The sequence below is a fragment of the Streptomyces venezuelae genome (assembly GCF_008642275.1).
Taxonomy (GTDB): Bacteria; Actinomycetota; Actinomycetes; order Streptomycetales; family Streptomycetaceae; genus Streptomyces; species Streptomyces venezuelae_E.
Window position 1 is genome coordinate 6,364,220 of record NZ_CP029189.1, and the last position, 112,695, is coordinate 6,476,914.

Here is a 112,695-nt window from a genome sequence, read left to right on the forward strand (position 1 = left end):
GTTGCCTCCGTACCAGCGGACTTCGCCGTCGCGCAGGTCGGCGATCTGGTCGACCCGCTCCAGCAGCTCCCGGTCGTGGCTGACCAGCAGCATCACTCCGGACCAGGACTCGACCGCCGCGTACAGGCGGCTGCGGGCCCGCAGGTCCAGGTTGTTGGTCGGTTCGTCCAGCAGCAGGACGTCGGGGCGGGCGAGCAGCAGGGCGGCCAGCCGCAGCAGCACGGACTCGCCGCCCGAGAGCTCGCCGACGGTGCGGTCCAGGCCGATCTGCCCGAGGCCGAGCTGGTCGAGCGTGGCGAGGGCGCGCTCCTCCACGTCCCAGTCGTCGCCGACGGCGGTGAAATTCGCCTCGGTGGCCTCGCCGGCCTCGATGGCGTGGAGTGCGGCGCGGGTGGCGTGGATGCCGAGCGCCTCGTCCACGCGCAGCGCGGTGTCGAGGGTGACGTTCTGCGGGAGGTAGCCGACCGAGCCGGCGACGGAGGACTGGCCCTCGGCCGGGGCCAGTTCGCCGGCGATCAGCTTCAGCAGGGTGGATTTCCCGCAGCCGTTGAGCCCGATCAGGCCGGTACGGCCGGGGCCCACGGTGAGCTGGAACCCGTCGAAGACGGGAGTGCCGTCGGGCCAGGCGAAGGAAAGGGCGGAGCAGGTGATGAAAGCAGGGGCGTGACTCATGGAGGCCTCCAGGTTGCGTGAGTGGTACGTGCAACTCGGGGAGACAGCCGACGGTTCAGCCGCGGGGCGTGGTGGTCGGTGTCTCGAACCTCAGAAGAGCAATGTCCTGCTCCGTTTCGACGGGGATGGGCCGTCATCGAAGCTACGGACGGCTGCGGCCGTCCGCAAACCAATTAACTCAGGCGGTGTCGCGCATCAGCTCGGCCAGGCTGTGGTCCATGTCCAGGTAGAGGTGTTCCAGGCCGGGCGGCACCACGGCCGCCGCCCGCTCCAGGAAGCGGTGCAGCTCGGCCGTCAGCATCAGCACGATCGCGACGCCCTCCGCCGCGTGGAACTCGATGGTGGTCCGGTCGCCGTCGTACGGGCGCACGCGTACGTCGCCACAGCCCGACGGGCGGTCCAGCCCGGACTCCAGCAGTTCGCGCGAGAACGTCCACGAGACCTCGACGCCCTCCAGCGTGGCCGGGGCCGGGAACGCCATGCGCACGGCGAACGGATCCGCACGGTCGTAGCAGAGGGTGACCGGCACGGTCTCGACCTTCGGCGCGGTGGCGACCAGACGGGCCTGTGCGGCCTGCTCGATGACAGTGATCAAGGCTCACTCCCTTGCGGCGGATCTGCTGCCGGACTCTGGTGTGGAGCCCGGCAACCCGATAGACGCCGGAATCGGCAAATCCGTGCATGGGCCGTTGCGTGAGCTGTGTCACCGATTGGCTTGAACCAATCCGTGCGATCGCACAGAGTGACCGGACGGCGGATGTGCCCGAAGGCGGCTCCCGTCCGCGGCGGCTCCGGGGAGCCTCGGAGAAGGGCTGGTAACCGATCACTCCACAGGCGTAAGGGTCCGCGTCAAGGCTGCGTAGAGGGCTGCGGAGACGGCCATGCCGACCGGCAGGGAGAGGTCGATCCCGCCCAGGGCCGCGGCGATCGGCCCGGTGTAGAGCGTGTCGACGCAGAGGGCGGCCGCGCCCACTCCCGCGGCGAGGGCGAGGGCGCCCGCCGGATTGACGCCGCCGGTGTACCAGAAGGGGCTGCCGGGGGTCTCGTCCGCGAGCGCCCGGCCGTCGTAGTGGAACCGGCGCAGCAGGATGTCGGCGGCGTAGATCGCCATGACCGGCCCGATCAGGACGACGATCAGCTGGAGGGAGTTGCTGACGGTGTCCAGGAGATTGGAGACGAGCAGGCCGTAGAGGGTCAGGGCGACGGCGACGGCCCCGTCGAACAGGACGCTGACGGAGCGCCGGACGGGGACGCCGACGGCCTGCAGGGCGAGCCCGGCGCTGTAGGCCGTCAGGGCGTTGACGGAGATCGTGCCGAGGATCAGGGCGAGCAGGAAGACCGGGTGGAACCACCCGGGCAGGATCTCCTGCAGGGCTGCCTGGGGGTCGCTCATGTCGACGGCGGTCGCGGCGAACGCGCCCAGGGAGCAGACGGCGACGCTGGGCAGGAAGGCTCCGAGGGCGGTCCAGCCGATGATCGCCTTCCGCGGGGACGTGCGGGGCAGGTAGCGGGAGAAGTCGGCGCTGGTGGTGTACGAGAGCGGGCCCGAGGCGACGAGGGTGGTGCCGGCGAGCAGCGCCGCCCACAGTCCGGAGCCGTTCAGCGGTGGGGCGGGCCGGTAGGAGAAGTCCGTGTGGCCGAGCACGCAGAAGCCGACGACGGTGAAGGCGGCGCCGAGGACGAGGGTCATCGGGAGGTAGAGCTTCATGATCATCGAGTGGCCGTAGACGCTGATGCCCAGGGTGAGCGCGGCGATGGCCACGATGACGACGGCCTTGATCCCGGTGGTCGCCGTGATGCCGGCCTGCTCCACGAGGGCGAACGCGGCGGCCGCGGCGGCGGCCAGGTTGAGGGCGAAGTAGCAGACGGAGACCAGCCAGCCGCCGACCGCGTTCATCGCGCGGTTGCCGATCACCCCGTACATGGCCCGGGTGATCACCTCACTGGGTGCGCCGGCGGCCGGTCCGGAGGTGGCGAGCAGGCCGGTGAGCAGCCAGAAGAGGTTGCCGGCGACGATCACGGCGACGGACTGCCACAGGCTCAGCCCCATGAGGACCAGCGCGCCGCCGATCACCAGGCTGAGGTAGTTGACGTTCGCCGCCGCCCAGACGGAGAAGAGGTCCCGGGGCCGGCCGTGGCGCTCGGAGTCCGGGATGTGGTCGATGCCGTGGGCTTCGATGCGGGTGGCCCGTTCCGGGGCGGGCGCGGCCTGTCCGGGCGTCCCGGGGGCGGAGGTCGGGCCGGGGGCCGGGTGCGCGAAAGATACCGGGTGCGATTCGGGTGCCGGCTGGGAATCGGGGGCCGGGTTCGAGCCGGGCGCCGGGTGCGAGCCGGGGGCCGGGTCGGGGATCGGGGACGCCATGCGGGACCTCCGGATGCTGGGCGTGTCCGCCTCGCTTGCTTATTGGTCGCACACTCAATAGCATCCCCGGTATGTCGTCAAGCGTCCAGCGCAAGCGGATCCGCAAGTCCCCCGAGGCCCGCCGGGCCGAGATCGTCGACACGGCCGCAGCCGTCGCCCTGGCCGAAGGGCTCGAATGCCTCACGCTGCGCCGGATCGCCGAAGAACTGGCTGTCCGGCCGGGTCTGATCAGCCACTACTTCCCCTCCGTGGAGGACCTCGTCGCCGAGGCGTTCGGGACGGCCGCCGGAGCCGAACTGGAGGTCCTGCTGCCCGGAGCCGAAGGCCCGCCCGGCGCGGACAAGGACGCGGACAAGGACGGGGACGGGGACGGGGACGGCCCGACTCCGGCCGGGCGGCTGGCGCGGTTCTTCGCCCGCACGTCCGGCGAGGACTACGACGCGATCAGCCGGCTCTGGATCAACGCCCGCCACCTCAGCCGCTACCGGCCCCTCCTGCGCGACCGGGTCGCCGAACAGGAGGCTGCCTGGCGCGGCCGCCTGCACGACCTGATCCGGGAAGGCGCCGCGTGCGGCGAGTTCCGCACGGAGGACCCGTACGTGACCGCCATCCAGATCCTCGTCGTCCTCGACGGCCTCGGCGCCCACGCCAACACCGAGGACCGCGGCCGCCCCGAGGCGGTGACCCGGATGGCGGTCACCACCGCGGAACGCGAACTCGGCCTGCCCCGCGGCGCCCTCACCGTCGAAGCCTGACCGTCCCCCCGCCCGACGCTCCCCACCCCGCCCCGCTGGAGGCTCCGTGCGCACCCCGCTCGTCCTGCTCAACGCCCGCCTGCTCGACCCGGCCACAGGCGCCTTCCTGCCGGACACCGCCCTGGCCGCGTCCGGCGGGCGGATCACCGCACTGGGCGACGACAGCCGCGTCCGGGCGCTCGCCGACGCCTCGGCCACGGTGGTCGACCTCAAGGGGGCGGTCGTGACCCCCGGGCTGGTCGACGGCCACATCCACCCCGTCTCCGGCGCCGAACTGACCCACGGACTGGACCTGTCGGGCTGCACCGACCTGGCACAGGTACGCGAGACACTCGCCGCCGGCGTACGCGACCTCGCGCCCGGTGCCTGGCTGACCGGCTGGGGCCTGGACCCGAACGCCTTCGGGGACCGGCCCGTCGGGACCGCCCCCTTCGACTCCGTACTCGACGGAGTGCCCGCCACCCTCCTCCTCTTCGACGCCCACTCCATGCTGGCCAGCCGGCGCGCCCTCGAACTCGCGGGCATCGACGGGCCCCGGACCTTCGGCCAGGCCTCCGCCGAAGTGGTCTGCGACACCGACGGCCGGCCCACCGGCCTGCTCCTGGAGGACGCCGCCTGCGAACTCGTCGAACGCATCGCCCCGCGGCCCACCCGCGAGGAGCGCCGCGACCGGCTCGCCGCCGCCCTGCGAAGGATGGCCGCCGCCGGGCTGACCGGCGGCCACGCCATGGACGCGAACGGGGACAGCCTCGCCTTCTACGCCGAACTCGACGAGGCCGGACGACTGCCGCTGCGCCTGCGCGTCGCACCCTGGTGCCAGCCGGGCACCGACGCCGACGCCCTCCGCGCGCTCATCGCCGGGCAGGGTGCCGGCGGCAGGCTCTGGCGAACCGAGGGCGTGAAGATGTTCATGGACGGCACGATCGACAACGGCACCGCCTGGCTCGAACACCCGGACCGCAACGGCGAGTCCACCCACGCCTTCTGGCCCGACCCCGAGGTCTACACGGCGATCGTCGGAGAGTTCCACCGCGCCGGGGTGCCCACCGCCACCCACGCCATCGGTGACGCCGCCGTACGGCACGTGCTCGACGCCGTCGCCCGGGCCCAGGCCTCCGGCGGGCCCGGGCCCCGGGTGCGCCACCGGGTCGAGCACATCGAGACGGTCCCCGACGACACCCTGCGGCGCTTCGCCGAGCTCGACGTCATCGCCTCCGTACAGCCCACCCACTGCTGCGACTTCACCCGCGCCGACCACACCGACAACTGGTCCCGCCGACTCGGCGAGGAGCGGGCCGCACGAGCCTGGCGCTGCCGCGACCTGTGGGACTCGGGAGCCACCGTGGTCCTCGGATCGGACTGGCCGATCGCCCCGTACCCGCCGCTCGGCGTCATGGCGGGAGCCCGCCACCGCCGCCCCGGCCGCGACCTCACCCAGGCCCCGCACGGCCCCGAGCAGGCCCTCACCGCGCTCCAGGCCCTCCAGGGCATGACCGTAAACGCCGCCCGTGCGGCGGGCGAGGAGCACCTGGCGGGCCGGATCGCCCCCGGGTACCGCGCCGACCTGACGGTACTGGCCGACGACCCGCTCACCGTCCCCGCCACCGAACTGCCGGACCTGCCCGTCCTCCTCACCGCCGTCGACGGCGGCGTGACCCACCGCGATCCGGGCCTGTGACCGGGCGGCGAGGCCGCCAGCCGGGGCCGGGAGGCACTCTGGACGGCGTATCGGGGGTGCGTTAGCTTCCGGCGCCATGAGACTTCTGGAACTCGGAACCGGCATCTGCGCGGCAGCCCTGGCCGTGGGGGTGCTCGCCGCCCCCGCCCGGGCCGACGCGGCACCGGCCCCCGACCCGGCCCCGGTGGCGCAGGACTTACGCGGCGCCGGCTGGGCCCTGAAGGACACCGGGAAGGACGCGCGCTTGCGCGGTCTCGCGGCGCTCAGCCGGACCACCGCCTGGGTGGCCGGCTCCAAGGGGACCGTGCTGCGCACGGTGGACGGCGGCCGCAGCTGGCGTGACGTCTCCCCGCCCGGAGCGGTCGCGGAGGCCCTGGAGTTCCGCGACATCGAGGCCTTCGACGCGCGGCGGGCGGTGGCCCTGTCCATCGGGGAGGGCGAGGCCTCCAGGGTGCTGCGCACCGAGGACGGCGGCGCCACCTGGACCGAGACCTTCCGCAACCCCGACCCGCGTGCCTTCTACGACTGCCTCACCTTCTCCGACGCCCGGCACGGCCTGGCGATGAGCGATCCGGTGGACGGCAGGTTCCGCATCCTGGCCACCGACGACGGCGGGCGGAACTGGCGGGTGCTGCCGGGCGGGGGCATGCCCGAGGCACTGCCGGGCGAGGCGGGCTTCGCCGCGAGCGGCCAGTGCCTCGTGAGCTCCGGCCCGCGCGACGTCTGGCTGGCCACCGGCGGCGGCGCCCGCGCCCGGGTGCTGCACTCCGCGGACCGCGGTCTGACCTGGCGGGTCGCCGAATCCACGGTCCCGGCGGGCGACCCGGCGCGCGGGGTCTTCGCCCTCGCCTTCCGCGACCGTACGAGGGGACTCGCGGTCGGCGGTGACTACCGCACCGGGCAGGCCTCGCCGCAGGCCGCGGCCCGGTCCGCCGACGGGGGACGCAGCTGGAGCCAGGCGGCGACACCGCCGCCGGCCTATCGCTCGGGCGTGGCCTGGTTCCCGTACGGCGGGGGCACGGCCCTCGCGGTGGGACCCACCGGCACGGACGTGACGACGGACGGGGGCCGCGGCTGGCGCTCCCTGGACGCGGGATCCTTCGACACGGTCGACTGCGCGGGGGACGGGGGATGCTGGGCGGCCGGGGAGAAGGGACGGGTGGCGCGGCTGGAACGGCGTCGCTGATCAGCTCGCGGGAGCGGGCGGGACGGCCGGGGGAGCCGGGGGGACCGGGGGCGCCAGGGCGGTGAAGAGGTCCATGCCCGGGTAGTGCCCGGTGGTGAAGCCCGCGGCCCGGTAGACGGGCTCGCCGTCGGAGCTGGCGTGCAGCTGGACGTAATGGACGCCGATGCCGTCGAGCCAGCCGACCAGCGCGTCGACGATCCGGCGGCCGTGGCCCCGCCCGCGGGCCGACGCGTCGGTGACGATCCCGTCGAGGTAGCCGCGCCGGCCGTCGGTCCACCGGGGGCTGGGCAGGTGGTGGGTGACCCAGGCCATGCCGGTGGCCAGCAGCGGTTCGCCGGGGGCTCCACCGACCACCAGGCAGCGCATGCCGGGGCGTTCGCCGACGCGGTCGAGGAACCAGGTGCGGGCCACCTGCCGCCAGGCGGCGTCGGCGGGCCCGGGGTCGACCCCCAGGGCTGCGAGGGCGACGGCACGCAGGCGTATGAGCTCGGGAACGTCGGCGGGAACGGCGAGGCGGGGCTGCATGGACACTCCGGCGGTCAGGGCTGTCGAGGGGGCGAAGGCGGCGGGCCGAATCGGCCGAACAGAGCTGTCGAGGAGGCGGAAGGCGGCGAGCCGAGCCTGCCGAACCCGCCGGCCGAGGGGGCGGAGGAGGGCGGGGCGAGTCGGCCGAACAGGTCGGACGAGGGACGGAAGGTGGCGGGCCGAGCCGGTCGGACGGGCCGGACGACGGGTGAAGTGGCGGGCCGTCGGGGCCTGCGCCGTCTCCCGCGCGGTTGGTTCCGTGGCCGGAAGGGGTTGCCGGGTCGTGGCGCCCCGGTGGTGCGGTGCGGTGTGTCGTACCCCGCCACCGGCGGCAGGTTCTCCGGAGGGAGTACCGGGGCGGGGCGGCGGCGTCACCCGTCGACCCGCGCCGGTCACGCCGCTACGCGACCGGGTTCTCCCGGACCGTCGACAGGTCCGACGAGGTCTTCGTGGCGAGGAACTCCGTGATGGTGTAGGCACAGACGCCCGCCACCGCGAAGGGGTCCTCGGCCGCGATCCGCTCGACCTCCGCCCGGGACACCCCGCCGGCCAGGATCACGCCCCCGTCGCGCGGGACCTTGCGTCCCGAAGCCAGGAAGACGCCGGCGGCGTAGTAGCCGTCCAGCCAGGCGATGTGAGCGTCCATCTGTTCTTCGACGGACTCGATGGGGGCGGTGTAGGTGAGCTCCATGACGAACATGATCGCCAGGCTACTCTCGCTCCATCATGACGAGTGCGAAGACCCCCGCCGACGAGGCCGAGGCCCGGGCGATACAAGACGAACTACGCCATCAGGTCGTGCTCACCGAGCCCGGCCCACCCCCCGGCCGCGGCCTCGTCGCGGGAGTGGACGTCGCCTACGACGACGCCCGCGACCTGGTCGCCGCCGCGGCCGTGGTGCTCGACGCCGCCACCCTGGAGGTCGTGGAGGAGGCCACCGCCGTGGGACACGTCAGCTTCCCCTACGTGCCCGGGCTGCTCGCCTTCCGCGAGCTGCCGACCGTACTGGCCGCCCTCGACTCCCTGAAGGCCCGGCCCGGCCTCGTCGTCTGCGACGGCTACGGTCTCGCGCACCCCCGGGGGTTCGGCCTGGCCTGCCACCTCGGGGTGGTCACCGGGCTCCCGGCCATCGGCGTCGCGAAGAACCCGTTCACCTTCACCTACGAGGAACCGGGCGCCCGCCGGGGCGACGCGGCCGCCCTGCTCGCGGCCGACGGGGCCGAGGTGGGGCGGGCGCTGCGCACGCAGGACGGGATCAAGCCGGTCTACGTCTCCGTCGGGCACCGGGTCTCGCTCGACAATGCCTGCGCGCACGCCCTGGCCCTGAGTCCCCGCTTCCGGATCCCCGAGACCACCCGCCACGCCGACTCCCTGTGCCGCAGGGCGCTGCGGGAAGCCTCCTGAGGCACCCGGCCGACGGTCCCGCCCGCCCGGCCGACGGTCCCGCCCGCCCGGACGACGGCCGCGCCCGCCCGACGGCCGCGCCCCGTCAGCGGGCGTCCGCCACCCGGAAGGTGATCCCCGCCTTCTGGAGGCGGGCGATCAGCGCGTCGCCCATGGCCACGGCCGTCGTCAGCTGGCCGGCCGTCTCCGGCAGGGTGTCGTGCGCCAGGCAGAGCGCCGACTCGGCCAGCATCTTCGCCGTCTCGCCGTAGCCGGGGTCACCGCCCGCCACCTCGGTGAGCACGCGCCGGCCGCCGCCCTCGCCCACGAACCGCACGGTGAACCAGCTGCGGGCACGGCGTTCCGCGTCCGGTCCCCGGCCCGGCTCCCAGCGGTTCATCAGCCACCGCCGGGCCGGCGGCACCTGGGCCAGCGCGACCGTCGCGCCGAGCGCCGCGGTACCGCCCACCGCGACGGGCAGGTGCCTGACGGAGGCGTAGTGCCGGTAGCGGAAGTCCGGGCCGTACCGCTCCAGCGCGGCCGCCGACCGGGCCACGATCCGCGGGTCCAGCGTGGGCAGCGGCATCGCCCAGGTCCCGGTCTCCCGGCTGAACCGCGGCGCCCCCACCGGCCCGCGCGCCCGCCGCCCCAGCAGCCGGGGCTCGTGCAGCCGGCGGGCCTGCGCGGCGGCCAGGGTCTGGGGGCCACGGCTCAGCGCGGTCAGCGCGGAGGCCAGGGTGCCGCCGGAGAAGAGGGCGTTGGACCGCATGAACCCGTCGACCGTCAGCGGGACCCCCTGCGGCAGCTGCCGGACCGTGAAGTACGCCCCCAGGTCGGCCGGGATCGAGTCGAAGCCGCAGGCGTGCACGATCCGGGCCCCGGTCTCCCGGGCCCGCGCGTCGTGCTCGACGTACATGCGGTCCACGAACTCCGGCTCGCCGGTGAGGTCCACGTAGTCCGTGCCCGCCTCGGCGCAGGCGGCCACGAGCTCCGCCCCGTACCAGATGTACGGACCCACGGTCGTGGCCAGCACCCGGGTGGACGCGGCCAGCTCGCGCACGGCCCCGGGGTCCTGGGCGTCGGCCCGCAGCAGGGGCAGCCGCGCGCACGCCGGATCGATCGAGGTCAGCCGTTCGCGCAGCCGCTCCAGCTTCGCGGTGTCCCGGCCCGCGAGGGCCCACCGGCAGCCGGCGGGCGCGTGTGCGGCGAGGTACTCGGCCGTGAGCGCGCCCACGAACCCGGTCGCGCCGAACAGCACGACGTCGTAGGCGCGTTCCGGCCGGTCGTGCGGGACAGTTGCGTTCATGAACGGCTCCTCCCAGGGGGTTTCGGTGGCCGAGGCTAGCGTGATGCTCGACCGTCAGTGCGATCGGGTACGGCGCGCCGGGCCGGGGGAGAACCCCGCCCCGCACGATCATGCGGAGCCGGACCCCGGCACCCGGACGATCCGGCCGGAGCCCCGCCCGGGGGCTTGTGTTCGATGGAACACGTTCCTAGCATCGCTGGTGTTACATCAGTTGTGTCACATAGCCGCACACCACGCACACCATGCACACCAGAGCCGCTGGGGGCCCGATGGCAGTGACAGGGAACGGGAACCGGGACGCGAGCGGGCCCGGCCCGCTCGCCGGGGTGCGCGTCGTCGAACTGGCGGGCATCGGCCCCGGACCGTTCGCCGCCATGCTCCTCGCCGACCTGGGCGCCGACGTCGTACGGGTGGACCGGCCCGGCGGCGGCGCCCTCGCGGTCGATCCGGCCTACGACATCACCAATCGCGGCAAGCGCTCCGTCCTGCTCGACCTCAAGTCCGCCGACGGGCCCGCCCGCGTCCTGGACCTGGTCGAGCGGGCCGACGTACTCGTCGAGGGATTCCGGCCCGGGGTCGCCGAGCGCCTCGGCGTCGGACCCGCCGAGTGCCACGCCCGCAACCCGGAGCTCGTCTACGGCCGGATGACCGGCTGGGGCCAGGACGGGCCGCTCGCCGAGACCGCCGGGCACGACATCGCGTACATCGCCGTCACCGGCGCCCTCGGCATGATCGGGAAGCCGGGCGAGCCGCCGGCCGTCCCCGCGAACCTGGTCGGGGACTACGCGGGCGGCTCGCTCTACCTGGTCGTCGGTATCCTCGCCGCCCTGCACCACGCCCGCGCCACCGGCACCGGCCAGGTCGTCGACGCGGCCATCGTCGACGGCACCGCCCACCTGACCGCCATGATCCACGGAATGATGGCGGCGGGCGGCTGGCAGGACCGCCGCGGGGCCAACCTCCTCGACGGAGGCTGCCCCTTCTACGGCACCTACGAGACCTCCGACGGCCGGTACATGGCGGTCGGCGCGCTGGAGCAGCAGTTCTACGACACCTTCGTGCAGCTCCTCGGCATCGAGGACCAGGCCCCGGCCCGCAAGGACCTCGCCCGCTGGGGTGAGCTGCGCGAGGCCGTCGCCGCGCGCTTCCGCACCCGTACGCGGGAGGAGTGGACGGCCGTCTTCGAGGGGAGCGACGCGTGCGTGGCGCCCGTGCTCTCGCTGGGCGAGGCCCCGCACCATCCGCACCTCGCCGCCCGCGGGACCTTCACCGACTTCGGCGGGATCGTCCAGCCCGCGCCCGCGCCGCGCTTCTCGGCGACCCCGGGAGCCGTCACCGCGGGCCCGGCGCGGCCCGGCGCGCACGCGGTGTCGGTGGCGGCCGACTGGGACGTGCCGGCCCTGCTCGGGAAGGAAGAGGAGAACTGATGGAACTGTCCATGATGCTCGACTACGCCGGCGACCCGCGCCGGGCCGCCGACCAGGCCGCCGCGCTGGAGTCGGCCGGGCTCGACGCCGTGTGGGTGGCCGAGGCCTGGGGGTTCGACTCCCCGACGATCATGGGCTATCTCGCCGCCCGCACCGAGCGGCTGAAGATCGGCTCGGCCATCCTCAACGTCTACTCGCGCACCCCCGGCCTCATCGCCCAGACGGCCGCCGGCCTGGACGCGCTCTCGGGCGGCCGGGCGCTGCTCGGCCTCGGCGCCTCCGGCCCGCAGGTCGTCGAGGGCTGGCACGGGATGCCGTACGACAAGCCGCTCGGCCGCACGCGCGAGACGGTCGAGCTGTGCCGGCGCATCTGGCGCCGCGAGACCCTCGACCACCACGGCATCACCGACATGCCGCTGCCGCCGGAGCGCGGCACCGGGCTGGGCAAGCCGCTGAAGATCCTCACCCGTCCGGTCCGCCCCGCGATCCCCGTCTACATCGCCTCGCTCGGCCCGGCCAACGTCCGGATGACCGCCGAGATCGCGGACGGCTGGCTGCCCACGCTCTTCATCCCGGAGAAGGCCGACGCGGTGTGGGGCGGCCCGCTCGCCGAGGGGACGGCCAAGCGGTCGCCGGACCTCGGCCCGCTGCAGACCGTCGCGGGCGGCCTGCTCGCCATCGGCGACGACGCGGCCGCCGTACGGGACCTCGCGCGCCCGCAGATCGCCCTGTACGTCGGCGGCATGGGCGCCGTCGGCAAGAACTTCTACAACGACCTGGCCGTCGCCTACGGCTACGGGGAAGAGGCCCGCCGGATCCAGGAGCTGTACCTCGCCGGGCGCAAACGAGACGCGGCCGCGGCCGTCCCGGACGAGTTCTGCGAGCTGATGACGCTCTGCGGGCCCGAGGGCTACGTACGCGAGCGCGTCGAGGCCTTCCGCGAGGCGGGCGTCACCATGCTCAACGTCACACCGGTCGGCCCCGACCCGGCCAGGCTGATCGACACCGTCAAGAGCTGGCTCTGAGCGGCCCGGGGGAGTGCCAGGACTCCGTCCTCGGCCCGCTTCCCCACCCACCCGGAACCGACCCGACCCGCTGAGAGGGGCCCCGATGCAACGACGCATCTTCGACGCCGACCACGAGGCGTTCCGCGAGACCGTACGCACCTTCCTGAGCAAGGAGGTGCTGCCGCACTACGAGCAGTGGGAGCAGGACGGCATCGTCAGCCGCGAGGCCTGGCGGGCCGCCGGCCGGCAGGGACTGCTGGGCCTCGCCGTGCCCGAGGAGTACGGGGGCGGCGGGAACACGGACTTCCGCTACGCCGCCGTGATCGCCGAGGAGTTCACCCGCGCGGGCGCCCCCGGGCTCGCCATCGGCCTGCACAACGACATCATCGGCCCCTACCTGACCTCGCTCGCCACCGAGGAGCAGAAGCGCCGCTGGCTGCCCGGCTTCTGCTCCGGGGAGACCATCACCGCCATCGCGATGACCGAGCCGGGCGCGGGCTCCGACCTCCAGGGGATCCGGACCACCGCCGAGGACCACGGCGACCACTGGGTGCTGAACGGCTCCAAGACCTTCATCTCCAACGGCATCCTCGCCGACCTGGTGATCGTGGTCGCGAAGACCACCCCCGAGGGCGGGGCGCACGGCCTGTCGCTGCTGGTCGTCGAGCGGGGCGCGGAGGGCTTCGAGCGCGGCCGCAACCTCGACAAGATCGGCCAGAAGTCCCAGGACACCGCCGAACTGTTCTTCAACGACGTACGCGTCCCGAAGGAGAACCTGCTCGGCGAGCTGAACGGCGCCTTCGTCCATCTGATGACCAATCTCGCGCAGGAGCGGATGGGCATCGCGATGGCGGGCATCGCCGCCGCCGAGCACCTGCTGGAGATCACCACCCAGTACGTGAAGGAGCGCGAGGCCTTCGGCCGTCCGCTGGCCAAGCTGCAGCACATCCGGTTCGAGATAGCGGAGATGGCCACCGAGGTCGCCGTCACCCGGACCTTCCTCGACCGCTGCATCACGGACCACTCGAACGGCGAACTGGACCACGTGCACGCCTCCATGGCCAAGTGGTGGGCCACCGAGCTGCAGAAACGCGTCGCCGACCGCTGCCTGCAACTCCACGGCGGCTACGGCTACATGACCGAGTACCGGGTCGCCCGGGCCTTCACCGACGGTCGCATCCAGACCATCTACGGCGGCACGACCGAGATCATGAAGGAGATCATCGGCCGTTCGCTGCTCGGCTGAACTCCCCTTCCGCCCCCCTGGACACCTCCCCTTGGACACCTCCGAAAGGCTTGACCAGTGAGCACCGAAGCTTACGTATACGACGCGATCCGCACCCCGCGCGGCCGCGGCAAGGCCAATGGCGCCCTGCACGGCACCAAGCCGATCGACCTGGTCGTCGGACTCATCGACGCCCTGCGCGAGCGCAACCCCGGCCTGGACCCGGCCACCATCGACGACATCGTGCTCGGCGTCGTCGGCCCGGTCGGCGACCAGGGCTCCGACATCGCCCGCATCGCGGCCATTGCCGCCGGGCTCCCGGACACCGTCGCCGGCGTCCAGGAGAACCGCTTCTGCGCCTCGGGCCTGGAAGCCGTCAACCTGGCCGCCGCGAAGGTCCGCTCCGGCTGGGAGGACCTGGTCCTCGCAGGCGGCGTGGAGTCGATGTCCCGCGTCCCGATGGCCTCCGACGGCGGCGCCTGGTTCGCCGACCCGATGACCAACTGGGACACCGGCTTCGTCCCGCAGGGCATCGGCGCCGACCTGATCGCCACCATCGAGGGCTTCTCCCGGCGCGACGTCGACGAGTACGCGGCCCTCTCCCAGGAGCGGGCGGCCGCCGCCATCAAGGACGGCCGCTTCGCGAAGTCCGTGGTTCCCGTCACCGACCGCAACGGCCTGATCGTCCTGGACCACGACGAGTTCGTCCGCCCCGGCACCACCGCCGACACCCTCGCCAAGCTGAAGCCCTCCTTCGCCGACATCGGCGAGCTCGGCGGCTTCGACGCCGTCGCGCTGCAGAAGTACCACTGGGTCGAGAAGATCGACCACGTCCACCACGCGGGCAACTCCTCCGGCATCGTCGACGGCGCCTCGCTCGTCGCCATCGGCTCCCGCGAGGCGGGCGAGCGCAACGGCCTGACCCCGCGCGCCCGGATCGTCTCGGCGGCCGTCTCCGGCTCCGAGCCCACCATCATGCTCACCGGCCCCGCCCCGGCCACCCGCAAGGCCCTCGCCAAGGCCGGCCTGACCATCGACGACATCGACCTCGTCGAGATCAACGAGGCCTTCGCCGGCGTCGTCCTGCGCTTCGTCAAGGACATGGACCTGTCCCTCGACAAGGTCAACGTCAACGGCGGTGCCATCGCGCTCGGCCACCCGCTCGGCGCCACCGGCGCGATGATCCTCGGCACGATCGTCGACGAGCTGGAGCGCCAGGACAAGCGCTACGGGCTCGTCACCCTCTGCGTCGGCGGCGGCATGGGCGTCGCGACCATCGTCGAACGCCTCTGACCGTCCTGTTCCCCCTGCCCACCGGACCTTCCGAAACGAAAGCAGTGACCATGAGCGAGTCCACCACGATCCGCTGGGAACAGGACGAGACCGGCGTCGTCACCCTGATCCTCGACGACCCCAGTCAGTCCGCCAACACGATGAACCAGGCCTTCAAGGACTCCATCGCCGCGATCGCCGACCGCGCCGAGGCCGAGAAGGACTCCATCCGCGGCATCGTCTTCACCTCCGCCAAGAAGACCTTCTTCGCGGGCGGCGACCTCAAGGACATGATCCGGCTCCGCCCCGAGCACGCGCAGATCGCCTTCGACACCGGCACCGAGATCAAGCGCTCCCTGCGCCGGATCGAGACCCTCGGCAAGCCCGTCGTCGCCGCGATCAACGGCGCTGCCCTCGGCGGCGGTTACGAGATCGCCCTCGCCTGCCACCACCGGGTCGCCCTCGACGCGCCCGGCTCCAAGATCGGCCTGCCCGAGGTCACCCTCGGCCTGCTCCCGGCCGGTGGCGGTGTCACCCGTACGGTGCGCCTGATGGGCATCGCCGACGCGCTGCTCAAGGTGCTGCTCCAGGGCACCCAGTACACCCCGCAGCGCGCCCTCGACAACGGCCTCGTCCACGAACTGGCCGCCACCCCCGAGGAGATGCTGGCCAAGGCCCGCGCCTTCATCGACGCCAACCCCGAGTCGCAGCAGCCCTGGGACGTCCCCGGCTACCGCATCCCGGGCGGCACGCCGTCGAACCCGAAGTTCGCCGCCAACCTCCCGGCGTTCCCGGCCAACCTGAAGAAGCAGCTGAACGGGGCCCCGTACCCGGCCCCGCGCAACATCCTGGCCTGCGCCGTCGAGGGTGCCCAGGTGGACTTCGAGACCGCGCAGACCATCGAGGCCCGCTACTTCACCGAGCTGGTCACCGGCCAGACGGCCAAGAACATGATCCAGGCGTTCTTCTTCGACCTGCAGGCCGTCAACGCGGGCCGCAGCCGCCCGCAGGGCGTCGAGCCGCGCAAGGTCCGCAAGGTCGCCGTCCTCGGCGCCGGCATGATGGGCGCCGGCATCGCCTACTCCTGCGCCCGCGCGGGCATCGAGGTGGTGCTGAAGGACGTCTCGCTCGATGCCGCCGCCAAGGGCAAGGCGTACTCCGAGAAGCTGCTCGACAAGGCGCTCGCCCGCGGCCGGACCACCGAGGCGGGGCGCGCCGAGCTGCTCGCCCGGATCACCCCGACCGCGGAGGCGGCCGACCTCGCGGGCTGCGACGCCGTGATCGAGGCGGTCTTCGAGGACACCGCCCTCAAGCACAGGGTGTTCCAGGAGATCCAGGACGTCATCGCACCGGACGCGCTGCTGTGCTCCAACACCTCCACGCTGCCGATCTCCGGACTCGCGGAGGGAGTGAAGCGCCCGGCAGACTTCATCGGGCTGCACTTCTTCTCGCCCGTGGACAAGATGCCGCTGGTGGAGATCATCAAGGGGGAGCGGACCGGCGACGAGGCCATCGCCCGCGCCTTCGACCTGGTCCGCCAGATCAACAAGACGCCGATCGTGGTCAACGACTCGCGCGGCTTCTTCACCTCCCGTGTCATCGGCCAGTTCATCAACGAGGGCGTCGCGATGATCGGCGAGGGCGCCGAGCCCGCCTCGGTCGAGCAGGCGGCGGCCCAGGCCGGCTACCCGGCCAAGGTGCTCTCGCTGATGGACGAGCTCACCCTCACCCTGCCGCGCAAGATCCGCAACGAGAGCCGCAAGGCCTTCGAGGCCGAGGGCAAGCCGTGGACGGAGCACCCCGCCGACGCGGTCATCGACCGCATGGTGGACGAGTTCGGCCGCCCCGGGCGCAGCGGCGGGGCCGGCTTCTACGAGTACGACGAGTCCGGCAAGCGCTCCCGCATCTGGCCGGGCCTGCGTGAGCACTTCGCCAAGCCCGGGTACGAGATCCCGTTCGAGGACATGAAGGAGCGGATGCTCTTCTCGGAGGCCCTGGACACCGTCCGCTGCCTCGACGAGGGCGTCCTCACCTCGATCGCCGACGCCAACATCGGCTCCGTCATGGGCATCGGCTTCCCGGCCTGGACGGGCGGCGTGATCCAGTACATCAACGGCTACGAGGGCGGCCTGCCCGGCTTCGTGGCCCGTGCCCGCGAGCTCGCCGACACGTACGGCGAGCGCTTCATCCCGCCGGCCTCGCTGGTCGCGAAGGCGGAGCGCGGCGAGACCTACGCGGACTGATCCCGCAACGGCCCCCGGGCCGCCCCGGGCCCGCCCGTGAGCGGCCCGGGGCGGTCCTTCCGTTCCTGCCGGTTCCGGTTCCTGCCGTTCCTGCCGGTTCCTTCCGGTTCTTTCGGGTCAGCCCTCGGACGGGGCGAGGCGGGCGAACAGCCCGTGTCGCGGAGCCCCGTCCGGGGCGGACCAGCCGGCCAGCACCCGTCGCCCCGGGCCGTCTCCGGCGGGAGCGGGACCGTCGTGCAGGACGCGGCACACGGTCAGGGCCGCCCCCGGGCCTTCCCGGCCCGCCGGGCCCACGGTGACCAGGCTCGCGTCGGCGGTGTCCGTCACGGTCCCGGGGCCGGACAGGTCCTGCGGCAGCCCGGCCCCCTCGGTACGGACCTCGACCGCCGGGTCGGGGACGCCGCTCTCGTTCTGGTCCTGGGCCGTCGTACGCCCCGCCAGCAGGGCCAGCAACTGCTCGACCAGGACCACGTCGTGGGTCCCGTCGTAGACCCAGCGACGGCCCAGCACACCGTGCTCGGAGGTGCCGATCAGGCCGTCCTCGGCCCCTTCCAGCGGAGCCCCGCGGTAGGTCAGCGGGACCAGGTAGGTCACCGGCCCGTCCCCGGCGGCATCGGTGACCACCATGAACTCGATGCCCACCTCGCCCTCGGGGTCGTCGAGCCGGAAACCGCCGGCCTTGGCGAGCTGCGGGGCACCGGCGCCGCCCCGGTACCAGGGGCGCCGGGGCAGCCAGGCGGCCAGGAGTTCGAGCTTGCCGGGCGACATGGTGGTGCGGTGGATGACAGCCATGATCCACAAACTACCCGGGCGGCCGCGGTGCCGACCGTTCGCGCGACCCGCCGCCGGCTTCCGGTTCCGAGGCGAAGGCCGCCCTCAGTTCCTCCCGAAGCGACCGCTGGAAGGCCGTCACCAGCGCCTGGACCACCATCGGCTGCATGTGCGCCGACAGCGCCTTCATCGACTCCACCCGCTCCGGATCGCTCTCGCCCTCCGTGAACGGCCCCCACACCTCGTCCCGGAACAGCGCCGTCAGCTCGTGCGCCGCCGACCTGGCGTGCTCCATCAGCACCCTGCGCGCCGCCAGGATCGTCTCGTGGGCGATCGGCACGTCGAGCAGCGCGACCCCGAGCCGCAGCAGCCCCACGTCCACCCGGAACCCGTCCCCCGAGGCGGCGAGCACGTTCATCGCCTTCAGCCGCCGCACGTCGGTGTCCGACAGGCTCCGCCCCGCCCGCTTCTCCAGCTCCTCCCGCGACACCTCCCGGGCCGCGTCCGGAGCCCAACTGGCGACCATCGCCCGGTGGATGGCCAGGTCATGGGCGCTCAGGTCGTCGGGCAGCGCGTCCAGGTAGCGCTCGATCGCGGACAGGGTCATGCCCTGGTGCTGCAGCTCCTCGATCAGCGCGAGCCGGGACAGGTGTTCCGGCCCGTAGTGCCCCACCCGACGAGGGCCGATCACGGGAGGGGGCAAAAGTCCGCGGGTGCTGTAGAAACGAACGGTGCGCACGGTGACGCCCGCCCTGGCCGCCAGCTCGTCGACGGTGAGCATCGGCTCGGGTGCCTGGTCGGCCATCGTCTGCGCCTCGCTCTCTGCTCCACAGCTTGGGTTCAACAGTATTGCTGTCGCACCAACGATGTGAAACGGCCAGGAGCTGCCCATGACCACGAACCTGCGACTGCCCGGACGACCCGAAGAGATCACCCTGCCGGCCCTGCTGTCCCGCAACGCCGCCGAGTACGCGGAGCTGCCCGCCCTCTCCTGGCGGGACGGCCCCGACGCCGACGGGTGGACGACCCTCACCTGGGGCGAGGTGCGCCGCAAGGTCGCCGTCCTCGCCTCCGGATACGCCGCCCTCGGCGTCGAGCGCGGCGAGCACGTGCTGATGATGATGGGCAACCGCCCCGAGCACTGGCTCAGCGACCTCGCCCTCGTCCACCTCGGTGCCGTGCCCGTCACCGTGTACGGGACCTCCGCACCCGAGCAGATCGCGCACATCGCCCGCCACAGCCGGGCCCGGGTCGCCGTCGTCGAGGGCGCGCGCGAACTCCTGCGGTGGGAACCGCTGCTGGCCGACCCGGCGGTGCCGCTGGAGCGTCTCGTCGTGGCGGAGGCCGCCGAGGCGGGCGGGCACTCCACCTACGGCTCCCTGTACTCCGGCGGGGCCCGGTTCCACCGAGCCGAGGCCTTCGAGAAGGCCTGGCGGGAGACCCGCTCCGAGGACCCGCTGACCGTCGTCTACACCTCGGGCACCACCGGCGACCCCAAGGGCGTCCGGCTGACCCACCGCAACCTCATGCTCCAGGCGATCCGCCTCGACCGGCACGTGGACCTGCCCGAGCACGCCGAGCACATCTGCTACCTGCCCTTCGCGCACATCGCCGAGCGGGTCCTCGGGATCTACCTGCCCCTGCTGCGGGCCTCGCACGTCATGCTGTGCGCCGACCCCACCGCCGTGTCGGCGGCCGTCCGCGAACTGCGGCCGGTGCAGTTCTTCGGCGTGCCCCGGGTGTGGGAGAAGCTCGCCGCCTCGGTGCGCGCGGTCCTCGCCCAGCTGCCCGAGGCGCAGCGCACCGCCATCGAGGCCGCCAACGACCTGGCCCGCGCCCGGGCCGGCCACCGGGAGCGCGGCGAGGAGGTGCCGGCCGCGCTCGAAGCCTCGTACGCGGGGGCCAAGGAGCAGGTGCTGGACCCGCTGCTGCGGCTCGCCGGGATGGACCGGCTGATGTGGACGGCCAGCGCCACCGCGCCGATGCCAATCGACGTGGTCCGCTTCTGGGCAGGCTGGGGCATCACCATCATGGACGCCTGGGGGCTCACCGAGACCTCGGGTGTGTGCACGGTCAACAGCCCGGACGCCTTCCGGCTCGGCTCGGTGGGCCGCCCGATCGAGGGGCTGGAACTGAGGCTGGCCGAGGACGGGGAGATCCTCACCCGCGGGGCGACCGTCTTCGGCGGCTACCTGCGGCCGGACGGCTCGGTGGAGAGCGCCGCGGACACCGAGGGCTGGTTCCCGACCGGGGACATCGGCCGGGTCGACGAGGACGGGTTCCTCTGGCTGACCGACCGCAAGAAGGAACTGATCATCACCTCGAACGGCAAGAACGTCTCTCCCGCCCTGGTGGAGAACACGGTCAAGGAGCACCCGCTGATCGGCCAGGCGCTCGTGCACGGTGACGGCCGCTCCTACCTCGTCGCCCTGCTGGTCCTGGACCCGGAGCTGGCCCCGGTCTGGGCGGCCGCCCGCGGCGTCGAGTCCGCCTCCCTGTCCGAACTCGCCGCGCACCCGGCCGTCCGGGACGAGATCGCCCGCGCGGTGGAGGCGGCCAACGCCCGGCTCAACCGGACCGAACAGATCAAGCGGTACCGGCTGCTGACCGAGGAATGGGGCCCCGAGACCGGGGAACTCACGCCTTCGCTCAAGCTCCGCCGCCGGGTGGTCCGCGACAAGTACGGCGCCCTGATCGACGGCCTGTACGAGGACCCGTACGAGACCGCCTGATCAGGCGTGCCCGGTGCGGTGAGCGGGACCCCACCCACCGCACCGGGCCCGCGTCCGGCGGACCTCGCCAGTCACGGCGCTAGGGGGTGTCACGGTGTGCGCTTCGGCGTGAGTTCCGATGGTGCGGTGGGCCCGTTCCGGGCGTCCGACGCGGGGTTTGCCGGGCGTGCAGGGGCGGGAGTCGTGCGTGCTGCCGACGGCGGGGCAGGAACGGGGCTACGTCATCCCCCCGCCCGACGGCAGCGGCTCGGCGCCGCAGCAGTCGCAGGGGGCGGGCTCCCGCGTGTTCGTCCGCTGCCAGGTGATCCCATCAGTAGTCACAGCGCGGCCACGATGTTGGTAGCGGCCGTGGTGTGTTCCCGTCCGCCCTGCGGCCGACGGATGTAGGCGATCTCCGCCCAGACGCTACCGTCGCCGACGGCGACGTTCTCCTTGACGACAGCCATCAGGATTCCCTCGACGCCGGACGCGATGTCCCGGACCGGTCTGCGGAGCAGGGCGTGAGGCAGGTGTTCGTGGGCGTCGTGAGGGGTGGCCATGCCGGGCTCCCATGCCGTCGTGAGCGGGTGGAGTGGCCTCGTACGCCTGCGGAGTTCCGGGCCACAGGAGGATGATGGGCCGGCACGCACGTGGGCGGACAGGCCATCGCGTGGCCATGCGTGGCCACGCGATGGCCACGGCCGGGGACAGACACGATGACACCTCTCACCGGGGCCACGAGCCCCCGCAACGACGCGCTCCGGGCCGCTCGGCTCCGGGTCGGATGGCGCACGATGGAGCAAGCCGCAGTGGCACTCACCGCCCACGGTCAAGCGCTATTGGACGACATGCACTTCAGCGTCTCACCGCGTACCTGGCGAAGGTGGGAAGGCCGGGAAAGAGACCGCGGTTGGCCACTGGAGGAGACGGCGCAGGTCCTGCATGATGCGCTCAGCCGGTGGCCGGAAGAGCTCGGATTCGCTCCGCCTTCCGGCTGGATCCGTCCCGAGGCACACCATGGGGAAGACATGTGGCGCACTTTCGCATCCGTCACTGCGGCCGCGCTGATGCCCGGGCCCGTCGCCACACAGCATGTCGACCCCGCCCTGATCGACTACTTTCAGCAGCAGCTCGAAGGCCACTACAGGGCCGACATGTTTCTGGGGCCGCACGACCTCATCGGGACCGTGTCCGCCCAGTACCAGCTGATCGACAAGCTCGTCCGCTCCGCAAAGGGCGAGACCCGTCGAGGCCTACTGCGTGCCGGTGCGGCCTACGCCGCACTCGTCGGCTGGCTCTACCAGGACGCCGGGGACCTCGGAGCCGCTGCGTTCTGGCGGGGGGTGACGCAGGAGATAGCGGTCCGGTCCCGGGACTCCCACCTCATCGGCTACTCCCTCGTCAACCAGGCCCAAGTCCGAACCGACCTCGGCGACGGCCACGGCGTCATCGACCTGTGTGAGGCAGCGCTCACCGACGCGGACCTCCTCGTGCCCAAAGTGCGGATCATGGCCCTGCAGCAGCAGGCACACGGTGCCAGCCTCACCGGCGACCGCGACGCAGTCGACCGCCTCATCGACACCGCAGACGGGCTGCTACCGCGCGTCGACGACGATCTGCCATGGGGCAACGCCTGCCGACGGACTCCGGGTTACCTAGAGGTGCAGCGGGCAACCTGCTACGGCCGGCTCGGCCTCGGCGTGGAAGCCGACCGGCTGTGGACTCAGGTCCTGGCCGCGGTGCCCGCCACCGCGCGCCGGGACCGCGGCGTGTACCTTGCCCGGCACGCCACCGCAGCGGCCGTCTCGCGGGATCCGGACCACGCGGTCGAGATCGCGCGCGAGGCGGTGGTGATTGCGCTTGAGACCCGGTCGGTGCGGATGCTGCGCGAACTCGGGACGCTGGAGCGGGTCATGCGGCCGTGGCACGATGCCCCGGTAGGCCGGGACCTCGCAGAGGTTCTGGGGCCCGTGAACGAGGGGAGCTGACGTGGGCGTGGTGAAGCCGTTGACGCACGAGGAGATCGCCGAACACCTGGCAGTGCTGCCGGGGTGGGAGCAGGTGGGCGACGAGATCACCCGGACCTACCCGATCCGCTACCACGCGGCCGTGGCCGCGATCGTGACGATCGCGGACCGGTCCCGGCGGATCCAGCACCATGCCGACCTCGACCTGCGGATCGACCACCTGCGCGTCGGCATCACCACGCACGACGCCGGGAACCGGCTCACCGCGGCCGACTTCGACCTCGCCCGGCGCATCGACGCAATCGTCGCGGCGCACCAGGCCCTGCCGCTGGACTGACCCCGGGCGCACGAGAGCGCCCCCTCCCGCCCGCAGGCGGGAGGGGGCGTTGTTCTGTGCCGGAGCCCGTTTCCGGCTGATCCGGGCCCGCGGGCTAGCGGCCGATCAGCGGGTAGTGGTCGCTGAGGTTGGTGTAGGTGTAGGACGTGCCCCAGCTGGAGACCGTCCAGGGGGCCGACTGCTCCTTGACCACGTTGTTCTCCCAGCCCGCCGGGCGGGCGTTGCCCTTGCGGTAGAGGACGTAGTCCAGGTCCTCGCGCGGGTCGGTCGGGTAGCGGTAGTTCGCTATCGAGTTCAGCGCCGTGTCGAAGGAGTACGGGTGCCCCGTGCGGCGGTCGGAGTCCGCCAGGTCGGCGTTGGCGAGCAGGCTCGCGTACTCGGGGGTGCGCGAGTCGACGTTGAGGTCGCCCGCCACGATGACCTGCTCGTTCGCCGGGATGTTCTTCCCGTCGAGGAAGGCGTCCACGGCCCGGAACTGACGGGCCCGCATCTCCGCGGCCTCGCCCGCGCCGCAGCCCGGGTCGGTGGACTGGGCGTGCGTGCCGACGACGTGCACCTTGGTGCCGTTCACGTTCAGGACGACGTAGGCGAAGCCCTTGTTGGACCACCAGTCGGCGCCGCAGGCGTCCTTGTAGACGACCTGCTCCTTGCGGAGGATCGGCCACTTGCTGAGGATCGTGACGCCGCCGTCCTCCGGGGTGGTGGAGGAGTAGGCGCCGCCCGTGGCGTCCCAGCCGCTCTTGCTGCGGCCGACGACGGGGGTCTGGTACGGGTACTGGGCGGCGGAGTTCGCCTTCAGCGCGTCCGAGGAGCTGTTGTCGAAGGCCTCCTGGAGCACGACCACGTCGTGGCCCTGGTAGAAGGAGGTCCTGGGGATCTCCGCGGCCCGGTGGTCCTGGCCCCAGTTCGGGTAGAGGTTCTTGCTCATCAGGAACACGTTGTACGACAGGACGCTGAGCCGGGGGGCGGCGGCGTTCTCCGCGGCCGAGGCGGCGGGCGCGGTGGTGGCGGCCAGTGCGCCTGCGGCGACCGCGGCGACGGCCGTGGCGGCGGCGCGGCGCGAGCGGGTCGTGGAAAGCAGCATGAAGGTCTCCGTCATTCCTGCGGGGGAAGATCGACGCCGTCATACAAGCAGCAGCAGTTACCTCTGGGTAACACCCGTGCAGAGACTTTCTGTCCGTGAGACGGCCGTCCGGTGCTCGCATACTTGTCATATGACGAAGACGGACTCGGCACACCCCACCGGACCTGCGGGCACGCGCCGCACCGACCCCGAGCCGCCCCCGCCGGGCGGGGTGCTGTGGACCATCGCAGGCGACGTCCGCGCGCTGCTGATGCTGCCCGCCGCCTTCACGATGCAGGTCGCGCACCCCGCCATCGCGGCCGGAGTCGACGAGTACTCCGTCTTCCGCACCGACCCCTGGGGCCGCGGTGAGCGCTCCCTGCGCTCGGTCCAGTTGTGGGTGTACGGCGGGGAGGCGGCGGCCGAGGAGGGCCGCCGCGTGCGCCGCCTGCACAAGGACATCCAGGGCACCGACACCCGCGGCCGCCGCTACCACTCCCTCGACCCCGCCTGCTACGCCTGGGTGCACGCCACCGGCTTCCCGGTCTACCTCTACGCCGGGCGCTACCTGCTGCGCCGCTTCACCCCGGCCCAGGAGCGGCAGCTCTACCAGGAGTGGCTCCAGGTGGGACGGATCCTGGGCCTCCGCGACCGCGACATGCCGCAGAGCATCGAGGAGTACTGGCCCTACTGGAAGCGGATGCTGGCCGAGGAGATCGAGCCGACCGCCGTCGCCCGCGAGCTGGTATCCACCGAGGTGCGGCTGCCCCGGCCGGAGGCCGGGTCGCCCGTCGTGCGCCTGCTGCTGCGGCTCACCTGGCCGGTGCTGCGGGCCGCGTTCCTGCGCCTGCGCGCCTTCGTCACCGTCGGCTACATGCCGCCCGAGGCCCGCGCCGCGATCGGCCTGGACTGGAGCCCGGCCCAGGAGCGCAGGCTCCGGCGGTTCAGCACGGCCGTACGGATCCTCGTACCGCTGCTGCCGGAACGGCTGCGGTACCTGCCGATCGCCCATCGGGCGCGGGCCGCGTGGCGTGAGGGCCGCCGCTGACGGCTCCCGGTGCGCACGCGGCGCGGTGCGCCCGCCGCCCCCGCCTGGTGCGGGGGCGGCGGGCGGTGCGGCCTCAGTGCCGGTGACCGGGCCCGGAGCCGTGCTCGGTGTCGTGCCCGGTGTCGTGGATCGTGTTGGTCTCCGCGATCTTCTTCCAGGACTTGGGCTCCGCGGCGGGCTTCGCCGGGGCGGCCTGCTCCAGCGAGCGCGCCGAGGGCTTGACCGCCGAGGGCTTGGCCGCCGACGGGTTGAGCGCCGAGGCCTCCGGCTTGCCCGGGGTGTAGAGCCAGGTCTCGAAGAGCTGCGCGAGGGGCTTCTTCGAAACCTTCTCGGCGTACCGGACGAAGTCCCCGACCCTGGCGTTGCCGTAGGCCCGCTCGGCCGGCCACCCCTTGAGGATCTCGAAGAACCTCTCGTCGCCGATCTCGTTGCGCAGCGCCTGCAGGGCGATGGCGCCACGGTCGTAGACGGCCCCGTGGAACTGGTTGTCCGGCCCCGGGTCACCCGGCTTGACCTGCCAGAACGCGTCCTCGGCGGGGCGCAGGGCGTAGGCCCAGTCGGCCAGTTCCTGCGCCGTGCCCTCACCCTCCTTCTCCGACCACAGCCACTGGCTGTAGCGGGCGAAGCCCTCGTTGATCCAGATGTCCTTCCAGCCGTCGACGGAGACGCTGTCGCCGTACCACTGGTGCGCGAGTTCGTGCACGACCACCGAGACGTTGGCCCCGTTCCGGAACGTCCCCGGCCCGTAGAACGGCCGCGTCTGGGTCTCCAGGGCGAAGCCGGCGGTCACGTTCGGCACGTAGCCGCCCAGCGCGTTGAAGGGGTACGGCCCGAAGACCCCCTCCAGCCACTCGGCGACCTCGCCGGTCCGCTCCACACTGGCCCGTGCCGCGCCCGCGTTGTCGCCGAGGTCCTTGCTGTACGCGTTGAGGATCGGCAGCCCGCCCGCCGTCTTGTCGGTGGTGATGTCGAACTTGCCGACGGCGAGGGTGGCGAGGTAGGTCGCCTGCGGCTTGTTGGAACGCCAGTTGTACCGGGTCCAGCCGAGCCGCGAGCTCTGTGACTGCAGCACGCCGTTGCTGATCGCCTGGGTGCCGTCGGGGACGTTGACGGACACGTCGAAGGTGGCCTTGTCCAGCGGGTGGTCGTTGCTCGGGAACCACCAGACCGCCGAGTCGGGCTCCTGCGCCGCGACCCCGCCGTCGGGCGTGCGGTGCCAGGCCGTCCAGCCGTCCACCTTCAGCTCCGAGGGCTTTCCGGCGTACTTCACGACGACGGACAGCGGCGCGTTGCGCGCCAGCGGCTTCGCCGGGGTGACCTCCAGCTCGTGGGAGCCGGACGTGGCGAACTTCGCCTTGACCCCGTTGACGCGGATCTCGCTGACCTGGAGGCCGAAGTCCAGGTTGAAGCGGGACAGGTCCTGCTTGGCGGTGGCCAGCAGGGTGGCCGTGCCTTCCAGCAGGTCCGTCTTCGGCTGGTACTGCAGGCGCAGGTCGTAGTGCGACACGTCGTATCCGCCGTTGCCGCTGGCCGGGTAGTAGGGATCGCCGATACCCGGGGCACCCGAACCCGAACCCGCCGCCGACGCCGGGATCACCAGCAGGAGGGAAGCGGCGAGCACGCTCGGGGCGATGACTTTGCGGTGCACGAATGGCTCCAAGTGGTAGGGGAGACAGATCGGTTCACAGAGTGGTCCAAGGCCTTGTCGCTCGACCGTATTCACCCTTGACCGCTCAGGTCATGTCCATGGCCCCTGCTGTCACACGATCGCCATTCGGCCGTCACGGGCCGACCGGCGCCGCGGCGGCGGCGCCGCGTGCGCCGAGCGCCGGACCACTGCCGCCGGCGGCCCGGTCCCGCCCGGCCGGGCCCGTGGCCTGCGGCGCAGCCACCGGCTCAGGGCCCCGCGGGCGCGGGCGCGGGCGCCGCGGGGGAGGTCCGCAGGGCGGGGAACGCCGTGCCCGGCCGTCGCGCCGGGGCGTGCGGATCGGCCGGATCGGGCCGGAACGGCCCGGCGCGCAGGGCCCGTCGCCGGCCGCCGGGGTACGTCGTCCTCAGGGTGAGACCCGCACCACCGACCCCGGCCCTACCGGGCATACCAAGCAGTCGGTAACCTGCCGTGCATGACGCTTCCCCTGCTCGCCGCCCGTCGCTGTTGGCACGCTGCGATCAACCCGCTGCACGCGACGATCTACTTCTCGCCGGACCTCGGCAAGGAGCTCGCCACCCTCGGGATCAAGGACCCGGTCGCCGTCAACCTCGCCAGCCGCTCCGCCGCCATGGGCGCGGTCGGCCCCGGCACGGTGACCGCCACCTTCTACAACTACCGCCACGACCTGATCGCCCGGCACCTGCCGGCCGTGTGGGACACCGCCACGCCCGAGCAGGTCCTCGCCGCCCGGCTGCGCGCCGCCGACAGCACCCTGCGCCGGCTCCTCGGGCCCGAGACCATCGGGTCGCCCGAGATCGCCGAGGCCGCCGACCTGGCCATGCTCGCCACCGAGGGCTGCACCCGGCACGCCCGCACGCTCTACGCCGCCCATGCCGACCTCCCCGTACCGGACGCGCCGCACCTGCGCCTGTGGCACGCCACCACCCTGCTGCGCGAGCACCGCGGGGACGGCCACCTCGCGGCCCTGCTGCTCGCAGGCCTGGACCCGGTGGAGGCCCTGATCAGCCACACCGCCACCGGCCGCGGCATGTCCGCGAAGTGGATCAAGGCGATCCGCGGCTGGGAGCAGGCCGACCTGGACGCCGCGACCGAGCGGCTGCGCGAGCGCGGCATCCTCGACGCCGACGGCGAGCTCACCGACGAGGGCAAGGCCGTGCGCGAGCGCCTGGAGACGGACACCGACCGCCTCGACGCTGCCCCGTACGAGCACCTGGGCGAGGAGGGCCTGGCCCGGCTCGCCGAACTCGGGAGCGCCTTCGTCACCAAGGCGATCGGCGCCGGGGCCTTCCCGCGCGACCTCTTCGGCAGGGCCTGACCGGCGGGGCGGGCAGGGTTCCCGCCGTCCGCCACCGCCACCTGCCACAATTGGCAGCCTTCCAGTGCAAACGAAGGCAGGCGGGACCCGATCGTGACGACGTCCATCGAAGGCAGGATCGCCGAGGAGCTCGGCGTACGGGAGCGGCAGGTCAAGGCCGCCGTCGAGCTGCTCGACGGCGGCTCCACCGTGCCGTTCATCGCGCGCTACCGCAAGGAAGCGACCGAGATGCTCGACGACGCCCAGCTGCGCACCCTCGAGGAGCGGCTGCGGTATCTGCGGGAGCTGGAGGACCGCCGCGCGGCGGTCCTGGACTCCGTACGGGAGCAGGGCAAGCTCACCGACGAACTGGCGGCGCGGATCGCCGAGGCCGACACCAAGGCCCGGCTGGAGGACATCTACCTGCCCTTCAAGCCCAAGCGGCGCACCAAGGCGCAGATCGCCCGCGAGGCCGGTCTGGAGCCGCTCGCCGAGGGCCTGCTGGCCGACCCGTCCGTGGAACCAGCCGCCGCCGCGGCCGCGTTCGTCGACGCCGACAAGGGCGTCGCCGACCCCGCGGCCGCCCTGGAGGGCGCCCGGGCCATCCTCACCGAGCGGTTCGGCGAGGACGCGGACCTGATCGGCGAGCTGCGCGAGCGCATGTGGGGCCGTGGCCGGCTCGCGGCGAAGGTCCGCGAGGGCAAGGAGGAGGCGGGCGCCAAGTTCGCCGACTACTTCGACTTCGCCGAGCCCTTCACCGCGCTGCCCTCGCACCGCGTCCTCGCCATGCTGCGCGGTGAGAAGGAGGACGTCCTCGACCTCACCCTGGAGCCGGAGGAGCCGAGCGAGGTCCCCGGCCCGTCCACGTACGAGGGCATGATCGCCCGCCGCTTCGGGGTGAACGACCGCGGCCGCCCCGGCGACAAGTGGCTCGCCGACACGGTCCGCTGGGCCTGGCGTACGAAGATCCAGGTGCACCTCGGCATCGACCTGCGGACGCGGCTGCGCCAGGCCGCCGAGGACGAGGCGGTACGGGTCTTCGCGTCGAACCTGCGCGACCTGCTGCTCGCGGCGCCCGCCGGCACCCGGGCGACGCTCGGCCTCGACCCGGGCTTCCGCACCGGCGTGAAGGTCGCCGTCGTGGACGCGACCGGCAAGGTCGTGGCCACGGACGTGATCTACCCGCACGTGCCCGCCAACAAGTGGGACGAGTCCCTCGCCAAGCTCGCCCGCCTGGCGAAGGAGCACGCCGTCGAGCTGGTCGCCATCGGCAACGGCACGGCCTCCCGCGAGACCGACAAGCTGGCCGGAGACCTCATCGCGCGCCACCCCGAGCTGAAGCTCACCAAGGTGATGGTCTCGGAGGCGGGCGCCTCCGTGTACTCGGCGTCCGCCTTCGCCTCGCAGGAACTGCCGGACATGGACGTGTCGCTGCGCGGCGCGGTGTCCATCGCGCGCCGTCTGCAGGACCCGCTCGCCGAGCTCGTCAAGATCGACCCGAAGTCGATCGGCGTCGGCCAGTACCAGCACGACCTGTCCGAAGTGAAGCTCTCGCGCTCGCTCGACGCGGTCGTCGAGGACTGCGTGAACGGCGTCGGCGTGGACGTCAACACCGCCTCCGCGCCGCTGCTGTCGCGGGTCTCGGGCATCAGCGGCGGCCTCGCCGAGAACATCGTGGCCCACCGCGACGCCAACGGCCCCTTCCGCAGCCGCAAGGGCCTCAAGGACGTGGCCCGGCTCGGCCCGAAGGCGTACGAGCAGTGCGCGGGCTTCCTGCGGATCCGCGGCGGGGACGACCCGCTGGACTTCTCCAGCGTGCACCCCGAGGCGTACCCGGTGGTCCGGGGCATGGCCAAGACGGCCGGCAGCGAGGTGGCGGCCCTGATCGGCAACTCCGGCGTGCTGCGCTCGCTGCGGCCCGAGCAGTTCGTCACCGAGGCCTTCGGTCTTCCCACCGTCACGGACATCCTGCGCGAGCTGGAGAAGCCGGGCCGCGACCCGCGCCCCGCCTTCAAGACGGCCACCTTCAAGGAGGGCGTCGAGAAGATCGGCGACCTGACCCCGGGGATGGTCCTGGAAGGCGTGGTCACCAACGTGGCCGCCTTCGGCGCCTTCATCGACATCGGCGTCCACCAGGACGGACTGGCGCACGTCTCGGCGCTGTCGAAGACCTTCGTCAAGGACCCCCGGGACGTGGTCAAGCCGGGCGACATCGTCCGCGTGAAGGTCATGGACGTGGACATCCCGCGCAAGCGGATCTCGCTGACCCTGCGCCTGGAGGACGAGGCCGGGGCGGAGCGCGGCGCGGGCGCTCCCCGGCAGCGCGAGGACCGGCGGGCCGGCGGCGGTGGCGGCGGCCGTCCGCCGCAGCAGCGCGGGTCCGGCACCCGCGAGGGCGGCCGCAACCAGGGCCAGGGCGACCGCGGTCAGGGCCGCCGGCAGGGCGGCGGCAACGCCCCCGGCCCCGCCAACAGCGCGATGGCCGACGCCCTGCGCCGTGCGGGTCTCACCGCCCCCGAGGAGCGCCGCAAGAAGTAGCCGCCGTCAAGGGTGCCTTGAAGCCACCCGGCGCGTGTGGATCCTCGTACGCAGTGGCCGAAAGCCTTCCCCACCTGGGGACTTGCCTTGCCAACTCCCGTACAAGATCTGTAGGCATGGTGGAACGCCCGTTCGTCACTCGGCGGACGGGCTTCCGTCTTTTCCCCTCAGGACCGTATTCCCCGAGGCCGCCTCGAAGGCACAGGACGCCATGCCCATGCCCACACACGCCTATCACCGTTGCCCCGGAAAGGGTCCGAAGAGGGATCACATGCCCCACCGGCAACTCAGCATCCGCAAGAGGTGTGAGCAGATTCTCGGCCATCTGGATCTGACCCACCCCTTCTCCCTCGACGACCTGTGCCGACGGATAGCCGAGCGGCGCGGCCGCCCCATCCGGCTCCATCCGCTCCCCAAGGAGGCGGCGGAGTCCGGGGTCTGCGGGCTGTGGGTGGGCACGGCCAGCGTCGACTACGTCTTCTACGAGGCGCAGACCACCCCGCTGCACCGCGAGCACATCGTCCTCCACGAGCTGGGCCACATCCTCTTCGGCCACCACTCCCTGGAAGGGGAGGAGACCGACGGGACCGCCCCCGTCGTCCTCGGGCGCACCAACTACACCACCCGGCAGGAGCAGGAGGCGGAGATGCTCGCCAGCATGATCCGCATCCGCACCGCGAACGCCGGCCCCCGGTCCGTGAACGGCGCGGGCGGCACCCTCGCCCGGCTGGAGTCCGCCATGGGGTACGAGCGGGGCAACGATGGCAGCTGACCTGACCGACTTCGGCAACTGGCTCGCTGTCCCCAGCGTGGTGTGCCTGTGGCTCGCCGTCCTGCTCCGCGCCCCCGGAGCCCTGCGCTCCCCCCAGCAGCGCGGCCTGTGGCTGGCCGTCGCCACCGCCGCCGCCGCGATGACCCTCAACCTCCCCGAGGTCGTCTCGTACGCCCTGAGCAGGGGCCCGGGCTACGCCCACACCATCGGCCTCGTCCGCAACCTCATCGGGGTGCTGTCGGCCGGCGCCGTCCTCTACTTCGTCGCCGCCACCACCCGCGGCCGCCGCCTCCAGCTCACCGCCTGTGTCGCCACCGTGGCCTGGCTCGGCGCCCTCCTCGCCCTGGACGCGGCCGCGCCCGGCCACGGCACGCACGCCATGCCGCCGACCGGTGACCCGGTTCCCTCCCTCGCGTACTGGCTGGTCCTGATCTCCGCGCACGTGACCGCCAACATCGTCTGCGTGGCCCTCTGCTCGCGCTACAGCCGCCGCACCGAGAGCCGGGGACTGGCCGCCGGGCTGCGGCTGTTCGGCCTCGGCACCGCGCTCGCCGGACTGTTCTGGCTCGCGTACCTGCTCAAGGCCCTGACCGGCAGCACCTGGGCGATGCCCGCCCTCCCGCTGCTCATGAACGTGCACGGCCTGCTGCGCGCCGCAGCGATCCTCGTACCCACCCTCTTCACGCTCCGCCGCGCCTGCGCCGACATCGCCACGACCTGGCGGCTGTGGCCGCTGTGGCGCGACCTGGTCGAAGCGGTGCCGCACGTGGCCCTCAACAAGCCGCGCGCCTGGCGGGTGTCGGAGTTGCTGTGGCCGCCGGTCCCGCGGAACCTGCTCGTCTACCGCAAGGTCATCGAGACCCGCGACGCGATCCTGATCCTGGGCGAGTACGTGGCCCCCGGCGCCCTGGAAGAGGCCCGCGGCCAGGTCACCGGGGACGGGGTCCCCGAGCAGCGGGCCACCGCCGCCGCGCTGGCCCGCGTGCTGAAGGAGGCACGGCAGGCCAAGCTCGACGGAGTGCCCGGGCAGCCGGGCGAGGCGGCCGCGCTGGAACTGCCCGCCGCTATCCACACCTCGCAGGAGGGCGGTGACCTGGCGGACGAGGCCCGCTTCCTCGTCGACGTCGCCCAGGCGTACGCCGCGCCCGCCACCCCAGGGAAGTGACCCCGACGTGACCACCGTACTGATCACCGGCGCCAGTGCCGGACTGGGCGCGGCCTTCGCCCGGGGCTTCGCCGCCAAGGGCTGCGACCTGGTCCTCGTCGCCCGCGACAAGGACCGGCTCGACGCCGTCGCCGCCGAACTGGCCCGGGAATACGGCACCGCGTCCGAGGTGCTGCCCGCCGACCTGCTGGACCCGGCGGACTGCGCGGTCGTCGCCGAGCGGCTCGCCGCGACGGCCCGGCCCGTGGACGTCCTGGTCAACAACGCGGGCTTCGGGCTGCCCGCACCCTTCCCCTACAGCCCGGTCGAGGACGAGGAGCGGATGCTCGACCTGCTGGTCAAGGTCCCGCTCCGGCTCACCCACGCCGTGCTGCCGGGCCTGCGCGCCCGCCGCCGGGGCGCGGTCCTCAACGTCTCCTCGGTGGCGGGACTCCTGCCGACCGGCACCTACGGGGCCGCCAAGGCCTGGATCACCGCCTTCAGCGAGTCCCTCCGGGTGGACATGGCGCCGTACGGGGTCCGGGTGCTGGCCGTGGTCCCCGGCTTCACCCGCACCGAGTTCCAGGAGCGGGCCGGCATGGACGTCAGCGCGCTGCGCGACGCGGTCTGGCTGGAGCCGGAGGCCGTGGTCGCGCAGGCCCTGAAGGACCTCGCCCTGCGCCGCCCGGTCAGCATCACCGGCCACCGCTACCGCGCCTACGCCCTCGCCGTCCGGCACCTTCCGCGTACGTTCGTGGCCGCCAGGATGGCCCGCAAGCGCCGGGCCCCGGCGGACCCGACCGCATGAGCGCGACCGTGGAACGGGCCCGCGAGGCCCTGGCGTCGGGGCTGCCGCCCGTCGAGGTGTACGCCGCACTCGCGGTCGGTGCCGACTTCCAGGACACCGCCCTGGCGATGTGCGACGCGCTCGACATCCCGCGCGCCGACGTGGAGCAGCGGCTGCGCGGCGCCGAGGAACTGTGGGGCGACTTCGCCCCCGGGGACGAGGAGCTCCTCGGGGAACTCCTCGACCTCATCGGAGTGTTCGACGTCCACGTGGCGTTGGACGAGCCCGGTGAGCGGGTCCGCCGGCTCCTGGGCCGGTCCATGGGCGCACTGGGCGGCATCGCGAGCGGGGCGGCCTTCAGCATCGGCCGGAAGCTGGACACCGGCCGCCTGCCCGAGGCGTACACCGTCCTCGTCGGCCTGCCGGTCCGCGAGCGCGGGGACGCGGCCCGCTACCGGGCGGAGCTGATCGCGGCCGGCGAGCTGCTGGCCGCCTGGCTGCCGCCCGACGACCAGGAGGCCGCCGGGCGGGTGCGCGAGGCGCGCGAACGCTGCGCGCGGCGCGACGCCTCGGGCGGTCGCCCTACAGCTCGGTGACCTTGCCGTCCGCGACCTCCAGGCGGCGGGTCACGTGCACCGCGTCCAGCATCCGGCGGTCGTGCGTGACCAGCAGGAGGGTGCCCTCGTAGGCGTCGAGGGCCGACTCCAGCTGCTCGATCGCCGGAAGGTCGAGGTGGTTGGTCGGCTCGTCCAGGACCAGCAGGTTCACCCCGCGGCCCTGCAGCAGCGCCAGCGCGGCCCGGGTGCGCTCGCCCGGGGAGAGCGTGGCCGCCGGGCGCAGGACGTGGGCCGCCTTGAGGCCGAACTTGGCCAGCAGGGTGCGGACCTCGGCCGGCTCCGTCTCGGGGATCGCCGCGCAGAAGGCCTCCAGCAGCGGCTCGTCGCCGAGGAACAGGCCGCGGGCCTGGTCCACCTCGCCGACCAGGACGCCGGAGCCGAGGGTGGCGGCGCCGGAGTCCGGGGCCAGCCGGCCCAGCAGGACGGCGAGCAGGGTGGACTTGCCGGCGCCGTTGGCCCCGGTGATCGCCACCCGGTCCGCCCAGTCGATCTGCAGGCTCGCCGGCCCGAAGGAGAAGTCCCCGCGCCGGACCGAGGCCTCGCGCAGGGTGGCCACCACGGAGCCGGAGCGCGGGGCCGCCGCGATCTCCATGCGCAGCTCCCACTCCTTGCGGGGCTCCTCGACGACCTCCAGCCGCTCGATCGCCCGCGCCGTCTGGCGGGCCTTGGCGGCCTGCTTCTCGCTGGACTCGCCGCGCAGGTTCTTGCCGATCTTGTCGTTGTCGGAAGCCTTGCGGCGGGCGTTGCGCACGCCCTTGTCCATCCAGTTGCGCTGCATCTGGGCGCGGCCTTCGAGGGCCGACTTCTTGCCCGCGTACTCCTCGAACTCCTCGCGGGCGTGGTTGCGGGCCCGCTCGCGCTCCTCCAGGTAGGAGTCGTAGCCGCCGCCGTAGAGGTTGATCTGCTGCTGGGCGAGGTCGAGTTCGAGGACCTTGGTGACCGTGCGGGTCAGGAACTCGCGGTCGTGGCTGATCACCACCGTGCCGGCGCGCAGCCCCTTGACGAACCGCTCCAGCCGCTCCAGACCGTCCAGGTCCAGGTCGTTGGTGGGCTCGTCGAGCAGGAACACGTCGTAGCGGGAGAGCAGCAGCGAGGCGAGGCCCGCGCGGGCCGCCTGACCGCCGGAGAGGGCCGTCATGGGCAGGTCGAGACCGACGGCGAGGCCGAGCTCGTCGGCGACCTCCTGGGCCCGTTCGTCGAGGTCGGCGCCGCCGAGGTCCAGCCACGTGTCCAGCGCGGTCGCGTACGCGTCGTCCGCGCCCGGCGTCCCGTCCACCAGGCCCTGCGTCGCGGCGTCGAGCTCGGCCTGCGCGGCCGCCACGCCCGTACGGCGGGCCAGGAACTCCCGCACCGACTCCTCGGGCCGCCGCTCCGGCTCCTGCGGGAGGTGGCCGACGGCGGCGCCGGGCGGGGAGAGCCGCAGCTCCCCGGTCTCGGGGGTGTCCAGCCCGGCGAGCAGCCGCAGCAGGGTGGACTTCCCGGCGCCGTTCACGCCGACGAGGCCGATGACGTCGCCGGGGGCGACGACGAGGTCGAGATCGGCGAAGAGGGTGCGCTCACCGTGCGCGGCGGTGAGCTTCTTGGCGACGAGGGTTGCAGTCATGATGTGCCGATCCTATCCGCGCGCCGGCCCGGCCCGGCATGGCCGGATAGGTGGGAAGCACGTCATTGCGGCCATCGTGGCGGCGGAACACCATGAAGCCATGCCGTCAACGCCGCGCAACGTCCTCGTCCTCCTCTACGACGGGGTCCAGAGCCTGGACGTGACCGGGCCGGTGGAGGTGTTCGCCGCGCTCGCCCACTTCCCGGAACGGGCCGCGTACACGATCCGGACCGTCTCGCCCGAGGGCGCGCCCGTCCGCACCGGCAGCGGCCTGACGCTGGTCCCGGACGGGGACCTGGCGCGGGCCCGGCCCGGACCCGGGACCACGCTCCTGGTGCCCGGGGGACGGTTCACGGGGGACTTCGAGCCCAGGCTCACCGACTGGCTCCGTACCCACGGGGCCGGCGCGGAGAGACTGGTCTCGGTCTGTACGGGCGGGCTGCTGCTGGCCGAGGCGGGCCTCCTGGACGGGCGGCGGGCGACGACGCACTGGAACGCCTGCGAGGGGATGGCGCGGGACTACCCGGCCGTCGCCGTCGAACCGGACCCGATCTACGTACGGGACGGACCGGTGGCCACCTCGGCCGGGGTCACGGCGGGGATCGACCTCGCCCTGGCGCTGGTGGAGGAGGACCACGGGCAGGACGTCGCCCTGACCATCGCCCGGCACCTGGTGGTGTTCCTGCGCAGGCCCGGGAACCAGGCGCAGTTCAGCGCGCAGCTGGCCGCCCAGACGGCCCGCCGGGATCCGCTGCGGGACGTGCAGCAGTGGATCACCGAACACCCGGAGGAGGAGCTGGGCGTCGAGCACCTCGCCGCCCGGGCCAGGCTGTCGCCGCGGCACTTCGCACGGGCGTTCCAGGCGGAGACCGGGGTCACGCCCGGGCGGTACGTCGAACGGGTCCGGGTGGACCACGCGCGGCGACTGCTGGAGGAGAGCGGGGAAGGGATCGCACAGATCGCCCGGGCCTGCGGGTACGGGAACCCGGAGGCGCTGCGCCGGGCGTTCGTGCGCACCCTCGGCCAGCCGCCCGCCGAGTACCGCCGCCGGTTCGGGACGTCGCGCCCCTGACGGCCAGGCCGGCTTCGAGGAGCCGCCCCGAAGCGGGGCGGCGTCATGTTCAGACCAACGCATTCGGAGTAGCCATGCAGATCGCCGTACTTCTCTACGACCACTTCACCGCCCTCGACGCCGTCGGGCCCTTCGACACCCTCGGCCGGCTGTCCGACGCCGAGGTCCTCTTCGTCTCGGAGCGGCCGGGGCCCGTCCGGACCGACAACGGGTCGCTCGCACTCGTCGCCGACAAGAGGCTCGACGAGGTCACCCGGCCCGACATCGTCATCGTGCCCGGCGGTCCGCATCCCGAGCGGGAGATGGCCAACCCCGTCGTCATGGACTGGCTGCGCACGGTCGACGCCACGACCACCTGGACCACCTCGGTGTGCACCGGGTCCCTGCTGCTGGGCGCCGCCGGGCTGCTCGACGGCCGTCGGGCCACCAGCCACTGGCTCTACCTGGACCAGCTGCCGAAGCTCGGGGCCGAGCCCACCGGCGAGCGCGTGGTGTTCGACGGGAAGTACGTCACCGCCGCGGGCGTCTCCTCCGGGATCGACATGGGACTCACCCTGCTCGGCCGGATCGCCGGCGACGACTTCGCCCGGGCCGTGCAGCTGATGACCGAGTACGACCCCCAGCCGCCCTACGACGCCGGTTCGCCCGACAAGGCCCCGGCCGCCCTCGTCGAGATGATGCGGTCCAACAACATGCCCGGCTGAGGAGCGGGCCCGGGCCGGGGCCTTCAGGGGGCCCAGGTGAAGCGCGGAGTGCGGCGTTCCAGGAAGGCGGCGACGCCCTCCGCGGTGTCCTTGCTTCCGGCGGCCTGGTCCTCCCAGTAGGCGTCCCGGTCGGTGCGGCCGTCCGCGAACTCCTTGGCCGCCGCCTGCGTCAGCTGCGAGCGCGAGGCCAGGATCCGGGTGAACCCGGCCACCCGTTCGTCCAGCCGGCCGGCCGGGAGCAGCTCGTTCAGGAACCCGGCCCGCAGCGCCGTCTCCGCGTCGATGAGCTCCGCGGAGTAGAGGAGGTACTTGGCCCAGCCCGGGCCGACCAGGGACGTGAGCCTGCGGGTGGAGGACGCCGGATAGACGATGCCCAGCCTGGCCGGGGTCACGCCGAAGGAGGCCCCTTCCTCGGCGAAGCGCAGGTCGCAGGCGGCGGCCAGCTGGCTGCCGCCGCCCACGCAGAAACCGCGGATCGCGGCCAGGGTGGGCTTGGGGAAGGCGGCCAGGGCCTCCTCCGCCGTCACGGCCAGGGCCCGCGGGTCCTGGCCGCCGGCGTCCTCGGCGTCCCCGGTCAGAGAGGAGATGTCGGCGCCCGCGCAGAAGGTCGCCCCGGCTCCGGTCAGGACGAGGGCCCGTACCGCCCGGTCGGCGGCGAGGCCGCTCAGCAGCTCCGGCAGGGCCCGCCACATGGCGGTGGTCATGGCGTTGCGCCGCGCGGGGTGGGAGATGACGACGGTGGCCACCCCGTCGGCGACCGTGTGCCGGAGGGTTGCGTCCATGGCAGCGTCCATGCGCCGGATGCTATCCCGGGCGGTCGTACCTATGATCAAGGGAGTCCGTCGGGGGTGCGAGGAGGTGGCACGTCCATGGGCGCAGACCGCGCGGACCGTACCGGGGCGAAGCTCGGCGGCCCCGAACCACAGCGGGAGAAGAAGAAGCTCAGCCGCAGTTTCGCGCTGATGACGGGGCTCGGGGTGGTCCTCGTGCTGGCCGGGCTGGTCGGCCTCGTCTACACCGGCCTGGCCACGCTCACCTCGATGTTCCTCTTCGGATGGCTGCTGCTGATCGGCGGTGTGGTGGGCCTGCTGCTGGCCGTGCAGTCGCGCAGGAGCAACTACTTCTGGCTGGCCGTGGTCGTCGCCGCGATCAACCTCGCCGCGGGTTTCGTGATCCTGCGCCGCCCCGAGGCCAGTGCCGAGGCACTGACGATGTTCGCCGCCCTGCTCTTCCTCGTGGGCGGGGTGTTCCGGCTGGTCGGTGCTCTGGTGGTGCGGGGATCCCACTTCGGGCTGGCGATCGTGCAGGGCGCCTTCGGGGTCCTGCTGGGCTTCCTGATCCTCGCCGGCTGGCCGGGAAACAGTCTGTACGTGATCGGAGCGTTCTTCTCGCTCGCCCTGCTGTTCGACGGGCTGAGCCTGGTGGCCATGGGCATGGGATCCCGGCGCATCCTGGGCTTGGTCAGGGACGACGAGCCGTCGGCGGAGGCCGCCGCGGCGGGTGGGACGGCGGACCGGCCGGGCGAGGCGGCCGGGAAGCGTCCGGCAGAAGATCAGGAATAGTCGAACAACTGACGCTGTCATACGCCAGTGGTCAGAAAGTGTCCGATAGGCGCTGACTTATGGTCAGCAGTCCGGTCCGGACCAGCCTGTTCCCCACTCTTGTCGCGTGGAGACGATCGAGCGTGAAGACGGGGGACGGAACATGGACGTCAGCGGGAGCGTCCCGCCGGCCAAGGCGGGTGAGGCGGAGGCTCCGGCCGACCCCCTCGCCTACGAAGGGGTCTGGAGGTTCACCGCTCCGGCGGTTGAAGAATCCGTTCCGCAGGCCCGCCGCGCGGTCCGGGACCTGCTCGGGCGCCAGGGGGTGCCGGCCCATCAGGACCTCGTGTACTCCCTGCTCCTGATCGTCTCCGAGCTGGTGACGAACTCGGTCCGGCACGCCGCCCTGCTCTCGCCCGAGGTCGCGGTCGAGGTCGCGATCGGGCGGGAGTGGGTGCGGGTGGCCGTCGAGGACAACCATCCCTACCGCCCCAAGGCCCTCGAAGCCGACTTCGGCCAGACCGGTGGCCGCGGCCTGCTCCTGGTCCGTGAGGTCACCCGGGAGGCCGGCGGGGTGTGCGACGTCGAGCACACCTCGACCGGCGGCAAGGTGATCTGGGCGGCCCTGCCGCTCACCGCCCCGCCGGCCGTCGGCTGAGCGGCGGCCGGCGAAGCGGCGGACAGCGGCAGGTCGGGACGGCGTACGGGCTACCAGCCCGCCGCGTCGCCGGTCAGCTCGCGGATCGCGGGCCGCGCCGCGTCCAGCACGGTCATGAACCAGGCCGAGAACGGGACCTCGGCGTGCCGCTTCGCCAGCTCCCCGGCGGTGACGAAGGCGGTGTCCTCGACCTCCTCCGGATCCGGCCGCACGACGGCCTGCGCGAGTCCCACGAACAGGTGATTGAACTCCTGCTCCACGAGACCCGAAGCGGGGTCCGGGTGGTTGTAGCGCACCGTCCCCGCCTGCGCGAGCAGCGAGGGCGACAGACCCAGCTCCTCATGGGTCCGCCGGGCCGCGGCCGCGAACGGCGACTCCCCGGGATAGGGGTGACCGCAACAGGTGTTCGACCAGACGCCGGGGGAGTGGTACTTCCCGAGGGCCCGCTGCTGGAGCAGCAGACGGCCCTGCTCGTCGAAGAGGAACACCGAGAACGCCCGGTGCAACTGCCCGGGCGCCTGATGGGCGGAGAGCTTCTCCGCCGTGCCGATGGTGTTGCCGGCCTCGTCGACCAGTTCGAGCATGATCGGTTCTTGAGTACCGGTGCCGTTGGACGCGCTGTTCGCGGCGGTGGCTGGTGTGGTCGGCATACCCATCCTTCGCTTCGGACTTCGGCCTTCAGTCTGCCGTACAAAAGCGGCTTGTCCCCACTTCGGAGATCCACGCATGTCCGCCCCCCGTCGCGTGCTAGACGACGGGGGGGCGGACCCGGGCGGACCCGGGGCGTACGTGGGGCGGACGACCTCGTGCGTCAACCACGAGATCGCGGGCGCGTCAGACCCCGAAGGGATCCGGATACCGGATCGTGCCCGACGGCACCGGCCGGGAGTCGTCCAGGACGAGCGCCATCAGGGCCTCGTCGGGGACCTCGAAGGGGGCCCGGATCCCGAAGTGCGACGCCGGGACGAAACCGAAGCGCGGATAGTACGACGGGTGCCCCAGGACGAGGACCAGTGACTCCCCGCGCTCCCGCGCCGCATCGAGCACGGCCCGTACGACCGAGCTGCCCGCGCCCGAGCGCTGCAGCGCGGGATCGGCCGCCACCGGGGCGAGCGCGAGCGCCGGGGCGCCGCCGACCTGGCACCGGGTCAGCAGGGCATGCGCCGCCACCGACCCGTCCGGGGCCTGCGCCACGAACGACAGCCCGGGCAGCCAGGAGCCGTCGGCGCGCAGCGCGTCCACGAGGTCGGCCTCCAGCGGAGTCCCGAAGGCGGCCAGATTGATCTCCCGTACGGCGGCCGCGTCGGCCGCGGACTCCGGCCGGGCGGGCCAGGCGTCGCCGCCGCCGGCGGTCACCGGGCGCAGGACGTAGCCCGTGTACCCGTACTCGTGACCGTGACGGGCCCGTACGTCGAGCTCCTCGCGCGTCGCGGCCAGGGCCCCGGCCATCGCCGGTCCGCCGCCGGCCCCGGACAGGGCACGGACCCGCTCGGCGAGCGGGCCGTAGTACTCCGCCCAGTCGGAGTCGGGCAGCTTGTGCACGCCGAGCACCTGGTACCCGGCGGCCTGGGCGGCCGCGAGGTTCCCGGCGGTGGTGCGCAGCGCGTAGTGCGGATCCCAGAAGGCGCGGGCGCCCGAGGACGGCCCGGGGACCGACCACTCGCACTCGGTCAGGACGAGGGTGCCGCCCGGGGCGAGCAGCCGCCGCCACCGCGCGAGCGCGGCGTCGAAGCCGAGGACGTAGGCGGAGCCCTCCGCCCAGACGAGGTCGAAGGAACCGTCCTCGAAGTCCGCCTGCGGCAGTGCGCCCATGTCGGCCTCGACGGTGGTCACCCGGTCGGCGAGACCGCGGGCCGCGGCGGACCTGCGGAGCTCGTCGAGGAAGGGGGCGTGCAGGTCGACGGCGGTCACCTCGGCGCCCCCGCCCGCCTCCGCCGCGAGCAGCAGCGCGCTGCGGCCCGGGCCGCAGCCCAGGTCGAGGACGCGCGGCCGCTCGGGCAGCGGTCCGCACAGGGACAACAGGTGGCGGGTGCTCGCGTCGGAGCCCGGAGCCTGCCGGGGCAGGCCGTGGTGCAGGGTGAAGAAGGCGTGCGTGAAGTCGTCGACGCCGCGGGGACCGGAGGTGTCGTCGGAATTGTTGCTGTCGGTCAACGTGAACCCTTGGAACGGGGGCTCCGGCCGACGAGGCCCAACTGTGTGATCAGGCCCGGCCGGAAACCCGGAAGGAACGGGGGATGGACCGGAGTTCGCAGCGCACGGCCGCGACCACTGCGACGGTCATCAACCCACCTCATTCCACTCGGCACGTTCAGGGGCGCGTCCACCGTAACATCCGGGCCGTTTGTGGTACCGCGCCGTGATCGTCAATGATGATCGGAACCCGGCCCGGGGCCCGGATATTCGGCTTATCAGGGCGTAAACGGGTGGTGAACCCCTGCTTCCATTCATCCGATAGCCTCTGCCGACGTGCCGCCGCCCCCTGAGGGCGCGCGTTCGGAATCCGTTACAAGGAGTGAGTTCGTCTGCCGACCGTCATCCTCACCGGCCTGCCGGTCCCCGGATCACCGCTCGCGGACGAGCTGCGCTCCCTCGGCTTCGACGTCCGCCCGGCCGCCGGTCCCCAGGACGCCGCCGCCGCGCTCGCGGACGTACCCGCCGACCAGCGGGTGGCCGTCGTGGACAGTGCCTTCGTCGGGCACGTACACGCGCTGCGCCTCGCCCTGACCGACCCGCGCTTCGACGCCTGCGCCGTCACCGGCGCCCTCGCCGTCCAGGCCGGGGCCCGCGGGGCCCTCGACAAGGCGGCCGCCGAGGCCGCCGGCGCGGGCACCGGCGGGGCGCTCCCGTACCCGGACCGGCTCGCCGCCGCCGTCGAGGCCGCCGGGACCGCCGTCCAGCGCCCCGAACTCGGCACGCTCGTCGCCGCGGTCCCGGCCGGACCGGCGGAGCGCGACGCGGCGACCGCCGCCGTCGCCGCCGTCGACGACGAGGCCGTACGCCTGCGGACCGCCGTGAAGTCCCGCGACGGCTTCTTCACCACCTTCTGCATCAGCCCGTACTCGCGCTACATCGCCCGCTGGTGCGCGCGCCGCGGCCTGACCCCGAACCAGGTCACCACCGCCTCGCTGATCACCGCGCTCGTCGCGGCCGGCTGCGCCGCCACGGGCGAGCGCTGGGGCTACGTGGCGGCCGGCGTGCTGCTCCTCGTCTCCTTCGTGCTGGACTGCACCGACGGGCAGCTCGCCCGCTACTCGCTCCAGTACTCGACGATGGGCGCCTGGCTCGACGCCACCTTCGACCGTGCGAAGGAGTACTCCTTCTACGCGGGCCTCGCGCTCGGCGCGGCCCGGGGCGGCGACGACGTCTGGGCCCTGGCCGTCGGGTCCATGATCCTCATGACCTGCCGGCACGTCGTGGACTTCTCGTTCAACGAGGCCAACCACGACGCCACCGCGAACACGAGCCCCACGGCGGCCCTCTCCGGCCGGCTCGACAGCGTCGGCTGGACCGTGTGGGTCCGCCGGATGATCATTCTGCCGATCGGTGAGCGCTGGGCGATGATCGCGGTCCTGACCGCCTTCACCACCCCCCGCATCGTCTTCTACGCCCTGCTGGTCGGCTGCGCCTTCGGCGCGCTGTACACCACCGCCGGGCGCGTCCTGCGCTCCCTGACGCGCAAGGCCACCCGCACCGACCGGGCGGCCCGGGCGCTGGCCGACCTCACCGACTCGGGCCCGCTCGCCGAGCTCCAGGCCCGGCTGCTGCGCGGCCGCGCCGGATCCTTCGGTTCCGTGTACGTGGCGGCCCTCGGCACGCTGCTGATGATCGCGGGCGCCGTGTTCCTGCCCTTCGGCGACCCCCGGCTGACCGCAGTCGCGGTGATCTATGTCATGGCGGCCGGGCTCGCCGTCGCCGCGCCCCTCAAGGGCGCCCTGGACTGGCTGATCCCGCCGCTGTTCCGGGCCGCCGAGTACACCACCGTGCTGGTCCTCGCCATGAAGGCGGACGTCCCCGGGGCCCTCCCGGCGGCATTCGGCCTGATCGCGGCGGTCGCCTACCATCACTACGACACGGTGTACCGCATCCGCGGCGGCACCGGCGCGCCCCCGCACTGGCTGGTGCGGACGATCGGCGGCCACGAAGGCCGGGTCCTGCTGATCACGGCCCTGGCGGCCGTCCTCGTATCGCGCGAAGCGGACTTCCCCGTCGCGCTCACGGTCATGGCCGTGTTCGTGGCACTCGTGGTGCTCGTGGAGAGCATCCGGTTCTGGGTCTCCTCCGGAGCACCCGCCGTACATGACGAAGGAGAACCAGCATGATCGGCCTTGTACTCGCTGCCGGTGCCGGACGCCGTCTGCGTCCCTACACCGACACCCTGCCCAAGGCGCTCGTGCCGGTCGGCCCCGAGGGCGACGAGGAGAGCCTGACGGTCCTCGACCTCACCCTGGGCAACTTCGCCGAGGTCGGTCTGACCGAGGTCGCCATCGTCGTCGGCTACCGCAAGGAGGCCGTGTACGCCCGTCGTGAGGCCCTTGAGGCCAAGTACGGCGTCAAGATCACGCTGATCGACAACGACAAGGCCGAGGAGTGGAACAACGCCTACTCCCTGTGGTGCGCGCGTGAGGTCCTGAAGCAGGGTGTGATCCTCGCCAACGGCGACACCGTCCACCCGGTCTCGGTCGAGCGCACCCTGCTCGCCGCCCGCGGCAACGGTCAGAAGATCATCCTCGCCCTCGACACGGTCAAGAACCTGGCCGACGAGGAGATGAAGGTCGTCACCGCCGAAGGGAAGGGCGTCCAGAAGATCACCAAGCTGATGGACCCCGCCGACGCCACCGGCGAGTACATCGGTGTCACCCTCATCGAGCCCGAGGCCGCCGAGCAGCTGGCCGAGGCCCTGAAGACCACCTTCGAGCGCGACCCCGACCTCTACTACGAGGACGGCTACCAGCAGCTCGTGGGCGACGGCTTCACCATCGACGTGGCCCCCATCGGCGACGTCAAGTGGGTCGAGATCGACAACCACGACGACCTCGCCAAGGGCCGGACGATCGCATGCCAGTACTGACGAGGCTCATCCCCTCGCCCGTCGTCGTCGACGTCAGTCGCGGGGCGATGGACGACCTGGCCGGCCTCCTGGCCGACCAGCGGATCTCCGCCTCCGGCAAGCTCGCCATCGCGATCAGCGGCGGCTCCGGCGTGGCGCTGCGCGCCAAGCTGGAGCCGGTGCTGCCGCACGCCGACTGGTACCCGGTCGTCGACGGCACCATCGACTCCGCGGTCAAGCTGGCCGACGACATAAAGGGCCGCCGCTACGACGCCGTCGTGGGCCTGGGCGGCGGCAAGATCATCGACGTGGCCAAGTACGCCGCGGCGCGGGTCGGGCTGCCCATGGTGGCCGTCGCCACCAACCTCTCGCACGACGGCATCTGCTCGCCGGTGTCCATCCTGGACAACGACAACGGCCGCGGTTCCTACGGTGTGCCCACGCCGATCGCCATGGTGATCGACCTCGACGTGATCAAGGAAGCGCCGGTCCGGTTCATCCGCGCCGGCATCGGCGACGCGATCTCCAACATCTCGGCGATCGCCGACTGGGAGCTCTCGCACAAGATCACCGGCGAGCCCGTGGACGGCCTGGCCGCCGCCATGGCCCGTACCGCCGGCGAGTCCGTGCTGCGCCACCCCGGCGGATGCGGTGACGACGAGTTCCTCACCGTGCTCTCCGAGGCACTGGTGCTCTCCGGGATCGCCATGTCGATCAGCGGGGACTCCCGCCCGTCGTCCGGCGCCTGCCACGAGATCAGCCACGCCTTCGACCTGCTCCACCCCGGGCGCTCCGCGCTCCACGGCGAGCAGGTCGGCATCGGCGCCGCCTTCGCGATGCACCTGCGCGGGGCCACCGAGCAGTCCGGCCTCTTCGTCGAGGTGCTGCGCCGGCACGGCCTGCCGGCCGGGCCCGAGGAGATCGGCTTCAGCGTCGACGAGTTCGTCGCGGCCGTCGAGTACGCCCCCCAGACCCGCCCGGGACGCTTCACGATCCTGGAGCACCTCAACCTGTCCGCCGCCGAGATCAGGGACGCTTACGCCGACTATGTCAAGACCATCCGTAGCTGAACTGCGGCCCGTCGTCCACCCCGCGGGCGTCAAGGACCGGGTCAGCGGCGAGCACTGGGGCGGGCGCCTCTACATGCGCGAGATCTCCCTGCGCATCACCCGCTTCCTGGTCACCACCAAGGTCACGCCGAACCAGCTGACCTACCTGATGACCCTCGCCGGCGTGCTCGCCCTCCCGGCCCTGCTGGTGCCGGGCATCCCCGGCGCCGTCCTCGGCGTGGTCGCCGTCCAGATGTACCTGCTGCTCGACTGCGTCGACGGCGAGGTCGCCCGCTGGAAGAAGCAGTTCTCGCTCTCCGGCGTGTACCTGGACCGGGTCGGCGCCTACCTGTGCGACGCCGCGGTCCTGGTCGGCTTCGGCCTGCGTGCCGCCGACCTGTGGGGCCCCGGCGGCGCCGACTGGCTGTGGGCCTTCCTGGGCACCCTGGCCGCGCTGGGCGCCATCCTGATCAAGGCCGAGACCGACCTCGTCGGTGTCGCCCGCCACCAGGCCGGCAAGCCCGTGGTCAAGGACGCGGCCGCCGAGCCGCGCGCGAAGGGCATGGCGCTCGCCCGCCGGGCCGCCGCCGCGCTCAAGTTCCACCGCCTGATCCTCGGTATCGAGGCCTCGCTGCTCATCCTGGTGCTGGCCGTCGTGGACCAGATCCAGGGCGACCTGTACTGGTCGCGGGTCGGGGTCGCCGTGCTGGCCGCCATCGCGATGCTCCAGACCGTGCTGCACCTGGTGTCCATCCTCGCCTCCAGCAGGCTCAAGTGAGCGCCCCGCCGCGGCTGGGCGCCGTGATCATCACCATGGGCAACCGGCCCGACGAGCTCAAGGCGCTCCTCGACTCGGTGGCCCGCCAGGACGGCGCCCCGATCGACGTGGTCGTCGTGGGCCAGGGCGTGCAGGTCACCGGCCTGCCCGAGGGGGTCCGCAGCATCGACCTCCCCGAGAACCTGGGCATCCCGGGCGGGCGCAACGTCGGCATCGAGGCCTTCGGCCCCGGCGGCAGCGACGTCGACGTACTGCTCTTCCTGGACGACGACGGTCTGCTGGAGCGCACCGACACCGCCGAACTGTGCCGGCAGGCCTTCACCGAGGATCCCGCACTCGGGATCATCAGCTTCCGGATCGCCGATCCGGAGACGGGTGTGACCCAGCGCCGGCACGTGCCGCGGCTGCGCGCCTCCGACCCGATGCGCTCCTCCCGCGTGACCACCTTCCTGGGTGGCGCCAACGCCGTCCGCACGAAGGTGTTCCAGCAGGTCGGAGCGCTGCCGGGGGAGTTCTTCTACGCGCACGAGGAAACCGACCTGGCCTGGCGGGCGCTCGACGCAGGGTGGCTGATCGACTACCGGTCGGACATGGTGCTGCTGCACCCGACGACCGCCCCCTCCCGGCACGCGGTCTACCACCGTATGGTGGCTCGTAACCGGGTGTGGCTCGCCCGCCGCAACCTGCCCGCCCCGCTGGTCCCGGTCTACCTGGGCGTCTGGCTCCTGCTGACGCTCGTACGCAGGCCGTCGGCACCGGCGCTCAAGGCCTGGTTCGGTGGTTTTCGGGAGGGATGGACCACTCCCTGCGGACCCCGCCGCCCGATGAGATGGGGAACGGTCTGGCGGTTGACCCGGCTGGGCCGACCTCCTGTCATCTGACCAGCCCGCGTCTGGGAACATGACGCGATCACGGGCCTCGCGCCACCAGCCTGATGCCCACCTGGCCGCATCTTGAAGACGAAAGTTTCAACTTGTGAGTGACACAACCCACGACGGCGCCCTCGCCACGAGCAGGCCGCTGTCCGACGACGCGGGGCTGAGCCCCGCGGAGCTCGCCAGGAAGTACGGCCTCTCGGTCAGCGGCGCCCGGCCTGGGCTGGGTGAGTACGTACGGCAGCTCTGGGGCCGGCGCCACTTCATCATGGCCTTCTCCAGGGCCAAGCTGGTCGCGCAGTACAGCCAGGCGAAGCTCGGCCAGGTCTGGCAGGTGGCCACCCCGCTGCTGAACGCGGCCGTCTACTGGCTGATCTTCGGCCTGATCCTCGGCGCGGGCCGGGAGATGCCCAAGGGCGTCTACGTCCCCTTCCTGATGATGGGCATCTTCGTCTTCACCTTCACCCAGAGCTCGCTGATGGCGGGCGTCCGGGCGATCTCGGGCAACCTCGGACTGGTCCGGGCGCTGCACTTCCCGCGCGCATCCCTGCCGGTGTCCTTCTCGCTGCAGCAGCTCCAGCAGCTGCTGTACTCGATGATCGTCGTCTTCGTGATCGCCGTCGCCTTCGGCAACTACCCGCGGCTTTCCTGGCTGCTGGTCGTCCCGACCCTGGCGTTGCAGTTCGTCTTCAACACCGGCCTCGCCATGATCTTCGCGCGGGCGGGCTCCAAGACCCCCGACCTGGCGCAGCTGATGCCGTTCGTGATGCGTACCTGGATGTACGCCTCCGGCGTCATGTTCCCGATCGGGGTCTACCTCAAGGACCAGCCGCAGTGGATCAGTGACCTGCTGCTGTGGAACCCGATCGCGATCTACATGGACCTCATCCGGTTCGCGCTGATCGACGACTACGGCAGCAGCAACCTGCCTCCGCACGTGTGGGCCTTCGCGGTGGGCTGGGCCGTGGTGATCGGCATCGGCGGCTTCGTGTACTTCTGGAAGTCTGAGGAGCGTTACGGCCGTGGCTGACAACACCCAGGGGCGCGTCCCCACCGTGATCGCGGACGGCGTCCACATCGTCTACCGGGTCAACACCGGCAGTTCCGGCAAGGGCGCGGCCACCGCCGCACTCAGCAAGATCGTGCGCCGGAAGAAGGGCGACGCCCCGGGCGTGCGTCGCGTCCACGCCGTGCGCGGTGTCTCCTTCACCGCGTACCGCGGCGAGGCCATCGGGCTCATCGGTTCCAACGGCTCCGGCAAGTCGACCCTGCTGCGTGCCATCGCCGGCCTGCTGCCCTGCGAGGAGGGCAAGGTCTACACCGACGGCCAGCCCTCGCTGCTGGGTGTCAACGCGGCCCTGATGAACGACCTCACCGGCGAGCGGAACGTCGTTCTCGGCGGTCTCGCGATGGGTATGAGCCGCGAGCAGATCAAGCAGCGATACCAGAGCATCGTCGACTTCTCGGGCATCAACGAGAAGGGCGACTTCATCTCCCTGCCGATGCGTACCTATTCCTCCGGCATGGCGGCGCGTCTGCGCTTCTCCATCGCGGCGGCCAAGGACCACGACGTTCTGATGATCGACGAGGCACTGGCCACCGGTGACCGCAGCTTCCAGGTGCGTTCCGAGGACCGGATCCGCGAACTGCGGCAGAAGGCCGGCACGGTCTTCCTGGTGAGCCACAACAACAAGTCCATCCGTGACACCTGTGACCGGGTGCTGTGGCTGGAGAAGGGCGAGCTCCTGATGGACGGGCCCACCGAAGAGGTCGTCTCGGCATACGAGAAGGCCACCAACGGCTGACCTCCGGGTCGCGCGGCGCCCTCTTACGGCGCTATTCCGCTTCACCCGAAGGCCCCCGCCGCTCAGCGCGGCGGGGGCCTCAATCGTGTTCTCGTATTTCGCGGCGACATTCGGTGGCGGAGCGAATACCCGAGCGGGCCCGGCGAGGTTCTACAGCGTAAGCTGAGGCGGTCCTCAATCGCGGCAAGAGGGGACGATTCCCCGCAGGTGAAGGGCCTTGGGGCAGCCCGGGCAATCCCCCGGCGGCGTGTCCGAAATAGGATGTAATGGGTCGGCAGTGTAGAACGGGAGATGTGACGGCAATGGCTACGGGAATTCTCCGGCCCCCAGGCACGACGGCCGTCCCCGCCCCGGGCGGCGGGCGGTGAACCCGGGGCACGGCATCCGGCCCCCGGCCGACCCGGTCCACGTGAGCGCCACCCTCGACAAGGCGGCGGCGGAGAACTTCCCCGTCGCGCCCGTCTTCCTGCCCCGCGCCTGGCGCGACGGGCTGACGGCCGTCTACGGCTACGCCCGCCTCGTCGACGACATCGGCGACGGCGACCTCGCCCCCGGCGGGCACGACGCGGTACTCCTCGGTCTCGACCCCGCCGCGGTCGACGACCGGCTCGCCATGCTCGACGCCCTCGAAGCCGACCTGCACCGTGTCTTCAACCGCTCCGCCGCCACGGACGGCTCCCCGCGGCACCCGCTGCTGCAGGCCCTGCAGCCCGTCGTCCGCGCCCACGGCCTGACCCCCGAGCCGTTCCTCGGGCTGATCGAGGCCAACCGCCAGGACCAGCGGGTCACGCGCTACGAGACGTACGCCGACCTGGCCGGCTACTGCGAGCTGTCCGCGAACCCGGTCGGCCGCCTCGTGCTCTCCCTCACCGGCACCAGCACCCCCGAACGGATCCGCCGTTCCGACGCCGTCTGCACCGCCCTGCAGATCGTCGAACACATCCAGGACGTCGCCGAGGACCTCGGCCGCGACCGGATCTACCTGCCCGCCGAGGACATGCGCCGCTTCCACGTGACCGAGCCGGACCTCAAGGCCCCGTCGGCCGGCGCGGCCGTACGCTCCCTGGTCGCCTTCGAGACCGAGCGCGCCCGCGCACTGCTGGACGAGGGCACCCCGCTCGTCGGCAGCGTGCACGGCAGGCTCCGGCTGCTGCTCGCGGGCTTCGTCGGAGGGGGGCGAGCGGCCCTGCGGGCCGTCACCGCGGCCGGTTTCGACGTACTCCCCGGCCCGCCGAAGCCCACCAAGAGCGGCCTGCTCCGCGAGGTGGCCGCCGTCCTGCGCACAGCGCCGAGAAAGGGGTGAGCCCGACCGTGGAGGGCCCCACGCACGTGTCCGCACCGGTCCAGGCCGCCTACAGCTACTGCGAGGCCGTCACCGGTTCCCAGGCACGCAACTTCGCCTACGGCATCCGGCTGCTGCCGAACGACAAGCGGCAGGCGATGTCCGCGCTCTACGCCTTCTCGCGGCGGGTCGACGACATCGGCGACGGCACGCTGGCGCCCGAGGCCAAGTTCGTCCGGCTGGAGGAGACCCGAGCCCTGCTCGCCAGGATCCGCGCCGGGGAGGTGGACGAGGACGACACCGACCCGGTCGCCGTCGCCCTCACGCACGCCGCGCGCCGCTTCCCGATCCCGCTCGGAGGCCTCGACGAGCTCATCGACGGGGTCCTGATGGACGTCCGCGGCGAGACCTACGAGACCTGGGACGACCTCAGGACCTACTGCCGCTGCGTGGCCGGGGCCATCGGGCGGCTCTCGCTCGGCGTCTTCGGCACGGTGAACGGCTCGGGCCTCGCGGCGGACGACGCCGCGCGCGCCGGGGACTACGCCGACACCCTCGGCCTCGCCCTGCAACTCACCAACATCCTCCGGGACGTCCGCGAGGACGCCGGCAACGGGCGCACCTACCTGCCCGCCGAGGACCTCGCCAAGTTCGGCTGCTCGGAAGGCTTCCACAGCGACCGGATGCCCGCCGGCGCCGACTTCGCCGGACTCGTCCACCACGAAGTCCGGCGTGCCCGCGCGCTGTTCGCCGAGGGCTACCGGCTGCTGCCGATGCTCGACCGGCGCAGCGGTGCCTGCGTGGCCGCCATGGCCGGCATCTACCGCCGCCTGCTGGACCGCATCGAACGCGAGCCGGAGGCGGTGCTGCGGGGCCGGGTGTCGCTGCCACCGCACGAGAAGGCGTACGTCGCCGTGCGCGGCCTGTCCGGTCTCGACGCGCGGACCGTCTCCCGCCAGTACACCCGGAGGCGATCCTGATGGCCGCGATCACCCGGTTCCCGCAGGCGCCGGCCGCCGTGGCCGCGGAACGCACGGAGGTGTCCGTCACCCCGCGCGGCGCGACCACCGGCGCGCTCTGCGCCCCGGGCGCACCACCGGCGCGCGCCGCCATGCCGCGCACGCCGGGCGGTGCCGGCCGGTACGGCCACCGGGCAACCGCCCCGGCGGCAGCCGCGTCTTCTGGGGCGGAATCCGGCCGGGCCGGCCGGGCCGCCGCACGCCGGCCGGCCCCGCCCGCACCGGCCCGGACCGCCGGCCCGGAGGGCCACCGCATCACGGGGGAGGACGCATGACCGGCTTCGAACAGCACGCCGTCGTCGTGGGCGGCGGACTCGCCGGAGTCACCACCGCCCTCGAACTCGCCGACGCCGGGCTGCGCGTGACCCTGCTGGAGGGCCGCCCCCGGCTCGGCGGGCTGGCGTTCTCCTTCAAGCGCGGCGACCTTGAGGTCGACAACGGCCAGCACGTCTACCTGCGCTGCTGCACCGCCTACCGGTGGTTCCTCGACCGCGTCGACGGCGCCGCCCTCGCACCCCTGCAGGACCGGCTCGACGTACCCGTCCTGGACGTCGCCCGCCCCGGCGGACCGCGCCTGGGCCGGCTGCGCCGCAGCGCCCTGCCCGTGCCGCTGCACCTGGCCGGATCGCTCGCCCGCTACCGGCACCTCTCCCTCGCCGAACGACTGGGCGTCGGCCGCGCCGCCCTCGCCCTGCGCCGGCTGGACCCCGCCGACCCGGCCCTGGACGGCCTCGACTTCGCGACCTGGCTCGGCCGCTACGGGCAGTCCCCGCGCACGATCGAGGCCCTGTGGGACCTGGTCGGCATCGCCACCCTGAACGCCACCGCCGAGCAGTCCTCGCTGGGTCTGGCCGCCATGGTCTTCAAGACCGGCCTGCTCTCCGAGAACGGCGCCGCCGACATCGGCTGGGCCCGCGTACCGCTGGGCGAACTCCACGACACCCTCGCCCGCAAGGCGCTCGACGCGGCCGGAGTCCGGACCGAACTGCGCTCCCGCGTGACGGACATCTCCCGTATGCCCGAGGGGGCCTGGCGGATCGACACTGAGGAGGAGTCCCTGGAGGCGGGCACCGTCGTCCTCGCCGTCCCGCAGCGCGAGGCGCACGGACTGCTGCCCGCCGGAGCCCTCCCCGACCCCGACAAGCTCCTGGACATCGGCACCGCGCCCATCCTCAACGTCCACGTGGTCTACGACCGCAAGGTGCTCAAGCAGCCCTTCTTCGCCGCCCTCGGCTCCCCGGTCCAGTGGGTCTTCGACCGCACCGAATCCTCCGGGCTCCCCGACGGCGGCCAGTACCTGGCCCTGTCCCAGTCCGTCGCCCAGGACGACATCGACGAGCCCGTCTCGGTCCTGCGCGCCAAGTACCTGCCGGAGCTGGAGCGGCTGCTGCCCGCCGCGCGCGGCGCCAAGGTACGGGACTTCTTCGTCACCCGGGAGCGCACGGCCACCTTCGCGCCCACCCCCGGCGTCGGCCGGCTGCGCCCCGGGGCGCGCACCGACACGCCGGGGCTCTACCTCGCCGGTGCGTGGACTGCCACGGGCTGGCCCGCGACCATGGAGAGCGCCGTCCGGAGCGGACTGAGCGCGGCGCACGCCGCACTCGCCGCGCTCGGCCGCCACCGCGAACACCCTCTGCAGGAGGCGGCATGACGAGCACCATCAGCAGCACCAGCACCACGAGCACAGCACGTACAGGAACAAGAGGAGAGCCAGTGAACCCGGGCAACCCGGCTGTCGAGAACACGGATGCCACTGTGGGCACAGCCGGAGGGGGCGTGGAGAAGGCGGACACGATCGCGCTCCTGGAACGCGGCCGTACGCTCTCGACCCCCGCGCTCCGCGCCGCCGTCGACCGGCTCGCGGCGCCCATGGACACCGTCGCCGCCTACCACTTCGGCTGGATCGACGCCCAGGGCAACGTGGCGGACGGCGACGGCGGCAAGGCCGTGCGTCCCGCGCTCGCGCTGCTCTCCGCCGAGGCCGCGGGCGCCGCGGCCGAGGTCGGCATCCCCGGAGCCGTCGCGGTCGAGCTCGTGCACAACTTCTCGCTGCTGCACGACGACCTGATGGACGGCGACGAGCAGCGCCGCCACCGCGACACGGTGTGGAAGGTGCACGGACCGGCCCTCGCGATCCTGGTCGGCGACGCCCTGTTCGCCCTCGCCAACGAGGTGCTGCTGGAGCTCGGCACCGTGGAGGCGGGCCGTGCGACCCGCCGGCTGACCACCGCCAGCCGCAAGCTCATCGACGGTCAGGCGCAGGACATCTCCTACGAGCACCGCGAACGCGTCAGCGTCGAGGAGTGCCTGGAGATGGAGGGCAACAAGACCGGCGCGCTCCTCGCCTGCGCGGTCTCCATCGGCGCGGTGCTCGGCGGCGCGGACGACCGTACCGCCGACAAGCTGGAGGAGTACGGCTACCACCTGGGCCTCGCCTTCCAGGCCGTCGACGACCTGCTCGGCATCTGGGGCGACCCGGAGGCGACCGGCAAGCAGACCTGGAGCGACCTGCGCCAGCGCAAGAAGTCCCTGCCGGTGGTCGCCGCCCTCGCGGCCGGCGGCGAGGCTTCCGAGGAACTCGCGCGGCTCCTCGCCGAGGACGCCAAGAGCAGCGACTTCGAGAACTTCTCCGAGGCCGAGTTCGCTCACCGCGCCGCGCTCATCGAGGCGGCCGGCGGCCGCGGATGGACCGCCGACGAGGCGCGCCGCCAGCACGCCGTCGCGATCCGTGCCCTGGACGACGTCGACATGCCGCAGCGCGTGCGCGACCAGCTCGTGGCCCTCGCGGACTTCGTCGTCGTGCGCAAGAGGTGATCGCCACCCGACAGCGGATATGAATCGCGAGTCGCCGGCCGGCGCCGCCACCTGAGCGTGGCGCGCACCGGCCGACGGCAGACCCCAGCACAGCAGAGGACACTGTTCTAAGGGGAAGCCATGACAGCGACGACCGACGGCAGCGCCGAGAGCGCCGGCGCCGGCAGCGAATCCACCCCGGGCGCACCACCGCCCGGCACCGCGGGCCTGACCGCCGGGCCCGCGGCGCCGACGCCCGCCTGGCCCGGCCGGGCGGGCCCGCGCGCCGAGTACGCCCCACCGGGCCTGCCCGGTCCGCTCGGCCGCCCCTGGCGCCCCGGGACGGGGCGGCCCACGGCCCGCGAGACGGAACGGGACCCGGCCCGGGACACGATCCGGGACACGGTCCGGGAGACCGGCCGGAGCACCGCGGACCTGCCCCGGCCCCCGGCCGGGACCCGGCCGGGGGTGTACGAGGCCGCGGCGCGCGCCACCAGGAACCTGCTGGACCGCCAGGACCCCGAGGGCTGGTGGAAGGGCGACCTGGAGACCAACGTCACCATGGACGCGGAGGACCTGCTGCTGCGGCAGTTCCTCGGTATCCGGGACGAGGCCACCACCCGGGCCGCGGCCCTCTTCATCCGGGGCGAACAGCGGGAGGACGGCACCTGGGCCACCTTCCACGGCGGACCGCCCGAACTGTCCGCCACCATCGAGGCCTACGTCGCGCTGCGCCTCGCCGGGGACGCGCCGGACGCCCCGCACATGACCCGCGCCTCGGCCTGGATCCGGGCCCACGGCGGAATCGCCGCCGCCCGCGTCTTCACCAGGATCTGGCTCGCCCTCTTCGGCTGGTGGAACTGGGACCACCTGCCCGAACTCCCGCCCGAGCTGGTCTTCCTGCCGGCCTGGGTGCCCCTGAACATCTACGACTTCGGCTGCTGGGCCCGCCAGACCATCGTGCCGCTCACCGTGGTCTCGGCGCTCCGCCCGGTCCGCCCGGCCCCCTTCACCCTCGACGAGCTGCACACCGATGCGCGGACCCCCCGCCCCGCAGGCAGACTCGCCCCGCTGACCAGCTGGGACGGTGCCTTCCAGCGGATGGACAAGGCCCTCCACGTCTACCGGCGGTTCGCGCCGCGCAGGCTGCGCAAGGCGGCGATGGCCACCGCCGGCCGCTGGATCGTCGAACGCCAGGAGAACGACGGCTGCTGGGGCGGGATCCAGCCGCCCGCCGTGTACTCGGTCATCGCCCTGCACCTGCTCGGCTACGACCTCGGGCATCCGGTGATGCGTGCCGGACTGGAGTCCCTGGAGCGGTTCGCGGTGTGGCGCGCGGACGGCGCCCGGATGATCGAGGCCTGTCAGTCCCCGGTCTGGGACACCTGCCTCGCCGCCATCGCCCTGGCCGACGCGGGCCTGCGCCCCGACCACCCCGCGCTGGTCAAGGCGGCCGACTGGATGCTCGGAGAGGAGATCGTCCGCACGGGCGACTGGGCCGTGCGCCGGCCCGGGCTCGCCCCCGGCGGCTGGGCGTTCGAGTTCCACAACGACACCTACCCCGACATCGACGACACCGCCGAGGTGGTCCTCGCCCTGCGCCGGATCAAGCACCCGGACCCGGCCCGGGTCGAGGGGGCCATCGCCCGCGGGGTGTCCTGGACCCTCGGCATGCAGTCGAGGAACGGGGCGTGGGGAGCCTTCGACGCCGACAACACCAGCCCCCTGCCCAACAGACTGCCCTTCTGCGACTTCGGCGAGGTCATCGACCCGCCCTCGGCCGACGTCACCGCCCACGTGGTGGAGATGCTCGCCTTCGAGGGCCGCGCGGGAGACGCCCGGACCCGGCGCGGCATCGCCTGGCTGCTCGCCGAACAGGAGGCGGGCGGCGGCTGGTTCGGCCGCTGGGGCACCAACTACGTCTACGGGACCGGGTCGGTGGTCCCGGCCCTCACCGCCGCCGGGTTCTCCCCCGGGCATCCCGCGATCCGGCGGGCCGTGCGCTGGCTGGAGTCCGTACAGAACGAGGACGGCGGGTGGGGCGAGGACCAGCGCTCCTACAAGGACCCGTCCTGGGCCGGGAAGGGCGCCTCCACCCCCTCGCAGACCGCCTGGGCGCTCATGGCCCTGCTGTCGGCGGGAGAGCGCGAGGGCAAGGCCGTGGAGCGGGGCATCGCCCACCTGGTGGAGACCCAGAAGGAGGACGGCACCTGGGACGAGCCGTACTTCACCGGCACCGGCTTCCCCTGGGACTTCTCCATCAACTACCACCTGTACCGGCAGGTGTTCCCGCTGACCGCGCTCGGCCGCTACCTGTACGGGGAACCGTTCGCCGCGGCCGGAGCGCACCCGGCAGCGGCCGGGGGAGCGTGATGTCCGCCGCCGGCGGGGACCGGGCCCGCGAGCCCGGCCCGCTGCTGGTGGCCTGTGCGCTGCGCATCGAGCAGGCGGCGCTGCGCAGCGCCTGCCGCGGTCCGGCCGGCGGGCACGTCCTGCTGCGCACCGGCATGGGCCCGCGCGCGGCCGAGCGGGCCGTCGGCCGGGCACTGGACCGGCCCGGAACGGACCTCGCCGCCGTCCTCGCGACGGGGTTCTGCGCCGGGCTGGTCCCCGGCATGCACCCCGGGGACCTGGTCGTCGCCGAGGAGACCCGGGACCCGCGGGCAACCGTCGCCTGCACCGGCAGCACCCTGCTCGCCGAGGCCCTCGCCCGGGCCGCACCGGGCCGCACCGTGCACACCGGTGCGCTGACCGGATCCGACCACGTCGTCCGCGGCCAGGAGCGCGCGCAGCTGCGCGCCACCGGCGCCATCGCCGTCGACATGGAGTCCGCGGCCACCCTGTGGACCGCCACCCGGGGCGGTGACCGCCCGGTTGCGGCCGTCCGGGTGATCGTGGACGCTCCGGAGCACGAGCTCGTCCGTATCGGCACGGTTCGCGGGGGAATATCGGCCTTCCGTGTCCTGCGTGCCGTACTGCCCGCGTTTCATGAATGGCACCGTTCGTTGCTGCTCCCCAGGAGGTGAGCCAGATGGCCATGCCGCTGCGCCAGTCCATCAGGGTCGGGACGTATCTTCTCGAACAGAAGCTCCGCAAGCGCGAGAAGTTCCCCCTGATCGTCGAACTGGAACCGCTCTACGCCTGCAACCTCGCCTGTGAGGGGTGCGGGAAGATCCAGCATCCGGCCGGGGTGCTCAAGCAGCGCATGCCGGTCGCCCAGGCGGTCGGCGCCGTACTGGAGTCCGGTGCGCCCATGGTGTCCATCGCGGGCGGCGAGCCCTTGATGCACCCGCAGATCCACGAGATCGTCCGGCAGTTGGTGGCGAGGCGGAAGTACGTTTTCCTCTGCACCAACGCGATGCTGCTGCGCAAGAAGATTGAGAAGTTCACCCCTTCCCCGTATTTCGCCTTCGCCGTGCACATCGACGGTCTGCGCGAACGCCACGACGAGTCGGTGGCCAAGGAAGGCGTCTTCGACGAGGCGGTCGCCGCCATGAAGGAGGCGAAGAGGCGCGGCTTCCGGGTGACCACCAACTCCACCTTCTTCAACACCGACACCCCACAGACGATCATCGAGGTACTCAACTACCTCAATGACGACCTGCAGGTCGACGAAATGATGATCTCGCCCGCCTACGCCTACGAAAAGGCACCCGACCAGGAGCACTTCCTGGGCGTCGAACAGACCCGGGAGCTCTTCAGGAAGGCCTTCGCAGGCGGCAACCGGCGGCGCTGGCGGCTCAACCACTCCCCGCTCTTCCTGGACTTCCTGGAAGGAAAGGCCGACTTCCCCTGCACGGCCTGGGCCATTCCGAATTACTCCCTCTTCGGCTGGCAGCGCCCCTGCTATCTGATGAGCGACGGATACGTACCGACGTACCGCGAGCTCGTCAACGACACCGACTGGGACAAGTACGGCCGCGGAAAGGACCCGCGCTGCGCGAACTGCATGGCGCACTGCGGCTACGAGCCCACCGCCGTCCTCGCCACCATGGGCTCCCTCAAGGAATCCCTGCGCGCGGCCCGGGAAGCGGTCGCCGGCAACCGGGACACGTCGGCATGACCGGGCGGTCACGGGAGGAAGGGGGCGGCCGGGGCTTCGACCTCGGCGCCCTGCTGGCCGAGCGCGGGGCCGAGCGGTACGAGCTGCACGCCCGGCACCTCAACCACCAGCTGCCCCGCATGCTGCACACCATCGGCTTCGACAAGGTCTACGAGCGGGCCGAGGGCGCCCACTTCTGGGACGCCGAGGGGAACGACTACCTGGACATGCTGGCAGGGTTCGGGGTGATGGGCCTCGGCCGGCACCACCCGGTCGTCCGCCGGGCCCTGCACGACGTCCTGGACGCCCAGCTCGCCGACCTCACCCGCTTCGACTGCCAGCCGCTGCCCGGACTGCTGGCCGAGAAACTGCTCTCGTACAGCCCGCACCTGGACCGGGTCTTCTTCGGCAACAGCGGCACCGAGGCCGTGGAGACGGCCCTGAAGTTCGCCCGGTACGCCACCGGGCGCCCCAGGATCCTCTACTGCGACCACGCCTTCCACGGGCTGACCACCGGCTCGCTGTCGGTGAACGGGGAAGGCGGCTTCCGCGACGGCTTCGCACCGCTGCTCCCCGACACGAAGATCGCACTCGGGGACCTCGCGGCCCTGGAGCGGGAGCTGAAGCGCGGGGACGTGGCCGCCCTCGTGGTCGAGCCGGTCCAGGGCAAGGGGGTCCTGGCCGCCCCGCCCGGATTCCTGCTCGCCGCGCAGGAGATGCTGCACCGGCGCGGGGCGCTGCTGATCGCGGACGAGGTGCAGACCGGACTGGGGCGTACCGGGGACTTCTACGCGTACCAGCACGAGCCGGGCGTCGAGCCGGACCTGGTGTGCGTGGCGAAGGCACTGTCGGGTGGATACGTCCCGGTCGGTGCGACCCTGGGCAAGGACTGGATCTTCAAGAAGGTCTATTCGTCGATGGACCGGGTGCTCGTGCACTCCGCGAGCTTCGGTTCCAACGCCCAGGCCATGGCGGCGGGCCTCGCGGTCCTGTCCGTCATGGAGGACGAGGGAGTCGTGGCGAACGCCCGGGCCATGGGCGACCTGCTGCGCGGGCGCCTCGCGGCTCTGGTGGACGAGTACGAGCTGCTGCACGAGGTGCGGGGGCGCGGGCTGATGATCGGCATCGAGTTCGGCCGGCCGTCCTCGCTGGGCCTGCGCAGCCGGTGGACCATGCTGCAGGCGGCCCGCAAGGGCCTCTTCGCGCAGATGGTCGTGGTGCCCCTGCTGCAGAAGCACCGGATCCTCACCCAGGTCTCCGGGGACCACCTGGAGGTGATCAAGCTGATCCCGCCGCTGATCGTGGACGAGGGGGACGTGGACCGGTTCGTCGGGGCCTTCCGTGAGGTCATGGACGAGGCGCACGGCGGGTCCGGGCTGATCTGGGACTTCGGCAGGACGCTGGTGAAGCAGGCCGTCGCCACGCGCTGACGGCCCGCCCACCCGGTGGGGGAACCGGTCGGCCGGTTCCCGCCCGCGTCAGACGAGGAGCCGGTCCCGCAGCCGGTCGAGGGTCTCGGGCGCCAGCCCGAGGCCCTCCGCCAGGTAGCGGTTCACCCCGCCCCAGATCTCGTCGATCGTCTCGAAGGCGGCCGTCAGGTATTCGGCGCGGGCGTCGAAGAGCGGCGCGAGCAGCTCCATGACCTCGGGGGAGCGGGCGTCCGCCGACTCGTCGGTGCGGCGCACGCGGTAGCGGCGGTGCGGGGCGTTCGACTCCAGGTAGTCCGCCACGATCGCCTCGCGCCCGACGCCCAGGGCGAGCAGGGTGACGGCGATCGACAGTCCGGCCCGGTCCTTGCCGGCCGCGCAGTGCATCAGCGCGGGGACGCTGTCCTCGGCGAGCGCGTGCACGACCCGGCTGTGCTCGGCGGTGCGCAGGCGGATGATCCCGCGGTACGAATGCGACATCCGGGCCGCCGCCTTGCCGTCACCCAGGAGCTCGCGCAGCTGGACGAGGTCGCCGTCGCGGACCAGTCGCCAGAACTCCCGTCCGTCGGCCGGGTCCGAGAGCGGGATGTTGACGTTCCGCACGCCCGGCAGCTCGACGTCGGGCCCCTCCAGCGCGTGGTCGGCGCCGTTGCGGAAGTCGAAGATGGTGTGGAGGCCGAGCGAGGCGAGGAACTCTGCATCGCTTTCGGTGGCATGTGCGAGATGTCCGCTTCGGAACAGTCGTCCCGTCCTGACCGTTCGGCCGTCAGAGGTCGGCAATCCGCCCACATCACGGAAATTGCGCACTCCCGACAGCTCCGGCTCCTGTATCTGCTGGGTCAAAGCAACTCCTCCGCCTCATCGTGGGCCTTCTGTCCGAATTACACTACTTGGCTCCAACTTGCCATATCCGGAGGCGAGATCGGGCACGTCCCCGTGAGCCAGATCATACGGTGACCGTGAGTGCCTGATCACCAAAGGCGAATCGCCCCGCCGGAGCGGCTGTTGGCGGCGCGGAATGGACGGAGGGTGACGGTAATTCCGGCGGTCCCTCATACCTGTGATTCCGTCAGGGAATTCACGGCTTGTTCCGTGCCGCCACGAGGGATTACCTTCGCGATCGATCCGGGTGGACCGCCAAATCCTGCCGCCTCCCGGAAACCGCATCCGACCTAATTCGCGCGGCAGGAGCGGGGGAACCAGGTAAGCCGCCGTCCCGGAGATCCATTCGCCGGAACGGCTCGGGGTGAAGCCGTTCATGTCCCGTACATGTTCGGCCGGACATCTCCAGTCCGAACCCGACAGCTCACCTCGCAGGCGCCGGAGAGGAATTCGTCATGCCTGCAAAGGGTAAGCACCGCCGCCCCAAGTCCCTTTCCCTTTCGCGCGGTTTCGCCGTCGCCGGAACCGGTGGCGCCGCCCTGGCACTGCCGCTGATCGGTGCCGCCGGTGCCCACGCGGCCGGTACCCCCGCCGCCGCCCCCGCGGTGACCCCCGCGGTGGCGCCGCAGGCCCCCGTCGCCCTGCAGGCCGCACCCGCCGCCGCCGTGGCGGCTGCGCCGACCGTCTACACCGTGGTGCCGGGCGACTACCTCTCCAAGATCGCCGCCGAGCGCCACCTGTCCGGCGGCTGGGAGCAGCTGTACGCCGACAACCGCGAGGCCGTCGGCGGCAACCCCTCGCTGATCCACCCGGGCCTGAAGCTGAACCTCGGAGGCTCCGGCGAGGCGACTCCGGCCGAGGCCGAGGCGGTCCCGGCCCCCGAGGCCGACGCCGAGCCGGCCGAGCAGGCCCAGCCGAAGCCGGCCCGGGGCCAGGCCCGGCCGGCCGCCCCGGCACAGCGGGAAGCCGCCGCGGAGCCCCGGGCCGAGGCCCCCGCCGCCGCGCCGCAGTCGGCCACGGGCTTCGTGGCCCCGGTCGGCGGCGGCATCTCCACCCAGTACAAGGTCGCCGGCGCCATGTGGTCCTCCGGCTACCACACCGGCGTCGACTTCATCGCGAGCATGGGCACCACCGTCAAGGCCGTCGGCGCGGGCACCGTGGTCTCCGCCGGCTGGAGCGGCTCGTACGGCAACGAGGTCGTCATCCGCCACGCCGACGGCAAGTACTCCCAGTACGCCCACCTCTCCCAGCTCTCCGTCTCCTCCGGCCAGAGCGTCACCGCCGGGCAGACCATCGGCCTCTCCGGCTCCACCGGCAACTCGACCGGCCCGCACCTGCACTTCGAGATCCGTACGACCCCGTCCTACGGCTCGGACATGGACCCGATCGCCTACCTCCGCTCCAAGGGCGCGAGCCTCTGACGGCACCCGCCGCCGGAGCACCGACACGCGTGAGGCCGGGACCCGAGGGGGGTCCCGGCCTCACGTGTACTTATTCCTTATCTCTCGCGTGGTATAGATCACGGTCCGTCAACCCCTCATTACGTTGGCGTAGGTTGCTTGCGGGAGTGAAGTATGGGTTCTCGTGGCAGCGACGACGACGAAACTCAAGACCATCGGCTCGTACGCGGCGATCGGGGACAGCTTCACCGAAGGCGTGGGGGACCCGGGACCCGGGGATTCCTATCTCGGCTGGGCGGACCGGCTCGCCGTGCTCCTGGCCGACCAGCGCGAAGAGCACGACTTCCGGTACGCGAATCTGGCGGTGCGGGGGAAGCTCCTCGACCAGATCGTGGCCGACCAGCTTCCGAGGGCCAAGGCCCTCGCACCGGACCTCGTGACCTTCTGCGCGGGCGGCAACGACATCATCCGGCCGGGCACCGACCCGGACGACGTGGCGGAGCGCTTCGAGGCGGCCGTGGCCGACCTCACCGGCGCCGTGGGCCAGGTCATGATCACCACGGGCTTCGACACCCGGGGCGTACCGGTGCTCAAGCACCTCCGCGGCAAGGTGGCGACGTACAGCGCGCACGTCCGCGCCATCGCCGACCGCTACGACTGCCCGGTGCTCGACCTCTGGTCGCTGAAGTCCGTACAGGACCGGCGGGCCTGGGACACGGACCGGCTGCACCTCTCGCCCGAGGGGCACACGCGGGTCGCGCTGCGCGCCGCGCAGGTGCTGGGGCTGGACGTGCCGGCCGACCCCGACCAGCCGTGGCCCCCGCAGCGGCCGCGCGGCTCGGTCGACGTGACCCGGGACAACATCCAGTGGGCGCGCGACCACCTCGTGCCGTGGATCGGACGGCGGCTGCGCGGGGAGTCCTCCGGGGACCACGTGGAGGCGAAGCGGCCTGACCTGCTGCCGCTCTAGGCGGTGCCGGGCGTCGCGGGGCGGGCGGTACTTCGCGGACACGCCCCGGTGCTGTGAGCCGGAAGCGGAATCCTTCGGGGCCGGTGTGCGTTGGGATGGTCGTAGAGCGACGACCATCCTGACCCCATCCTCCCTGGAGGCGCTTTGACCGGCTCCCGTCCCTTGCGTCCGCGGCTGCGTGCCCTGCGGCCCGAAGCCTTCGGTGCGGACCCGTCCGGTGCCCGGCTGGAGCGGATCCAGCGCTCGCCGAACTTCGCCGACGGCGTCTTCCAGAACCCGGTCGGGGCCCGGAACCGGCCCTCGGGCTCGATGGCGGAGTTCGCCAAGATCTACTTCCACCGGGAGCAGCGGGTCCGGCGCAGCCCCGCCGCCCCGATCCCGGTCCACCCCACGACCCTCGCGGACCTGGCGAAGCCGCCCGCGAGCGGCCTGCGGCTGACCTGGATGGGCCACTCCAGCGTGCTCGCGGAGATCGACGGGCACCGGGTGCTGTTCGACCCGGTATGGGGCGAGCGGTGCTCTCCCTTCCCCTTCGCGGGCCCCAAGCGGCTGCACCCGGTACCGGTGCCGCTGGCCTCGCTGGGCGCGGTCGACGTCGTGGTCATCTCGCACGACCACTACGACCACCTCGACCTGCCGACGATCAAGGCGCTGGCCGGCACGGACACGGTCTTCGCCGTCCCGCTGGGCGTCGGCGCGCACCTGGAGCGCTGGGGCGTACCGGCCGAGCGGCTGCGCGAGCTGGACTGGAACGAGAGCACCAGGATCGGCGCCCTCACGCTCACGGCCACCCCGGCCCGGCACTTCTGCGGCCGCGGCCTGCGCAACCAGCAGCACACCCTGTGGGCGTCCTGGGTCGTCGCGGGTGCGGAGCACCGGATCTACCACAGCGGGGACACCGGCTACTTCCCGGGCTTCGAGGAGATCGGCGCCCAGCACGGTCCCTTCGACGCCACCATGATCCAGATCGGCGCCTACTCCGAGTACTGGCCCGACATCCACATGACGCCCGAGGAGGGCATGCGGGCCCACCTCGACCTGCAGGGCGGCGTCCCGCGCGGGACCATGCTGCCGATCCACTGGGGCACCTTCAACCTGGCCCTGCACCCGTGGGACGAGCCGGGCGAAGGCACGCTGAGCGCGGCCGAGGGGGCCGGGGCGGCCGTCGCGCTGCCCATCCCGGGCCAGCCGTTCGAGCCCGGCACCGCCGGCGCCCCGCACACGCCGTGGTGGCGTCCGTTCGTCGCCGGGGCAGCGGCCGGCGGCAGGGTCGACGGCCCGTCGTCCGTGCCCGCGCTCGGAGCCGGATCGGTGGCGGGGACGGCGGCGCGGGTGGGATCCGCGGCCGCCGGCGGACAGGAGAAGCCGGAGTCCGTCGGCTCGTAGCCGGGCGCCGGCCGCCCCCCGGCCGGCGCCCGCGGGCACGGGAATGCGCGACCGCCCCCGGCGGTGCGCCCTCCTGCGGCACGATGGGCAGCTGTGGCCGGTAAGGGGCCGGTCGGAGCGGGACCGGGGGGCGCGGAATGTGGCAAGCCGTGACGAGGGGCGGCCCATGGACGGTGGCGGTGGTGTGCGCCGCCTACCTGGCCATCGTCTTCATCACCACCAGGGGGCTGATCGCGGCCCCTCGCTACCGGCAGTTCCAGGGACGCCTCGGCGACGCCCGGACCCGGGCCCGGATCCTCGCGGCCGGGAGCTGTGACGACCCCGTACGGGCGGCGGAGCTGGCGGCGGTCACCTCGCGCCTCGACGACCTGGAGAACAACGGCACGGTGGCCTGGCGGATCCTGCCCCGTTCCTGGGCCGTCGCCATCCCGCTGTCCAAGCTGGCCGCCGCCTGGCGGGTCCTGCACGGCATCGAACGCCGGCTGCTGCGTCTGCAGAGGCCCGAGGAGAAGCGCGAGCAGCTCCGGGCGCTCCAGCTGCGCCTGGAGGGCTCCGCGCTTCCCGGCGACGAACGGCTCGCCGCCGAACTCGCCCGGCACCCCGCGGACGGCCCGGAGGCGGACACCCTCCTGCTCGCCGTCGCCGAGCACCTCCACGACCGGGAGGACACCGCGTCCGAGCAGGAGTACGAGCAGCAGCGCACCGCCCTGTGGCTGGCGACGACCGGCCTCGGCGTCGCCCTCCTGATCGGGGTCGCGTTCGACCACCGGCTGCCGATGCTGCTCGGGGCCCTCGGAGGCTTCCTGTCCCCGCTGATCGGGGTGATGCGCTCCCAGCGCCCGGCCTCCTGGGGCGTCCTGGTCCTCGCCCCGGTCGGCGGCGCGCTCGCCGCGGTCGCCGGGCTGCTCCTGGTCCGCATGCTCGCCGACCCCGAGCTGAGCGTCCTCGGACACGTGTTCCTCGACAACGCGTGGACCGCCTCCACGCGCCCCGTGGCCCTCGCCGTCGCCCTGCTCTTCGGGTTCTCGGGCACCCTCTTCTCACGCCTCGCCCTGACGGCCACCGGACAGCTCGTCTCCACTCCTCCCGCCACCGGACAGCAGCCGTGAGACCGGGAGGGCCGGATCGGGCCCCGGGGGGCCGGGGGACCGGGAGGGGCCCCGGGCCGGGTCCGACCGGCGCATTCGGGCTGCTGTGCGAGCGCTCCACCGGGAGCGGGAAGCACCCCCGCGAAGTTCACCAACTGGCGTTCCGGGGTGCTGCGATGGGGTCTAGCGTGGGTATTCGGTGATCAACACCGGGCCCCGGGAACGCTGGGGGCCGGGCCCCACGTACCGAGGACGCAGATGTCCGGACTCCGCGCCGCCCGCCATGCCCCGTCGAGACACGCCGTCACCGGTCCGGGGCGGCAGATAAGGCCTCAGCTGCTGCGCGCCACCGTACTGCCCACACTCGCCGCCGGCCTCAGCGGCGCGGCCGCGGTGATCTTCACCCTCCAGCTCGGCGGGGGAGCGGGCGACCGCGACGCCCGGCTGTGGCCGGTGCTCGCCGGCTGCGCCCTCCTCATGGCCGGCGCACTCGCCGCGGCCCTGCTCGGTGCCCAGCGTGCCGCCAAGGCCGTACGGGACCGGTGCGAGGCGCTGCGCCGCTCCAGCGTGCGCGGCCGGGGCGAGCTGAGCACCGCCGCCGACCGGCTGGAGCGGGGCGAGACCCCGGCCCGCCCGGTGCGCGGGGGGCCGAGCTCGCCGCTGCCCGGGGCGGATCCGGCGGGGATGGACGAGTTCTGGCTGCTCTCCCAGGAGCTCCGGGGCGCCCGCGAACAGGCGCACACGACCCTCCTGCGACTGGCCGGACCGGCCGCACCGACCGACAGCGAGCGCAAGGTCGAGGTCTTCGTCAACCTCGCGCGCCGGCTCCAGTCCCTCGTGCACCGCGAGATCTCGCTGCTGGACGAGCTGGAGGACACGGTCGAGGACCCGGACCTGCTCAAGGAGCTCTTCCACGTCGACCACCTCGCCACCCGCATCCGGCGGCACGCCGAGAACCTCGCCGTGCTGGGCGGCGCCGCGTCCCGCCGCCAGTGGACCAGGCCCATCGACCTGAGCGAGGTGCTCCGCTCCGCGGTCGCGGAGGTCGAGCAGTACACCCGGGTCAAGGTCGTGCCCCCGGCCGGCGGCAGCGTCCGCGGGCACGCCGTCGCGGACGTGGTGCACCTGCTGGCCGAACTCGTCGAGAACGCCACGGTCTTCTCCGCCCCCGACACCGACGTGGTGCTGCGGGCCGAACGGGTCACCGCCGGGATCGCGGTCGAGGTGGAGGACCGGGGACTCGGCATGCCGGCCGAGGAGCAGCACCGGATGAACGCCCTGCTCGGCGACCCCGACCAGATCAGCGTCCGGCACCTGCTGGCTGACGGCCGGATCGGCCTGTTCGTCGTGTCGGCGCTGGCCCGCCGGCACGGGATCGCCGTCGAGCTCAAGTCGAACATCTACGGCGGGGTGCTGGCCGTGCTGGTGCTGCCGCAGGAACTGCTGGGGGCGGAGGCTCCGTCCGCGGCCGACGCGGCGGGCGGCTCGCGGGCCACCTTGTGGGGGACCGGCCAGGGGTCGGCGATGCCGCCGCTGGAGCCGGTACGGATGCCCCGGCCGACGCCCCGGACGGAGGTCTGGCAGTCCTCCGGCGGCCCGGGTGGCCCGGCCGCGCACGACCCCGGGCCGCACCCCGTACCCCCGTCCCCGTCCCCGAACTCGACCCCGAACTCGTCCCCGTCCCCGTCCCCGTCCCCGTCCCCGTCTCCGTCCTCGTCTCCGGCCGCCTCCGCGCCCCCGGCAGGCGCAGGCTCCCGGCCCGGGCCCGGCGCGGCGAACCCGTCGGAAACCGGGTCCCGGCCCGTGCCCCGGCCCCGGCCGGAGCCCCGGCCCCAGCCCCGTCCCGCGTCGCTGCCCGCGCCCCGGTCCGGGGCGACGGACGGGCCCGGGGCGGTGTCCTGGTCTGCGCCCGCGGCCGATCCCCGGGTCGGACCCGCGCCTGGTCCGCCAACGGCGGCGGTGGCCTGGTCGGTGCCCGCGCCCGAGCCGGTGCCCGAGGCCGGTCCCGTACCCGCCGCGCCCGTCGAACCCGCCGCGGGCGACCGGCCGCGTCTGCCCCGGCGCCGCGCCCAGGAGCACCTCGCGCCCCAGCTGCGCGAGGCTCCCGCCCCCCGGCGGGCCGCCGATCCCGAGCAGCCGCTGCACGATCCGGGCCTGATGGCCGCCTTCCAACGGGGCTTCGGCCTGGCCCAGTCGGAGAACCAGGTATGACCCAGACCTCTCACCCCATCAGCAAGGAGCGCACCCCCATGGGCGGCGAAGTGGCGACGACGACCGGCAGTCGGCTCTCCGACCTCGACTGGCTGCTCAGCGGCCTGGTGCAGCGCGTGCCGTACACGCGGAGCGCCGTACTCCTCACCGCCGACGGGCTCGTGACCTGCGTCCACGGGCTGGACGCCGACAGCGCCGACCACCTCGCAGCCCTCGCCTCGGGGCTGTACTCCCTGGGCCGCAGCGCGGGCTCCCGCTTCGCGGACGGCGCCGAGGTGCGCCAGGTCGTGGTCGAGCTCGACAGCGCGCTCGTCTTCGTCTCCGCGGCCGGATCCGGCACCTGCCTGGCCGTGCTCGCCGACCGGGAGGCCGACGCCGGCGTGCTCGGCTACGAGATGGCGATGCTGGTCAAGAGCGTGCGTCCGTATCTCGCGGCCCCGCCGCGGCGGCCCGTCGCCGACGTGGAGCGATGAGGTCCGGCGGGACGGGGGCGTACGCGAAGGGGCGGGACACACCATGGCTCGACGACTCCGCGGGCCGCGTGATGCGCCCGTACACCGCCAGCGGGGGGCGGACCAGGCCGGGCTTCACGCTCGACCTGCTCTCCCTGGTGACCGCGACGGGCGTGCGGCCGCACGTACCGCTCGGGGCGGAGCACACGCTGGCCCTGCGGATGTGCGCGGGTGCCACCAGCGTCACCGTGGCCGAGGTGGCCGGGCAGCTGCGGCTGCCCGCCGTCGTGGTGAAGGTGCTGCTGTCCGATCTGATGGAACACGGGGCCGTCATGGCGCGGGCACCGCGGTTCCCGGGCGGGAGCTCGTTCGCCGCCGACGACCGGTCCCTGCTCCTGGCGGTGCTCGATGGCCTGCGTAGACGACTGTGACGCCCCCGTGGCCCTTCCCGACCCGGCCCCCGACCCGGCCGTCGCGGCTCCGCCCGCGACCTTGAAGATCCTGGTCGCGGGCGGGTTCGGGGCGGGCAAGACCACGTTCGTGGGCGCGGTGAGCGAGATCGAACCGCTCAGCACGGAGGAAGTCCTCAGCGGACTCGGCGGGGCCTGCGACCCGCTCGGGGGTGTCGAGGAGAAGACCACGACGACCGTCGCGCTCGACTTCGGCCGGATCACCCTGGACGAGCGCCACGTCCTCTACCTCTTCGGCACGCCGGGGCAGCACCGCTTCTGGTTCCTGTGGGAGGAGCTGTGCGCGGGCGCGCTCGGGGCGGTGGTGCTCGCCGACACCCGCCGCCTGGCCGACTGCTTCCCCGCCGTGGACTTCTTCGAGCGGCGCGGGATCGCCTTCGTCGTCGCCGTCAACGAGTTCGACGGCGGTCACCGCTACGGACCCGAAGAGGTCCGCGAGGCGGTGGGGCTCGGGCCCGAGGTACCCGTCGTACGGTGCGACGCGCGCCTCGCGAGCTCGGGGACGGGGACGCTGGCCGCCCTCGTCCGCCACCTGCTCTGCATGTCCACAGCCAGCTCTTCGTCTTCGGAGTCGGGGGAACCGTCATGACGTACTACGAATCGACCGGACACCTGCTGCTCACACCGCTGGACCGGGAGGCACCCGCACGCGCCGTCCGGCTGCGCGAGCTGGGCCTGGGGGAGCGTACGGACACCGAGCTGGACGCCTTCGCGCGGCGCGTCGCCGACGTGCTCGGAGCGCCGTACGCGGGGGTCAACTTCATCGGCGAGGAACGGCAGTTCTTCGCGGGACTGCACCACGCCGCAGAGGCCCCGGCGAGCGGGTACCCGGCGCGGGTGCTGGCCCGCGACCACGGCTACTGCCCCCACGTGGTGGTGCGGCGGCGGGCACTGGTGCTGGAGGACGTACGGGACTTCGCGCGCTTCGCGGGCAACGCCGTGGTGGACGAGAGCGGGGTGCGCTCGTACGTGGGTGCGCCGCTGACGGACCGGCGCGGGATCGTCCTGGGAACGGTGTGCGCGGTGGACGTGGTGCCGCGGAAGTGGGGGACCGGTGGGCTCGCGACCGTGAAGGAGCTGGCCGCGGAGCTGGTGGCACTGGTGCACGCGCGGGAGGACCGGGGGCAGGTACCCGGCACGGCCGCGGGGGAGGACCGGCGGGGGTGAGCGGGACGGCCGGTGGCGGGCGCTACGGTCACCGGAGAAGGGTTCACCGCTGCCTGGAGAGGAGTCCCTGGGATGGCCACCACCGCGCAGGACGTCCGCCTGATCGCGCTGTCGCTCCCGGACAGCACGGAGAAGCCCGCCTGGGGCATGCCGACCTTCCGGGTCGGCGGGAAGATCTTCGTCTCGCTGGCCGACGACGACACCACGATCGGGGTGAAGTGCCCGAAGGAGGAACGGGCCGAGCTGATCGAGGCGGAGCCGGACAAGTTCTTCCTGCGCGCCGGCCACGACGACAACTACGCCTGGATCCGGGTTCGCCTGGAGGCGCTGCGGGACGCGGACGAGCTGCGCTCGATCCTGATCGACTCCTGGCTCCAGGCGGCGCCCAAGCGCCTGGCCGCCGCTCACCCGGAGCTGACCGACCGCGCGGGCTGAGCGGGCGGGCCGGGCGGGCGAAACCGACGGACCCGACGGACCCGACGGATCCGTGCTCGGAGCGGTCGTGGCGCCGTGCCGGGCGCCGGTGGAAGGGGTCGGCGCGCGGCCCTCACCGGAAAAGGTGGGCGCGACCACCCCACGAAGTGCGGTATCGTTCTCCTGCGCGTTCAACCAGGGGAAACCCCAGGTCAGCGCGCATCGGGACGTGGCGCAGCTTGGTAGCGCACTTGACTGGGGGTCAAGGGGTCGCAGGTTCAAATCCTGTCGTCCCGACTAGGGAATCTTCCCGTAGTCGCAGATGAGGGCCTTGTTTCACTTCGGTGAGGCAAGGCCTTTGATCGTTTCTCTGGGCTGTCGTGTCAGAAATCGTCACAGACGCTGTCGATCACGCCGCACCGGCCAGCAGCTCGCCCAGCTTGTCCGAGCCCGCCTCGAGGCGGGGGTCAGGGTGAACATAAACCCGCTTGGTGAACGACAGGTCACTGTGACCGGCCCAGGCGGAGACGACGGTATCGGGTACGCCGTTGTTGGCCATCCACGAGAGACATGCATGGCGGGCGTCGTAGAGACGGACCCTGCGCACGCCGGCCTGGGCCATGAGCCGATGGACCTCCCGGCGGAGCCTGTCCGTCTTGAAGGGGCGCCCCAGCTCGTCGACAACGACGTAGCCGCTTGCCTCGTAGGCCTGCCGGGCCGCGAGTCGCTCCTGGGCCTGACGAGCACGCAGCGCGAGACTGTCGAGCGCCTGCCGAGCTCGTGCGATGGCTCGATGTGCAGCAGACAAGAAGGACCGCAGGCGGAGGTGCAGCGCGATGTCTTCGGCCTCTTCGAGATCAATGGCTATCTGGGGTGGGTTTCCAAGGCGGGCGCTGCGGCGGGCCAAGAGGCGCTGTCAGACGGGCAGCACGTAGACGCGGGCGAAGTGTGTGCCGACGTGAGCCTCGTGGAGGTGTCCGGTGACGCCTTGGTCACCTTCGATGCCCATGACGGCATGGATGTGGGCGAATCCGTTCTTGATCTCGCCGGTGCCGGTCATCTCGGCGGGCTGGTTGTAGGCGGTGATGATGTCGGCGAGGGCGTCACCCTTGGGCATCGTGGAGACGCTGAAGGAGTCCACGGCCCCGATCAAGGACACGATGGCCGCGTTCTCGACGCCAGCTTCGGCCGCCTGTCGGTTGACCGACTCCATGAGGTCCTCGTTCAGCACCTCGAACACGATCACGTCTGGCTCCATCCGATCAAGGAGGACAACTCCTGCAGCATGACGGATGAGCACCAACGGGCGCCAGCATCCCGGGGATTCAGCGCTTCAGCGGAGAAGCGCGAGGCGAGGAAGTGTGCCTGCTGGACGTAGGCGGACGGGGTGCGGACGACCCGGCCGGCACTCGTCCAGTCGAGCGCGCATACCCGCGAGGTCACTGCTGTCATGTACAGCGTGCGCACTTCCTCGTCGTGCTCCAGGACGCGGGCGACCTCGAAGGCCTGGTCCTGGCCGGGCTGCTTGGCCAGGATGCCGGCCGCGTTCACTCGTAGGATCGGCGCCTCGCCATCGTGCATCCACCGACGCAAGTTCATGGTGGACGCCTTGTCGGTCCACGACGCGATGACGATGTCCGTGCCGTGCGTGGTCTGTACCGCCATCAGCGGGCCCGGATCGCGCATGGCCACGCTAGAGACCAACTCACCCGCGAGTGTTCCGTGAGCGGCCACCAGAGTGCCGAGAGCGAGAAAGGATCGTCTCTTCACGTCACTGAGCCTAGCCTCGGCTTCGAGCTGGGCGAGGGGGATCGCGAACACTCTCGCGCGGCGGGAAAGCCATACGGACCGGGGATCACCTGCTCCCGCTCCCACCGCTTGACCATGTCCGCAGTGGGGGAACCATCGGCCCTACCTGCAGATTCGCCTAATTTGCGGGCGAGCCCGACCTGTGTTCACTGCTGTGCCTTCCGCATGTCGCGGATCGACGCGCCGATCGGCACGGGGGACATCATGCCCCCCTGGATGCCCCCGCGTGACCCCTGGGATGCCTTCGCCGTCAGCCCCGACGTGTCCGCGATGTACGGCCAGCCGTCCGCTGCCCTGATCACGAGGGCGAGGCAGGGGTGGCAGAAGATCGAGCCCCTCCGCGTCCGCACCGGCGAAGACGGCATCCAGTGATCAGGCGCCCGGACTGACTCTTCGAGGGAGCTCGCGTCCTCGACCCTGCCCAGGGCCGCGAAGGCATCGTCCGGTTCATCGGCGACTACGAGGACCCCCAGACCCGCCGTTTCACCCCCGAGGCCGTCTTCCTCCGGCCCGAGGACGGCGGGGTGGAGTGGATCGTGGCCAACCCCACCAAGCCCTGCGCCGGGTATCCGGGCCGGTGACCAACAGCTCCCACCCGAGCCGCGCGAAGCACGGCCGAGGTGGGGAACGATCCCGCGCCGAAGCGGTGCAGGCTGACCTTCAGCGAAAGGGGGGGATCTCCCATGTCCGACGAGACCCAGGTCAACAACCAGACGCGACGCCTGGACCAGGGGTCGCAGGTTCAAATCCTGTCGTCCCGACTCGTGAGAGTCGTGAGTCGAAGGGCCGCTTCGGAGCAATCCGAAGCGGCCCTTCGATCGTTCCCCGGCCTTCCCGGGTGTTCCGGCGGTGTTCCGGCCGAGGTCAGACGGTCGTGCCCGCATCGGCCTCGCGTTGCATGCCCGCACACAGCGCCCAGACCACGAACAGGTTGACGGCGATCAGGATCACGGCCCACCACGGGTAGTACGGCAGCCACAGGAAATTGGCGATCGCTCCGAGTCCGGCGATGGCCACGCCGAAGAAGCGCGCCCACAGGGCTCCGGTGAACACGGCGCAGCCGGCGAGGACGAGGGCGATGCCCACGATCAGGTGGACCCACCCCCAGCCCGTCACGCTGAACTCGAACACGTAGTGCCGGGTCACGACGAACAGGTCGTCCCTGGCGAGGGCCGCGATCCCCTCGAAGATCGCCATGGCACCCGCGAAGACCATCAGGGCGCCTGCCGTGATGGTCGTACCCGATACGGGCGCGTGCCAGGCGCCGGGCTGCGACGGACTGGTCCCGGGCCTGCTGGCGTCACTGGCCATGTCGGTCTCCTCGGTGGCAGAGCCGACCCGGCGCACCGGGATCGGCGGTCCCCCGATTCAGCGTGGCACGATCACCCTCCGTCGGCACTCCGGCCGCTGGAGGGAGCCGCTCCGGAGGGATCCGCTCCAGAGGGATCCGCTACGGCGGGAGCCGCTACGCCGGGATCCGGTACGGCGGGATCCGGTACGGCGGGATCCGGAACGGCCCTCGCTGCCCGGGCGCCCGCCAGGACGGGTCGGCGGCGGCCGCCCCGGCCCCGGGGGCCCCGGCGGGTTGATGCGGCTAGCCTGGAACCGCGGTGTCCCCGCGCGATCGGAGGTCGCCGTGGCACGCGCCGACTGGCTGCTGGCCCCCGCCGAGCGGGGCAACCCGGCGACGCGCCTGGACAGCCGCCGACCGGACGGCGCGGCCTGGGCCCGGGGCAACCGGGCACGGCCGCTGGTCCACGGCGCCACGTACTTCGCGGAGCTGCTGGCGGCCGTCCGCGCGATGGGCCCGGGCGACCTGCTCCTGTTCACCGACTGGCGCGGCGACCGCGAGGAGCGGCTCGACGGACCGGGCACCGAGATCGGCACCGTCCTGTGCCGGGCGGCCGAGCGCGGGGTCGTCGTCAAGGGCCTGCTGTGGCGCTCCCACCTGGACGGCATTCACTTCAGCCAAGAGGAGAACCTCCGCTTCGGCGAGGAACTCGCGGACGCCGGAGCGGAGTGCCTGCTGGACATGAGGGTCCGGCCGGGCGGCTCCCACCACCAGAAACTCGTGGTGCTCCGCCACCGAGGCCGCCCCGAGCTGGACGTCGCCTACGTCGGCGGCATCGACCTCTGTCGCAACCGCAACGACGACGCGACGCACGCCGGCGACCGCCAGTCGCTGGCCCTGGCCCCCGCCTACGGGCCGCACCCGCCGTGGCACGACCTCCAGCTCGCCCTGCGCGGCCCGGTCGTGGGCGATGTGGAGGCCGTCTTCCGCGAACGGTGGGAGGACCCGGCTCCGCTGAGCCGGAGCCCGCTCACCCGGCTGCGGGAGCGCATGCACCGCGAGGACGTCAGTGCGGACCCGCTGCCGCCGCAGACCCCCGACCCGGCGCGGTGCGGCACGCACACCGTCCAGCTGCTGCGGACCTACCCGAACCGGCTGCTGCGCGGCTACCCCTTCGCCCCGGACGGCGAGCGCAGCATCGCCCGGGGGTACACCAAGGCGCTGCGGCGGGCCCGGGTCCTGATCTACCTGGAGGACCAGTACCTGTGGTCGCCCCGGGTGGTGGACTGCTTCGCCCGGGCGTTGCGCGGGCATCCGGGGCTGCGCCTGATCGGGGTCGTCCCCACGGTCCCGGAGCAGACCGGTCCGCTCACCCTGCCGATGAACCTGATCGGGCGGATCAAGGCCCTGGACGAGCTGCGCAGGGCCGGCGGCGACCGGGTAGCGGTGTACGGACTGGAGAACCGGGCCGGAACCCCCGTCTACGTCCACGCCAAGGCCTGCGTGATCGACGACGTGTGGGCCTCCGTCGGCTCGGACAACATCAACCTCCGCTCCTGGACCCATGATTCCGAGCTCAGCTGCGTCGTCTACGACGAGCGCACCGACCCGCGGAGCCCGGCCGACCCGGGCGGTCTCGGCGACGGGGCGCGGGTCTTCGCCCGGGAGCTGCGCCTGGAACTCATGACCGAGCACACCGGTGCCGGGGAGGCGGACGCACTGTGCGACCCTGTGTCCGCTTTCGATCTCTTCGCGGAGAGCGCCGCCGCGCTCGACGCCTGGTACGAGGGCGGCCGGCACGGTCCGCGGCCCCCGGGCCGGCTGCGCCGGTACGTCCCGCAGGAGCTCGGGACGGCGCGGCGGATGCTCGCCACCCCGCTGCACCGGGTGCTGGTGGACCCCGACGGCCGGCCGATCGGGATGAGGTTCCGCCGGAGGTTCTGAGACACCTTCTGGCGGCAAACCATTGCTAAAACGTACAAATTGATGTCACATAGTGCCCGTTCCCGGCACGGTGGGTACTGCCTAAGTGACCAAAACGGCGGCGGGTTAGCATATGAGCACCGCCTAGCTCGAAAGATAATCCTGTGACTGTCAATGAGGACTCGTTCACCAGCTGGAAGAACCGCGAGGAGATCGCGGAGTCGATGATCCCGATCATCGGGAAGCTGCACCGGGAGCGGGACGTCACGATCCTGCTCCACAGCCGCTCCCTGGTGAACAAGTCGGTGGTCAGCATCCTCAAGACCCACCGATTCGCCCGCCAGATCGCCGGTGAGGAGCTCTCGGTCACCGAGACGCTGCCGTTCCTGCAGGTTCTGACCACGCTCGATCTCGGCCCGTCCCAGATCGACATCGGCATGCTCGCCGCTGAGTACAAGAGCGACGACCGCGGCCTCTCGGTCGCCGAGTTCACCGCCGACGCCGTCGCCGGCGCCACCGGCCCGAACAAGATCGAGCGCGGCGACGGCCGCGACGTCGTCCTGTACGGCTTCGGCCGCATCGGCCGCCTCGTCGCCCGCCTGCTGATCGAGAAGGCCGGCTCCGGCAACGGCCTGCGCCTGCGCGCCATCGTCGTCCGCCAGGGCGGCGACCAGGACATCGTCAAGCGCGCCTCGCTGCTGCGCCGCGACTCGATCCACGGCCAGTTCCAGGGCACGATCACCGTCGACGAGGCGAACAGCACGATCATCGCCAACGGCAACGCCATCAAGGTGATCTACGCGAACGACCCGTCCGAGGTGGACTACACCGAGCACGGCATCAAGGACGCCATCCTCATCGACAACACGGGCAAGTGGCGCGACCGCGAGGGCCTCTCCAAGCACCTGCGCCCCGGCATCGACAAGGTCGTGCTGACCGCCCCGGGCAAGGGCGACGTCCCGAACATCGTCCACGGCGTCAACCACGACACCATCAAGCCGGACGAGCAGATCCTGTCCTGCGCCTCCTGCACCACCAACGCGATCGTCCCGCCGCTCAAGGCCATGGACGACGAATACGGTGTCCTGCGCGGTCACGTGGAGACCGTCCACTCGTTCACGAACGACCAGAACCTGCTGGACAACTACCACAAGGCCGACCGTCGTGGCCGCTCCGCGCCGCTGAACATGGTCATCACCGAGACCGGCGCCGCCTCCGCGGTCGCCAAGGCGCTGCCGGACCTCAAGGCGCCGATCACCGGCAGCTCGATCCGCGTCCCCGTCCCGGACGTCTCGATCGCGATCCTCAGCCTGCGCCTGGGCCGTGAGACCACCCGCGAAGAGGTCCTCGACTACCTCCGCGACGTCTCGCTGCACTCGCCGCTCAAGCGCCAGATCGACTTCACCACGGCTCCCGACGCGGTCTCCATGGACTTCGTCGGTTCGCGCCACTCCTCGATCGTCGACGCGGGCGCCACCAAGGTGGACGGCGACAACGCCATCCTCTACCTCTGGTACGACAACGAGTTCGGCTACTCCTGCCAGGTCATCCGTGTGGTCCAGCACGTGTCCGGCGTCGAGTACCCGACCTACCCGGTCCCGGCGGTCTGATCCGTCAGAACGCTCGCCGTCCGGCCGGCTGCTCCGACAGGCGGGGTGACGGTGGGAGGGCGACCGGTGCCGACGCGCACCGGTCGCCCGGCCCGCCGTCCCCCGCCTGTCGTGCGTCCCGCCCCCGACCACGCGGCGCCACCGGACGGCGGGCCAGCGCGATCCCGGCCAGCACGGCCACGAGCACGCACACACCCGGCCAGCCGGCCCCGCCGTAGATCCGCACGCCCAGCCAGGACCCGCCACTGCCGCCCAGGTACGCGCAGGTCATGTAGGCGGTGTTGAGCCGGCTGCGGGCATCGGGGCGCAGGGCGTACATCCGGGCCTGGTTGGCGAGCATGCCGGACTGCATCGAGACGTCGAGCAGCAGCCAGCCGGCCGCCAGCGCGGCCGCAGCCCGTGCCTCAGGCGTGGGCCCGTGCGGGTCGGCGGAGCAGGTAGCCGGCCGCGGCCACGACCAGTACGGCCATGCAGGCGATGAACACCAGCCCGGCACCCTCCAGACCGATCGGGCCCACCAGCAGCCCCACTCCGATCACCGGCAGCGAGATGCCCGTGTACGCCACCACGAACAGCATCGAGATCACCGCCGCGCGCCGGTCCGGAGGTGAGGCCGCGGCCACCGCGGACAGCGCCCCGCGGAACGCGAGGCCCTGTCCGGCGCCGCCGGCGACGGCGCTCGCCACCACCAGCGCCAGCAGGTCCCACCACAGCGCGCCCGCGAGCAGCGCCAGCCCGGCGAGCAGCCCCGCGCAGCCCAGCGGCAGCGACCGGGCCACCCCGACCCGGCCGACCGCCAGTTGCCCGGCGGTCGAGGCGAAGAACGCCAGTGCGACGATCAGCCCGCTCACCGCGTGGTTGTGCACGTCCAGGGACTCGGCGAGGAAGGCCGGACTCACCGAGGTGAACACCCCGAACAGTGCGAAGCCCGCGAAGGAGGCGATCGCCGCGGGCACGAACACCGACCGCACCCGGGCGGGCAGGGCGGGCCGCTGCGGCCGTACGGTACGCAGCGGCCGCCGGTCGCGTACGGTCTCGGGGAGCCGGGCCAGGACGACGGCCGAGCCGGCCACCAGCGCGAGGTGCACGGCGAACGGCAGGTACAGCGGCCAGGCGGCGTACTGCGCGAGCACTCCGGCGAGCAGCGGGCCGCAGCCCAGCCCGCCCATGTTGGCGGCCGTCGCCACGAAGGTGGCCCGTGCGGCGCCGCCGCTCGGCGCCAGTTCCATCACGTAGGCGGTGGCGGCCCCGGTGAACAGCCCGGCGGACAGCCCCGACAGCAGCCGGCCCGCGTACAGCCAGCCCATGCCGGTGGCGCACAGGAAACAGACGGCACTGGCCGCCGAGAAGGCCAGGCCGGCCAGCAGGACCGGCCGTCGGCCGACGGTGTCCGAGGCGTTGCCCGCCAGCAGGAGTACGCCGATCACCCCGAAGGCGTACACGGCGTACACGACGGTCACCACCAGCTCGGAGAACCCGAACTTCTCCTGGTAGAGCCCGTAGAGGGGGGTGGGCAGCGTGGTGCCCGCCATGCACACGGCGAACACCGCCCCGCCGAGCAAGCACTGGCGCCACCGTCGGCGATCACCGTCCATGGCGCCGACGGTAACCCGGCCGCCGCGGCCCGGCGCGGCGGCGGCCGGGCCCGCCGGTCAGGGGCGGCCCGCGTGGAGTTCCAGCGGGCCGGTGCCCGCGGCCCGGGCGGCCAGGCACGCGGTGATCTGGCGCCGCAGGGCGGGTTTGACCAGGCCGGGGAGTTCCGCGGACGTGACGGTGCGCCACTGGAGCAGTTCGGTCCGGTCCAGCCGGATCCGGGCGAGGGTGGGGGCGTCGAGGACACCGCCGTCGTAGAGGAACCGGATGCGGGCCGGACGGCCGGGCTTGTGGGCCCAGTTCACGGCGAGCAGCCGGCCCGGGGCGAGGTCCAGGCCCAGCTCCTCGTGGACCTCCCGCCGGGCGGCGGCGCGCGGGATCTCGCCGAGGTCGCTGTCGATGCCGCCGCCGGGCAGGTTCCAGCGGTCGGACCTGCCGTACGCGGGCTGCACCAGCAGGATCCGCCCGTCGGGGCCGGTGAACAGCACGCTCGCCGCTGTCACGGCCTTGGGGCGGCTGGCCCGGTGGCTGGCCGGGTCCAGGGTGCCCGAGTGCTCCAGGGCCACGCGCCGGGCCGGGTCCAGCCCGGCCGGGGAGCCCGCCTGGGGGACCCCGTCGACGAGGTGCGCGAACGAGCCGGTGTGCAGGGCGGCCAGCGCGGCCCGCAGCCGGGACGCGGTGCGGGCGGGCAGCAGCGCACAGGCCGCCTCCGGTGGGAGCCAGCGCGCCTCGGTCGTCGTCGCGGCGGTGAGCGAGACCGCTTCGGCCTCCGGTGGCGGGAGCGGGCCGACGAGGTGCAGGTGCACGATCACCGAGCGGTCGGGCGCGCCGACCGGGTCCGGCGGCCGGGAGTCCACGGCCAGCAGCCGTCCGGCCGGGCGGTCGAGGCGCAGTCCGTCCCGCAGCGCGCGGGCCAGCCCCTCCTCCGGGGTCTCGGTGTGCCGCACCGCGCCGCCCGGAAGCTCCGGGTCCGTCCGGCCCGGGGTTGCCAGTACGAGGACCCGGCCGTGCGTGTCCAGCACGACCCCGGTGGCGGCCATGAGCGGGGAGGGACGGTCGGGCACGGCGGGCTCCTGGGGTTCGGGTCGGCGGCACCAGCACTATGCCCCGGCCGCGGCGGCCGCCCGGCGCCGACATGCGGGCTCAGGCGCGGGCCAGCAGGAGGCCGCCCATGGTGACCATGGTTGCCGCGACGAGCCCGTCCAGGACCCGCCAGGCGGCCGGGCGGGCGAGCAGTCCGCTCAGCAGCCGGGCTCCGTAGCCCAGAGCGGCGAACCAGGTCAGGCTGGCGAGGGCGGCCCCGATGGCGAAGGCCCAGCGCAGGTCGCCGCGGTCGGCGGCGAGCGATCCGAGGAGCAGCACGGTGTCCAGGTAGACGTGCGGGTTGAGCCAGGTCATGGCGAGGGCGGTCAGCACGGCCCGGCGGGCGGACCCGCTCGTCGCCCCGTCGGTGGTGAGGGCGGCGCCGGGGTCGGGGCGCAGCACCCGGCGGGCGGCGAGGACTCCGTAGCAGACCAGGAACCCGCCACCGGCGAGCCCGACGACCGTCAGGGCGGCCGGCCAGGCGGTGACGAAGGCGCCGACGCCGGCGACGCCGAGGGTGATCAGGAGCGCGTCGGAGACGGCGCAGATGGCGACCACGGCGAGAACCGCGTGCCGGCGCGCGCCCTGGCGGAGGACGAAGGCGTTCTGCGCGCCGATGGCGACGATGAGGGAGAGTCCGCTGCCGAAACCGGCCAGGGCCGCGGTGACGATGCCGTAGTTCATGACCCCGACGGTAGGTAGCTCGATCTGTTCAGTACAGCTAAAGATTTTTACGTACCATTAGCGCTCGTGATGGACGAACTTCCGCTGGACCAGGTACGCACGCTGCTCGCCGTGGTGGACGAGGGCACCTTCGACGCGGCCGCGGCCGCCCTGCACGTGACCCCCTCCGCGGTCAGCCAGCGGGTCAAGGCACTGGAGCAGCGGACCGGGCGGGTGCTGCTGATGCGGACGAAGCCGGTGCGGGCGACCGAATCCGGGGAGGTGGTGGTCCGCTTCGCCCGGCAACTGGCCCGCCTGGAGCGCGACGCGCGCGCCGAGCTGGGGATGGCGGACGGGAGGGGCCCGGTGAGGCTGCCGATCGCGGTCAACGCGGACTCGCTCGCCACCTGGTTCCTGCCCGCGCTCGCGCGGGTGCCGCAGGATCCGCCGGTCTGCATCGAGCTCCACCGCGAGGACGAGTCCCACACGACCGCGTTGCTGCGGGAGGGGCAGGTGATGGCGGCGGTGACCTCCTCGCCCGACCCGGTGGCCGGCTGCAGCGTACGGATGCTGGGCCTGGCCCGCTACTTGCCGGTGGCGAGTCCCGCGTTCGCGGCCCGGTACCTCACCGGGGAGCCGGAGCGGGACCTGCGCGAGGCGCCGACGATCGTGTTCGACCGCAAGGACGACCTCCAGGACGCCTTCGTACGGGCGCTGACCGGGGACCCGGGGGCCGGGGCGGGGCCGGTACGGCACTACGTACCGACGTCGGAAGGGTTCCGTGACGCGGTGGTCGCGGGGCTGGGGTGGGGACTGGTACCGGAGCAGCAGTCGAGACCGCTGCTGCGGGCGGGGCAGTTGGTGCCGCTGGAGCCGCTGAGGCCGATGGACGTGCCCCTGTACTGGCAGCAGTGGAAGCTCGACTCGCCCGCACTGTCGACGGTCGCGGAGGTGATCGCATCGGCGGCGCGGGAGTCGCTGCGGCCCTCGGGCCCCACCCGGCCCGGCCCGGCGCGCGGCCCGGCGCGCTCCGGCCCGATCCGGCATGATCCACAACACACCCCCTAAGCTGCGGACCATGGAGTCCTACACGATCGGCCAGGCGGCCCGGCTGCTCGGCGTCAGCGTCGACACGGCCCGGCGCTGGGCGGATGCCGAACGGTTCCCCACCCACCGCGAGGGCACCCGGCGGATGGTGGACGGGCCCGACCTGGCCGCCTTCTGCGTCGAGGCCGCACAAGAGGGCGCCGACGGCGAGGAGGCCCCGTACACCTCGGCCCGCAACGCCTTCCCCGGCATCGTCACCGGGGTGAAGCTGGGCACCGTCGACGCTCAGGTGGAGATCCAGGCGGGGCCGCACCGGATCGTGTCGCTGCTGACCCGGGAGGCGGTGGAGGAGCTCGGGCTGGAGGTGGGGTCGCGGGCCACGGCACGGGTGAAGTCGACGAGCGTGTTCATCGACCGGGTCTGACGCGGGCGACGGAGTTCCCCCCTCGGCGGTGAGCCCGGAGGCAGGCCTTCCGGCGGCGATGGCAGACTGGCCGCTGATCCGCCGAAGGGGAGTACGTCTTGTCCATGTTCAGCAACCTGCGCCGGGTCGTGCGGCGCAGCTACCGACGGGCCGTCGACCTCAGCCACCCGGCACGCTCCCCGCTCGGCAGCGCGGTGGTCAACTGCATCGTCTACCGCGACGGCGTACGGCAGGACGACTGCGCCGAGGTGGAGGAGGCGCTGCGCCGGGTCCGCAAGACGGGCGACGGCTTCGTCTGGATCGGTCTGCACGAGCCGGCGAGGTCGGAGCTGGCCGGGCTGGCCGAGCTGTTCGGCCTGCACCCCCTCGCCGTCGAGGACGCCGTGAACGCGCACCAGCGTCCCAAGGTGGAGCGCTACGACGACACGCTGTTCTCCGTCTTCAAGACCGTGCGCTACGTGGAGCACGAGGAGCTGACCGCGACCAGCGAGGTGGTGGAGACCGGTGAGCTGATGGCCTTCACGGGTCAGGACTTCATCATCACCATCCGGCACGGCGGCCGCGGCACACTGGGTCCGGTCCGCGAGGAGCTGGAGTCGGCTCCGGAGCAACTGGCCAACGGTCCCGCGGCCGTTCTGCACGCCATGGCCGACCACGTGGTCGACGACTACGTGGCCGTGACGGACGCGGTGCAGAGCGACATCGACGCCGTGGAGACCGCGGTGTTCAGCGAGGACGGCGGCCGCGGCGACGCCGGGCGGATCTACCAGCTCAAGCGTGAACTCCTGGAACTCCGGCGGGCGGTGGCCCCGCTCGGCCGCCCGCTCCAGCAGCTGGCGACGCAGCCGATACCGGTCATCCCGCCGGAGACGCGCGCGTACTTCCGCAACGTGGCCGACCATCTCACCCGGGCCACGGAGCAGATCGGCGCCTACGACAACCTCCTCGACTCCATCCTGCAGGCCCACTTGGCGCAGGTGACCGTCGCCCAGAACGAGGACATGCGCAAGATCACGGCGTGGGCGGCCATCGTCGCCGTCCCGACCATGGTCTGCGGCGTGTACGGCATGAACTTCGACCACATGCCCGAACTGCACTGGACCTACGGCTACCCGCTGGTCCTCGCCGTCATGGGGCTCGCCTGCTTCGTCATCCACCGGGGCTTCAGGCGCAACGGCTGGCTCTGACCGGACGCGGCCATTCCTTAGGGCGCGCCCGGGTATTGAGCTGCCGTCAGAGCTGGTAGTAAAGTTTCCTAACGAAACTGGGACGCCTCAACTACCAGATGGAGGCCTTGTGTTCACCCCCCGCCGCAAGATGCTGGCGATCGGTGCACTGCTCGGCAGTGCGCTGATCGCCGTCCCCGTCGCCGCCCATGCCACCACGGCTCCCGCCACCGCGACTTCCGCCCCCACAGCGGAGGCCGTGGCGGCGGCCGCAGGACTCGACGATCCGGTGAAGAAGGAGATCGCCATGAAGATCGTCTCCAGCGCGGAGAACTCCTCGCTGGACTGGAAGGCTCAGTACAAGTACATCGAGGACATAGACGACGGCCGCGGTTACACGGCCGGCATCATCGGGTTCTGTTCCGGGACCGGCGATATGCTCGACCTCGTCGAGTACTACACGCAGATCAAGCCGGGCAACGTCCTCGCCAAGTACCTCCCCGCCCTGCGCAGGGTCGACGGCAGCGACTCGCACGCCGGCCTCGATCCCAACTTCACCAAGGACTGGGTGAAGGCGGCCCAGGACGCCGACTTCAGGAAGGCCCAGGACCACGAGCGCGACAGGGTCTACTTCAACCCGTCCGTGAACCAGGGCAAGGCCGACGGGGTCGGCGTGCTGGGCCAGTTCATCTACTACGACGCCATCGTCATGCACGGCGACGGGGGCGACTCCACCAGCTTCCGCAACATTCGGGGGCGCGCCCTGTCCAAGGCCAAGCCCCCGTCCCAGGGCGGCAGCGAGACCGCCTACCTGAACGCCTTCCTCGACGCCCGGGTCTGGGCGATGAAGCAGGAGGAGGCGCACAGCGACACCAGCCGGGTCGACACCGCACAGCGGGTCTTCCTGAAGAAGGGCAACCTGAACCTCAACACGCCGCTCGACTGGAAGGTCTACGGGGACTCCTTCCACATCGGCTGACGGTCCGCGCCGCCGCGGCCCGGAGGTGGAATCCTCCTTTCACCCCGGTTCGCGGCGGCCCAGGCTGCAGTGAGGTAACGATCGGTGAGTGGATCGAGCCAGGTTTCCGGGGGCGGGCGTGTGAACACGTCGGACATCAAGGGCTTTTCGCCGCCCTGGGCCAGCCCTGAAACCCCGAACGAAACCTCCTCCCCTCCCGAACCCGGCCCATTTCGTCACGCCTTGTGGTCAAAGGCGATCCGTGGGTCTCCATTTGCCTCAAGTGACGCCAGATACCACCGCGTTTGGCTTGAGAAGCGAAGGAAAGTTCCCATTTCGACGGGTTGTGAACTGGCTTGACCGCGACGTAAAGGGGGCATAAGTTCTGCCCCGGCTTGCTCCAGCAGGACGGGCCGAACACACCGTCCTCTGGGGGGACCCTCATGAACCACTACCTTGACGTCCTGAAGAAGTACGCCGTCTTCTCCGGCCGCGCGCGCCGCCAGGAGTACTGGATGTTCACCCTCTTCCAGGTGCTCGCCGTGATCGTCGTCGCGGTCCTGGACATGGTCATCGGCGCCAGCATGATCCTCGTCGCGCTGTACGTCCTCGGCACCATCGTTCCGACCCTGGCCCTCACCGTCCGTCGTCTGCACGACCTCGGCAAGTCCGGCGCCTGGTACTTCATCATGTTCGTCCCGTTCATCGGTGGCATCTGGATGCTCGTCCTGACCGCCACCGCCGGTCAGCCGCAGCCGAACCAGTACGGCCCGGACCCGAAGGCCTACTCCGCCTGAGCTGCGGTAACGGCCTGATCAAGGCCTGAACGCCCGAGCGTCGCCCCCGGCCGGAATCGGCCGGGGGCGACGCTCTCGCCTTTTCCCGGGCCCGCCGGGGCCCGAGTGACACGCGTCTCCCGGACTGGCGGCAGGGGGCTGTCCAGAGCGGCCCGATCACGAGATATCTTGATGTCGAGCAATGTTGCAGACGAGAGACGCAGACTGTGGAGCGGAGCATCCGGTGACTGACTCGACCATCATCTACACGCACACTGACGAGGCCCCGGCCCTCGCGACGTATTCCTTCCTGCCTGTGATCCAGGCGTACGCGTCGACGGCCGGTGTGAATGTCGAGACCCGTGACATCTCCCTGGCCGGTCGGATCATCGCCGTCTTCCCGGAGTACCTCCAGGAGAGCCAGCGGATCGCCGACGCCCTCGCCGAGCTCGGCGAACTGGCGAAGACCCCGGAAGCCAACATCATCAAGCTTCCGAACATCTCGGCCTCGATCCCGCAGCTCAAGGCCGCGGTCGCCGAGCTCCAGGGCCAGGGCTACGCCCTCCCGGACTACCCGGACGACCCGAAGACCGACGAGGAGCGCGACATCCGCGCCCGCTACGACAAGGTCAAGGGCAGCGCCGTCAACCCGGTCCTGCGCGAGGGCAACTCCGACCGCCGTGCCCCCGCCTCGGTCAAGAACTACGCCAAGACGCACCCGCACCGCATGGGCGCCTGGACCACCGAGTCGAAGACGAACGTCGCCACCATGGGCGAGAACGACTTCCGCTCCACGGAGAAGTCCACCGTCATCGCCGAGGCCGGCACCCTGCGCATCGAGCACGTCGCCGCCGACGGCGCCGTCACCGTGCTGCGCGAGTCCGTACCGGTCCTCGCCGGTGAGGTCGTGGACGCGTCCGTCCTGCACGTCGACGCGCTGCGCACCTTCCTGAACGACCAGATCGAGCGTGCCAAGGCCGAGAACGTGCTGTTCTCCGTGCACCTCAAGGCCACCATGATGAAGGTCTCCGACCCGATCATCTTCGGCCACGTGGTCCGTGCGTTCCTCCCGAAGACCTTCGCCCGCTACGGCGAGACCCTGGCCGCCGCCGGCCTGTCGCCCAACGACGGCCTCGGCGCCATCCTGAACGGCCTGGGCGCGCTGACCGACGGCGACGCGATCAAGGCCTCGATCGACGCCGAGATCGCCGAGGGCCCGGCCCTCGCGATGGTCGACTCCGACAAGGGCATCACCAACCTGCACGTGCCGTCCGACGTCATCGTCGACGCCTCGATGCCGGCCATGATCCGCACCTCCGGCCACATGTGGGGCCCGGACGGCGCCGAGGCCGACACCCTCGCCGTCCTCCCGGACAGCAGCTACGCCGGCGTCTACCAGGTCGTCGTCGACGACTGCCGCACCCACGGCGCCTTCGACCCGTCCACCATGGGCTCGGTCCCGAACGTCGGCCTCATGGCGCAGAAGGCCGAGGAGTACGGCAGCCACGACAAGACCTTCGAGATCGCCGCCGCGGGCACCGTCCGCCTGGTCGACGCCGCGGGCAACACGGTCCTGGAGCAGGAGGTCGCCGCCGGTGACATCTTCCGCGCCTGCCAGACCAAGGACCTGCCGATCCAGGACTGGGTCAAGCTCGCCGTCACCCGCGCCCGTGCCACCGGCGTCCCGGCCGTCTTCTGGCTCGACGAGAGCCGCGCCCACGACGCGCAGCTGATCGCCAAGGTCAAGACGTACCTCGCCGACCACGACACCGAGGGCCTGACCGTCAAGATCCTCTCCCCGGTCGAGGCCACCGCCTTCTCCCTGGAGCGCATCCGCCGCGGCGAGGACACCATCTCGGTGACCGGCAACGTGCTGCGTGACTACCTGACCGACCTCTTCCCCATCCTTGAGCTGGGCACCAGCGCCAAGATGCTGTCGGTCGTCCCGCTGATGAACGGCGGCGGCCTCTTCGAGACGGGCGCCGGCGGCTCCGCCCCGAAGCACGTCCAGCAGCTGGTCAAGGAGAACTACCTGCGCTGGGACAGCCTGGGCGAGTTCTTCGCCCTGGCCGCCAGCTTCGAGCACCTCGCCACCACCACCGGCAACGCCCGCGCCCAGGTGCTGGCCGACACCCTGGACCGCGCGACCGGCACCTTCCTCAACGAGGACAAGTCGCCGAGCCGCAAGCTGGGTGGCATCGACAACCGCGGCAGCCACTTCTACCTCGCCCTGTACTGGGCGCAGGAGCTGTCCCGGCAGATCGACGACCCGAAGCTGGCCGCGGCCTTCGAGCCGCTCGCCAAGACCCTCGCCGAGCGCGAGGAGGCCATCGTCGGCGAGCTCATCGCGGTGCAGGGCTCCCCGGCCGACATCGGCGGCTACTTCCAGCCCGACGCCACGAAGGCCGCGGCGATCATGCGCCCGTCCGCGACCCTCAACCAGGCGCTCGCCCTCCTGGGCTGATGCCGACAGCCGTACCCACGCGTCCCTGACGACGTGATCCGCCCCGCCCCGGCCGGCCCCGCGCCCGGCCGGGGCGGAGCCGTGTGCGGGGTGCTGTGTTCGGGGCGGTGCGTTCGAGGCGGTGTGTTCGGGGCGGTGTCCGGTCCGGCCCGCGGCGCGCCGAAATGTGATTGCGGCCCGTACCCGGCGGCGACTAGTAAGGGCCGGTGATCAGCGGACACCTGGCCGGCCTGCGCGCCCGCCTCCCCGAGGACGTACCCGTTCTGCACGCCGAGCTGTACGACGACGTGGTGACGCGCTCCCGGGCCGACTCCCGGCCCTGGAGCCCCCGGTCGGCCACCGGTGGCCACTCCCCGTACGAGGTGGGTGCGCCCACCGAGGACGCGGCCGTCTTCACCGTGGTCGAACTGGCCTCCGGGGAGACCGCCGGAGAGGCCCTGCTCTGGGGCATCGACACCCACAACCGCTGCGCCCACCTCGGCATCTCCCTTCGGCCGGGCCTGCGCGGGCGGGGGCTGGGCCGGGAGGTCGTCCAACTGCTGTGCCGCTACGGATTCACCGTGCGCGGGCTCGGCCGCCTCCAGCTGGAGACCCTCGCCGACAACGCGGCGATGATCAGCGCCGCGCGGGCCTCCGGCTTCGTGCAGGAAGGCCTGCTGCGCCGCTCGGCATGGGTGTACGGAGCCTTCGAGGACGAGGTCGTCATGGGAATCCTGGCCGAGGAGTGGGCCCTGCGCTAGCGTTCGGAGTCGGCGCGCCGGGGGGCTGCGCCGCAGTCGCTCTGGGGGTCCTGTGGCACGCCGTTCCGACACGTCCTGCGCCGGTACCGGCTGCCTGGGGCTGCTGCTCCTGCTGTTCGTCCTGCCCACCGTCGGCTATCTGCTGGCCGTGCCGTGGGCACTGCCCGACCTGCTGTCCGAGCAGTCGCCGCCGCAACAGCTGCACGGCTTCGGCCCGTACCTGATCGTCCACGCGATCCCGGCTGCCGTGGCCCTGCTGCTGGCCCTGTTCGCGTCGCGCCGCCGGACCGGCGGCTGGTGGCTGGTCCCGGCCCGGGCGGCGGTGCTGCTCGCCCTCGTCGCCGCGGCGCTGTGGTGGACGGAGAGCAAGGTCGGGGAGTACCCCGTGTGGAACGTCCGGGCCACGGCGGAGAGCATGGCCGCGGGACTGGTGGCGCTCGCCTTCGTCGTGGCGGTCCGGCGGTGGGACGCCTCCCGCGGCGGCCCGCGCCTCGCCGGCGCCGCCCACCGGCCCGCGCCGGGTGAGATCTGGCTGGCCATGGTGCCGCTGCGCGAGGACCCGGCGCGGCAGCTGCGGCACTACTGCGTGGTGCTGGCCGTCCATCCCGGCCACGCGGAGGTCGCGCAGATCACCACCAAGGACAAGGACGGGCGCGCCGACCACATCCGGATCCCCAACGACGGCTGGGACAAGGCATCCGGGCGCGCCCACTGGGTGGAGTTCGGCCGGACACCGCGGCTCGTCGACTACGGGATGTTCCTGCGGTCCCGGCCGCAAGGGCGCTGCCCGGCCCCGGTGTGGCGCCAGCTCAGCCGGCAGGTGGGCTGACCCCGGCGTCGGGGCCCGATGCGGCGGGCGGACCGGAGCCTGCGGACGGGAGCCGGTGGATCAGAGCCGGTGGACCGGAGTCCGCGGACCGGAGCCGGTGTATCAGAGCCGGTGGATCCGCTCCTGCTCGAAGGCCAGCGGGGACCGCCCGGCCGCCAGGATCCGCAGCCCCGGTGCCACCACCAGCAGGTTCCGCAGCCAGGCCAGGGCATCCGGGCCGAGCTGCTCCGCGCCGTCCAGGACGAGCAGCATGTCCTGCTCGGCCAGCCACGAGGCGGCGTTCGCCGTCCCGCAGGCCGGTGCGGGCATCCCGGGCACCCGGCCCAGCTGGGCCGTGAGCTCGCGGACCCCGTAGCCGCCGTGCAGCGGGTCCATGGCGACCACGGCCACCCCGTCGTAGAAGTTGGACGCGATCCGCCGCGCGATCTCCCGCACCAGCAGGCTCCGCGGCTCGCGGAAGGCTCCCGCCACGGTCAGGACGCGCCCCCGCCGGACGGCGGTGAGCAGCCGGGACATCTCGACGGATGTCGCCGGCAGCGTTCCGGTTAAGCCGTTTTCCCTCATCGACCCGGCTTCCCCCATGGCCCCGGATTCCCTCATCGGCACGATGCCCCCACTGCATGCGTGACCAGGTGCGGCAAGAGGGTTTTTTCGAGCCGCGTGACGACGATTATGCGCCACTTGCGCCGTAAGGCTAGGGGAATGTCGCATTCCGAAGAATGCGTTCGCTGCGCCCCAGGTGGGGACTTCGTACGGGCCGCCGGACGGCCTGCGTAGTTCCCGTGGTCCGTGTGACGTACGTACCCGAACTCCGGCTCCTGGGAACGGTTGTCCGGGAGCCGGGATTGGGCTCTACTGCTGTGCAGCCCCTACGAGGGGCATATTCGCGGGAGGGAACAGAATGACAGCGGACCGGGGAACGGACCGGCGAGCACGGCACCGTGCGGGCCGGCGGGCACAGCGTGCGGGCCGGGCGGCCGGACCCGTGTCTCACCGGCGCCGGCCCGCCTTCCGGGGCCGCAGGCCGCTGCTCGCCACGCTGCTCTCCGCCTTCTTCCTGGTCGGCGTCTGCGCGGCCACCTCAATCGCCTGGGACCCGTACGACGCGGGTTCCGTCCAGGGGGCCGCGGCCCCCGGCGGCGACCTCCCGGCGGCCACCGCCCCCGGCGCCTCTCCCGGCGCGCCCGGCGAGGCCACCGCGGCACCCGCCCCGCCCCCGGCGCCCACCGAGGGCGCGGCCGCCAAGGGCAACCCCGAGGGCGCGGTGGACTCCGGGGCCGAACGCCCCACCGGAGCCCTGCCCTTCGACATGCCCGCACCGGCCGCCCTGCGCTCGGGCGGAGCGGGCAAGAAGCTGGTGTTCGCCCACTACTTCACCCCCTACCCGCTCTCCCTCGACAACGCGGCCGCCGACCGCGACTACTACACCCGCAACTACCTGAACCCCGACGGCGAGAGCGGGAAGCACGGACGCTACGGCGGCCTGCTGCGCGACCGGCCGCTGCCCGTGACCCCCAAGAGCGGCGACTGGGAGTACGCCAACCTCCAGCAGGAGGTGCGCACGGCCCGCGCGGCGGGCATCGACGGCTTCACGCTCGACCTGCTCTCCCTCTCCGGCAAGAACTGGGACCGCAGCAACCTGCTGATGGCGGCCGCCCGTTCGGTGGACCCGGCCTTCAAGATCATGCTGATGCCGGACATGACCTCCCTGAAGACCGACGACCCCGCCGTGCTCGCCGAGGCGATCGCCACGCTCGCCGACGCCTCCGCCGCGCACCGCCTCCCCGACGGCCGCCTCGTGGTCTCCCCGTTCAAGGCGGAGGAGAAGAGCGTCGCCTGGTGGACCGAGGTCATCGCCCTCCTGAAGTCCCGGCACGGCATCCGCACCGCCTTCGTCCCGCTCTTCCTCGACTTCGGCGCCCACAGCGCCGAGTTCGCCCCGATCAGCCACGGCTTCTCCGAGTGGGGCAGCCGCAGCTACGTCGGCCAGGAGAGCTCCACGCGCGACGTGCAGCGGGCCCACGACATGGACAAGATCTGGATGCAGCCGGTGTCGGTCCAGGACGCGCGCCCCAACCAGGGCATCTACGACGAGGCCGGCAACACCGCGACCCTGCGGGCCACCTGGACGCGCGCCATCGAGGACGGCGCCGACTGGGTGCAGCTCACCACCTGGAACGACTACTCGGAGGGCAGCCAGTTCGCGCCCTCCCTGCACAACGGCCACGCCTACCTGGACCTGACCTCGTACTACCTGACCAGGTTCAAGACGGGCAGCTGGCCGAAGATCGTCCGGGACACCCTCTACCTCTCCGCGCGCACGCAGTTCGCGGACGCCGACCCGACGGGCGACCAGTCGCTGGTGATGTCGCTCCGCAAGGGGAGCGCCCCGGCCCGGGACAAGGTGGAGGTGCTCAGCTTCCTCACCACGGCCGGAGCCGTCAGGACGACCGTCGGCACGGTGGGCGCGAGCCACGAGGCTCCCGCCGGGATCCACTCGCAGCTCCTCCCGCTGAAGCCGGGCACCAGCTCGGCGCAGGTCGTCCGCGACGGCAAGGCCGGGGTCAGGGTCGACCTGCCGTACCGGGTGGACCACAAGGTGGAGGTGCAGGACCTCCAGTACTACGCCGCGACCAGCGGCCGGGAGCCGTAGACCTGGGCTGGGCTGCTCGGGCCGGCCTGGTTCGACCCGGCCCGACCCGGGCCGGCGCCTGGTTCGGCCCGGTCCGGTCGGGCGAAGCCGCGGAACTCCACCCGGGTGGCCGAACGGCTGCCCGTCGGCCGGTGCGGTCCGCCGCGCCCGGCGACGCGGGGTGCCGCCCCCGCCCGGTCGGCGCGCCGCACCGCCGCCGCGCCGGTCCTCGGGCGGCGGTCTACCGGAGCGCGCGGCGCCGGGAGATGATCCGCAGGACAGCCGCCCCGCATCTCCGGAGGAGCAGTGACCGAGCCGATACGTCCCACCGGGCCCGCCCACGAGGGCCCGGGCGGACCAGCCCGCGCGTTCCCCGCGGGGCCCGCCCACACGTTCCCCGGCGGGCCCGCCCTGTTCCACCTGGACCCCCGCGTCGCCCACCTGAACCACGGCTCCTTCGGTGCGGTGCCCATCCCCGTCCAGGAGGCCCAGGCCGCCCTGCGCGCCGAGCTCCACGCCGACCCGGACGCCTTCTTCATCGCCGTCCCGGAGCGCCTCGCCGAGGCCCGTACCCGGATCGCCTCCCACCTCGGCGCCGACCCCGACGGGATCGCCTTCATCGCCAACGCCACCGAGGGCGCCAACCTCGCCCTGGACGCCGTCCCGCTCGCCGACGGCGACGAGATCCTGGTCACCGACCACGGCTACGGCACCGTCGTCGCGGCCGCCGCCCGCCGCGCCCCGGTCACCACCGTGGCCCTGGATCCCCACCTGCCCGACGAGGACGCCGTACGCGAGACCGTGCTGGCCGCGCTGACCCCCCGTACGCGGGTGGCCGTACTCGACCACGTGAGTTCGCCCACCGCCCGGACCATCGCCTCCCCCCGGCTCCTCGCGGAGCTGCGCGAGCGCGGGGTCACCACCGTCGTCGACGGCGCCCACGCCGTGGGCATGCTCGCCGACCCCCTCGCCGGCGGCGCCGACTTCTGGTTCGGCAACCTCCACAAATGGGGTTACGCGCCCTCCGGCAGTGCCGTCCTGGCCGTCGCCCCGCAGCACCGCCACCGGATCCGGGCCCTCGTGCCGTCCTGGGAGGACCAGCACGGCTTCCCGCGGTCCGTCGAGAACCGCGCCACCGCCGACTACACCGGCTGGCTCGCCGCCCCCGAGGGGCTGGACCTGCTGGAACGCCTCGACGCGGCCAAGGTCCGGGCCCACAACAGCGCACTGGCCGCCCACGGAGCGGCCCTGCTCGCCGAGCTCCCCGGGCTCACCCCGCTCCCGCACGGCGAGGCCCTCGCCATGCGCACCCTGCGCCTGCCCGCCGGACTCGCCGACACCCCGGACCGGGCCCGCGAGCTGCGCGAGCTGATCGCGGCCGAGCAGGGCATCCGGGTGCTGATCTGGCCCTGGCCGGGCGGCGGCGGCATCCGCGTCTGCGGACAGATCTACAACCGCCCCGAGGAGTACGAACGCCTCGCCGCCGTCCTCCCGTCGTACCTCAGCCGCGCCTGAGCAGGTACGTGTCCATGATCCAGCCCTTGCGGGCGCGGGCCTCGGTGCGCAGTTCCTCGATCCGCCCGGCGACCTCCGCCAGCTTGCCCTGCACCAGGATCTCGTCCGGGCTGCCCACGTAGGCCCCCCAGTAGATGTAGAGGTCCTGGTCCAGATGGGCGGTGAAGGCGTGCCGCGCGTCCAGCATCACCACCACGTCGTCCACGTCGTCCGGCCAGCCCTCGGCCAGCCGGCGGCCGGTGGTGATCTGGACCGGGCGCCCGACCCGGTTCAGGTTGGTCCGGTGCCGTGCCAGCAGCGCCGAGATGCTGCTGATGCCGGGCACCACCTCGTGCTCGAAGCTCACCCGCCCGCGCTCCAGCACCTCGTCGAGGATCGCGAGCGTGGAGTCGTAGAGGGAGGGATCGCCCCAGACCAGGAAGGCGCCGGTCTCGCCGTCGGCCAGATCCTCCGCGACGAAGCGCTCGAAGAGCTCCGCCCGCGCACTGCGCCAGCCGTCCACCGTCGGCGTGTAGTCGGCGGGGGTCCGGTCCCGGTCCGGGTCGCGGCCCTCCACCAGCCGGTGGCCGGGACGGGCGTGCGCGTCCAGCATCGCGCGCCGCAACCCGGTCAGATCCGCCTTCTCCTCGCCCTTCTCCAGGATGAGGAATGCGTCCGCCGCGCCGATCGCCCTGACCGCCTGGAGGGTCAGATGGTCCGGGTCGCCCGCGCCTATGCCGATCACTGAGAACTTCTTCACGGGGCTATTGTGCCCATCATGCGAGCCGCCCTGTTCGTCACCTGCGTGAGCGACGTGCTGTACCCGCGGACCGGCATCGCCGTCGTACGCCTCCTGGAGCGGCTGGGGGTCGTCGTGGACTTCCCGGCGGCCCAGAGCTGCTGCGGGCAGCCGCAGTACAACACCGGCTACCGGTACGAGACCGAACCACTCGTGCGGCGTACCGTGCGGGCCTTCGCGGGACACGAGTACGTGGTCACCCCCTCCGGGTCCTGCGCCGCGATGATCCGCGAGCACTACCCGCGCATCGGCCGGAAGGCGGCGGCCGAGGGGCGCGGCAGCGAGCTCGCAGAAGCGGCCGCCTCGCTCGCGCCGCGGGTGTACGAGCTGACCGAGTTCCTGACCGACGTGCTCGGCGTGACCGACGTCGGCGCGTACTTCCCGCACACCGTCACCTACCACCCCTCCTGTCACGGCCTGCGCGGCCTGGGGCTCGGAGACCGGCCGCGCCGCCTGCTGGCCGCGGTCAAGGGCCTGGACCTGGTCGAGCTGCCGGGCGCCGAGGAGTGCTGCGGCTTCGGCGGCACCTTCGCCGTCAAGAACCCGGACGTCTCGGCCGCCATGGGCACCGACAAGATCACGGCAGCGGCCGGCACCGGCGCCCGGGTGCTGTGCGGCGCCGACAACTCCTGCCTCGCCCACCTGGACGGCCTGCTGCGCCGTACGGACAGCCCGCTTCGGACCCTGCACCTCGCCGAGATCCTGGCCGCCACCGAGGAGGAACCGCCGTCGTGACGGGCACCTACCTGGGCATGCCCGCCATGCCCGCCACACCCCGGATGCCGGCCGTGCCGGCCACGCCCGAGGTGCCCTCCTTCCCCGAGGCGGCGCGCGAGGCCGTACGGGACGGGGTGCTGCGCGCCAACCTCCGGCACGCCACGCACACCATCCGCGACAAACGCGCGCGGGCCGTCGCCGAACTCGCCGACTGGGACCGGCTGCGCGCCGCGGGCCGGGCCGTCAAGGACCACACCCTGCGCCATCTCGACCGCTACCTGCTGCAGTTGGAGGAAGCGGTCACGGCGGCCGGCGGCACCGTCCACTGGGCCGCCGATGCCGACGAGGCCAACCGGATCGTCACGGACCTGGTCCGCGCGACCGGCGAGCGCGAGGTCGTCAAGGTCAAGTCCATGGCCACCCAGGAGATCGGACTCAACGAGGCCCTGGAGGCCGCCGGGATCGCCGCGTACGAGACCGACCTCGCCGAACTCATCGTCCAGCTCGGCCACGACCGGCCCTCGCACATCCTCGTCCCCGCCATCCACCGCAACCGCGCCGAGATCCGCGACGTCTTCCGCACGGAGATGGGGCGTTGGGGCCGTCCCGCACCCGGCTCGCTCGGCGACGACCCGCGGGAGCTGGCCGAGGCGGCCCGCCTGCACCTTCGCGAGAAGTTCCTGCGCGCCAAGGTCGCCGTCTCCGGAGCCAACTTCATGGTCGCCGAGACCGGCACCATGGTCGTCCTGGAGTCCGAGGGGAACGGCCGGATGTGCCTGACCCTGCCCGAGACCCTGATCTCCGTCGTCGGCATCGAGAAGGTCGTCCCGACCTTCCGCGACCTGGAGATCTTCCTCCAGACGCTGCCGCGCTCCTCGACGGCCGAGCGGATGAACCCGTACACCACCATGTGGACCGGCACCATGAAGGGCGACGGGCCCACCGCCTTCCACCTGGTCCTCCTCGACAACGGCCGCACCGACACCCTCGCCGACGAGACCGGCCGCCAGGCCCTGCGCTGCATCCGCTGCTCCGCCTGCCTCAACGTCTGCCCGGTCTACGAGCGCGCCGGCGGCCACGCCTACGGATCCGTCTACCCCGGCCCCATCGGAGCCATCCTCAGCCCCCAGCTCCGCGGCACCGCCCGCGCGATCGACGCCTCCCTGCCCTACGCGTCCACCCTCTGCGGAGCCTGCTACGAGGTCTGCCCGGTCGCCATCGACATCCCCGAGGTCCTCGTCCACCTCCGCGAACGCGTCGCCCAGGGCGGCCCGGCGACCCGCGCCGGCATCCGCGTCACGCTCCGCCCCGCCGACGGCCACACCGCCGAACGGGCCGCCATGCGCGCCGCCAGACTGCTCCTGGACCACCCGGGAGCCCTGCGCGCGGGGGAGCGCCTGCTGGCCAGGGCCCGGCGGCTGGCCCCCCGGCGGCTCCCCGGGGCCGGGCGGGCCTGGACCGACAGCCGCGAACTGCCCACCGTACCGCCGGAGTCCTTCCGCGACTGGTGGGCGGCCAGGGAACGGAGCACCCCGCGATGAGCAGCAAGGACCGCGTCCTGGGCCGGATCCGCCGGGCGCTGCGCGACGCCGCGCCCGAGGGGGAGATCCCCCGCGACTACCTCCCCGTCCACGGCGTCCGCACCCCGGCGGCGCGGGTGGACCTGCTCGCCGCCCACCTCGCCGAGTACCGGGCCGTCGTCCACCGCACGCACGAGGAGGCCCTGCCCGCGCTGCTGACCCGGCTCCTCGACGCACGGGGCGCCCGGTCGGTGCTCGTCCCGCCGGGCCTGCCCCCGCACTGGCTCCCGGCCGGGGGCCCCACCCGCGTACCCGACCGGGCGGAGTCCACCCCGTACGAACTGGACCTGGTCGACAGCGTGGTCACCGGCTGCGCCCTGGCCGTCGCCGAGACCGGCACGATCGTCCTCGACGGCGGCCCCGACCAGGGCCGCAGGCGCATCACCCTGATCCCGGACCACCACGTCTGCGTGATCCGGGTTCCGGACCAGGTCGTGGACTCCGTCCCGCAGGCCCTGCCGCTCCTCGACCCGGCCCGCCCCCTGACCTGGATCTCCGGCCCTTCCGCCACGAGCGACATCGAACTGGACCGGGTGGAGGGGGTACACGGGCCCCGCACCCTGGAGGTGGTCCTCATGGGCACACAATGAGCGCATGCCATCCCACATCGCCCTCACGGCCCTGCTCGTCCACGACTACGACGAGGCCATCGACTTCTACACCCGCGCCCTCGGCTTCGACCTCGCCGAGGACACCGCCCGCCCGGACGGCTCCCGCTGGGTCGTGGTCCGCCCGCCCGGCGCCACCGAGTCCGCGCTCCTCCTCGCCCGCGCCAAGGACGAGGCCCAGCGCTCCCGCGTCGGCGACCAGACCGGCGGCCGCGTCGGCCACTTCCTGTACACCGACGACTTCGCCCGCGACCACGCCCGGATGACCGCCGAGGGCGTCCGCTTCCTGGAGGACCCGCGCCACGAGCCGTACGGCTCCGTCGCCGTCTTCGAGGACCTCTACGGCAACCGCTGGGACCTCCTCCAGCCTGCCTAGGCCGGGCCCAGCCTCGGTGCCTCCCGTGCGGCGTCGACGGCCGGGCTGCCGTCCGCGACCCGGCCGGCCAGCGCCCCGGCCCACCGGACCAGGCCCGGTACGTCGACCCCGTACGGGCCCCCGTCCAGCCCCTCGATCGCGGCGGCCCCGCGCCGCAGCAGCCGCGCCCCGCCGACCGCGTTGCCGCGCGCGGCGTGCGTCAACCCGACGGCGAGCTGCGCGAGCCCCCGCCAGAGGGGGGCCGCGGTCTCGGGCCCCGATTTCCAGGCGTCCTCGAACACCTCGTGCGCGTGGAACGGCATCCCGGCGTCCAGCAGCCGCTGCGCCTCCCGCAGGGTCTCCGCGGGGGAGCGCACCACCCCCTCGGGCTGCCGCTCCACCCCGGCGGCCCCGTAGGCGAGCGGCCGCCCCAGCCCGTCCCTCGGCCGCGCGCTGCGCGCCCGCCCGTCGACATCCCGATCCCGTGCGTTCACCAGGCCATCCTCCCCCGCGCCGGTTACCCGTGCATGCACACCCCTCGGCGTGGGGTAATGTTCTGCATGTGCCGCCGAGCAGGGGAAACCCCAGGTCGCAGGCACAACGGGACGTGGCGCAGCTTGGTAGCGCACTTGACTGGGGGTCAAGGGGTCGCAGGTTCAAATCCTGTCGTCCCGACCATGCTTCATGCAGGTCGGAGGTCGTTCTCTCACTACTGAGAGGACGGCCTTTCGTGCGTTCGGGGCCATGGACGGGACCTCCGGGCGCCGCCAGCGGCGGCCCGCCACCGTGGCTCGGGGACGGCACGAAGCTGCCGCCCCGGGATCCGGGACGACGGCTTCCACCGGCAGGCCACGCGCCAACATGGTCACTGCCCGAATCTCTGGTCCCACGGTTGCAGCCGGCAGCAGTCAGAGAGATCGATGGCTGCCTCGGCAACCAGCCTGTCCAGCCTCTCCTTTCCCGCCGCAGATCACAACCCGGTCTGAACGCCCGTGAGCCAAAGCCGCACGGCGGTCCGCGCCGACGGCCGGACGTCGGGGGAGCGGGCACGGAGGTCCCCGGGAACGCGCGTGAGCCAATTCGAGCAGGCAGAACACCGTGCCGACGTGCGGCCCGGCGCCCTGCCGCCGTCCGGTAGCGTGCCGTCCGGGAAGCGCCAACTTCCCTTGCTTGAGGATCACTTGCAGCCGGCCAACAGCGGTTGGCGCTCTGCCACCCGCGCTCAGTCAGAGAGACACGCAGACATGCCCACGAACGGACTCCCCTCCTCGCCTGGCGACCGGGCCGCCTCCGGCCGCGAAGGATCCGAGCAGCGCCACCTGTCCCTGCCGTACGTCGCGGGCTTGATCACGTTTCCCGTTCTGGGGACGGTCCTGGCCCTGGCGGGCCTGCCGACGGCGGAGATCGTCCCCCTTCTGGCGCACTGCGCGGCGCTCGGCGCCGTGGCCGTGCTCGTCGTCGGCGGGGGCCGCCGACTCGCAGCAGGACTGGCGTCGGCCGTCCTGCGCATCACTCAGTAAGGCGGCACGGTGGGACGCACCGAGAAGCCGGTGGACTGGACCGACCCCGTCCGCGCCACCTTGGCCGTGCTGTTACGGGGAGCCCGCGGCAGAGCCCGTCTGACCTACGCACAGCTCGCGCTGCGCACCAGCAGCTCGGCCGCCACCCTCAAGCGGGCCGCCTCGGGCAAGACGGTCCCCACCTCGACGACCGTCACGGAGTTCCTCACCGCCTGCGGAGCGTCGCAGGAGGACCTGACGATGGCGAAGCGCCTGGTCGAGGCGGCCCACGGACCGTCGCGCAGCGTCCCGGCCGGCGAGGTGATCGAGCCCGCCGGGGTCTTCACCGAAGGTGAACTCAACAGCGCCCTGGTGTCCCTTCACCGGAACGCCGGCCTGCCGCCCTACCGGCAGGTGCAACGCAAGGGCGGACACGAGTGGCTCGCCCTGAGCAGCATCTGGGCCATCCTCCGCCACCAGCGGCTGCCGGCCAGCCCAGGGCAGATGGCGGCCTTCCTCCGCGGCTGCGACATCGCGGAGGAGCAGCAGGGGTCGTGGTTGGCCGCGTGGAACCGGGCGAAACGGCCGCAGGCCATGCCCGGATCGCTCCACCTGTCCGGCGCGTGCGGGAGCCATGCCGTATCGAGGAGGTACGCGGCTGCCTGCCTCCCGCGCACCACGAGGCGTGGGACGGACATGCATCGCGACGGCTCCGCCCCCTTCGCCGTACCCGTGTGGTGGGAGGCGGCCCGGTGGGCCAGTGACCTCGTAGGGGTGGTTGACGCCGCGGACGGGATCGACACCCGCTCGCTCGCCCGGCGGGCCGGGCTGTCCCTGGACTCCACCACGCGGCTGCTGGAGTGGCTCCGCCAGCAGCAGCTGGTCGCCACCGTAGCGGGCGCCCACTTCCCCGGACCGGCCCTGGAACCGCTGACCCGGCCGGGCCGCCCGCTCCTCAGCAACGCCCTCGCCCGGCTGCGCGACGAGGTGGGCGCCGCGGTCTACCTCAGCAGCTACACGGACGGGGAGATCCGGGTCCGTGCATCCGCGCACAGCGAGGCCGCGCCGCCGGCGGAGGAATGGGTCGCCTTCAGGGCCTCGGGCCACGCGAGCGCCATCGGGAAGAGCCTCCTCGCCCAGCTCGACGGCGCCGCCCGGATGGACCACCTCAGCCGCCACCCGGCCATCAGGCTCACCGAACGCACCATCACCGACCCCCTCAAGCTCTTCGAGAACCTGGATCGGGGCGGCCCGCACGGGCCTCAGTTCAGCGTGCTGGAGTACTCCCCCCAGGCGGTCTGCGCCGCCGTACCCCTCGGCCTCCCCGGCGAGGTCTGCGGCATCGCGCTGTCGCTCCCGGTCCAGCAGTACCCGCGCCTCCTCATGGCCGCCCGGCGCCTTCCCGGGCTGGCTCCCGCCCTCCTGCTCGCGAGCCTGATCGCAGACCGCCCCGAACCCGCCCATGCCTTCCGTGGCCGACCGGAGCTCCTCGCGGCCTAGATGTACTGATCACGAGTGGACCGGCACTCCCGGCCGACGGGCCGGAGCTCGTGACACCTCGTCCAGCAGCACGACGGGCGCGTTCTTCAGCAGCGCGCGCGATCGGATCGCCCCAGGTCCTGGCGCCGGCGCGTCCCGACGCACGTGTCACCCTGGTCCCGAGTCGAGGACGGGCGAGGGAGCGCGTCGGGATCGGGGGAGGAACGTGGTGGAGCGGGACACGCCGGAGGACCGTCTCGGCGGGTACGTCGGCATACTGCGGCACGCGTGCGCCACGGGGCGCCGCCTCAGCCGCGCCGAGCTCGACTCCCGCCGCGCCGAGGGCCGGCGCGCGGCGGAGGAGGGTCTGCCGCTGCGCGCGCTCATACGGGACCACCTGGCCGCCGCCCGGAGCGTTCCGACGCGCGCGCCGGAGCCGTTGCTGGCCGCCGTCGAACAGGCGGTGGACGCGTTCGTCGAGGGGTACGAACACTCCCAGCGCCAGGCGGTCCGTCAGGAGGAGGCCGCCCGGCGGGAGTTCATCGACGACCTGCTGCACGGGCGCAGCGGGCTGGGCCTGCTGGCCGAGCGTGCCGAGCGGTTCGGGCTGCGCCTGTCCCAGGCGCACGCGGTGGCCGTGGCCGCCGGCTCCGAGCCGTACGGCGACGGCTACCCGGTGGCGCGCCGCATCGAGGAGGCCGTCCTCGGACGGTTCGGGAAGCGGCAGATCCTGCTGGCCACCAAGGACGGCAGCCTCGTCTGCGTGGCGCCCGGCGACCAGCCCGACGTCCTGGCCTACTTCGCCGAGCAGGCGCACGCGGCGACGGACGGCGGACGGGTCGCCGTCGGCCGCTCCCACCCGGGCCCCGGCGGGGTCGTCCACTCGTACGAGGAAGCCCTCAACGCGCTCGACATCGCCGAGCGGCTGGGGCTGGAGGGGCCGGTGCTGTACGCCTCCGACCTGCTGGTCTACCCGGTCCTCAGCCGCGACCGGCAGGCCATGGCCGACCTCGTCGAGAGCGTCCTGGGCCCCCTGCGCCAGGCGCGCGGAGGGCCTCGGCCCCTGCTGGACACCCTCACCGCCTATTTCGGCTGCGGCTGTGTGGCGACGGAGACCGCCCGGCACCTCTCGCTGAGCGTGCGCGCCCTGACGTACCGGCTGGAGCGCATCCACGCCCTGACGGGCGCGGACCCGGCGGACCCGGTGGACCGCTACACGCTCCAGACCGCGGTGATCGGATCACGGCTGCTGGGCTGGCCCGACGCCACGGGGTGACGCCGGGGCTGCGGTCGCCGGGCCGGGAGACCCTGCCGGGCCACGGCGTAAAAAAGTCGTAAAGATTGCCGAAGACAGGCAATGTGCAACACCCTCGCCCGCTGGCACGATGCCGTTGTCCGGCGAAAACGCCGGCCGGGCGGGGGAGGTGCTCATGGACTTGTTTCTGGGTCTCGGCATCGGGGGGATCGTCCTGCTGGCCGGCTCGCTGGTGTTCGACGGGGTCCTCGAAGGTGTCTTCGACGGAGCCCTGGACGGACTGTTCGACGGATGGCTGTCGCTCCCGGTGGTCGCGGGCTTCATTTCGATGCTCGGTTTCACGGGGGCGATCGTGCTCGGGACCACCGGTCTCGGGCCGGGAGCGGCAGCCGCCGCCGGGGCCGCGGCCGGTGCGGGGGCCGGCTGGTCGACGTACCGGATGAGCCGCGCCCTCGCCCGGGACGGCGACGGGGCCGCCCCGCACCACGGCGAGCTCGTCGGGTCCGCCGGGACCGTGGTCACCGCCATTCCGGCGGACGGATACGGCGAGGTCCTGCTGAGACTGGGAGGCCAGCCGGTCAAGTACGCCGCGACCGCCGACGGCCCGGTGGCCCTCGGCGCCGAGGTGTGGGTCACGCGGACGCCGTCGTCCACGTCGGTCGGTGTGCGCCCCGTCGAACGCTGACCCGGGCACCGGTCCGGGCGCGGCCCCCGGCCCGTCGCCGGGCAGCGACCCGAGTGCCGAGCCCGAGTGCCGACCCCGAGCGCCGACCCCGAGCGCTTCACCTTGTCATCCACCACCGATCTGCCCTCGTGAGCGCGGGCAGGGGGGATCCACCATGAGTTCAGTCGTCGTTCCGGTCGTGGGAGTGGTCGTACTCCTCGTCCTGCTCGCACTGGTCGTCGTCACCCGCTACAAGGTCGCCGGTCCCAGCGAGGCGTTCCTCATCACGGGCCGGCGCGGCAAGAAGTCCACCGATCCGGCCACCGGACAGATCTTCACCGACACCAGCGGCCAGAAGGTCGTGGTCGGCGGCGGCGTGTTCGTCGTGCCCTTCGTCCAGCAGCGCTACACCCTCGACCTGTCCAGCCGGCACATCCCGATCGCCGTGCGCGGAGCGGTCACGCTGCGCGGCATCAAGGCGCATCTCGAAGGCGTCGCGATCGTCAAGGTCGGCGGCAACGAGGACGCCATCCGCGCCGCCGCCCAGCGCTTCCTCCAGCAGCAGGACGGCATCGTCGGCTTCACCCAGGAAGTGCTGTCCGGCGCGCTGCGCGCCATCGTCGGCCGGATGTCGGTCGAGGACATCATCCGCGACCGGGCGGCCTTCGCCGGGCAGGTCGCGGAGGAGGCCGAGGCCAGCCTCTCCGGCCAGGGCCTCGTCCTGGACGCGTTCCAGATCCAGGACATCACCACGGAGGGCTCCTACCTGGAGGACCTCGGTCGGCCCGAGGCCGCCCGAGCCAAGCAGGAGGCCGACATCGCCGAGGCCAACGCCCGCCGGGCCGCCGAACAGGCCCGGCTGAAGGCCGAGGAGGAGATCGCGGTCGCGCAGCGCACCCTGTACCTGCGCCAGGCCGAGATCAAGGCGGAGACCGACGCCGCCGCAGCCCAGGCGAACGCCGCCGGCCCGCTGGCCGACGCCGACCGGCAGCAGCAGATCCTGGCCGAGCAGGAGAAGGTGGCCGAGCGGCAGGCCGCGCTGACCGACCGCCAGCTCGACACCGAGGTCCGCAAGCCCGCCGACGCCCGGCGCTACCAGGCCGAGCAGGAGGCCGAGGCCAAGCGGGTGGCCCGGGTCAAGCAGGCCGAGGCGGAGCGGCTCGCCGCCATCGCCGCCGCGCAGGCGGAGGCCGAGCGGGCCCGCCTGACGGGTGAGGGCGAGAAGCAGCGCCGCTCCGCGCTCGCCGAGGCCGAGGCCATCGAGGGAGTCAAGCGCGGTGAGGCCGAACGCGCCCGCCGCGCGGCCATCGCCGAGGCGGTACGCCTGGAGGGTGACGCGGAAGCGGCGGCGATCGCCGCCAAGGGCGCGGCCGAGGCGGAGGCGATGCAGAAGAAGGCCGACGCCTTCGAGAGCTACGGCGACGCGGCGATGGTCCAGATGCTGGTCGAGGTGCTCCCGCAGGTGGTCGCCAAGGCGGCCGAGCCGCTCGGCGCCATCGACAAGATGACCGTCATCTCCACCGACGGCGCGAACAAGCTGTCCCGTACCGTCGCCGACAACGTCGCCCAGGGCATGGAGCTGCTCGGCTCCACGACGGGCGTCGACCTGGCCCAGCTCCTCAAGGGCATCACCGCTACCAGGCCGGCGACGACCCCCGAGGCCGCCCCGGCCAACGGCAGGGTCGCGATCACCGACTGACCCCGGGCGCCGTCCCCGCCGGTCGCGTCCTCCGGTTCCCGGAGATCCGGCCGGCGGGCGGCGGCGCGCTCGCTTCGGTTCATCCGGCGGGGCCGAATTCTCCGGTCAGGTCCCGCCGGCCGGGGCGGGCGCTCGGGTGAACCGGCCGGTACACCCACGCTCAATCAAACCTGCCCACTCCGTTAACATGTTCGACCTGACTATGTTCACGTTGGACCACGATAAGCGGCCGGAAATTGACATCTACGATATGGCGGGTTCTTTCTCGAATAGGCGACGGCGCCAGGTCCGCCGCGCTGCCCCGGCCCCGGGCCGTCCTGTGGGGCGCCGTGGGTGTGATCGGCCTCGGATTCCTCGTCGCACTGGAGCTGGCCGCGCGCCGGTACGGCGTGCCGGGTCCGATCACCGTCCAGACGCGCGAGGTGATCTTCGCACCCCAGTCGGGCACGGTGCTGTACGCCAGCATGGCACTGATGATGGTGGTCCTCACCTGGCGGCAGCGCCTCATCGGACTCGCCGCCGCGATCGGCATCGACCTCGTCTTCTGGCTCGTACGGTGGCTGGCCGGCGCCGAGATGATGTTCGGCAACGGCGCGCTCCTGGTGACCTTGGCCTGGGCCGTCATCGCCGTCACGCGGCGCACCGGCCGGGAACGTCTCCTGCTGCTGAAGGGCGTGGGACTGGCGCTGCTGCTGGTGGCCGGCCGTAAGACCGGCTACACCTGGCTGCTGATCACCTCGAAGTCCCGCCCGATGGTGCTCGACCAGTACGTGGCGACCGCCGACCACGCGCTGGGCAACCCGTCGTGGGTGGCGGGCCGGATCGTCGAGGCCACCGGCGCGGTCGGCTTCCGCATCCTCGAATTCGTCTACATCCAGCTCGCGGTGGCCGCGGTCGCCGTCGCGCTGTACCAGCTGCGCCACGTGGCGACCCTGCGCCGCTTCCCGAGCCACCACCTGGTGCGCACCTTCCTGGTCATCGGTCTGCTCGGGCCGGGGATCTACATGGTCTTCCCGGTGGTCGGGCCGATCTTCGCCTACGGCGCGGACGGCGGGCACTGGGCGGTGGCCGACCTGTGGCCGAACACACCGCCGCCGCTCGGTACCCCGGGCCCGATGCCCTTCGACGAGTTCACCCCGCGCAACTGCATGCCCAGCCTGCACACGGCGTGGGCGACCGCGATCTTCATCCATTCCCGCAAGGCCCCGAGGGCGCTGCGCTACGCGGGCACGTTCTGGCTGATCGCCACCCTCGGCGCCACGCTCGGCTTCGGCTACCACTACGGCGCGGACATCATCGCCGGCGTGGTCTTCACGGTCACGATCGAGGCGGGGCTGCGCACCCTCGCCCGCGGCTGGGACCGGCCCGGCGTCCTGCTGACCGGCTACGGCTTCGCGGTGTTCGTCGCGTACCTGGTCTCGTACCGCTATCTGTCGGTGCAGCTGGCCGCGTACCCGTGGGTCTTCGGGCCGCTGCTCCTCCTCGCGATGGGCTCGGTGATCTACGGCTACGTACGGATCACCAGGACGTGGGAACGGCAGGACGCGGCCGCGGCGGTGGTGCGGGTACCGCAGCCCCGGCGCGAACCGCAGCCCGAACTGGTCTGAGCTCGCGGGGGACCGGGACGGCCACCCCGCCACCGTCCCCCTCCCGCCGCCGTTCCGCCGGGTGCAGTCCGGCGGAGCCGATGATCGCCGCCTGCCCGGCCCGGACTGCGCCCGGACCGGGCCGGCCTGACGCTCCCGCCTACGGCGTGTCCGAGGACGTCGTGGCCGGGGGTTCGGCGCGGATGCCCGCGACGACCACCGTGACGAGGCAGAACGCGATCACCGTCTCCGCCCAGAGGAAGGCGATGTAGTCGAGCAGGCAGCCGATGGGCGGCGCGCCCGGGGCCGTGTTGCGGAAGGCTGCCAGCGCGAAGAGGGTCGCGGCCATCCAGCCGAGGGCGGGCCAGGTCAGGCCCTTGCGGCGGGTGACCAGATACCAGCTGCCGATCAGGACCGAGACGGCGAGCGCCCACATGGCGAGCATCATGAAGACCGCGAAGACGAAGACGCTGTTGGAGCGGGCCAGGCCGACGTCGAGGACCGCGACGCCCTGCGTCGACGAGGCGTCGACCGTCGCCGAGAAGAGGACGTCGTTGTTGGAGAGCGTCACGCGGACGGGGACCTTCTCGCCACCCGACACGGCACCGAACTCGACGTCCGCCCCGTAGGCGTCGAAGGGGTAGTCCGTGATCGAACCGCCCGTCAGGGCCACGGGGACGTCCGTCGTCGCGATGCGCTGGTGCGCCTTGAAGGTCAGGTCGCCCCGGATGGCCGTCGAGGTCTGGATGGTGAGGTCCTCGGTGGGGGAGACCCCGTCGGCCTCGGCCAGGGCGCCCCGGGGAGTGACCAGGACGCGCAGGGTCATCTCGCGGCCCGCGGCGTCGACGCGCTGGATCGTGGCGTCGACGTCGATGCGGTCCGGGTCGGCGCGCCCCGCCGTGTACACCGTGTCCAGCGCCTGACGTTCCCCGAACTGGAGCCACGCCCCCACGGTGACCGCCGCGACGACGGCGATCAGGACCAGGCCCGGCAGCAGCGGGACGCGGCGCGCGGGTCGCGCGGGGCGGTGGGGGTTCGACACGGTGGCTCCGGAGGTGCGCGGTGCGCGGTGCGGGGTGCGAGGCGTGGGGGGTGTGGGGGCGTGGCGGTGGGGCCGCGGGCGGGTCAGGCCGCGGGCTTGCCGGGCTGGTCGTGGGTCGAGCAGTGGATGCCGCCGCCGCCCGAGGCGATGGTGTCGATCTTCACCATGACGACGTCCCGCTTGGGGAAGTGCTCCCGCAGGATGCCGCGGGCGCGGTCGTCCGCCTTGCGGTCCCCGAACTGCGGCATGAACACCGAGTCGTTGGCGACGTAGAAATTGGCATAGGTGGAGACGAAATCGTCCCCCTCGCCGGTGATCCGGTTCAGGTCCGGCTGCGGCAGGTCGACGACCTCGAAACGGCGGCCGCGGGCGTCCGTCGACTTCGACAGGACGGACTTCGCCTGATCGGCGGAGCGGGACCAGGAGTCCGGCGGGGTGCCGGGGTGGGCACGGTCCAGCAGGACCACTCCGGGGGCGGTGAAGCGTACGAGGCTGTCCACGTGCGCGTCGGTGATGTCCTCGCCGCGTACGCCGGCCAGCCAGATGACCTTCTGGACCCCCAGGGTCTGCTTGAGCTCGGCCTCGATGGTGTCCCGGGACTTCCCCTTGTTGCGGTTGTCGTTGACGATCGAGCTCTCGGTGACCATCAGGGTGCCCTCGCCGTCGGTCTCGAACGAACCGCCTTCGGCGACGAGCGGGGCCTGGACCCTGGGGATCCCGTACTTCTGCAGCAGCAGGCGCCCGACCTGGGCGTCGTTCGAGTGCTCCTGCTTGTTGCCCCAGCCGTTGAAGTTGAAGTCGACGCCGACGACCTCGGCGCCCTCCTCGACGAACACCGGGACGGTGTCGCGGGCCCACAGGTCGTCGACGGCGAGCGGGATCACCTCGACCTGCGAGCCGACGGCCTTCTGGGCCGCGTCCACCTGGTCGGGCCGGGCCATCATGATCACTTCTTCGTAGCCGCCGACGGCCCGCGCGATCCGGGCGATGTCCTCACGGACGTAGGGCAGGTCCTGCTCCCAGACCGAGGCGAGGGCCGGCCAGGACATGAAGGTACGGGTGTGGCTCTCCCACTCGGCGCCGAACCGGCGCTTTCCGTCCGGGGCCGGCTGGGAGGAGCCAGCGGGGCCCGGCTCCTTGCCGGACTCGGCGGGACCGCAGGCGGCCGCACCGAAGACGGCGGCGCCGATCCCGGCGAAGGTGCGGAGGACGGAGCGGCGGGTGGGGGGAGTGAACGACACGGGGGACTCCGATCGTGTGCTGGCGGAGCGAGGGGCGTCCGGCCAGGGGGGCACGGGAGGCGTGGCACAGGCCGGCGGGCCGGGCCCTATCCAAAGGGTGCACGCTTTGCACCGAGAACATCCGGTTCGCATGAGAATGCGGTACGGCCGGATGTCGTCCACTGTTGCACTGACTGGAATTTCAGTCAATTCACGTGATGACGGAACCCGAGCCTGCCGATTTCGACTCCGATCGCCCCGCGCATCAGGTCGCGGGCGTGCGCCGCGGGCAGCAGGCCGCTCAGCCAGCGGCCGCTCAGGCCCTCCAGGAGGGCGGTCAGCCGCTCGGCGGCGGCGCCGACGGCGGCGCCCGGCGCCGCCGGGCACGCGGCGGCCAGCAGGTCGGCGACCTCCTCCACCCAGGCCGCGCCGGCCGCGGTGAGCTCCTCGCGCAGCTCCGGGTCGAAGATCGTGTGGGCCCGCAGCTCCCCCCAGGCCGTACTGTTCTCGCGCACCTCGGGCAGGTCCTGGAATTCGAGCAGCAGGATCCGCTCCAGAAGCCGGCGCGGGTCCCCGGCCAGGGGGGCGGCGCCCGCCTCCTCGGCGGCGCCCGTGTAGCGGTCGGCCCGGTCGCCGATGAAGGCCAGGGCGTGCCGCAGGATGCCCGTCCGGTCCTTGAAGTGGTAGTAGATCAAGGCGGTCGACACGCCGGCCTCGGCGGCCAGGTCGGTCACCCGCAGTCCGCGGACCCCGCGGCGTGCGATGACCCGGGCGGCGCCCTCCAGGATGGCCCTTCTTCGATCCGACACCGGTCGATCCTCCCTTCTGGCGGTGTGCGTCTCGCATTGTCACACATTGACTGAAACTTTAGTTAGCGGCACGATGCGCCCCAGGTCATTGCCGCATCGTTGAAAGAGCCACCGCATGTTCGCTCAGACTCCCGGCGTACAGTCCGCCCTCACGGCCCTGTCCGCCGACGACCCCCACGAGATCGGTGGCTACCGCCTCCACGCCCGGCTCGGCTCCGGCGGCATGGGGGTGGTCTACCTGGCGTACACGCCGGGTGGCCGGCCCATCGCGCTGAAGGCGGTGCGGCGGGAGTTCGCCGCGGATCCGGAGTTCCGCGAGCGCTTCGCCCAGGAGGTGGCGAGCGCCCGCCGGATCCACGGCCTCTTCACGGCTCAGGTGGTCGACTCGGGCGAGGACGACCACACCCCGTGGCTGGCCACGGCCTACGTACCCGGCCCCTCGCTGCACCAGGTCGTGCAGCGGCACGGGCCGCTGCCGGTGCGCACGGTGCTGCTGCTCGTCGCCGGCATCGCCGAGGCCCTCCAGGAGATCCACCGGGTGGGCGTCGTTCACCGGGACCTCAAACCGGCGAACGTGCTCGTCGCGGGGGACGGGCCGCGGGTGATCGACTTCGGCATCGCGCGCGCCGCCGACGCCGCCGCCCTGACCGGTACCGGCCTGCGGATCGGCACCGCCGCGTTCATGGCGCCGGAGCAGGCGCTGGGCCATCCGGTGACGCCGGCGACCGACGTGTTCGCGCTCGGGGCGCTCGCCGGGTTCGTGGCGGGCGGGGTCCCGCCCTTCGGGAACGGGCCGGAGTCCGGCGCCCTGTACCGGGTGGTCCACGAGCATCCGGACCTCAGCCGGATCCCCCCTGAGCTGCACGACCTGCTGTCGTGGTGCCTGGCCAAGTCCGCGCAGGACCGTCCCACGACCGCCGATCTGATCGCCGCCGTCCATGCGCACCCGCTCGTGGGCCCGCGGCCGGAGTTCACCGACGGCTGGCTGCCCCGGCCGGTGCTGGAGGAGGTCGGGGGCCGGGCCGGCGCCGACCCGGGCGCGGTGCCCGCGGGGTCCGCCGGGTCCGGCCGGCCGGGGTCGCCCGTACCGGAGCACCTCCAGGCGACCAGGGCGGCGGCTGCGTACCCCGCCGCCGGGCCGGGCGGGACGATGCCGTACGCCCCGGGCCCGGCGGCTCCCGTGACTCCCGTGACTCCCGTGACCCCCGTGACTCCGGTGACTCCGGCGGCCCCCGCGAGCCCGGAGGCCTCCGTCGCCCCCGTCGCCCCCGTGACCCCCGCCCGGCGTGACCGGCGGCGCGACCGGAGCCGGCTGCCCGTGGTCGCCCTGGCCGCCGCAGCCCTGCTGGCCTGCGGCGGCGGCGCCTACTGGTTCGGCTTCCCCCCGGAGGAGGACGAGGCCCCCGCCGCGGAGCCCGCTGCCGCCCCGCCCCGGCCGACGGCCTCGGCGTACGTGCCCGGATATGCGCAGGCCGAGCTCACCGCCCCGGATTCCGGTTACGAGTTCGACCTGCGCGCCGGAAAAGTCGTCCCCGTCGAGACGGCCGCCTGGTACCTCGCACGCGGCTCCGACGCCTTTCTCCTCTCCGAGGAGTCGGACGCCTTCGTCGCGGACGGAAGCGGAGAGCTGACCCCGGACGACTGCGCGCGGGGCATCGAGACCCGGCCCGTGACGACCCTGCCCTTCAAGGCGCTCGCCAAGGAGCGCCCCTTCTGTGTACGAAGCCCTGACCAGCGGGAAGTCGCGATCGTACGGCTCGTGGAGGCTACCCCCGCAGGGTCCGTGACGATCGCCGTGGAGCACTTCCGCAAGGCCTGACGCCCGGAAGCGGAACCGGGCCCGCGCGGCGCGCCGACACGCGGGGAAGGTTGACTGAATTTTCAGTTAGGGCGAGGATGCCGTCCATCCCGCCCCTCCTCATCAGGGAGTCACCATGGACATGAACCCCCGCACCTCTCGCCGGCGAGTGCTCCAGTTCGGCGCGGCGGCCGTGCCGCTAGCGGCCCTCGGCTCCGCCCTCCCCTCGCTGGTGCAGACGGCCTCGGCCGCCCAGGACGCCACCGGCACGCTCCGCATGCCCGCCGAGACCGACCGGCACGTCCGGACGTACATGGCCTGGCCCGCCCTCTCCTCGGTGTGGGGCAGCGGCCTCTCGGCGGTGCGCAGGGACATCGCCGAGGTGGCCCACACGATCTCGCGCTACGAGCCGGTCGTGGTGCTGGCGCGCCCCGGCCAGGTCGCCGAGGCCCGCTACCAGTGCGGACTGGGCGCCTACTACGGCATCCAGGTCATCGGCATACCCAACGACGACCTCTGGATCCGCGACTTCGGCCCCACCTTCGTCGTCGCCCCGGGTGCCGTCGCCGGTGTGGACACCAACTTCAACGGCTGGGGCAAGGCCGGTACGAAGTACGCGCAGCCCTTCGCCAACGACGCGGCGGCGGCCCGCACGCTCCTCGCCGAGTACGAAGTGAACCGGATCCGGGCCGGCTTCGTCGGCGAGGGCGGCTCGCTGGAGACCGACGGCGAGGGAACCCTGCTGGCCACGGTCAGTTCGATGGTGAACGCCAACCGGAACCCGGGCATGGGCCAGGCCCAGGTCGAGCAGGCCATGAAGACGGCGCTGGGCATCGACAAGGTCATCTGGGTGCCCGGCCTCGCCGGCGAGGACATCACCGACTGCCACATCGACTGCCTGGCCCGTTTCGTCGGTCCCGGCCGCGTCATCCTCGACAAGCCCGGCCCCGTCGCGGACAAGAAGTGGGTGGCCGTCTACGAGGAGACCAAGCGGGCCCTGCAGAGCGCCACCGACGCCCGGGGCCGCCGCCTGTCCATCACGGAGCTGCCCGGCCCGGACCGGCGCGAGATCAGCGGCCGGGGCGACGAGTTCCTGTCCAGCTACACCAACTACTACACGGCGAACGGCGCGGTGATCGCGCCGCGGTTCGGCGACGGTTACGCCGACGGCGTCGCCTACGCCATCCTCCAGGCCGCCTACCCGGGTTATCGCGTCGAGCAGCTCCTGATCGACGGCATCGCCTCCGGTGGCGGCGGCATCCACTGCGCCACCCAGTCCCACCCGGCCGCGCCGCCGGCGCTCTGATGGCCGGGCCGCCCCGGCAGGCGCGGAGGCTCCCGCCCGCCGCGGCGGCCCGCGCGCCCTCCGGTACAGCCGGTCACGGGCCGCGTACGTACGCAGCCGATCATCCCGGTAAGGTGCGGAGCATGTCGTCTCGTAGTACTCAGATCCTCGAAGCGGCCGCCCGGGTGATCGCCCGCCGCGGTGTGCGCGGGCTGCGCGTGGAGGAGCTCGCGGCCGAGGCAGGCGTTTCCACCGCCCTGATCTACTACCACTTCAAGGACCGTACGGGCGTCCTGCGCCAGACGCTGGAGTTCATCAACGACCGCGCCGAGCGCTACACCACCGAACGCGATCCGGACGATCCGCCGCTGACCCCGCGCGAAGAGCTGGAGGAGACCCTCCTGCTGGAACTCCAGGACACCGTGGAGGTACGGGAGAACAGCTCGGCCTGGGGCGAACTCCGGGCGAGCGCCGTGTTCGACGAGGTCCTGCGGGAGGACCTGGCGCGGGCGACCCTGGTGTGGGTCCAGGAGGTGGCCGCGCTGCTGGGCCAGGTCCAGCCGATGGTGCCGGCCTCGGCGCTCGCGGCCGCCGCCGAGCGGCTCACCGCCCTGCTGGAGGGGCTGAGCATGCGCTGGCTGAGCGGCGGTATCAAGATCGACCATGCCCGCGAGCTGATGCGGGGCGCCGTCGACGCCGAGCTCTCGGGGCTCGGGCAGGCCTGACGTCCGCCGGGCCGGCCCGTCCCGCGCCCCCGGCCCATCCAGCGCCCCCGCCCGGGCCGCGCCCCGGCACGTCCCGCGCCCCCGGCACGTCCCGCGCCCCCGGCACGTCCCGCGCCCCCGGCACGTCCCGCGCCCCCGGCACGTCCCGCGCCCCGGCTCGCCCCGGGCCGCGGTGCTTCCGGCCCCTCGTACGTGCCGCGCTGGAGCGGGGGCGTACGGACCTGCCCGCCTCGCCACACCCCGTACGAGGCCTGCGTGCACGGTCGGACCCCGCCCCGCGCGGATCCCCGTACGAGCCCGTGCTCCCACAGGCCTCCCGGCGGTTCTCCGCGACTCCCGTTCGCCCCCACTCGTTCCCCGCGCGACCCCCACTCGCCCCCCAGCCGTCTTCCGTGATTCCTTGCGGTTCCGGGGCTGCCCCGACTCTTGACTGAATTTTCAGTCAATGTCAGAGTGATGATTCCGAGCAGGGCGGACACGAACCCGTGACGCCCCCGGACCGGACGACGTGCTCCCGGGGGTCGTCGGCGTCGTCTTCGAGATCCAGGCCGAGGCCGCCTTCACGGACGGCACCCGCCTGGCCGTGACCGGCGAGCCGGGCGCCGTCCCGCCCGCCTCGGACGGGCCGTCGCGCCGATGTCGTGGTGACCCTCCAGCCCTCCAGGCGCGTCGCGCGCTTCCTGCCCTGCCGCACCTTCGCTCTTGACTGAATTTTCAGTCCAATGGAAGACTCCACCCACGCAAGAAATGAGACATCTGATGACCGAATTCCGAATGCCCGCCGAATGGTCCCCGCACGACGGGTGCCTGATGGCCTGGCCCACCCGCGAGGAGCTGTGGGGCAGCGTGCTCGCCGAGGTGAAGGAGGAGTACGCGGACGTCGCCCGCGCCATCGCCGCCTTCGAGCCCGTGACGATGGTCGCCCCGCCCGGCTTCGGCGAGGACGCCCGTGCCCGGTGCGGCGACGGCGTCACCGTCATCGAGCTGCCGCTCGACGACTCCTGGTTCCGCGACTCCGCCCCGCTGTTCGTCCTCGACGGCGACGGCAACCGCGCCGGAGTGGACTTCCGCTTCAACGCCTGGGGCCGTAAGCACCACCCGTTCGACGCCGACGACCGGGTCAGCGGCCTGCTGCTGGAACACCTCGGGGTCGACCGCATCCCCTCCGGCATGATC

107 protein-coding genes, 2 tRNA genes and 1 riboswitch (2 of these 110 only partly in view) are annotated in these 112,695 nt (G+C 72.7%); of the genes, 78 read left to right on the forward strand and 31 right to left on the reverse strand.

What is annotated here, in order from left to right:
- From DEJ51_RS28140 to DEJ51_RS28150, 3 genes are all read right to left on the reverse strand, one after another.
- Window positions 1-672, reverse strand: the beginning of a protein-coding gene (locus DEJ51_RS28140; RefSeq protein WP_190620692.1) for an ABC-F family ATP-binding cassette domain-containing protein. It extends 972 nt beyond the left edge of the window; 672 of the gene's 1,644 nt are visible here — the first part of the coding sequence; the start codon lies at window positions 670-672; the stop codon falls past the left edge of the window.
- Window positions 673-850: 178 nt separating this feature from the next.
- The gene (locus tag DEJ51_RS28145) at window positions 851-1,267 is read right to left on the reverse strand and encodes an SsgA family sporulation/cell division regulator (protein WP_150260379.1); all 417 of its coding nucleotides are present in this window, start codon (window positions 1,265-1,267) and stop codon (window positions 851-853) included.
- Window positions 1,268-1,495: 228 nt separating this feature from the next.
- The gene (locus tag DEJ51_RS28150) at window positions 1,496-3,034 is read right to left on the reverse strand and encodes a purine-cytosine permease family protein (RefSeq protein WP_150260380.1); all 1,539 of its coding nucleotides are present in this window, start codon (window positions 3,032-3,034) and stop codon (window positions 1,496-1,498) included.
- Window positions 3,035-3,105: 71 nt separating this feature from the next.
- Here DEJ51_RS28150 and DEJ51_RS28155 point away from each other — a divergent pair, with 71 nt between their 5' ends.
- The 3 genes from DEJ51_RS28155 to DEJ51_RS28165 all read left to right on the forward strand — a co-directional run bounded on the left by DEJ51_RS28155 (window position 3,106) and on the right by DEJ51_RS28165 (window position 6,653).
- Window positions 3,106-3,789 (forward strand): TetR/AcrR family transcriptional regulator, encoded by a 684-nt coding sequence (locus DEJ51_RS28155; RefSeq protein WP_150260381.1) that lies wholly within the window; start codon window positions 3,106-3,108, stop codon window positions 3,787-3,789.
- Between the two features lie 46 nt (window positions 3,790-3,835).
- Window positions 3,836-5,467 carry an amidohydrolase gene (locus DEJ51_RS28160; RefSeq protein WP_150260382.1) on the forward strand — a complete coding sequence of 544 codons (1,632 nt, stop codon included), beginning with the start codon at window positions 3,836-3,838 and terminating at the stop codon, window positions 5,465-5,467.
- 76 nt (window positions 5,468-5,543) lie between these two features.
- Complete coding sequence (locus DEJ51_RS28165; protein WP_150260383.1) at window positions 5,544-6,653, forward strand: WD40/YVTN/BNR-like repeat-containing protein; 1,110 nt, start codon at window positions 5,544-5,546, stop codon at window positions 6,651-6,653.
- Here the strand turns inward: DEJ51_RS28165 and DEJ51_RS28170 are convergent, their stop codons facing one another.
- Both DEJ51_RS28170 and DEJ51_RS28175 read right to left on the reverse strand, forming a co-directional pair.
- On the reverse strand, window positions 6,654-7,178 hold the full coding sequence (locus DEJ51_RS28170; protein WP_150260384.1) for a GNAT family N-acetyltransferase: 525 nt from the start codon (window positions 7,176-7,178) through the stop codon (window positions 6,654-6,656). It lies immediately after the preceding gene.
- A 400-nt stretch (window positions 7,179-7,578) separates the two neighbouring features.
- Window positions 7,579-7,878, reverse strand: coding sequence for a YciI family protein (locus tag DEJ51_RS28175; protein WP_150260385.1), 300 nt, complete (start codon window positions 7,876-7,878; stop codon window positions 7,579-7,581).
- A 26-nt stretch (window positions 7,879-7,904) separates the two neighbouring features.
- Between DEJ51_RS28175 and DEJ51_RS28180 the strand changes: the two genes are divergently transcribed.
- Window positions 7,905-8,582, forward strand: a complete 678-nt coding sequence (locus tag DEJ51_RS28180) for an endonuclease V (protein ID WP_150260386.1) — start codon at window positions 7,905-7,907, stop codon at window positions 8,580-8,582.
- 85 nt (window positions 8,583-8,667) lie between these two features.
- Here the strand turns inward: DEJ51_RS28180 and DEJ51_RS28185 are convergent, their stop codons facing one another.
- Window positions 8,668-9,867, reverse strand: coding sequence for a saccharopine dehydrogenase family protein (locus tag DEJ51_RS28185; RefSeq protein WP_150260387.1), 1,200 nt, complete (start codon window positions 9,865-9,867; stop codon window positions 8,668-8,670).
- Between the two features lie 269 nt (window positions 9,868-10,136).
- On the opposite strand from DEJ51_RS28185, the gene DEJ51_RS28190 reads away from it, so the two are divergent.
- The 5 genes from DEJ51_RS28190 (at window position 10,137) to DEJ51_RS28210 (ending at window position 17,041) form a co-directional block, all read left to right on the forward strand.
- The gene (locus tag DEJ51_RS28190; protein ID WP_150260388.1) at window positions 10,137-11,294 is read left to right on the forward strand and encodes a CaiB/BaiF CoA transferase family protein; all 1,158 of its coding nucleotides are present in this window, start codon (window positions 10,137-10,139) and stop codon (window positions 11,292-11,294) included.
- Window positions 11,294-12,319: an LLM class F420-dependent oxidoreductase gene (locus tag DEJ51_RS28195; RefSeq protein WP_150260389.1), complete on the forward strand. Its 1,026-nt coding sequence runs from the start codon at window positions 11,294-11,296 to the stop codon at window positions 12,317-12,319. The genes DEJ51_RS28190 and DEJ51_RS28195 overlap by 1 nt, the downstream gene beginning before the upstream one ends.
- 85 nt (window positions 12,320-12,404) lie before the next feature.
- Window positions 12,405-13,547 (forward strand): acyl-CoA dehydrogenase family protein, encoded by a 1,143-nt coding sequence (locus DEJ51_RS28200; protein WP_150260390.1) that lies wholly within the window; start codon window positions 12,405-12,407, stop codon window positions 13,545-13,547.
- Between the two features lie 57 nt (window positions 13,548-13,604).
- Window positions 13,605-14,819 (forward strand): acetyl-CoA C-acetyltransferase, encoded by a 1,215-nt coding sequence (locus DEJ51_RS28205; protein ID WP_150260391.1) that lies wholly within the window; start codon window positions 13,605-13,607, stop codon window positions 14,817-14,819.
- A gap of 50 nt (window positions 14,820-14,869) precedes the next feature.
- Entirely contained in the window at window positions 14,870-17,041 is a 2,172-nt protein-coding gene (locus tag DEJ51_RS28210; RefSeq protein WP_150260392.1) for a 3-hydroxyacyl-CoA dehydrogenase NAD-binding domain-containing protein, read from the forward strand.
- 117 nt (window positions 17,042-17,158) lie between these two features.
- Here DEJ51_RS28210 and DEJ51_RS28215 read toward each other — a convergent pair whose 3' ends face one another.
- Window positions 17,159-17,833, reverse strand: a complete 675-nt coding sequence (locus DEJ51_RS28215) for a maltokinase N-terminal cap-like domain-containing protein (RefSeq protein WP_150260393.1) — start codon at window positions 17,831-17,833, stop codon at window positions 17,159-17,161.
- A gap of 10 nt (window positions 17,834-17,843) precedes the next feature.
- Window positions 17,844-18,617, reverse strand: a complete 774-nt coding sequence (locus DEJ51_RS28220) for a MerR family transcriptional regulator (RefSeq protein ID WP_150260394.1) — start codon at window positions 18,615-18,617, stop codon at window positions 17,844-17,846.
- Between the two features lie 85 nt (window positions 18,618-18,702).
- Here DEJ51_RS28220 and DEJ51_RS28225 point away from each other — a divergent pair, with 85 nt between their 5' ends.
- On the forward strand, window positions 18,703-20,544 hold the full coding sequence (locus DEJ51_RS28225; protein WP_150260395.1) for an AMP-dependent synthetase/ligase: 1,842 nt from the start codon (window positions 18,703-18,705) through the stop codon (window positions 20,542-20,544).
- Window positions 20,545-20,861: 317 nt separating this feature from the next.
- Here the strand turns inward: DEJ51_RS28225 and DEJ51_RS28230 are convergent, their stop codons facing one another.
- Window positions 20,862-21,083 carry a hypothetical protein gene (locus DEJ51_RS28230; RefSeq protein ID WP_150260396.1) on the reverse strand — a complete coding sequence of 74 codons (222 nt, stop codon included), beginning with the start codon at window positions 21,081-21,083 and terminating at the stop codon, window positions 20,862-20,864.
- Window positions 21,084-21,239: 156 nt separating this feature from the next.
- Here DEJ51_RS28230 and DEJ51_RS28235 point away from each other — a divergent pair, with 156 nt between their 5' ends.
- Entirely contained in the window at window positions 21,240-22,511 is a 1,272-nt protein-coding gene (locus tag DEJ51_RS28235; RefSeq protein ID WP_150260397.1) for a Twin-arginine translocation pathway signal, read from the forward strand.
- Window position 22,512: 1 nt separating this feature from the next.
- A complete protein-coding gene (locus DEJ51_RS28240) occupies window positions 22,513-22,827 on the forward strand; it encodes a 4a-hydroxytetrahydrobiopterin dehydratase (RefSeq protein WP_150260398.1) in 315 nt (104 codons plus the stop codon).
- A gap of 94 nt (window positions 22,828-22,921) precedes the next feature.
- Here the strand turns inward: DEJ51_RS28240 and sph are convergent, their stop codons facing one another.
- Complete coding sequence (gene sph, locus DEJ51_RS28245; protein ID WP_150260399.1) at window positions 22,922-23,911, reverse strand: sphingomyelin phosphodiesterase; 990 nt, start codon at window positions 23,909-23,911, stop codon at window positions 22,922-22,924.
- Between the two features lie 130 nt (window positions 23,912-24,041).
- On the opposite strand from sph, the gene DEJ51_RS28250 reads away from it, so the two are divergent.
- Window positions 24,042-24,938, forward strand: coding sequence for an oxygenase MpaB family protein (locus DEJ51_RS28250; RefSeq protein WP_150260400.1), 897 nt, complete (start codon window positions 24,042-24,044; stop codon window positions 24,936-24,938).
- Window positions 24,939-25,011: 73 nt separating this feature from the next.
- Here the strand turns inward: DEJ51_RS28250 and DEJ51_RS28255 are convergent, their stop codons facing one another.
- A complete protein-coding gene (locus DEJ51_RS28255) occupies window positions 25,012-26,586 on the reverse strand; it encodes a M1 family metallopeptidase (protein WP_150260401.1) in 1,575 nt (524 codons plus the stop codon).
- Between the two features lie 475 nt (window positions 26,587-27,061).
- On the opposite strand from DEJ51_RS28255, the gene DEJ51_RS28260 reads away from it, so the two are divergent.
- The 6 genes from DEJ51_RS28260 to DEJ51_RS34690 all read left to right on the forward strand — a co-directional run bounded on the left by DEJ51_RS28260 (window position 27,062) and on the right by DEJ51_RS34690 (window position 33,741).
- Entirely contained in the window at window positions 27,062-27,925 is an 864-nt protein-coding gene (locus DEJ51_RS28260; protein WP_150260402.1) for an SCO6745 family protein, read from the forward strand.
- 93 nt (window positions 27,926-28,018) lie between these two features.
- Entirely contained in the window at window positions 28,019-30,442 is a 2,424-nt protein-coding gene (locus tag DEJ51_RS28265) for a Tex family protein (RefSeq protein WP_150260403.1), read from the forward strand.
- Window positions 30,443-30,713: 271 nt separating this feature from the next.
- Window positions 30,714-31,214 (forward strand): ImmA/IrrE family metallo-endopeptidase, encoded by a 501-nt coding sequence (locus DEJ51_RS28270; RefSeq protein WP_190620695.1) that lies wholly within the window; start codon window positions 30,714-30,716, stop codon window positions 31,212-31,214.
- Window positions 31,204-32,379 (forward strand): MAB_1171c family putative transporter, encoded by a 1,176-nt coding sequence (locus DEJ51_RS28275; protein WP_150260404.1) that lies wholly within the window; start codon window positions 31,204-31,206, stop codon window positions 32,377-32,379. The genes DEJ51_RS28270 and DEJ51_RS28275 overlap by 11 nt, the downstream gene beginning before the upstream one ends.
- 7 nt (window positions 32,380-32,386) lie before the next feature.
- Window positions 32,387-33,166, forward strand: coding sequence for an SDR family NAD(P)-dependent oxidoreductase (locus DEJ51_RS28280; protein WP_150260405.1), 780 nt, complete (start codon window positions 32,387-32,389; stop codon window positions 33,164-33,166).
- Window positions 33,163-33,741, forward strand: coding sequence for a hypothetical protein (locus DEJ51_RS34690; protein WP_190620697.1), 579 nt, complete (start codon window positions 33,163-33,165; stop codon window positions 33,739-33,741). The genes DEJ51_RS28280 and DEJ51_RS34690 overlap by 4 nt, the downstream gene beginning before the upstream one ends.
- On the opposite strand, the gene DEJ51_RS28290 is transcribed toward DEJ51_RS34690, so the two are convergent.
- Window positions 33,728-35,365, reverse strand: a complete 1,638-nt coding sequence (locus tag DEJ51_RS28290) for an ABC-F family ATP-binding cassette domain-containing protein (RefSeq protein WP_150260406.1) — start codon at window positions 35,363-35,365, stop codon at window positions 33,728-33,730. The two genes, DEJ51_RS34690 and DEJ51_RS28290, sit on opposite strands and share 14 nt — an antisense overlap.
- A gap of 100 nt (window positions 35,366-35,465) precedes the next feature.
- On the opposite strand from DEJ51_RS28290, the gene DEJ51_RS28295 reads away from it, so the two are divergent.
- On the forward strand, window positions 35,466-36,437 hold the full coding sequence (locus DEJ51_RS28295; protein ID WP_150260407.1) for a GlxA family transcriptional regulator: 972 nt from the start codon (window positions 35,466-35,468) through the stop codon (window positions 36,435-36,437).
- Window positions 36,438-36,511: 74 nt separating this feature from the next.
- Window positions 36,512-37,141 carry a DJ-1/PfpI family protein gene (locus DEJ51_RS28300; protein WP_150260408.1) on the forward strand — a complete coding sequence of 210 codons (630 nt, stop codon included), beginning with the start codon at window positions 36,512-36,514 and terminating at the stop codon, window positions 37,139-37,141.
- Window positions 37,142-37,164: 23 nt separating this feature from the next.
- On the opposite strand, the gene DEJ51_RS28305 is transcribed toward DEJ51_RS28300, so the two are convergent.
- Window positions 37,165-37,923, reverse strand: a complete 759-nt coding sequence (locus DEJ51_RS28305; protein WP_150262199.1) for an enoyl-CoA hydratase/isomerase family protein — start codon at window positions 37,921-37,923, stop codon at window positions 37,165-37,167.
- 87 nt (window positions 37,924-38,010) lie between these two features.
- On the opposite strand from DEJ51_RS28305, the gene DEJ51_RS28310 reads away from it, so the two are divergent.
- Entirely contained in the window at window positions 38,011-38,703 is a 693-nt protein-coding gene (locus DEJ51_RS28310; RefSeq protein ID WP_150260409.1) for an HdeD family acid-resistance protein, read from the forward strand.
- Between the two features lie 142 nt (window positions 38,704-38,845).
- Window positions 38,846-39,340, forward strand: a complete 495-nt coding sequence (locus DEJ51_RS28315; protein ID WP_223836228.1) for an ATP-binding protein — start codon at window positions 38,846-38,848, stop codon at window positions 39,338-39,340.
- A gap of 50 nt (window positions 39,341-39,390) precedes the next feature.
- Here the strand turns inward: DEJ51_RS28315 and idi are convergent, their stop codons facing one another.
- The 3 genes from idi to DEJ51_RS35255 form a co-directional block, all read right to left on the reverse strand.
- Window positions 39,391-39,990, reverse strand: coding sequence for an isopentenyl-diphosphate Delta-isomerase (gene idi, locus DEJ51_RS28320; protein WP_150260411.1), 600 nt, complete (start codon window positions 39,988-39,990; stop codon window positions 39,391-39,393).
- Between the two features lie 184 nt (window positions 39,991-40,174).
- Entirely contained in the window at window positions 40,175-41,491 is a 1,317-nt protein-coding gene (locus DEJ51_RS28325; RefSeq protein WP_150260412.1) for a bifunctional class I SAM-dependent methyltransferase/N-acetyltransferase, read from the reverse strand.
- Window positions 41,492-41,901: 410 nt separating this feature from the next.
- On the reverse strand, window positions 41,902-42,039 hold the full coding sequence (locus DEJ51_RS35255) for a hypothetical protein (RefSeq protein WP_223835994.1): 138 nt from the start codon (window positions 42,037-42,039) through the stop codon (window positions 41,902-41,904).
- On the opposite strand from DEJ51_RS35255, the gene DEJ51_RS28330 reads away from it, so the two are divergent.
- The 16 genes from DEJ51_RS28330 to DEJ51_RS28405 all read left to right on the forward strand — a co-directional run bounded on the left by DEJ51_RS28330 (window position 42,016) and on the right by DEJ51_RS28405 (window position 59,460).
- The gene (locus tag DEJ51_RS28330) at window positions 42,016-43,659 is read left to right on the forward strand and encodes a DUF5941 domain-containing protein (protein ID WP_223835995.1); all 1,644 of its coding nucleotides are present in this window, start codon (window positions 42,016-42,018) and stop codon (window positions 43,657-43,659) included. The two genes, DEJ51_RS35255 and DEJ51_RS28330, sit on opposite strands and share 24 nt — an antisense overlap.
- A complete protein-coding gene (locus DEJ51_RS28335) occupies window positions 43,656-44,408 on the forward strand; it encodes a sugar phosphate nucleotidyltransferase (protein ID WP_150260414.1) in 753 nt (250 codons plus the stop codon). Before DEJ51_RS28330 ends, DEJ51_RS28335 begins: the two co-directional genes overlap by 4 nt.
- Window positions 44,396-45,457, forward strand: a complete 1,062-nt coding sequence (locus DEJ51_RS28340; protein ID WP_150260415.1) for an iron-containing alcohol dehydrogenase family protein — start codon at window positions 44,396-44,398, stop codon at window positions 45,455-45,457. Before DEJ51_RS28335 ends, DEJ51_RS28340 begins: the two co-directional genes overlap by 13 nt.
- Complete coding sequence (locus DEJ51_RS28345) at window positions 45,435-46,214, forward strand: CDP-alcohol phosphatidyltransferase family protein (protein ID WP_150260416.1); 780 nt, start codon at window positions 45,435-45,437, stop codon at window positions 46,212-46,214. The genes DEJ51_RS28340 and DEJ51_RS28345 overlap by 23 nt, the downstream gene beginning before the upstream one ends.
- Before the next feature lie 35 nt (window positions 46,215-46,249).
- On the forward strand, window positions 46,250-47,095 hold the full coding sequence (locus DEJ51_RS28350; RefSeq protein WP_411757405.1) for a glycosyltransferase family 2 protein: 846 nt from the start codon (window positions 46,250-46,252) through the stop codon (window positions 47,093-47,095).
- Window positions 47,096-47,189: 94 nt separating this feature from the next.
- The gene (locus tag DEJ51_RS28355; protein WP_150260418.1) at window positions 47,190-48,119 is read left to right on the forward strand and encodes an ABC transporter permease; all 930 of its coding nucleotides are present in this window, start codon (window positions 47,190-47,192) and stop codon (window positions 48,117-48,119) included.
- Window positions 48,112-48,894, forward strand: coding sequence for an ABC transporter ATP-binding protein (locus DEJ51_RS28360; RefSeq protein WP_030010274.1), 783 nt, complete (start codon window positions 48,112-48,114; stop codon window positions 48,892-48,894). The genes DEJ51_RS28355 and DEJ51_RS28360 overlap by 8 nt, the downstream gene beginning before the upstream one ends.
- Window positions 48,895-49,303: 409 nt before the next feature.
- Window positions 49,304-50,197 carry a squalene synthase HpnC gene (gene hpnC, locus DEJ51_RS28365; protein WP_223835996.1) on the forward strand — a complete coding sequence of 298 codons (894 nt, stop codon included), beginning with the start codon at window positions 49,304-49,306 and terminating at the stop codon, window positions 50,195-50,197.
- A complete protein-coding gene (gene hpnD, locus DEJ51_RS28370) occupies window positions 50,194-51,156 on the forward strand; it encodes a presqualene diphosphate synthase HpnD (RefSeq protein ID WP_150260419.1) in 963 nt (320 codons plus the stop codon). Before hpnC ends, hpnD begins: the two co-directional genes overlap by 4 nt.
- Window positions 51,156-51,470, forward strand: coding sequence for a hypothetical protein (locus DEJ51_RS28375; RefSeq protein WP_150260420.1), 315 nt, complete (start codon window positions 51,156-51,158; stop codon window positions 51,468-51,470). The genes hpnD and DEJ51_RS28375 overlap by 1 nt, the downstream gene beginning before the upstream one ends.
- A complete protein-coding gene (hpnE, locus tag DEJ51_RS28380) occupies window positions 51,467-52,846 on the forward strand; it encodes a hydroxysqualene dehydroxylase HpnE (protein ID WP_150260421.1) in 1,380 nt (459 codons plus the stop codon). The genes DEJ51_RS28375 and hpnE overlap by 4 nt, the downstream gene beginning before the upstream one ends.
- Complete coding sequence (locus tag DEJ51_RS28385; RefSeq protein ID WP_190620702.1) at window positions 52,843-54,009, forward strand: polyprenyl synthetase family protein; 1,167 nt, start codon at window positions 52,843-52,845, stop codon at window positions 54,007-54,009. The genes hpnE and DEJ51_RS28385 overlap by 4 nt, the downstream gene beginning before the upstream one ends.
- Window positions 54,010-54,129: 120 nt before the next feature.
- Window positions 54,130-56,361 (forward strand): squalene--hopene cyclase, encoded by a 2,232-nt coding sequence (gene shc / locus DEJ51_RS28390; RefSeq protein WP_223835997.1) that lies wholly within the window; start codon window positions 54,130-54,132, stop codon window positions 56,359-56,361.
- Entirely contained in the window at window positions 56,361-57,014 is a 654-nt protein-coding gene (locus tag DEJ51_RS28395; protein ID WP_150260423.1) for a 1-hydroxy-2-methyl-2-butenyl 4-diphosphate reductase, read from the forward strand. The genes shc and DEJ51_RS28395 overlap by 1 nt, the downstream gene beginning before the upstream one ends.
- 5 nt (window positions 57,015-57,019) lie before the next feature.
- On the forward strand, window positions 57,020-58,051 hold the full coding sequence (hpnH, locus tag DEJ51_RS28400; RefSeq protein WP_150260424.1) for an adenosyl-hopene transferase HpnH: 1,032 nt from the start codon (window positions 57,020-57,022) through the stop codon (window positions 58,049-58,051).
- Window positions 58,048-59,460, forward strand: a complete 1,413-nt coding sequence (locus tag DEJ51_RS28405) for an aspartate aminotransferase family protein (RefSeq protein ID WP_150260425.1) — start codon at window positions 58,048-58,050, stop codon at window positions 59,458-59,460. The genes hpnH and DEJ51_RS28405 overlap by 4 nt, the downstream gene beginning before the upstream one ends.
- 48 nt (window positions 59,461-59,508) lie before the next feature.
- On the opposite strand, the gene DEJ51_RS28410 is transcribed toward DEJ51_RS28405, so the two are convergent.
- On the reverse strand, window positions 59,509-60,300 hold the full coding sequence (locus tag DEJ51_RS28410) for a tyrosine-protein phosphatase (protein WP_150260426.1): 792 nt from the start codon (window positions 60,298-60,300) through the stop codon (window positions 59,509-59,511).
- A 292-nt stretch (window positions 60,301-60,592) separates the two neighbouring features.
- Window positions 60,593-60,790, forward strand: a riboswitch (cyclic di-AMP (ydaO/yuaA leader).
- Window positions 60,791-60,794: 4 nt separating this feature from the next.
- Here DEJ51_RS28410 and DEJ51_RS28415 point away from each other — a divergent pair.
- The 11 genes from DEJ51_RS28415 (at window position 60,795) to DEJ51_RS28465 (ending at window position 70,194) form a co-directional block, all read left to right on the forward strand.
- Window positions 60,795-61,760, forward strand: coding sequence for a LysM peptidoglycan-binding domain-containing M23 family metallopeptidase (locus DEJ51_RS28415; protein WP_150260427.1), 966 nt, complete (start codon window positions 60,795-60,797; stop codon window positions 61,758-61,760).
- A gap of 163 nt (window positions 61,761-61,923) precedes the next feature.
- Window positions 61,924-62,709 carry an SGNH/GDSL hydrolase family protein gene (locus tag DEJ51_RS28420; protein WP_150260428.1) on the forward strand — a complete coding sequence of 262 codons (786 nt, stop codon included), beginning with the start codon at window positions 61,924-61,926 and terminating at the stop codon, window positions 62,707-62,709.
- Window positions 62,710-62,853: 144 nt separating this feature from the next.
- Entirely contained in the window at window positions 62,854-64,095 is a 1,242-nt protein-coding gene (locus tag DEJ51_RS28425; RefSeq protein WP_150260429.1) for an MBL fold metallo-hydrolase, read from the forward strand.
- A 149-nt stretch (window positions 64,096-64,244) separates the two neighbouring features.
- Window positions 64,245-65,204 (forward strand): hypothetical protein, encoded by a 960-nt coding sequence (locus tag DEJ51_RS28430; protein ID WP_150260430.1) that lies wholly within the window; start codon window positions 64,245-64,247, stop codon window positions 65,202-65,204.
- Between the two features lie 237 nt (window positions 65,205-65,441).
- The gene (locus DEJ51_RS35630; RefSeq protein WP_150260431.1) at window positions 65,442-67,394 is read left to right on the forward strand and encodes a sensor histidine kinase; all 1,953 of its coding nucleotides are present in this window, start codon (window positions 65,442-65,444) and stop codon (window positions 67,392-67,394) included.
- Window positions 67,395-67,432: 38 nt separating this feature from the next.
- Entirely contained in the window at window positions 67,433-67,867 is a 435-nt protein-coding gene (locus tag DEJ51_RS28440) for a roadblock/LC7 domain-containing protein (protein ID WP_150262202.1), read from the forward strand.
- Window positions 67,864-68,277, forward strand: coding sequence for a DUF742 domain-containing protein (locus tag DEJ51_RS28445; protein WP_150260432.1), 414 nt, complete (start codon window positions 67,864-67,866; stop codon window positions 68,275-68,277). The genes DEJ51_RS28440 and DEJ51_RS28445 overlap by 4 nt, the downstream gene beginning before the upstream one ends.
- Complete coding sequence (locus DEJ51_RS28450) at window positions 68,255-68,905, forward strand: GTP-binding protein (RefSeq protein ID WP_150260433.1); 651 nt, start codon at window positions 68,255-68,257, stop codon at window positions 68,903-68,905. Before DEJ51_RS28445 ends, DEJ51_RS28450 begins: the two co-directional genes overlap by 23 nt.
- Window positions 68,902-69,483: a GAF domain-containing protein gene (locus tag DEJ51_RS28455; RefSeq protein ID WP_150260434.1), complete on the forward strand. Its 582-nt coding sequence runs from the start codon at window positions 68,902-68,904 to the stop codon at window positions 69,481-69,483. Before DEJ51_RS28450 ends, DEJ51_RS28455 begins: the two co-directional genes overlap by 4 nt.
- 72 nt (window positions 69,484-69,555) lie before the next feature.
- The gene (locus DEJ51_RS28460) at window positions 69,556-69,918 is read left to right on the forward strand and encodes an MmcQ/YjbR family DNA-binding protein (RefSeq protein ID WP_150260435.1); all 363 of its coding nucleotides are present in this window, start codon (window positions 69,556-69,558) and stop codon (window positions 69,916-69,918) included.
- 202 nt (window positions 69,919-70,120) lie between these two features.
- Window positions 70,121-70,194 (forward strand) — tRNA-Pro (locus tag DEJ51_RS28465).
- Window positions 70,195-70,306: 112 nt separating this feature from the next.
- On the opposite strand, the gene DEJ51_RS28470 is transcribed toward DEJ51_RS28465, so the two are convergent.
- Genes DEJ51_RS28470 through DEJ51_RS28480 form a run of 3 tightly spaced genes read right to left on the reverse strand, consistent with a single transcriptional unit; the run spans window position 70,307 to window position 71,589 of the window.
- Window positions 70,307-70,804, reverse strand: coding sequence for a tyrosine-type recombinase/integrase (locus DEJ51_RS28470; RefSeq protein WP_150260436.1), 498 nt, complete (start codon window positions 70,802-70,804; stop codon window positions 70,307-70,309).
- A gap of 9 nt (window positions 70,805-70,813) precedes the next feature.
- Window positions 70,814-71,143 carry a PCC domain-containing protein gene (locus DEJ51_RS28475; RefSeq protein WP_150260437.1) on the reverse strand — a complete coding sequence of 110 codons (330 nt, stop codon included), beginning with the start codon at window positions 71,141-71,143 and terminating at the stop codon, window positions 70,814-70,816.
- On the reverse strand, window positions 71,140-71,589 hold the full coding sequence (locus tag DEJ51_RS28480) for a hypothetical protein (RefSeq protein ID WP_150260438.1): 450 nt from the start codon (window positions 71,587-71,589) through the stop codon (window positions 71,140-71,142). The genes DEJ51_RS28475 and DEJ51_RS28480 overlap by 4 nt, the downstream gene beginning before the upstream one ends.
- A gap of 282 nt (window positions 71,590-71,871) precedes the next feature.
- Between DEJ51_RS28480 and DEJ51_RS28485 the strand changes: the two genes are divergently transcribed.
- Window positions 71,872-72,078, forward strand: a complete 207-nt coding sequence (locus tag DEJ51_RS28485; protein WP_150260439.1) for a hypothetical protein — start codon at window positions 71,872-71,874, stop codon at window positions 72,076-72,078.
- A gap of 492 nt (window positions 72,079-72,570) precedes the next feature.
- Here the strand turns inward: DEJ51_RS28485 and DEJ51_RS28490 are convergent, their stop codons facing one another.
- Entirely contained in the window at window positions 72,571-73,017 is a 447-nt protein-coding gene (locus DEJ51_RS28490) for a hypothetical protein (RefSeq protein ID WP_150260440.1), read from the reverse strand.
- Window positions 73,018-73,342: 325 nt separating this feature from the next.
- On the opposite strand from DEJ51_RS28490, the gene DEJ51_RS28495 reads away from it, so the two are divergent.
- Both DEJ51_RS28495 and DEJ51_RS28500 read left to right on the forward strand, forming a co-directional pair.
- Window positions 73,343-74,941 (forward strand): phospholipase D family protein, encoded by a 1,599-nt coding sequence (locus tag DEJ51_RS28495; protein WP_150260441.1) that lies wholly within the window; start codon window positions 73,343-73,345, stop codon window positions 74,939-74,941.
- 143 nt (window positions 74,942-75,084) lie between these two features.
- Entirely contained in the window at window positions 75,085-76,530 is a 1,446-nt protein-coding gene (locus DEJ51_RS28500; protein WP_150260442.1) for a glyceraldehyde-3-phosphate dehydrogenase, read from the forward strand.
- Between the two features lie 4 nt (window positions 76,531-76,534).
- On the opposite strand, the gene DEJ51_RS28505 is transcribed toward DEJ51_RS28500, so the two are convergent.
- The 4 genes from DEJ51_RS28505 to DEJ51_RS28520 all read right to left on the reverse strand — a co-directional run bounded on the left by DEJ51_RS28505 (window position 76,535) and on the right by DEJ51_RS28520 (window position 79,890).
- Window positions 76,535-76,870: a hypothetical protein gene (locus tag DEJ51_RS28505; protein WP_411757358.1), complete on the reverse strand. Its 336-nt coding sequence runs from the start codon at window positions 76,868-76,870 to the stop codon at window positions 76,535-76,537.
- Window positions 76,871-76,934: 64 nt separating this feature from the next.
- Window positions 76,935-78,125 (reverse strand): MFS transporter, encoded by a 1,191-nt coding sequence (locus tag DEJ51_RS28510; RefSeq protein ID WP_150260443.1) that lies wholly within the window; start codon window positions 78,123-78,125, stop codon window positions 76,935-76,937.
- 57 nt (window positions 78,126-78,182) lie between these two features.
- A complete protein-coding gene (locus DEJ51_RS28515) occupies window positions 78,183-79,187 on the reverse strand; it encodes an NUDIX hydrolase (protein ID WP_150260444.1) in 1,005 nt (334 codons plus the stop codon).
- A gap of 79 nt (window positions 79,188-79,266) precedes the next feature.
- Window positions 79,267-79,890 carry a LysE/ArgO family amino acid transporter gene (locus DEJ51_RS28520; RefSeq protein WP_150260445.1) on the reverse strand — a complete coding sequence of 208 codons (624 nt, stop codon included), beginning with the start codon at window positions 79,888-79,890 and terminating at the stop codon, window positions 79,267-79,269.
- Between the two features lie 69 nt (window positions 79,891-79,959).
- On the opposite strand from DEJ51_RS28520, the gene DEJ51_RS28525 reads away from it, so the two are divergent.
- The 8 genes from DEJ51_RS28525 (at window position 79,960) to DEJ51_RS28560 (ending at window position 88,273) form a co-directional block, all read left to right on the forward strand.
- Window positions 79,960-80,937, forward strand: a complete 978-nt coding sequence (locus DEJ51_RS28525; protein ID WP_150262203.1) for a LysR family transcriptional regulator ArgP — start codon at window positions 79,960-79,962, stop codon at window positions 80,935-80,937.
- Between the two features lie 10 nt (window positions 80,938-80,947).
- Window positions 80,948-81,340, forward strand: coding sequence for a molybdopterin-binding protein (locus DEJ51_RS28530; protein WP_150260446.1), 393 nt, complete (start codon window positions 80,948-80,950; stop codon window positions 81,338-81,340).
- Between the two features lie 104 nt (window positions 81,341-81,444).
- Window positions 81,445-82,527, forward strand: a complete 1,083-nt coding sequence (corA, locus tag DEJ51_RS28535; protein ID WP_150262204.1) for a magnesium/cobalt transporter CorA — start codon at window positions 81,445-81,447, stop codon at window positions 82,525-82,527.
- A 130-nt stretch (window positions 82,528-82,657) separates the two neighbouring features.
- Entirely contained in the window at window positions 82,658-83,485 is an 828-nt protein-coding gene (locus DEJ51_RS28540; protein ID WP_150262205.1) for a chitosanase, read from the forward strand.
- A gap of 422 nt (window positions 83,486-83,907) precedes the next feature.
- Window positions 83,908-84,261: a DUF805 domain-containing protein gene (locus tag DEJ51_RS28545; RefSeq protein WP_150260447.1), complete on the forward strand. Its 354-nt coding sequence runs from the start codon at window positions 83,908-83,910 to the stop codon at window positions 84,259-84,261.
- Window positions 84,262-84,484: 223 nt separating this feature from the next.
- On the forward strand, window positions 84,485-86,704 hold the full coding sequence (locus tag DEJ51_RS28550; protein ID WP_150260448.1) for an NADP-dependent isocitrate dehydrogenase: 2,220 nt from the start codon (window positions 84,485-84,487) through the stop codon (window positions 86,702-86,704).
- Window positions 86,705-86,910: 206 nt separating this feature from the next.
- Window positions 86,911-87,444: a GNAT family N-acetyltransferase gene (locus DEJ51_RS28555; RefSeq protein WP_150260449.1), complete on the forward strand. Its 534-nt coding sequence runs from the start codon at window positions 86,911-86,913 to the stop codon at window positions 87,442-87,444.
- A 52-nt stretch (window positions 87,445-87,496) separates the two neighbouring features.
- Window positions 87,497-88,273 (forward strand): hypothetical protein, encoded by a 777-nt coding sequence (locus DEJ51_RS28560; RefSeq protein WP_150260450.1) that lies wholly within the window; start codon window positions 87,497-87,499, stop codon window positions 88,271-88,273.
- A gap of 102 nt (window positions 88,274-88,375) precedes the next feature.
- Here DEJ51_RS28560 and DEJ51_RS28565 read toward each other — a convergent pair whose 3' ends face one another.
- Entirely contained in the window at window positions 88,376-88,789 is a 414-nt protein-coding gene (locus tag DEJ51_RS28565) for a hypothetical protein (protein WP_150260451.1), read from the reverse strand.
- A gap of 469 nt (window positions 88,790-89,258) precedes the next feature.
- On the opposite strand from DEJ51_RS28565, the gene DEJ51_RS28570 reads away from it, so the two are divergent.
- Both DEJ51_RS28570 and DEJ51_RS28575 read left to right on the forward strand, forming a co-directional pair.
- Window positions 89,259-90,926, forward strand: a complete 1,668-nt coding sequence (locus tag DEJ51_RS28570) for a glycoside hydrolase family 71 protein (protein WP_223835998.1) — start codon at window positions 89,259-89,261, stop codon at window positions 90,924-90,926.
- Window positions 90,927-91,211: 285 nt separating this feature from the next.
- Entirely contained in the window at window positions 91,212-92,420 is a 1,209-nt protein-coding gene (locus DEJ51_RS28575) for an aminotransferase class V-fold PLP-dependent enzyme (RefSeq protein WP_223835999.1), read from the forward strand.
- Here DEJ51_RS28575 and cobF read toward each other — a convergent pair.
- Window positions 92,407-93,159: a precorrin-6A synthase (deacetylating) gene (gene cobF / locus DEJ51_RS28580; protein ID WP_150260452.1), complete on the reverse strand. Its 753-nt coding sequence runs from the start codon at window positions 93,157-93,159 to the stop codon at window positions 92,407-92,409. The genes DEJ51_RS28575 and cobF overlap by 14 nt on opposite strands.
- Before the next feature lie 18 nt (window positions 93,160-93,177).
- Here cobF and DEJ51_RS28585 point away from each other — a divergent pair, with 18 nt between their 5' ends.
- The 4 genes from DEJ51_RS28585 to DEJ51_RS28600 are packed head-to-tail and all read left to right on the forward strand — an operon-like array spanning window position 93,178 to window position 96,479.
- A complete protein-coding gene (locus DEJ51_RS28585) occupies window positions 93,178-93,933 on the forward strand; it encodes a (Fe-S)-binding protein (RefSeq protein ID WP_150260453.1) in 756 nt (251 codons plus the stop codon).
- Window positions 93,930-95,456, forward strand: coding sequence for a lactate utilization protein B (locus DEJ51_RS28590; protein ID WP_411757359.1), 1,527 nt, complete (start codon window positions 93,930-93,932; stop codon window positions 95,454-95,456). The genes DEJ51_RS28585 and DEJ51_RS28590 overlap by 4 nt, the downstream gene beginning before the upstream one ends.
- Window positions 95,453-96,085 carry a lactate utilization protein C gene (locus DEJ51_RS28595; RefSeq protein WP_150260454.1) on the forward strand — a complete coding sequence of 211 codons (633 nt, stop codon included), beginning with the start codon at window positions 95,453-95,455 and terminating at the stop codon, window positions 96,083-96,085. Before DEJ51_RS28590 ends, DEJ51_RS28595 begins: the two co-directional genes overlap by 4 nt.
- Window positions 96,086-96,089: 4 nt before the next feature.
- The gene (locus DEJ51_RS28600) at window positions 96,090-96,479 is read left to right on the forward strand and encodes a VOC family protein (protein ID WP_150260455.1); all 390 of its coding nucleotides are present in this window, start codon (window positions 96,090-96,092) and stop codon (window positions 96,477-96,479) included.
- On the opposite strand, the gene DEJ51_RS28605 is transcribed toward DEJ51_RS28600, so the two are convergent.
- Window positions 96,476-96,952 carry a DUF309 domain-containing protein gene (locus DEJ51_RS28605; protein WP_223836000.1) on the reverse strand — a complete coding sequence of 159 codons (477 nt, stop codon included), beginning with the start codon at window positions 96,950-96,952 and terminating at the stop codon, window positions 96,476-96,478. The two genes, DEJ51_RS28600 and DEJ51_RS28605, sit on opposite strands and share 4 nt — an antisense overlap.
- A 107-nt stretch (window positions 96,953-97,059) precedes the next feature.
- Between DEJ51_RS28605 and DEJ51_RS28610 the strand changes: the two genes are divergently transcribed.
- The 7 genes from DEJ51_RS28610 (at window position 97,060) to DEJ51_RS28640 (ending at window position 104,661) form a co-directional block, all read left to right on the forward strand.
- A tRNA-Pro gene (locus tag DEJ51_RS28610) sits at window positions 97,060-97,136 on the forward strand.
- 566 nt (window positions 97,137-97,702) lie between these two features.
- Window positions 97,703-97,978, forward strand: coding sequence for a hypothetical protein (locus DEJ51_RS28615; protein ID WP_150260456.1), 276 nt, complete (start codon window positions 97,703-97,705; stop codon window positions 97,976-97,978).
- A gap of 9 nt (window positions 97,979-97,987) precedes the next feature.
- A complete protein-coding gene (locus DEJ51_RS28620; protein ID WP_150260457.1) occupies window positions 97,988-99,457 on the forward strand; it encodes an IclR family transcriptional regulator C-terminal domain-containing protein in 1,470 nt (489 codons plus the stop codon).
- 205 nt (window positions 99,458-99,662) lie between these two features.
- Entirely contained in the window at window positions 99,663-100,712 is a 1,050-nt protein-coding gene (locus DEJ51_RS28625) for a PucR family transcriptional regulator (protein WP_411757360.1), read from the forward strand.
- 154 nt (window positions 100,713-100,866) lie between these two features.
- Window positions 100,867-101,376: a hypothetical protein gene (locus tag DEJ51_RS28630; protein WP_150260459.1), complete on the forward strand. Its 510-nt coding sequence runs from the start codon at window positions 100,867-100,869 to the stop codon at window positions 101,374-101,376.
- A 154-nt stretch (window positions 101,377-101,530) separates the two neighbouring features.
- On the forward strand, window positions 101,531-103,054 hold the full coding sequence (locus tag DEJ51_RS28635; protein WP_150260460.1) for a flotillin family protein: 1,524 nt from the start codon (window positions 101,531-101,533) through the stop codon (window positions 103,052-103,054).
- Window positions 103,055-103,350: 296 nt separating this feature from the next.
- Window positions 103,351-104,661 (forward strand): DUF5933 domain-containing protein, encoded by a 1,311-nt coding sequence (locus DEJ51_RS28640; protein WP_223836230.1) that lies wholly within the window; start codon window positions 103,351-103,353, stop codon window positions 104,659-104,661.
- Between the two features lie 139 nt (window positions 104,662-104,800).
- Here DEJ51_RS28640 and DEJ51_RS28645 read toward each other — a convergent pair whose 3' ends face one another.
- From DEJ51_RS28645 to DEJ51_RS28655, 3 genes are all read right to left on the reverse strand, one after another.
- Window positions 104,801-105,682, reverse strand: coding sequence for a DUF4436 domain-containing protein (locus DEJ51_RS28645; RefSeq protein WP_223836002.1), 882 nt, complete (start codon window positions 105,680-105,682; stop codon window positions 104,801-104,803).
- A gap of 83 nt (window positions 105,683-105,765) precedes the next feature.
- Entirely contained in the window at window positions 105,766-106,923 is a 1,158-nt protein-coding gene (locus tag DEJ51_RS28650; protein ID WP_150260461.1) for an agmatine deiminase family protein, read from the reverse strand.
- A gap of 185 nt (window positions 106,924-107,108) precedes the next feature.
- Window positions 107,109-107,711: a TetR/AcrR family transcriptional regulator gene (locus tag DEJ51_RS28655; protein WP_150260462.1), complete on the reverse strand. Its 603-nt coding sequence runs from the start codon at window positions 107,709-107,711 to the stop codon at window positions 107,109-107,111.
- A gap of 115 nt (window positions 107,712-107,826) precedes the next feature.
- On the opposite strand from DEJ51_RS28655, the gene DEJ51_RS35270 reads away from it, so the two are divergent.
- The 4 genes from DEJ51_RS35270 to DEJ51_RS28685 form a co-directional block, all read left to right on the forward strand.
- Entirely contained in the window at window positions 107,827-109,530 is a 1,704-nt protein-coding gene (locus DEJ51_RS35270) for a serine/threonine-protein kinase (protein ID WP_223836003.1), read from the forward strand.
- 115 nt (window positions 109,531-109,645) lie between these two features.
- Window positions 109,646-110,815, forward strand: coding sequence for an agmatine deiminase family protein (locus DEJ51_RS28665; RefSeq protein WP_150260463.1), 1,170 nt, complete (start codon window positions 109,646-109,648; stop codon window positions 110,813-110,815).
- A gap of 122 nt (window positions 110,816-110,937) precedes the next feature.
- Window positions 110,938-111,519 (forward strand): TetR/AcrR family transcriptional regulator, encoded by a 582-nt coding sequence (locus DEJ51_RS28670; protein ID WP_190620711.1) that lies wholly within the window; start codon window positions 110,938-110,940, stop codon window positions 111,517-111,519.
- 759 nt (window positions 111,520-112,278) lie between these two features.
- A protein-coding gene (locus DEJ51_RS28685) for an agmatine/peptidylarginine deiminase (protein WP_150260465.1) crosses the window boundary here: on the forward strand, window positions 112,279-112,695 show its 5' end (the start). 612 nt of this gene lie beyond the right edge of the window; 417 of the gene's 1,029 nt are visible here — the first part of the coding sequence; its start codon is at window positions 112,279-112,281; the stop codon falls past the right edge of the window.

Excerpts from the sequence above, each read along its gene's own strand:
- DEJ51_RS28150 (WP_150260380.1), bottom strand. The coding sequence starts at position 3,034 with ATGGCGTCCCCGATCCCCGACCCGGCCCCCGGCTCGCACCCGGCGCCC.
- DEJ51_RS28155 (WP_150260381.1), top strand. The coding sequence starts at position 3,106 with ATGTCGTCAAGCGTCCAGCGCAAGCGGATCCGCAAGTCCCCCGAGGCC.
- DEJ51_RS28165 (WP_150260383.1), top strand. The coding sequence starts at position 5,544 with ATGAGACTTCTGGAACTCGGAACCGGCATCTGCGCGGCAGCCCTGGCC.
- DEJ51_RS28170 (WP_150260384.1), bottom strand. The coding sequence starts at position 7,178 with ATGCAGCCCCGCCTCGCCGTTCCCGCCGACGTTCCCGAGCTCATACGC.
- DEJ51_RS28175 (WP_150260385.1), bottom strand. The coding sequence starts at position 7,878 with ATGTTCGTCATGGAGCTCACCTACACCGCCCCCATCGAGTCCGTCGAA.
- DEJ51_RS28180 (WP_150260386.1), top strand. The coding sequence starts at position 7,905 with ATGACGAGTGCGAAGACCCCCGCCGACGAGGCCGAGGCCCGGGCGATA.
- DEJ51_RS28185 (WP_150260387.1), bottom strand. The coding sequence starts at position 9,867 with ATGAACGCAACTGTCCCGCACGACCGGCCGGAACGCGCCTACGACGTC.
- DEJ51_RS28190 (WP_150260388.1), top strand. The coding sequence starts at position 10,137 with ATGGCAGTGACAGGGAACGGGAACCGGGACGCGAGCGGGCCCGGCCCG.
- DEJ51_RS28195 (WP_150260389.1), top strand. The coding sequence starts at position 11,294 with ATGGAACTGTCCATGATGCTCGACTACGCCGGCGACCCGCGCCGGGCC.
- DEJ51_RS28200 (WP_150260390.1), top strand. The coding sequence starts at position 12,405 with ATGCAACGACGCATCTTCGACGCCGACCACGAGGCGTTCCGCGAGACC.
- DEJ51_RS28210 (WP_150260392.1), top strand. The coding sequence starts at position 14,870 with ATGAGCGAGTCCACCACGATCCGCTGGGAACAGGACGAGACCGGCGTC.
- DEJ51_RS28215 (WP_150260393.1), bottom strand. The coding sequence starts at position 17,833 with ATGGCTGTCATCCACCGCACCACCATGTCGCCCGGCAAGCTCGAACTC.
- DEJ51_RS28220 (WP_150260394.1), bottom strand. The coding sequence starts at position 18,617 with ATGGCCGACCAGGCACCCGAGCCGATGCTCACCGTCGACGAGCTGGCG.
- DEJ51_RS28225 (WP_150260395.1), top strand. The coding sequence starts at position 18,703 with ATGACCACGAACCTGCGACTGCCCGGACGACCCGAAGAGATCACCCTG.
- DEJ51_RS28230 (WP_150260396.1), bottom strand. The coding sequence starts at position 21,083 with ATGGCCACCCCTCACGACGCCCACGAACACCTGCCTCACGCCCTGCTC.
- DEJ51_RS28235 (WP_150260397.1), top strand. The coding sequence starts at position 21,240 with ATGACACCTCTCACCGGGGCCACGAGCCCCCGCAACGACGCGCTCCGG.
- sph (WP_150260399.1), bottom strand. The coding sequence starts at position 23,911 with ATGCTGCTTTCCACGACCCGCTCGCGCCGCGCCGCCGCCACGGCCGTC.
- DEJ51_RS28250 (WP_150260400.1), top strand. The coding sequence starts at position 24,042 with ATGACGAAGACGGACTCGGCACACCCCACCGGACCTGCGGGCACGCGC.
- DEJ51_RS28260 (WP_150260402.1), top strand. The coding sequence starts at position 27,062 with ATGACGCTTCCCCTGCTCGCCGCCCGTCGCTGTTGGCACGCTGCGATC.
- DEJ51_RS28270 (WP_190620695.1), top strand. The coding sequence starts at position 30,714 with ATGCCCCACCGGCAACTCAGCATCCGCAAGAGGTGTGAGCAGATTCTC.
- DEJ51_RS28275 (WP_150260404.1), top strand. The coding sequence starts at position 31,204 with ATGGCAGCTGACCTGACCGACTTCGGCAACTGGCTCGCTGTCCCCAGC.
- DEJ51_RS34690 (WP_190620697.1), top strand. The coding sequence starts at position 33,163 with ATGAGCGCGACCGTGGAACGGGCCCGCGAGGCCCTGGCGTCGGGGCTG.
- DEJ51_RS28290 (WP_150260406.1), bottom strand. The coding sequence starts at position 35,365 with ATGACTGCAACCCTCGTCGCCAAGAAGCTCACCGCCGCGCACGGTGAG.
- DEJ51_RS28295 (WP_150260407.1), top strand. The coding sequence starts at position 35,466 with ATGCCGTCAACGCCGCGCAACGTCCTCGTCCTCCTCTACGACGGGGTC.
- DEJ51_RS28300 (WP_150260408.1), top strand. The coding sequence starts at position 36,512 with ATGCAGATCGCCGTACTTCTCTACGACCACTTCACCGCCCTCGACGCC.
- DEJ51_RS28305 (WP_150262199.1), bottom strand. The coding sequence starts at position 37,923 with ATGGACGCAACCCTCCGGCACACGGTCGCCGACGGGGTGGCCACCGTC.
- DEJ51_RS28310 (WP_150260409.1), top strand. The coding sequence starts at position 38,011 with ATGGGCGCAGACCGCGCGGACCGTACCGGGGCGAAGCTCGGCGGCCCC.
- DEJ51_RS28315 (WP_223836228.1), top strand. The coding sequence starts at position 38,846 with ATGGACGTCAGCGGGAGCGTCCCGCCGGCCAAGGCGGGTGAGGCGGAG.
- idi (WP_150260411.1), bottom strand. The coding sequence starts at position 39,990 with ATGCCGACCACACCAGCCACCGCCGCGAACAGCGCGTCCAACGGCACC.
- DEJ51_RS28335 (WP_150260414.1), top strand. The coding sequence starts at position 43,656 with ATGATCGGCCTTGTACTCGCTGCCGGTGCCGGACGCCGTCTGCGTCCC.
- DEJ51_RS28340 (WP_150260415.1), top strand. The coding sequence starts at position 44,396 with ATGCCAGTACTGACGAGGCTCATCCCCTCGCCCGTCGTCGTCGACGTC.
- DEJ51_RS28345 (WP_150260416.1), top strand. The coding sequence starts at position 45,435 with ATGTCAAGACCATCCGTAGCTGAACTGCGGCCCGTCGTCCACCCCGCG.
- DEJ51_RS28350 (WP_411757405.1), top strand. The coding sequence starts at position 46,250 with ATGGGCAACCGGCCCGACGAGCTCAAGGCGCTCCTCGACTCGGTGGCC.
- DEJ51_RS28375 (WP_150260420.1), top strand. The coding sequence starts at position 51,156 with ATGGCCGCGATCACCCGGTTCCCGCAGGCGCCGGCCGCCGTGGCCGCG.
- hpnE (WP_150260421.1), top strand. The coding sequence starts at position 51,467 with ATGACCGGCTTCGAACAGCACGCCGTCGTCGTGGGCGGCGGACTCGCC.
- DEJ51_RS28385 (WP_190620702.1), top strand. The coding sequence starts at position 52,843 with ATGACGAGCACCATCAGCAGCACCAGCACCACGAGCACAGCACGTACA.
- shc (WP_223835997.1), top strand. The coding sequence starts at position 54,130 with ATGACAGCGACGACCGACGGCAGCGCCGAGAGCGCCGGCGCCGGCAGC.
- DEJ51_RS28395 (WP_150260423.1), top strand. The coding sequence starts at position 56,361 with ATGTCCGCCGCCGGCGGGGACCGGGCCCGCGAGCCCGGCCCGCTGCTG.
- hpnH (WP_150260424.1), top strand. The coding sequence starts at position 57,020 with ATGGCCATGCCGCTGCGCCAGTCCATCAGGGTCGGGACGTATCTTCTC.
- DEJ51_RS28405 (WP_150260425.1), top strand. The coding sequence starts at position 58,048 with ATGACCGGGCGGTCACGGGAGGAAGGGGGCGGCCGGGGCTTCGACCTC.
- DEJ51_RS28415 (WP_150260427.1), top strand. The coding sequence starts at position 60,795 with ATGCCTGCAAAGGGTAAGCACCGCCGCCCCAAGTCCCTTTCCCTTTCG.
- DEJ51_RS35630 (WP_150260431.1), top strand. The coding sequence starts at position 65,442 with ATGTCCGGACTCCGCGCCGCCCGCCATGCCCCGTCGAGACACGCCGTC.
- DEJ51_RS28440 (WP_150262202.1), top strand. The coding sequence starts at position 67,433 with ATGGGCGGCGAAGTGGCGACGACGACCGGCAGTCGGCTCTCCGACCTC.
- DEJ51_RS28445 (WP_150260432.1), top strand. The coding sequence starts at position 67,864 with ATGAGGTCCGGCGGGACGGGGGCGTACGCGAAGGGGCGGGACACACCA.
- DEJ51_RS28450 (WP_150260433.1), top strand. The coding sequence starts at position 68,255 with ATGGCCTGCGTAGACGACTGTGACGCCCCCGTGGCCCTTCCCGACCCG.
- DEJ51_RS28455 (WP_150260434.1), top strand. The coding sequence starts at position 68,902 with ATGACGTACTACGAATCGACCGGACACCTGCTGCTCACACCGCTGGAC.
- DEJ51_RS28460 (WP_150260435.1), top strand. The coding sequence starts at position 69,556 with ATGGCCACCACCGCGCAGGACGTCCGCCTGATCGCGCTGTCGCTCCCG.
- DEJ51_RS28485 (WP_150260439.1), top strand. The coding sequence starts at position 71,872 with ATGTCGCGGATCGACGCGCCGATCGGCACGGGGGACATCATGCCCCCC.
- DEJ51_RS28490 (WP_150260440.1), bottom strand. The coding sequence starts at position 73,017 with ATGGCCAGTGACGCCAGCAGGCCCGGGACCAGTCCGTCGCAGCCCGGC.
- DEJ51_RS28505 (WP_411757358.1), bottom strand. The coding sequence starts at position 76,870 with ATGCTCGCCAACCAGGCCCGGATGTACGCCCTGCGCCCCGATGCCCGC.
- DEJ51_RS28510 (WP_150260443.1), bottom strand. The coding sequence starts at position 78,125 with ATGGACGGTGATCGCCGACGGTGGCGCCAGTGCTTGCTCGGCGGGGCG.
- DEJ51_RS28520 (WP_150260445.1), bottom strand. The coding sequence starts at position 79,890 with ATGAACTACGGCATCGTCACCGCGGCCCTGGCCGGTTTCGGCAGCGGA.
- DEJ51_RS28525 (WP_150262203.1), top strand. The coding sequence starts at position 79,960 with ATGGACGAACTTCCGCTGGACCAGGTACGCACGCTGCTCGCCGTGGTG.
- DEJ51_RS28530 (WP_150260446.1), top strand. The coding sequence starts at position 80,948 with ATGGAGTCCTACACGATCGGCCAGGCGGCCCGGCTGCTCGGCGTCAGC.
- corA (WP_150262204.1), top strand. The coding sequence starts at position 81,445 with ATGTTCAGCAACCTGCGCCGGGTCGTGCGGCGCAGCTACCGACGGGCC.
- DEJ51_RS28540 (WP_150262205.1), top strand. The coding sequence starts at position 82,658 with ATGCTGGCGATCGGTGCACTGCTCGGCAGTGCGCTGATCGCCGTCCCC.
- DEJ51_RS28545 (WP_150260447.1), top strand. The coding sequence starts at position 83,908 with ATGAACCACTACCTTGACGTCCTGAAGAAGTACGCCGTCTTCTCCGGC.
- DEJ51_RS28565 (WP_150260451.1), bottom strand. The coding sequence starts at position 88,789 with ATGTCCCGGCTGCTCACCGCCGTCCGGCGGGGGCGCGTCCTGACCGTG.
- DEJ51_RS28585 (WP_150260453.1), top strand. The coding sequence starts at position 93,178 with ATGCGAGCCGCCCTGTTCGTCACCTGCGTGAGCGACGTGCTGTACCCG.
- DEJ51_RS28595 (WP_150260454.1), top strand. The coding sequence starts at position 95,453 with ATGAGCAGCAAGGACCGCGTCCTGGGCCGGATCCGCCGGGCGCTGCGC.
- DEJ51_RS28600 (WP_150260455.1), top strand. The coding sequence starts at position 96,090 with ATGCCATCCCACATCGCCCTCACGGCCCTGCTCGTCCACGACTACGAC.
- DEJ51_RS28615 (WP_150260456.1), top strand. The coding sequence starts at position 97,703 with ATGCCCACGAACGGACTCCCCTCCTCGCCTGGCGACCGGGCCGCCTCC.
- DEJ51_RS28630 (WP_150260459.1), top strand. The coding sequence starts at position 100,867 with ATGGACTTGTTTCTGGGTCTCGGCATCGGGGGGATCGTCCTGCTGGCC.
- DEJ51_RS28635 (WP_150260460.1), top strand. The coding sequence starts at position 101,531 with ATGAGTTCAGTCGTCGTTCCGGTCGTGGGAGTGGTCGTACTCCTCGTC.
- DEJ51_RS35270 (WP_223836003.1), top strand. The coding sequence starts at position 107,827 with ATGTTCGCTCAGACTCCCGGCGTACAGTCCGCCCTCACGGCCCTGTCC.
- DEJ51_RS28665 (WP_150260463.1), top strand. The coding sequence starts at position 109,646 with ATGGACATGAACCCCCGCACCTCTCGCCGGCGAGTGCTCCAGTTCGGC.
- DEJ51_RS28670 (WP_190620711.1), top strand. The coding sequence starts at position 110,938 with ATGTCGTCTCGTAGTACTCAGATCCTCGAAGCGGCCGCCCGGGTGATC.